This is a genomic window from Kaistia algarum (assembly GCF_026343945.1).
In the GTDB taxonomy this organism is placed as follows: Bacteria; Pseudomonadota; Alphaproteobacteria; order Rhizobiales; family Kaistiaceae; genus Kaistia; species Kaistia algarum.
Window position 1 is genome coordinate 566,991 of sequence record NZ_JAPKNJ010000002.1, and the last position, 114,829, is coordinate 681,819.

General features: G+C 64.7%; 97 protein-coding genes and 1 tRNA gene (2 of these 98 only partly in view). 46 read left to right on the forward strand and 52 right to left on the reverse strand.

Going from position 1 to position 114,829, the window contains the following annotated elements; genetic code table 11:
- From OSH05_RS15950 to melA, 3 genes are all read right to left on the reverse strand, one after another.
- A protein-coding gene (locus OSH05_RS15950) for an ABC transporter permease (protein ID WP_104219064.1) crosses the window boundary here: on the reverse strand, window positions 1-88 show its 5' end (the start). The gene continues 923 nt to the left of window position 1, outside the view; the window shows 88 of its 1,011 coding nt (coding positions 1-88); it begins with the start codon at window positions 86-88; its stop codon lies beyond the left edge, outside the window.
- A gap of 78 nt (window positions 89-166) precedes the next feature.
- Complete coding sequence (locus tag OSH05_RS15955; protein ID WP_104219065.1) at window positions 167-2,254, reverse strand: ABC transporter substrate-binding protein; 2,088 nt, start codon at window positions 2,252-2,254, stop codon at window positions 167-169.
- A gap of 149 nt (window positions 2,255-2,403) precedes the next feature.
- Window positions 2,404-3,897, reverse strand: coding sequence for an alpha-glucosidase/alpha-galactosidase (gene melA, locus OSH05_RS15960; RefSeq protein WP_104219066.1), 1,494 nt, complete (start codon window positions 3,895-3,897; stop codon window positions 2,404-2,406).
- 198 nt (window positions 3,898-4,095) lie between these two features.
- On the opposite strand from melA, the gene OSH05_RS15965 reads away from it, so the two are divergent.
- From OSH05_RS15965 to OSH05_RS15980, 4 genes are all read left to right on the forward strand, one after another.
- Window positions 4,096-4,995 (forward strand): helix-turn-helix transcriptional regulator, encoded by a 900-nt coding sequence (locus OSH05_RS15965; RefSeq protein WP_104219067.1) that lies wholly within the window; start codon window positions 4,096-4,098, stop codon window positions 4,993-4,995.
- Window positions 4,996-5,288: 293 nt separating this feature from the next.
- The gene (gene atzF, locus OSH05_RS15970) at window positions 5,289-7,112 is read left to right on the forward strand and encodes an allophanate hydrolase (RefSeq protein ID WP_104219068.1); all 1,824 of its coding nucleotides are present in this window, start codon (window positions 5,289-5,291) and stop codon (window positions 7,110-7,112) included.
- A 105-nt stretch (window positions 7,113-7,217) separates the two neighbouring features.
- Window positions 7,218-9,041 (forward strand): heavy metal translocating P-type ATPase, encoded by a 1,824-nt coding sequence (locus tag OSH05_RS15975; protein ID WP_104219069.1) that lies wholly within the window; start codon window positions 7,218-7,220, stop codon window positions 9,039-9,041.
- Window positions 9,042-9,086: 45 nt separating this feature from the next.
- A complete protein-coding gene (locus OSH05_RS15980) occupies window positions 9,087-10,328 on the forward strand; it encodes an MgtC/SapB family protein (RefSeq protein ID WP_266352583.1) in 1,242 nt (413 codons plus the stop codon).
- A 4-nt stretch (window positions 10,329-10,332) separates the two neighbouring features.
- On the opposite strand, the gene OSH05_RS15985 is transcribed toward OSH05_RS15980, so the two are convergent.
- Both OSH05_RS15985 and OSH05_RS15990 read right to left on the reverse strand, forming a co-directional pair.
- The gene (locus OSH05_RS15985; RefSeq protein WP_104219071.1) at window positions 10,333-11,928 is read right to left on the reverse strand and encodes an MBL fold metallo-hydrolase; all 1,596 of its coding nucleotides are present in this window, start codon (window positions 11,926-11,928) and stop codon (window positions 10,333-10,335) included.
- Between the two features lie 160 nt (window positions 11,929-12,088).
- Complete coding sequence (locus tag OSH05_RS15990) at window positions 12,089-13,132, reverse strand: linear amide C-N hydrolase (protein WP_104219291.1); 1,044 nt, start codon at window positions 13,130-13,132, stop codon at window positions 12,089-12,091.
- Between the two features lie 328 nt (window positions 13,133-13,460).
- Here OSH05_RS15990 and OSH05_RS15995 point away from each other — a divergent pair, with 328 nt between their 5' ends.
- Window positions 13,461-14,957, forward strand: coding sequence for a CYTH and CHAD domain-containing protein (locus tag OSH05_RS15995; protein WP_104219072.1), 1,497 nt, complete (start codon window positions 13,461-13,463; stop codon window positions 14,955-14,957).
- Between the two features lie 7 nt (window positions 14,958-14,964).
- Here the strand turns inward: OSH05_RS15995 and OSH05_RS16000 are convergent, their stop codons facing one another.
- Window positions 14,965-16,083, reverse strand: coding sequence for a mandelate racemase/muconate lactonizing enzyme family protein (locus tag OSH05_RS16000; protein WP_104219073.1), 1,119 nt, complete (start codon window positions 16,081-16,083; stop codon window positions 14,965-14,967).
- Window positions 16,084-16,244: 161 nt separating this feature from the next.
- Here OSH05_RS16000 and OSH05_RS16005 point away from each other — a divergent pair, with 161 nt between their 5' ends.
- The 5 genes from OSH05_RS16005 to OSH05_RS16025 all read left to right on the forward strand — a co-directional run bounded on the left by OSH05_RS16005 (window position 16,245) and on the right by OSH05_RS16025 (window position 22,171).
- Window positions 16,245-17,114: an SMP-30/gluconolactonase/LRE family protein gene (locus tag OSH05_RS16005; RefSeq protein ID WP_104219074.1), complete on the forward strand. Its 870-nt coding sequence runs from the start codon at window positions 16,245-16,247 to the stop codon at window positions 17,112-17,114.
- A gap of 272 nt (window positions 17,115-17,386) precedes the next feature.
- A complete protein-coding gene (locus tag OSH05_RS16010) occupies window positions 17,387-18,514 on the forward strand; it encodes a substrate-binding domain-containing protein (protein WP_266352586.1) in 1,128 nt (375 codons plus the stop codon).
- A gap of 77 nt (window positions 18,515-18,591) precedes the next feature.
- The gene (locus tag OSH05_RS16015) at window positions 18,592-20,139 is read left to right on the forward strand and encodes a sugar ABC transporter ATP-binding protein (RefSeq protein ID WP_104219293.1); all 1,548 of its coding nucleotides are present in this window, start codon (window positions 18,592-18,594) and stop codon (window positions 20,137-20,139) included.
- Window positions 20,136-21,200 (forward strand): ABC transporter permease, encoded by a 1,065-nt coding sequence (locus tag OSH05_RS16020; RefSeq protein ID WP_104219075.1) that lies wholly within the window; start codon window positions 20,136-20,138, stop codon window positions 21,198-21,200. The genes OSH05_RS16015 and OSH05_RS16020 overlap by 4 nt, the downstream gene beginning before the upstream one ends.
- A gap of 5 nt (window positions 21,201-21,205) precedes the next feature.
- A complete protein-coding gene (locus OSH05_RS16025; protein ID WP_407660400.1) occupies window positions 21,206-22,171 on the forward strand; it encodes an ABC transporter permease in 966 nt (321 codons plus the stop codon).
- A 59-nt stretch (window positions 22,172-22,230) separates the two neighbouring features.
- Here OSH05_RS16025 and OSH05_RS16030 read toward each other — a convergent pair whose 3' ends face one another.
- Window positions 22,231-22,920 carry an RraA family protein gene (locus OSH05_RS16030; protein ID WP_104219295.1) on the reverse strand — a complete coding sequence of 230 codons (690 nt, stop codon included), beginning with the start codon at window positions 22,918-22,920 and terminating at the stop codon, window positions 22,231-22,233.
- A gap of 101 nt (window positions 22,921-23,021) precedes the next feature.
- Between OSH05_RS16030 and OSH05_RS16035 the strand changes: the two genes are divergently transcribed.
- The 9 genes from OSH05_RS16035 to OSH05_RS16075 all read left to right on the forward strand — a co-directional run bounded on the left by OSH05_RS16035 (window position 23,022) and on the right by OSH05_RS16075 (window position 32,577).
- Window positions 23,022-24,185: an alpha-hydroxy acid oxidase gene (locus OSH05_RS16035; RefSeq protein ID WP_104219076.1), complete on the forward strand. Its 1,164-nt coding sequence runs from the start codon at window positions 23,022-23,024 to the stop codon at window positions 24,183-24,185.
- 13 nt (window positions 24,186-24,198) lie between these two features.
- Window positions 24,199-25,053: an amidohydrolase family protein gene (locus OSH05_RS16040; protein ID WP_165801581.1), complete on the forward strand. Its 855-nt coding sequence runs from the start codon at window positions 24,199-24,201 to the stop codon at window positions 25,051-25,053.
- 20 nt (window positions 25,054-25,073) lie between these two features.
- A complete protein-coding gene (locus OSH05_RS16045) occupies window positions 25,074-25,982 on the forward strand; it encodes an alpha/beta hydrolase (protein ID WP_104219078.1) in 909 nt (302 codons plus the stop codon).
- A 239-nt stretch (window positions 25,983-26,221) separates the two neighbouring features.
- Window positions 26,222-27,211, forward strand: coding sequence for a potassium channel beta subunit family protein (locus OSH05_RS16050; RefSeq protein WP_104219079.1), 990 nt, complete (start codon window positions 26,222-26,224; stop codon window positions 27,209-27,211).
- A gap of 186 nt (window positions 27,212-27,397) precedes the next feature.
- Entirely contained in the window at window positions 27,398-28,984 is a 1,587-nt protein-coding gene (locus tag OSH05_RS16055; protein ID WP_104219296.1) for an ABC transporter substrate-binding protein, read from the forward strand.
- Window positions 28,981-30,051, forward strand: a complete 1,071-nt coding sequence (locus tag OSH05_RS16060; protein ID WP_407660401.1) for an ABC transporter permease — start codon at window positions 28,981-28,983, stop codon at window positions 30,049-30,051. The genes OSH05_RS16055 and OSH05_RS16060 overlap by 4 nt, the downstream gene beginning before the upstream one ends.
- Entirely contained in the window at window positions 30,051-30,968 is a 918-nt protein-coding gene (locus OSH05_RS16065; protein WP_104219080.1) for an ABC transporter permease, read from the forward strand. The genes OSH05_RS16060 and OSH05_RS16065 overlap by 1 nt, the downstream gene beginning before the upstream one ends.
- Complete coding sequence (locus OSH05_RS16070) at window positions 30,965-31,801, forward strand: ABC transporter ATP-binding protein (RefSeq protein ID WP_104219081.1); 837 nt, start codon at window positions 30,965-30,967, stop codon at window positions 31,799-31,801. The genes OSH05_RS16065 and OSH05_RS16070 overlap by 4 nt, the downstream gene beginning before the upstream one ends.
- Before the next feature lie 2 nt (window positions 31,802-31,803).
- Window positions 31,804-32,577, forward strand: a complete 774-nt coding sequence (locus OSH05_RS16075; protein ID WP_104219082.1) for an ABC transporter ATP-binding protein — start codon at window positions 31,804-31,806, stop codon at window positions 32,575-32,577.
- Here OSH05_RS16075 and OSH05_RS16080 read toward each other — a convergent pair.
- The 4 genes from OSH05_RS16080 to OSH05_RS16095 are packed head-to-tail and all read right to left on the reverse strand — an operon-like array spanning window position 32,567 to window position 35,965.
- On the reverse strand, window positions 32,567-33,553 hold the full coding sequence (locus tag OSH05_RS16080; RefSeq protein ID WP_104219083.1) for a branched-chain amino acid ABC transporter permease: 987 nt from the start codon (window positions 33,551-33,553) through the stop codon (window positions 32,567-32,569). The genes OSH05_RS16075 and OSH05_RS16080 overlap by 11 nt on opposite strands.
- Window positions 33,550-34,458 carry a branched-chain amino acid ABC transporter permease gene (locus OSH05_RS16085; RefSeq protein WP_104219084.1) on the reverse strand — a complete coding sequence of 303 codons (909 nt, stop codon included), beginning with the start codon at window positions 34,456-34,458 and terminating at the stop codon, window positions 33,550-33,552. Before OSH05_RS16085 ends, OSH05_RS16080 begins: the two co-directional genes overlap by 4 nt.
- Complete coding sequence (locus tag OSH05_RS16090) at window positions 34,455-35,210, reverse strand: ABC transporter ATP-binding protein (protein ID WP_104219085.1); 756 nt, start codon at window positions 35,208-35,210, stop codon at window positions 34,455-34,457. Before OSH05_RS16090 ends, OSH05_RS16085 begins: the two co-directional genes overlap by 4 nt.
- On the reverse strand, window positions 35,207-35,965 hold the full coding sequence (locus OSH05_RS16095) for an ABC transporter ATP-binding protein (RefSeq protein ID WP_104219086.1): 759 nt from the start codon (window positions 35,963-35,965) through the stop codon (window positions 35,207-35,209). The genes OSH05_RS16090 and OSH05_RS16095 overlap by 4 nt, the downstream gene beginning before the upstream one ends.
- Window positions 35,966-36,266: 301 nt before the next feature.
- Between OSH05_RS16095 and OSH05_RS16100 the strand changes: the two genes are divergently transcribed.
- The 5 genes from OSH05_RS16100 (at window position 36,267) to OSH05_RS16120 (ending at window position 41,099) form a co-directional block, all read left to right on the forward strand.
- Window positions 36,267-36,620: a TIGR04076 family protein gene (locus OSH05_RS16100; RefSeq protein WP_104219087.1), complete on the forward strand. Its 354-nt coding sequence runs from the start codon at window positions 36,267-36,269 to the stop codon at window positions 36,618-36,620.
- 10 nt (window positions 36,621-36,630) lie between these two features.
- Entirely contained in the window at window positions 36,631-37,677 is a 1,047-nt protein-coding gene (locus OSH05_RS16105; RefSeq protein WP_104219088.1) for an aldo/keto reductase, read from the forward strand.
- Window positions 37,674-38,135 carry a hypothetical protein gene (locus OSH05_RS16110; protein WP_104219089.1) on the forward strand — a complete coding sequence of 154 codons (462 nt, stop codon included), beginning with the start codon at window positions 37,674-37,676 and terminating at the stop codon, window positions 38,133-38,135. Before OSH05_RS16105 ends, OSH05_RS16110 begins: the two co-directional genes overlap by 4 nt.
- A 32-nt stretch (window positions 38,136-38,167) precedes the next feature.
- Complete coding sequence (locus OSH05_RS16115) at window positions 38,168-39,424, forward strand: ABC transporter substrate-binding protein (RefSeq protein ID WP_104219298.1); 1,257 nt, start codon at window positions 38,168-38,170, stop codon at window positions 39,422-39,424.
- Window positions 39,425-39,623: 199 nt separating this feature from the next.
- Window positions 39,624-41,099, forward strand: coding sequence for an aldo/keto reductase (locus tag OSH05_RS16120; protein WP_266352594.1), 1,476 nt, complete (start codon window positions 39,624-39,626; stop codon window positions 41,097-41,099).
- A gap of 289 nt (window positions 41,100-41,388) precedes the next feature.
- On the opposite strand, the gene OSH05_RS16125 is transcribed toward OSH05_RS16120, so the two are convergent.
- A complete protein-coding gene (locus tag OSH05_RS16125) occupies window positions 41,389-42,438 on the reverse strand; it encodes a Gfo/Idh/MocA family protein (protein WP_104219090.1) in 1,050 nt (349 codons plus the stop codon).
- Between the two features lie 395 nt (window positions 42,439-42,833).
- On the opposite strand from OSH05_RS16125, the gene OSH05_RS16130 reads away from it, so the two are divergent.
- From OSH05_RS16130 to OSH05_RS16150, 5 genes are all read left to right on the forward strand, one after another.
- The gene (locus tag OSH05_RS16130; protein WP_104219091.1) at window positions 42,834-44,135 is read left to right on the forward strand and encodes an extracellular solute-binding protein; all 1,302 of its coding nucleotides are present in this window, start codon (window positions 42,834-42,836) and stop codon (window positions 44,133-44,135) included.
- Between the two features lie 161 nt (window positions 44,136-44,296).
- Entirely contained in the window at window positions 44,297-45,238 is a 942-nt protein-coding gene (locus OSH05_RS16135; RefSeq protein WP_104219092.1) for a carbohydrate ABC transporter permease, read from the forward strand.
- Entirely contained in the window at window positions 45,235-46,077 is an 843-nt protein-coding gene (locus tag OSH05_RS16140; RefSeq protein WP_104219093.1) for a carbohydrate ABC transporter permease, read from the forward strand. The genes OSH05_RS16135 and OSH05_RS16140 overlap by 4 nt, the downstream gene beginning before the upstream one ends.
- 110 nt (window positions 46,078-46,187) lie before the next feature.
- Window positions 46,188-49,211, forward strand: a complete 3,024-nt coding sequence (locus OSH05_RS16145) for an alpha-mannosidase (RefSeq protein WP_104219094.1) — start codon at window positions 46,188-46,190, stop codon at window positions 49,209-49,211.
- A gap of 107 nt (window positions 49,212-49,318) precedes the next feature.
- Window positions 49,319-50,542: an ROK family transcriptional regulator gene (locus tag OSH05_RS16150; protein ID WP_104219095.1), complete on the forward strand. Its 1,224-nt coding sequence runs from the start codon at window positions 49,319-49,321 to the stop codon at window positions 50,540-50,542.
- Here OSH05_RS16150 and OSH05_RS16155 read toward each other — a convergent pair.
- A complete protein-coding gene (locus OSH05_RS16155; RefSeq protein ID WP_104219096.1) occupies window positions 50,515-51,723 on the reverse strand; it encodes an ROK family transcriptional regulator in 1,209 nt (402 codons plus the stop codon). The genes OSH05_RS16150 and OSH05_RS16155 overlap by 28 nt on opposite strands.
- 293 nt (window positions 51,724-52,016) lie before the next feature.
- Between OSH05_RS16155 and OSH05_RS16160 the strand changes: the two genes are divergently transcribed.
- Window positions 52,017-53,003 (forward strand): aldo/keto reductase, encoded by a 987-nt coding sequence (locus OSH05_RS16160; protein WP_165801594.1) that lies wholly within the window; start codon window positions 52,017-52,019, stop codon window positions 53,001-53,003.
- A 15-nt stretch (window positions 53,004-53,018) separates the two neighbouring features.
- On the opposite strand, the gene OSH05_RS16165 is transcribed toward OSH05_RS16160, so the two are convergent.
- The 4 genes from OSH05_RS16165 to OSH05_RS16180 are packed head-to-tail and all read right to left on the reverse strand — an operon-like array spanning window position 53,019 to window position 57,513.
- A complete protein-coding gene (locus tag OSH05_RS16165; protein WP_104219098.1) occupies window positions 53,019-53,978 on the reverse strand; it encodes an ABC transporter permease in 960 nt (319 codons plus the stop codon).
- The gene (locus tag OSH05_RS16170; protein WP_104219099.1) at window positions 53,975-54,946 is read right to left on the reverse strand and encodes an ABC transporter permease; all 972 of its coding nucleotides are present in this window, start codon (window positions 54,944-54,946) and stop codon (window positions 53,975-53,977) included. Before OSH05_RS16170 ends, OSH05_RS16165 begins: the two co-directional genes overlap by 4 nt.
- Complete coding sequence (locus OSH05_RS16175) at window positions 54,943-56,445, reverse strand: sugar ABC transporter ATP-binding protein (protein WP_104219100.1); 1,503 nt, start codon at window positions 56,443-56,445, stop codon at window positions 54,943-54,945. Before OSH05_RS16175 ends, OSH05_RS16170 begins: the two co-directional genes overlap by 4 nt.
- 27 nt (window positions 56,446-56,472) lie before the next feature.
- Window positions 56,473-57,513, reverse strand: coding sequence for a substrate-binding domain-containing protein (locus OSH05_RS16180; protein WP_104219101.1), 1,041 nt, complete (start codon window positions 57,511-57,513; stop codon window positions 56,473-56,475).
- Between the two features lie 226 nt (window positions 57,514-57,739).
- On the opposite strand from OSH05_RS16180, the gene OSH05_RS16185 reads away from it, so the two are divergent.
- Window positions 57,740-58,540 (forward strand): IclR family transcriptional regulator, encoded by an 801-nt coding sequence (locus tag OSH05_RS16185; RefSeq protein ID WP_104219102.1) that lies wholly within the window; start codon window positions 57,740-57,742, stop codon window positions 58,538-58,540.
- Window positions 58,541-58,590: 50 nt separating this feature from the next.
- On the opposite strand, the gene OSH05_RS16190 is transcribed toward OSH05_RS16185, so the two are convergent.
- The 4 genes from OSH05_RS16190 to OSH05_RS16205 form a co-directional block, all read right to left on the reverse strand.
- Entirely contained in the window at window positions 58,591-62,103 is a 3,513-nt protein-coding gene (locus OSH05_RS16190) for an efflux RND transporter permease subunit (protein WP_104219103.1), read from the reverse strand.
- Window positions 62,100-63,305 (reverse strand): efflux RND transporter periplasmic adaptor subunit, encoded by a 1,206-nt coding sequence (locus OSH05_RS16195; RefSeq protein ID WP_104219104.1) that lies wholly within the window; start codon window positions 63,303-63,305, stop codon window positions 62,100-62,102. Before OSH05_RS16195 ends, OSH05_RS16190 begins: the two co-directional genes overlap by 4 nt.
- A 76-nt stretch (window positions 63,306-63,381) precedes the next feature.
- Window positions 63,382-64,005, reverse strand: coding sequence for a TetR/AcrR family transcriptional regulator (locus OSH05_RS16200; protein ID WP_104219105.1), 624 nt, complete (start codon window positions 64,003-64,005; stop codon window positions 63,382-63,384).
- 2 nt (window positions 64,006-64,007) lie between these two features.
- Window positions 64,008-64,505: a hypothetical protein gene (locus OSH05_RS16205; RefSeq protein WP_133163108.1), complete on the reverse strand. Its 498-nt coding sequence runs from the start codon at window positions 64,503-64,505 to the stop codon at window positions 64,008-64,010.
- Between the two features lie 163 nt (window positions 64,506-64,668).
- On the opposite strand from OSH05_RS16205, the gene OSH05_RS16210 reads away from it, so the two are divergent.
- Window positions 64,669-65,319 (forward strand): TetR/AcrR family transcriptional regulator, encoded by a 651-nt coding sequence (locus OSH05_RS16210; RefSeq protein ID WP_104219300.1) that lies wholly within the window; start codon window positions 64,669-64,671, stop codon window positions 65,317-65,319.
- Window positions 65,320-65,566: 247 nt separating this feature from the next.
- Here the strand turns inward: OSH05_RS16210 and guaA are convergent, their stop codons facing one another.
- From guaA to guaB, 5 genes are all read right to left on the reverse strand, one after another.
- Window positions 65,567-67,129 carry a glutamine-hydrolyzing GMP synthase gene (guaA, locus tag OSH05_RS16215; RefSeq protein WP_104219107.1) on the reverse strand — a complete coding sequence of 521 codons (1,563 nt, stop codon included), beginning with the start codon at window positions 67,127-67,129 and terminating at the stop codon, window positions 65,567-65,569.
- Window positions 67,130-67,235: 106 nt separating this feature from the next.
- Window positions 67,236-67,502: a hypothetical protein gene (locus OSH05_RS16220; RefSeq protein WP_104219108.1), complete on the reverse strand. Its 267-nt coding sequence runs from the start codon at window positions 67,500-67,502 to the stop codon at window positions 67,236-67,238.
- 105 nt (window positions 67,503-67,607) lie between these two features.
- Window positions 67,608-68,921, reverse strand: coding sequence for an RsmB/NOP family class I SAM-dependent RNA methyltransferase (locus OSH05_RS16225; protein WP_104219109.1), 1,314 nt, complete (start codon window positions 68,919-68,921; stop codon window positions 67,608-67,610).
- A gap of 10 nt (window positions 68,922-68,931) precedes the next feature.
- Window positions 68,932-69,336 (reverse strand): MAPEG family protein, encoded by a 405-nt coding sequence (locus tag OSH05_RS16230; RefSeq protein ID WP_104219110.1) that lies wholly within the window; start codon window positions 69,334-69,336, stop codon window positions 68,932-68,934.
- Window positions 69,337-69,351: 15 nt separating this feature from the next.
- Window positions 69,352-70,842 (reverse strand): IMP dehydrogenase, encoded by a 1,491-nt coding sequence (gene guaB, locus OSH05_RS16235; RefSeq protein ID WP_104219111.1) that lies wholly within the window; start codon window positions 70,840-70,842, stop codon window positions 69,352-69,354.
- 391 nt (window positions 70,843-71,233) lie between these two features.
- Here guaB and gltA point away from each other — a divergent pair, with 391 nt between their 5' ends.
- A complete protein-coding gene (gene gltA, locus OSH05_RS16240) occupies window positions 71,234-72,526 on the forward strand; it encodes a citrate synthase (RefSeq protein ID WP_104219112.1) in 1,293 nt (430 codons plus the stop codon).
- Between the two features lie 82 nt (window positions 72,527-72,608).
- Here gltA and OSH05_RS16245 read toward each other — a convergent pair whose 3' ends face one another.
- The 5 genes from OSH05_RS16245 to OSH05_RS16265 form a co-directional block, all read right to left on the reverse strand.
- Window positions 72,609-73,412: an isocitrate lyase/PEP mutase family protein gene (locus tag OSH05_RS16245; protein WP_104219113.1), complete on the reverse strand. Its 804-nt coding sequence runs from the start codon at window positions 73,410-73,412 to the stop codon at window positions 72,609-72,611.
- 78 nt (window positions 73,413-73,490) lie between these two features.
- Window positions 73,491-76,382 carry a valine--tRNA ligase gene (locus OSH05_RS16250; protein ID WP_104219114.1) on the reverse strand — a complete coding sequence of 964 codons (2,892 nt, stop codon included), beginning with the start codon at window positions 76,380-76,382 and terminating at the stop codon, window positions 73,491-73,493.
- Window positions 76,383-76,523: 141 nt separating this feature from the next.
- Entirely contained in the window at window positions 76,524-77,126 is a 603-nt protein-coding gene (locus OSH05_RS25145; protein ID WP_323181462.1) for a PopZ family protein, read from the reverse strand.
- Window positions 77,127-77,283: 157 nt separating this feature from the next.
- The gene (locus OSH05_RS16260; protein WP_266352600.1) at window positions 77,284-78,609 is read right to left on the reverse strand and encodes a TolC family outer membrane protein; all 1,326 of its coding nucleotides are present in this window, start codon (window positions 78,607-78,609) and stop codon (window positions 77,284-77,286) included.
- Window positions 78,610-78,853: 244 nt separating this feature from the next.
- Window positions 78,854-79,522 (reverse strand): protein-L-isoaspartate O-methyltransferase family protein, encoded by a 669-nt coding sequence (locus tag OSH05_RS16265; RefSeq protein ID WP_104219116.1) that lies wholly within the window; start codon window positions 79,520-79,522, stop codon window positions 78,854-78,856.
- Window positions 79,523-79,705: 183 nt separating this feature from the next.
- On the opposite strand from OSH05_RS16265, the gene OSH05_RS16270 reads away from it, so the two are divergent.
- Both OSH05_RS16270 and cobD read left to right on the forward strand, forming a co-directional pair.
- Window positions 79,706-79,779 (forward strand) — tRNA-Cys (locus OSH05_RS16270).
- Between the two features lie 23 nt (window positions 79,780-79,802).
- Window positions 79,803-80,831, forward strand: a complete 1,029-nt coding sequence (gene cobD / locus OSH05_RS16275) for a threonine-phosphate decarboxylase CobD (RefSeq protein ID WP_104219302.1) — start codon at window positions 79,803-79,805, stop codon at window positions 80,829-80,831.
- Here the strand turns inward: cobD and OSH05_RS16280 are convergent.
- The gene (locus OSH05_RS16280) at window positions 80,828-81,064 is read right to left on the reverse strand and encodes an Lrp/AsnC ligand binding domain-containing protein (RefSeq protein WP_104219117.1); all 237 of its coding nucleotides are present in this window, start codon (window positions 81,062-81,064) and stop codon (window positions 80,828-80,830) included. The two genes, cobD and OSH05_RS16280, sit on opposite strands and share 4 nt — an antisense overlap.
- A gap of 116 nt (window positions 81,065-81,180) precedes the next feature.
- Here OSH05_RS16280 and OSH05_RS16285 point away from each other — a divergent pair, with 116 nt between their 5' ends.
- Window positions 81,181-81,606 (forward strand): DUF4864 domain-containing protein, encoded by a 426-nt coding sequence (locus OSH05_RS16285; protein ID WP_104219118.1) that lies wholly within the window; start codon window positions 81,181-81,183, stop codon window positions 81,604-81,606.
- A 9-nt stretch (window positions 81,607-81,615) separates the two neighbouring features.
- Here the strand turns inward: OSH05_RS16285 and tgt are convergent, their stop codons facing one another.
- From tgt to coaD, 6 genes are all read right to left on the reverse strand, one after another.
- Entirely contained in the window at window positions 81,616-82,746 is a 1,131-nt protein-coding gene (tgt, locus tag OSH05_RS16290; RefSeq protein ID WP_104219119.1) for a tRNA guanosine(34) transglycosylase Tgt, read from the reverse strand.
- Window positions 82,743-83,825, reverse strand: coding sequence for a tRNA preQ1(34) S-adenosylmethionine ribosyltransferase-isomerase QueA (gene queA, locus OSH05_RS16295; RefSeq protein WP_104219120.1), 1,083 nt, complete (start codon window positions 83,823-83,825; stop codon window positions 82,743-82,745). The genes tgt and queA overlap by 4 nt, the downstream gene beginning before the upstream one ends.
- A 134-nt stretch (window positions 83,826-83,959) precedes the next feature.
- Entirely contained in the window at window positions 83,960-84,709 is a 750-nt protein-coding gene (locus tag OSH05_RS16300; RefSeq protein WP_104219121.1) for an SDR family oxidoreductase, read from the reverse strand.
- Between the two features lie 237 nt (window positions 84,710-84,946).
- A complete protein-coding gene (locus tag OSH05_RS16305; protein ID WP_407660402.1) occupies window positions 84,947-85,420 on the reverse strand; it encodes a peptidylprolyl isomerase in 474 nt (157 codons plus the stop codon).
- A gap of 66 nt (window positions 85,421-85,486) precedes the next feature.
- Window positions 85,487-86,011: a peptidylprolyl isomerase gene (locus OSH05_RS16310; protein ID WP_104219122.1), complete on the reverse strand. Its 525-nt coding sequence runs from the start codon at window positions 86,009-86,011 to the stop codon at window positions 85,487-85,489.
- A 64-nt stretch (window positions 86,012-86,075) separates the two neighbouring features.
- The gene (gene coaD, locus OSH05_RS16315) at window positions 86,076-86,570 is read right to left on the reverse strand and encodes a pantetheine-phosphate adenylyltransferase (RefSeq protein WP_104219123.1); all 495 of its coding nucleotides are present in this window, start codon (window positions 86,568-86,570) and stop codon (window positions 86,076-86,078) included.
- A 187-nt stretch (window positions 86,571-86,757) separates the two neighbouring features.
- Here coaD and OSH05_RS16320 point away from each other — a divergent pair, with 187 nt between their 5' ends.
- Window positions 86,758-86,985: a hypothetical protein gene (locus tag OSH05_RS16320; RefSeq protein WP_104219124.1), complete on the forward strand. Its 228-nt coding sequence runs from the start codon at window positions 86,758-86,760 to the stop codon at window positions 86,983-86,985.
- Between the two features lie 177 nt (window positions 86,986-87,162).
- On the opposite strand, the gene gyrA is transcribed toward OSH05_RS16320, so the two are convergent.
- Entirely contained in the window at window positions 87,163-89,826 is a 2,664-nt protein-coding gene (gene gyrA / locus OSH05_RS16325) for a DNA gyrase subunit A (RefSeq protein WP_407660411.1), read from the reverse strand.
- Between the two features lie 350 nt (window positions 89,827-90,176).
- On the opposite strand from gyrA, the gene OSH05_RS16330 reads away from it, so the two are divergent.
- From OSH05_RS16330 to OSH05_RS16345, 4 genes are all read left to right on the forward strand, one after another.
- Entirely contained in the window at window positions 90,177-91,601 is a 1,425-nt protein-coding gene (locus OSH05_RS16330; protein WP_165801583.1) for an MBOAT family O-acyltransferase, read from the forward strand.
- Window positions 91,576-93,060 (forward strand): hypothetical protein, encoded by a 1,485-nt coding sequence (locus OSH05_RS16335; RefSeq protein ID WP_104219127.1) that lies wholly within the window; start codon window positions 91,576-91,578, stop codon window positions 93,058-93,060. Before OSH05_RS16330 ends, OSH05_RS16335 begins: the two co-directional genes overlap by 26 nt.
- Window positions 93,061-93,116: 56 nt before the next feature.
- Entirely contained in the window at window positions 93,117-93,767 is a 651-nt protein-coding gene (locus OSH05_RS16340; protein ID WP_104219128.1) for a MarC family protein, read from the forward strand.
- A 61-nt stretch (window positions 93,768-93,828) separates the two neighbouring features.
- Complete coding sequence (locus OSH05_RS16345; protein ID WP_104219129.1) at window positions 93,829-94,149, forward strand: hypothetical protein; 321 nt, start codon at window positions 93,829-93,831, stop codon at window positions 94,147-94,149.
- A 25-nt stretch (window positions 94,150-94,174) separates the two neighbouring features.
- On the opposite strand, the gene OSH05_RS16350 is transcribed toward OSH05_RS16345, so the two are convergent.
- Genes OSH05_RS16350 through OSH05_RS16365 form a run of 4 tightly spaced genes read right to left on the reverse strand, consistent with a single transcriptional unit; the run spans window position 94,175 to window position 97,722 of the window.
- Window positions 94,175-94,591, reverse strand: a complete 417-nt coding sequence (locus OSH05_RS16350) for a DUF2306 domain-containing protein (RefSeq protein ID WP_104219130.1) — start codon at window positions 94,589-94,591, stop codon at window positions 94,175-94,177.
- A complete protein-coding gene (locus OSH05_RS16355) occupies window positions 94,588-96,585 on the reverse strand; it encodes a tetratricopeptide repeat protein (protein WP_104219131.1) in 1,998 nt (665 codons plus the stop codon). Before OSH05_RS16355 ends, OSH05_RS16350 begins: the two co-directional genes overlap by 4 nt.
- Window positions 96,586-96,635: 50 nt before the next feature.
- Window positions 96,636-97,193 (reverse strand): mismatch-specific DNA-glycosylase, encoded by a 558-nt coding sequence (locus OSH05_RS16360; RefSeq protein WP_104219132.1) that lies wholly within the window; start codon window positions 97,191-97,193, stop codon window positions 96,636-96,638.
- Between the two features lie 25 nt (window positions 97,194-97,218).
- Entirely contained in the window at window positions 97,219-97,722 is a 504-nt protein-coding gene (locus OSH05_RS16365) for a single-stranded DNA-binding protein (protein WP_104219133.1), read from the reverse strand.
- Window positions 97,723-98,000: 278 nt separating this feature from the next.
- Here OSH05_RS16365 and uvrA point away from each other — a divergent pair, with 278 nt between their 5' ends.
- Entirely contained in the window at window positions 98,001-100,931 is a 2,931-nt protein-coding gene (gene uvrA / locus OSH05_RS16370; RefSeq protein ID WP_104219134.1) for an excinuclease ABC subunit UvrA, read from the forward strand.
- A 58-nt stretch (window positions 100,932-100,989) separates the two neighbouring features.
- On the opposite strand, the gene OSH05_RS16375 is transcribed toward uvrA, so the two are convergent.
- A complete protein-coding gene (locus OSH05_RS16375; protein WP_104219135.1) occupies window positions 100,990-102,939 on the reverse strand; it encodes an O-fucosyltransferase family protein in 1,950 nt (649 codons plus the stop codon).
- Between the two features lie 520 nt (window positions 102,940-103,459).
- Here OSH05_RS16375 and OSH05_RS16380 point away from each other — a divergent pair.
- Entirely contained in the window at window positions 103,460-104,326 is an 867-nt protein-coding gene (locus tag OSH05_RS16380) for an LOG family protein (protein ID WP_407660403.1), read from the forward strand.
- A 12-nt stretch (window positions 104,327-104,338) separates the two neighbouring features.
- Here OSH05_RS16380 and OSH05_RS16385 read toward each other — a convergent pair whose 3' ends face one another.
- The 6 genes from OSH05_RS16385 to OSH05_RS16410 all read right to left on the reverse strand — a co-directional run bounded on the left by OSH05_RS16385 (window position 104,339) and on the right by OSH05_RS16410 (window position 109,636).
- Complete coding sequence (locus OSH05_RS16385) at window positions 104,339-104,467, reverse strand: hypothetical protein (RefSeq protein WP_266352605.1); 129 nt, start codon at window positions 104,465-104,467, stop codon at window positions 104,339-104,341.
- Between the two features lie 534 nt (window positions 104,468-105,001).
- Entirely contained in the window at window positions 105,002-105,775 is a 774-nt protein-coding gene (locus OSH05_RS16390; protein ID WP_104219136.1) for an ATP-binding cassette domain-containing protein, read from the reverse strand.
- 4 nt (window positions 105,776-105,779) lie between these two features.
- Window positions 105,780-106,766, reverse strand: a complete 987-nt coding sequence (locus OSH05_RS16395) for an ABC transporter permease (RefSeq protein WP_104219137.1) — start codon at window positions 106,764-106,766, stop codon at window positions 105,780-105,782.
- A gap of 117 nt (window positions 106,767-106,883) precedes the next feature.
- A complete protein-coding gene (locus tag OSH05_RS16400) occupies window positions 106,884-107,828 on the reverse strand; it encodes a substrate-binding domain-containing protein (protein ID WP_104219138.1) in 945 nt (314 codons plus the stop codon).
- 259 nt (window positions 107,829-108,087) lie between these two features.
- The gene (locus tag OSH05_RS16405; protein ID WP_104219139.1) at window positions 108,088-108,927 is read right to left on the reverse strand and encodes an SHOCT domain-containing protein; all 840 of its coding nucleotides are present in this window, start codon (window positions 108,925-108,927) and stop codon (window positions 108,088-108,090) included.
- 97 nt (window positions 108,928-109,024) lie between these two features.
- On the reverse strand, window positions 109,025-109,636 hold the full coding sequence (locus tag OSH05_RS16410) for a hypothetical protein (protein WP_133163109.1): 612 nt from the start codon (window positions 109,634-109,636) through the stop codon (window positions 109,025-109,027).
- Window positions 109,637-109,923: 287 nt separating this feature from the next.
- Here OSH05_RS16410 and OSH05_RS16415 point away from each other — a divergent pair, with 287 nt between their 5' ends.
- From OSH05_RS16415 to OSH05_RS16425, 3 genes are all read left to right on the forward strand, one after another.
- Window positions 109,924-110,070, forward strand: a complete 147-nt coding sequence (locus tag OSH05_RS16415) for a DUF1127 domain-containing protein (RefSeq protein ID WP_104219305.1) — start codon at window positions 109,924-109,926, stop codon at window positions 110,068-110,070.
- 190 nt (window positions 110,071-110,260) lie between these two features.
- Complete coding sequence (gene trmFO / locus OSH05_RS16420; protein ID WP_104219306.1) at window positions 110,261-111,661, forward strand: methylenetetrahydrofolate--tRNA-(uracil(54)-C(5))-methyltransferase (FADH(2)-oxidizing) TrmFO; 1,401 nt, start codon at window positions 110,261-110,263, stop codon at window positions 111,659-111,661.
- A gap of 372 nt (window positions 111,662-112,033) precedes the next feature.
- A complete protein-coding gene (locus OSH05_RS16425) occupies window positions 112,034-113,800 on the forward strand; it encodes a B12-binding domain-containing radical SAM protein (protein WP_104219141.1) in 1,767 nt (588 codons plus the stop codon).
- Here OSH05_RS16425 and OSH05_RS16430 read toward each other — a convergent pair.
- Window positions 113,797-114,639: a phytoene/squalene synthase family protein gene (locus OSH05_RS16430; RefSeq protein WP_104219142.1), complete on the reverse strand. Its 843-nt coding sequence runs from the start codon at window positions 114,637-114,639 to the stop codon at window positions 113,797-113,799. The genes OSH05_RS16425 and OSH05_RS16430 overlap by 4 nt on opposite strands.
- Before the next feature lie 12 nt (window positions 114,640-114,651).
- Window positions 114,652-114,829: the end of an Mth938-like domain-containing protein gene (locus OSH05_RS16435; RefSeq protein ID WP_104219143.1), read on the reverse strand. 227 nt of this gene lie beyond the right edge of the window; 178 of the gene's 405 nt are visible here — the last part of the coding sequence; its start codon lies beyond the right edge, outside the window; the stop codon is at window positions 114,652-114,654.

Sequence of the window (114,829 nt, forward strand, 5' to 3'; positions counted from 1 at the left end):
GCGCCTGGATGATGGCGAAGGTCACGATGCTCAGCACGATCATGACCGGGATGGCCGAGAGAATTCGCATTCCGAGATAACGCAACATGGCCCGATCGTCCTCTTCATTTCGGTCGGGGCGCGCGGGAGGAAGGACTCCCCCCGCGCGGGTTTGGTTCGCCTGGTCTTAGTTCACCGGGCCGGCAGAGCCGGGCGCGCCGGGCAATGTCTGCGCATGCAGCTCGTAATTGCCCTGCTTGTCGGTCGGGACAAACACCCGCTCGCGGATGATGCTGTCCTCCGCCCAGTTGAAGAGGTTGATCGGCGTCCCCTTCGGAATATTGGCGAAGCGCTTATTGATGATGAGCGCGCCAGGGAACTGCGTCAGACCGATGCCGTAGACATTGTCTGTGTAGATCTTCTGGTACTGCTTCATCAGATCCAGCTGCTCCTTGCTGTCGCTCGTGGCGATGAATTTGTTGACGACATCGACGAGCTGTTGCTCAAACGGCAGCAGATCAAGCTTGTCGTCTTTGCCAGAGCGATGGAACCAGCTGGTCTTCGGCCCGACGGGCGCAAGGTTGACCGTCTTCTGTACGACCGAGGAAAGCTCTTCCTGGTTGCGGTAGACCATCCAGTCGAACTTGCCGGCTTGCTGCAGCGCATCGCGCTGCTTGCCGTCGACGGTGTTCAGGATGACGCGGATGCCGAGCGGCTCCATCATCGCGACAAGCCCGTCGCCAAGGCTCTTGTCGGTCTGGTAGTCGCCATTGACCAGCAGCGTGACCTCGACATTCTTGCCGCCGGCCGTGCCGGCCGGGAAGTTGACGATGCCGTCGCCGTCGGTGTCCTTCAGCCCGGCCGCCTCAAGCTCCGCCTTGGCGCTGGCGATGTCGTACGGATAATAGGCCGTCGACGCCTTGTCGTAATAGGCCGTGCCGGAATAGATGCCGCCGGGATAGATCGTCGTGAACGGTCCCTTGACCAGGGATTCGCCCAGCCGCTGGCGGTCGATCGCCTCGGTGATCGCCTTGCGGAAGTGCTCGTTGCGATTGAGTTCGCGCACCGCCTGCCCGCGCTCGTCCGGCTCGCCCCAGCCATTGGCCGAGAAGTTGGGATAGAGCGAATAGCCGATAAGACGCGGGCCGAACTCAAGACGCGCCGGGGCATCGGGGCTGGCCGAACGCTTCAGCGCCTCGACGAAGCTTTCCGGCTGTTCGAGATTGGCGAAATCGCCCGATCCCGCCACCGCCTGCACATCGCGATCCGCCCAGGTCGAGAGCTTGTAGTGCATCTCATTCAGGTAGGGGAGCTGGTTGCCGGCCTCGTCGACCTTCCAGTAGTAGGGATTGCGGCGCAGGACGATGATGTCGTCGGCCCGATACTCGACCGGCACCCAGGCGCCCATGACCGGGATGTTCATATATTCCGGCGGGAAGGCGTTCTTGTACTGGTCGTAGGTGTTCTTCGAATATTTCGGATGCTGCGGCTTCAGAATATGCGCCGGGCCGGGGCAGAAGGTGCCATAGGCCATCTGGTAGAGGAAGTTCTTGGCGAAGGGCTGCTTGAACGTCCAGACGACGGTGTAGTCGTCCTTGGCCTCGAGCGTCGTTCCCTCGCCGAACGTGCCCGCCTTGGCACCGTTCAGCGGCGTGACGTTCGGGTCGTTGACGTTGTCGTTCCAGTAGAACATCAGATCGGCCGAGGTGAACGGAACGCCGTCCGACCATTTGGCGCCTTCGACGAGATGCATGGTCAATTGGTGGCCGTCGGCCGACCATTCCCAGCTCTTGGCAAGGTTCGGCAGCGGCTCTAGTTCTTCGGCCTTGATCTCGAACAGAGGTCCGGTGCGCGTCAGGCATTCGGACATGCCGATATCGATGCCGCCCCAGCCCTGCGACTGGCCGCCGATGTAATTCCAGCCTTCCGGCCGGCCGCCGATGACATGGCGCATCGTGTCGCCATAGACACCGACGCCGTCGACCATGTTGCCGGTCTTGTAGACCATCGGCTCCTTGGGCAGGCGATCCTTGACGGGCGGCAGCTTGCCGGTATCGACGAAGTTCTTCGTCACCCAGTCGGGCTCGTGATAGGCGGGCAGCGCCTTGAATTCGAGAATGTCGCCGCGCCCGACATAGTCAATCTGTCCTTGCGCCGCGAATTTCGGCGGATCGGGCGGCACGGTGGGCTTTTCCATCTCCGCGGCGAGCGCCGCGCTGGCGGATACGCTGAGGAGCAGGCCTGCTCCTCCGAGGGCCATCATGTAGGTTTTCATCATTCCTCCCTTGATCGCGGCGAACGCAGGACCGCTGCGCTTCGCCCGACTTCCCGCACTTCGGACTCCCGACGTTCTTGCATCCCCACGTCGAGATCCGTCTCCAAACGACGCGGCCTTCCTCATGGCCGTGCCGCATTCAAGACAGACTAGAGCGACGGCCGTGCCGCCACGTCCAATTCAAGCTCTCGCTTCTTCGCCGTCTCGGCCCGAACAACATCGACCGAGCGCACATCGCGCCGCGCCGCGCCGCGCCACTCGCGTGTCTTCACCTTGCCCTCGGCGAGGCGGCTCCTGGCGCCGTCGATGGCGTGAGCGTATTGCGGCAGCCAGCGCGCCTGGGCGACGACCATCTCGTCGACCATCTGCCAGACCTCGTCCGGCGAGCAGATGGCGCCAACCAGCGGATCATGCAGCACGGCCAGCTTCAGGAGGTCGAGATCGCCGTCGATCGCGGCGTGAACCGACATGCGCTGGACGTTGATCGACGAAATGCACGTCGCCGCGCAGGCCTCCGGCAACGTGATGCCGGCCGCCATGTTGAGGCCGAAGCGATCGACGAAGCCGGGCGACTCGATGATCGCGTCGGCCGGCAGATTGGTGATGACACCGTCATTCTTGACGTTGAAATGGCCGCGATAGACCCGGCCCGTCTCCAGTGCCTCGATAATATGGCTGGCATGCTCGCTGGAGCGCTTGGTGGCGTCGAACGGCTTGCCGGCTTCCTCCAGGAAGCGCGGGAAATCCGTCTCGAACCAGTTACGCGATTCCGTTGAGTAGCGCAGGTAGCCGCCCGTCTCGCCATGGATCCAGTCCGACATGTCGATCCAGCGCTCGATCTCGTCGGGACGCTTGCGATACCAGGGCAGATATTCCGAGAGATGGCCGTTCGACTCGGTCGAATAGACGCCGAAGCGCTTCAACACGTCGATGCGCACCTTCTCCTGTTGCGAATAGACGGGATGGGCCTCGAAGGCGGCAACCAGCTCATCCTTGCCAACCTTGCGGCCCTTCAGCCGCACATCGATGAACCATGTCTGGTGGTTGATGCCCGAGCAGATGAAATCGAGCTCGCCGGGGCCGGCACCCAGCACCGCCGCGATCTGCTCGCCGCCATGCTGCACGCCATGGCAGAGGCCGATCGTGTCGACCTTGCCATATTCGATAGCCGCCCAGGTGTTCATCGCCATCGGGTTGGCATAGTTCAGGAACTTGGCACCCGGCGCGGCGACCTCGCGGATGTCCTTGCAGAAATCGAGGATGACCGGGATGTTGCGCTGACCATAGAGGATGCCGCCGGCGCAGATCGTGTCGCCGACGCACTGGTCGACGCCGTATTTCAGCGGGATGCGGATGTCGTCGGCATAGGCCTCCAGTCCGCCCACCCGCACGCAGGAGATGACATAATTCGCGCCTTCCAGCGCGCGCCGCCGCTCCGTCGTCGCGGTGATCCGCGTCGGCAGGCCGTTGGCCTCGACGATGCGATCGAGGATCTGCCGGACCATCGAGAGGTTGTGCTCGCTGACGTCGGTGAGAGCGAACTCGGCATCGCGCAGCTCAGGCACGCAGACGATGTCGGTAAATAGCTTCTTGGTGAACCCGACGCTTCCCGCGCCGATGATGGCGATCTTCAATCCGGACATTCGCTCCTCGATCCTCGCTCGCGGAGCAGCGGCCATGACGCGTCGCGTCCTCTGCCAGTCTGCTCCGGATCTCCCCGGAAGGTCTTGGGCCGGGACATCCTCCTGGCCCGCCCGCGGCTTGCATGGCCAACCGCGACCGTTCGTGGCATTAGTTATCGGCGGGGCGAGGGACGCGGAACAGAGCGATTTTGTGCTTTCATGGGTAATTCTGTGCTGGAGAGGCTGGCTGGCTATGCCTCTGTAATGAAAACACTTTCTCTGCCGCGTGGGCGTCATCGGCTGCACGCCATGCCGACCAGCAGCGGCTATGAGATCAGCACGGACTCCTATGACTGGGACGGATTGAAGCGCGGCCAGACGGCCTTCACCGTGCTCCAGCACACCGTCGCCGGGGCCGGACACCTGCGCTACGAACGGCGGCGATACCGGGTGAAACCAGGCGAGACCATGCTCGTCATCGTTCCGCACAATCACCGCTACTGGGTCGAGGCCGGCGGACGCTGGGAGTATTTCTGGATCTCGATGTACGGCCAGGAGGCGCTGCGCATCCACCGCACTATCCTCGCCGCCACGGGACCGGTCCTGCGCCTGCGGCCCGAGACCATCGAGCGGCTCGCCCGCTGCACGCTGCGATATATAGAGGGCGAAGGCGAGACACCGGGTGCCGCCTCGGCGATTGCCTATGAGGCAGCGATGGCGCTCTTCGACGACGTCTTCGGTTCGCACCCCGCGACGGAGGGCGACGAGACGATCCATCGCCGCATCGTCCAGCACATCCTCGCCAATCTCGACAAGCCGCTGAACGTCTCCGACCTTGCCGATTTCGCCGGTTTCAGCCGCGCCCATTTCACGCGCATGTTCACCGAGAACGAGGGAGTCCCGCCGGCCGAATTCGTCGCGCAGGAGCGGATGCGCCGGGCGGCGACGCTGCTGGCCAGTGACGCCGCGATCTCCGTCAAGGACGCGGCGACTCTCGTCGGCTTCGACGATCCCAACTATTTCGCCAAAGCCTTCCGCCGGATCTACGGTACCAGCCCGACCGAGTTCCGGACCACCGGCATGTATGCCTCGACCAAGCCGGAACCGGGTCTGGGTTGAGCGACGCTATCGTCCATCGTTCTCCCGCGGCGATGACCACGCAGGCGGCAGATTGACGGTTTGATGCCCAAAGGTTCCACAGGGTGCGAGCGCGGACGGCAGCTTCGTTCGGCATAGGCAAACAGTCGCACGTCTCCCAGAAGTCGGCGGGAAACACGAAATTGGGATTGTATGCAATCCCTTCGTGTCCCAATGTCCGCCCGTCGCGATCGCCGGATGAGCCCCCTCCCGCTCGCCTGGCGGCGTGGCCTCGATTTTGCGTGAGCGCCCGCGTGACTGAAGGAGTTCCCCACATGCTTCCGACCATTCTCGACATCGCCACGCTTCAGGCGGGCTACCGCTCAGGCGCCTTTTCGCCGCTCGATGTCGCAGAGGCCGTGATCGCCCGCCTGGCCGCCTGGCCGGATACGGCCGTCTGGATCAACCGCTTTTCCGACGGCGCCATCCGCGACGCCGCACGCGCTCTCATGGAATCCGGTCGGCCGGACGAGGCGAAACCGCTCTGGGGCATCCCCTTCGCGGTCAAGGACAACGTCGATTGCGCCGGACTGCCGACCACCGCCGCCTGCCCCGCTTTCGCTTATGATGTCGACGAGGACGCCTATGTCGTGGCCCGACTGAAGGCGGCCGGCGCACTTCTGATCGGCAAGACCAATCTCGACCAGTTCGCCACAGGCCTGAATGGTACGCGCTCGCCCTACGGCGCGCCGCGTTCGGTCTTCGACGACCGCTACATCTCCGGCGGTTCGTCGTCCGGCTCGGCCGTCGCCGTGGCCTCGGGCCAGGTCGCCTTCGCGCTCGGCACCGATACGGCCGGCTCGGGCCGCATTCCGGCGGCTTTCAACAATCTGGTCGGCGTCAAGCCGACGCGCGGCCTGCTCTCCACCTTCGGTCTCGTCCCCGCCTGCCGCAGCCTGGACTGCATCACCGTACTGGCAACGACGGTCGGCGATGCCGATCTCGTGCGTCGGGTCGCCGAGGGCTTCGACCCGGCCGATCCCTATTCGCGGCCGATGCAGCCGGCCCCCCTCCCCGCCAGCTTCCGCTTCGGCGTGCTTGCCGGCACCGAGCGAGAATTCTTCGGCGATACCGACGTCGAGCGGCTCTACGACCAGGCTATCCGCCGGCTGGAAGACCTCGGCGGCACGGCGGTGGCGATCGACTACGCGCCCTTCCGCGAATGCGCCCTGCTGCTTTATGGCGGCCCCTGGGTTGCGGAACGCCTCGCGGCGATCGAGAGCTTCGTCGGCGAACATGCCGACGACATGGACCCGACCGTACGCGGCATCGTCGAAGGCGCGCGAAAATATTCCGCCGTCGACGCTTTCCGCGGCCAGTACGAACTGGAGGAACTGCGCCAGCGCACGGATCGCGAATGGGCGAAGATGGATGTGATGCTGCTGCCAACGGCGCCGACCATCTACACCGTCGACGCGATGCGTGCCGACCCTGTGACGCTCAATTCCAATCTCGGCCGCTACACCAATTTCGTGAACCTGCTCGACTGCTCGGCCATCGCCGTTCCGGCCGGCTTCCGCGAGGACGGCATGCCGGGCGGCGTTACGCTGATCGGTCCGGCCTTTGCCGATTCAGCGCTGGCCGCGCTCGGCGACCGGCTGCACCGCGCCGAACCTTTCGGCATGGGCCGCGACCGCCACGCCGCGCTGCCGGCGGCCTGTAAGGTCGAGGCAGCAGAAGCTGATCTGATACCGATTGTGGTCGTCGGCGCGCATCTTTCCGGCATGCCGCTCAATCACCAGCTCACAGATGGCGGCGGCGTGCATGTGAAGACCTGCCACACAGCGCCGGGTTACCGGCTCTATGCGCTTCCCGGCACCATGCCGCCAAAGCCCGGCCTCGTCCGCGACCCCGCCTACCATGGCGGAGGGCTGGAGGTGGAGGTCTGGGCGCTGCCGCCCGCCGCTTTCGGCGTTTTCGTCAGCGCGATTCCCGCGCCGCTCGGCGTCGGCAAGATCACGCTCGACGATGGTAGCGCCGTCTCCGGCTTTCTGTGCGAGCCCTATGCGGTGAAGGGCGCGCGGGACATCACCGACCTTGGTGGCTGGCGCGCCTATGTGACCGACAGCGCCCCGATCGACAGCTCCGCCGACGCCTGACGGCGCTCCCGGCGTCCGCTGGCCGCGATTGACGTGGATCACCTTGGCTGCGCTTCCTGTCGCTAGGTTGGAGTTATTCCAATCGACGGCGAGGAAGTGTCCGCCATGATCCGCCTGTCGCGCCAATCGCTAGCCTTGGCCGCCATACCGCTGCTGGGGCTGGTGGCCGGCGTCGCCGTCTTCTATGTCGGCCGTCCCGACATCGCCGGCTGGATCTGGATCGCCGGCATCGTTCCCGTGCTCGCCTATCTGCTCGTCTCGATCGTCCGCAGCCTCGCCAAGGGCGATATCGGCCTCGACGTGATCGCGGCGCTCGCCATGGGCGGGGCGATCGTCGGCGGCGAGCCGTTCGCCGGCATCGTCGTCGCCATGATGTATGCAGGCGGGCAGGCGCTGGAGGATTATGCGCAGGGCCGGGCGCAGGCGGAGATGACCGCCCTGCTCGGCCGCGTCGCCCGTGCCGCCATGGTCTATCGAAACGGAACGCTGGCCTCCGAGCCCATCGAGGCTTTGCTGCCCGGCGATCGCATCCTGGTGCGGGCCGGCGATGTCGTGCCCGCGGACGGCACCATTCGCTCCGGCGAGGCTTTGCTGGATGAATCGGCGCTGACCGGCGAGCCGATGCCGGTGCGCCGCCGGATGGGCGACGACGTCCTCAGCGGCGTTACCAATGCCGGCGCGCCCTTCGACCTCGACGTCGCCAAGAGCGCGGGCGACAGCACCTATGCGCAGATCGCCCGCCTCGTCGAACAGGCGCGCAACTCCAAGGCGCCGATGGCCCGCCTCGCCGATCGCTATGCGCTCGGCTTCCTGGCTGTGACGGTTCTGCTAGCGGCTGGCGCCTGGCTGATCTCGGGCGAGCCGATCCGGGCGCTGGCCGTGCTGGTCGTCGCCACCCCCTGCCCGCTCATCCTCGCGGTTCCAGTTGCGATCGTCGCCGGCATGTCGCGCTGCGCCAAGCGCGGCATCATGATCAAGACGGCGCGGACGCTGGAACTGTTGCCACGCGTGAAGACGCTGCTGATCGACAAGACCGGCACGGTCACCGAGGGCCATCCCGGGATCGAGGCGATCGAGCCGGAGCCGGGCGTGGACGCCGCCACGATGGTCCGCCTCGCCGCGTCGCTGGCGCAGGCGTCGCAGCATGTGATTTCCGAGGCGCTGGTTGATGCGGCGCATGGACGGGACATAACCCTCGTTCCACCGACGTCGGTCGAGGAACAGGCCGGCGACGGCGTCTCGGGCGCGGTCGAAGGTCACCAAATGCGTATCGGCCGCCGCGCTTTCGCCGAAGGCCGAACCGGCGCCGATGGCGGCACGCCGCTGCCGCCCGGCGTCACCTCCCTCTCCGTCGCCATCGACGGCGCCTATGCTGGTCGCATTCTCTTCGCCGACCGCCTGCGCGAGGAAGCGCCGGCCACGCTTCGCGCGCTGCGCGAAAACGGCATCGATCGGATCGTGCTCCTGACCGGCGACCGTGCCGATGTCGCCGCCGCGATCGGCAAGCGCCTCGGCGTCGAGGCCGTCATCGCCGATGCGACGCCGCAGGACAAGGTCGCGGCCGCCATGGCCGAGAAGAAGGCCGGACCGACCATGATGGTCGGCGACGGCATCAACGACGCGCCGGTGCTGGCCTATGCCGATGTCGGCGTGGCGCTCGGCGCACGCGGCGCGGTCGCGGCCTCCGAGGCGGCCGACATGATCGTCATGGTCGATCGCCTCGACCGCATCGCCGAAGCGCTCTCCATCGCCTCGCGCTCGCGCCGCATCGCGCTGCAGAGCGTGGCAGCCGGCATCGGCCTCTCCGTTCTCGGCATGATCGCCGCCGCCTTCGGCTATCTGCCGCCGGTGGCCGGTGCGCTCCTCCAGGAAGTGATCGACCTCGCGGTAATCCTCAATGCACTCCGAGCCCTCGGCGCGGGTCGCTGAGTTTTTCCCAACGCGAACCTTTTGGCGTATCAAGACCCTATGGACATGGACCTCGCCTTCCGACTGGCGCTGTCGCTCGCCATCGGCCTGATCGTCGGGCTGGAGCGCGGTTGGCGCGAACGCGAGGCCGAGGCCGGTAGCCGCACCGCCGGCATTCGCACGTATATGCTCTGCGGCCTGCTTGGCGGCGTGTTCGGTACGCTCGGCCGGTCGCTGCAATCGCCGACGCTCATCGGCACTGGCTTCGCGGCCTATGTCCTCGTCTTCGCCTGGTTCAAGCGCGCCGAGGCCAGGGCCGATGACGATTTCAGCGTGACGGGGACCGTCGCCGCCATGCTGGTCTTCGCGCTCGGGGCGTTGGCCATTATCGGCGACGCGGAGCTGGCCGCGGCCGGCGCAATCGTCACCGCGGCGATTCTCGCCAGCCGCGAGCCGATCCATCGCTTCGTCGCCGAGGTGACGTGGATCGAACTACGTTCGACGCTGCTTCTGCTCGCCATGGCCCTGATCGTGCTGCCACTCCTGCCGGACCGCGCCTATGGCCCGGGCGGCTCGCTCAATCCGCGCGAGATCTGGATGTTCAGCATCCTCGTCGCCGGCCTCTCCTATGCCGGCTACGCCGCCATGCGCCTCGCCGGCCCATCCAAGGGCATTCTGGTAACGGGACTGACGGGCGGGCTCGTATCCTCGACCGCGATCACCGTCGCCTTTGCCCGCCGTGCCGCGAATGGCGAGGACAAGGGCATCCTCGCCGCCGGCGCGGCGATCGCCGGGGCTGTCTCGCTCTCGCGCGTTCTCATCGTGTCGTCAGCGATCCAGCCAGCGCTGCTGCCCTATCTGGCACCTCCGGCACTTGCCGCCGTCGCGGCGTTCCTACTGCCGGCTGGGCTCTGGATCTTCCGTCGCGGTCCGAAGGGCGAGAGCGGCATGCAGCTCGGCAATCCGTTCGAGCTGACGCCTGTGCTCGGCTTCGCGGCGCTGCTCGGCGCAATCGGGCTTGCCAGCGGCTGGCTCAGCGAACATTTCGGCGCCAGCGGCCTCTATCCGCTCGCCGCCATTTCCGGCCTCGTCGATGTCGATGCGATCTCGCTATCGACCGCGCGCCAGGCTGGAGGCGGCATAGAACTTGCCACCGCCGCGACGGCCATACTGATCGCGCTCGGCGTCAACGCCACGGCCCGCGCCGTCTATGCGCTGATCCTGGAGCGCGGTGGCTTCGCGCTGCGGCTCGGCGCCGTATCGCTCGCTGCGATCCTCGTTGGCGGAACGGTCGTGCTGGCGATCTAGCCGGCTACCCTTCGTCCAGCGCCCGCCGCAATCGCCGGATCAGTGCTGCCCTGGCACGCTCATCAGCGGCCTGCCCGAGCTTCGCCTCGATGTCGATGAAGAGTTCGGCCCGCTCATTGTGCCAGTCGCGCCCCATCTCGGCCTTGACGGCGATGCGCGGCGTCGCGGCCGTTGAGACCCGCACCGGTGCGTCGCCCTGCAGTTCGAAGACGTCATCCAGCGATGGGACAATGGCTGCGTCGTTCGTGAGATGGGCGGCGGCGGCACGCGCCCGCAGCGCCTCCAGCGCGGGCGCCTCGCCATGAACGAAGAAGAGTCCCCGGCGGATCGGCCCGCGCGCCGCGATCCAGCGCAGCAGCTCGGCGCTGTCAGCATGCCCGGAATAATCGTCGAGGGCCTCGATCGCCGCCTGCACGCGCACTTCCTCGCCCTGGATGCGCACGGCAGAGACGCCGTCCTGCAGCAGCCGGCCGAGCGTGCCCTCCGCCTGATAGCCGACGAGCAGAACCGTCGCCGAGGAATGCCACAGCCATTGCTTCAGATGATGACGAATACGGCCCGCGTCGCACATTCCACTGGCGGCGATGATAATATGGAATCCGCGCAGCCGCCCGATCGCCTTGCTGTCGTTGACGCTCTCGGCAAAGCGCAGCCACGGTGAATGGAGGCCGGCCAGCAGATCCTCGGCATGATCCATCATCGCGGCATGACGCTCGAACACGCCGGTGACCTTCCGCGCCAAGGGTGAGTCGATGAAGGTCGGGACGTCCGGTAGTTGGCCGGTGCGCACCAGGATGGCGAGATCGGTGATGAGTTCCTGCGTCCGTTCGACGGCAAAAGACGGGATGAGCAGCGGCCCGCCGCGGCGGCGCGCGCTGAGAACCTTTTCCAGGAGCTTGGCGCGCCGTCCGTCATCGGTCACGGGTCCGCGTTCGCGGTCGCCATAGGTCGATTCACAGATGACATAGTCGAGGCCCGACGCGCCCTCCGGGCCAGGTTGCAACAGTTTCTGGTCGGGACCGATATCGCCGGAGAACAGCAGCCGCACCGGATCCGCGCCTGAGTCCTCGCCCCGATATTCGACCTCGATCGAGGTCGAGCCCAGCATGTGGCCGGCATTCCAGTAGCGCGCCCGCAATCCCTTCGCGACCGGAACCCAGATCTTCATCTCGACCGGGCGCAGCAGCCGCAGCGACGCCTCGGCGTCGGCAGCCGTATAGATCGGCTCCACCAGCGGCTGGCGTCGTTGCTGGCTGCGACGGTTCAGATGCTCGACATCGGCCTCCTGGATGTGGCCGCTGTCCGGCAGCATGCAGCCCAGCAGATCGATGGTCGGCTCGGTCGCGAGGATCGGCCCGCCATAGCCCGCCTTGAACAGCTTCGGCAGCAGCCCGGAATGATCGATATGCGCATGGGTCAGCAGGACGGCGTCGAGCGTGCGGACATCAAAGGGGAAGGCGTTGTAATTCAGCGCCTTCAGCGTCTTGGAGCCCTGGAACATGCCGCAATCGACGAGAACCCGGCTGTTGCCTGCCTCGATCAGGTAGCAGGATCCGGTGACCGTGCCGGCGGCGCCCAGAAAGGACAGGCGAAGGGACATGGAAGGGCACCTCCAATCGGCGAGAGCGCAACGCTCGCGACGGGTCGACCCTATCAGCTTCGGACGGCGAATGCCGCAGATCCGGCCATTGCGCCAAAGTCTTCGAAATCCGAAAAGAGGGTGGCCGCCCCGGTGGCGGCCACCCTCGCTTATCCGACGGTCAGTTCGAAAGGAACTTGAACGGCTCCGCCTCGACGAACTTGTCCGAGGCTTCGCCCGCGATGATCGGGCGCGAGCTGAGATCGAGCTTCATCGGCTTCGCGCCTTCGGAGAGCTTCAGCTTGTCGATATCGACCCAGAAAATCGTCGGGCTATAGGAGGATTCGAAATAATAGCGCTTGTTGCCGATGTCGGAGATCGACCGCCAGATGGTCGAAGCGATGTTCGGCGCTTCCTTGTCGGCGATGCCGAGCGGCACGGAAACGGCGCGGATCAGCGAGAACGCCGTGGCGATGGCGAGACGCTCGTCCTTCTCCTTCGGTGCCGCATTCAGTGCCCAGTTCGTCCGCACGAAACGGTCCGCCGATTTGATGGTGCCGGGCAGGAAGTTCATCCCGCCGATCTCCTGCCAATAGGCGCTGAGCGCCAACTGCTTGTCGAAAGTCGGCGAATTGGTCATCACCGTGTATTTCGGGTCGTGGTGGATGACGAGCTTGCCGCCCAGATACTCGAAGATGGCGCTGTCGCCGGTGGAATCAGCCAGCGAAAGATGCCCGCCCGCGGCCGAGCCATTCGGCAAGGTCGGGGCGACGATGGCGAAGGGCTCCTTCGACAGGGCGTCGACCGCTTCGGCGACGGTCGCGAAATTGTCCAGGACATACTGCGTCCAGGCGCCTACCGAAATCAGCGGCTTGCCGGAGGCCTTGGCGTCGCCATAGTCGGTCTCCGTCAAATAGAGCGTGTTCGCGACGAGACCGGCATCATTCATGCCCTCGACGGTGGCGACGCTATAGAACGAGGCGATGACCGAACCATGCTTGGACGTCCAACTGATCGAGCCCTCGCCGACGCCGCCGTCGCGCTTCATTCCTTGGGGAAATGCCCACAGATCGGTGCCCGGATCCTGCATCCAATCCATCGACCGGCCGACGACATAGGTGCCCGTCCCCGTCTCGTAGATGAAACGTATGCAGGCGTCGGCCTCGAAGCTGACCAGCGCGAGCGCCGTCGCGGCGATCATGCCGTAGTGCCTCAATCTCTTCATAAGGTTCTCCATCCAGGCGGACACGGCCATCGCCGCTGCGCCATCCTACCTGCCCCACGAGGGCGGAAGCTGCTCCCTCTGTCCGCCGGAAGCAAGCGACGAGGTTCGATCATGGTTGCCGAAAAACGCGCCGCTCTATGTGCATCGGATCGATGCCGAACCGCAGGCAGCCGGTACGGGGCGACGTCCCCCGCGCCGCATTGAAGACGAGACCAATCAATAACCTAAACGAGACGGCGCCGGCCGGTCGACGGAGATCGAGCTAGGCGACGGGCCGATTTCCGGCGCATAGTCGCCGCGGGAGTTTCAGGCGGGCCGGAGAAGGGCGTTGCACCAGCCGAAGTCCAAGCAGTCGCCGGCCGCGCCGATCGAGCGCGAGATCAAGTTCTCCATCGATTGGGGTACGGCAAAGAGGCTCCAGCACGATCCGGCGGTCAGCGCCGTCAAGCCTGCGATTTTCGACCAGATCTCGGAATATTGGGATACCGACCAGCGAGATCTTCGCGCCGGCGGCGTCTCGCTCCGCCTGCGCCGTTTTGCCGATCGGACCGTACAGACGATCAAGGCAGAGGGCGATGCCAATGCCGGTGTGGTCGGGCGCATCGAGGACGAGTTCGGCATCGAGGGCAATGTCCCCGAGATAGCAGCCCTCGAACGGCATGCCTCGCCAGAGCTGATGGCCGCCATCGCGGGCCAGCTGCGGCCCCAATTCCGCATCATCGTCCAGCGCACGCAATGGCGCGTCGAGCAGAATGGCGCGCGTTTCAACATCGATCTCGACGAAGGCCACATCGAAGCCGGCAGAAGGAAGCAGAATATCCGCGAGCTGGAGGTCGAGCTCGTCGAAGGACCGGTGCAGGCGCTGTTCGCCCTCGCCCGAGAACTGGCCGTCCGGTTGCCGATCCGCATGCAGTTCTGCACCAAGTCTGACCGCGGATTCAGCCTGCTGGACGGCGACGATTGCCGCAATCGAAAGACAGCCATCCGCCCGCTCGCACCGGACCTCACAAGGGCGGATGCGTTCCGAACCCTGGCCATGACCGCGATCCGCGCCTTCGTGCTCCATGCCGGGACCTTCACGCCGAAAAGCCAGGCCGAGACGATCCACGCCATGCGCGTCGCCATCCGCCGGCTGCGCTCGCTGCTGCGCTTCGATCGCGATCTCTTCACGAAGCAAGAGGCCGAAACGCTGCGCGGCGAGATCGGATGGGTGTTCGACCAGCTTGGGGCGGCGCGCAATCTCTACATCGTTATCGCCGAGATGGGCGCGTGGCCGGCGAATGCCGTACCGGAGGGCGCGCTGGATCGCCTCCATGCCGAGCGCGCGACGGCTTATGGCGCGGTGGCGGCGATGCTGGGATCCGCCCGTCACCGCCTCGGGGTCGTCGATCTCGTCGCGATGGTGGAGTGCGGAAGCTCGACCGGGCGCAGCGTCGGTTCGCCGGCCCGAGAGGGCACCCGCCCGGCGCTCCGCCGCGCGTGGAAGGCGGTGAGCGAGTCCGATCCGCCATCAGAGCTCTCGCCCGAGCGGCGCCATCGCCTGCGCATCCATGCCAAGCGGCTGCGCTATGCCTGCGATTTCTATGCGGGCCTTTATCCGGACCCGAAGGCGGCCAAGCGCTGCGCCGAGATGATCGAGGCAGCCACGGCCCTGCAGGATGCGCTTGGGCGGCTCACCGACCGCATGACGATCGATGCGCTCGTCGCCGAGCATTTTCCCGGCGCCAAACGCCCCGCGGCGGCGGGTATCGATGAGGCGGCGCTGCTTCGCGCCGCCGACAAGGCGCACCGTCGCCTCGCCGCCTGCAAGCCGTTCTGGAAATGACGCAACCTCAGCCCAGCGGACGGGAATAGCGGCGGAAAGCGTCCGCCGTCGGCGTCGAGCTGGCTCCCGGCTGTTCGGGGCGCTGATAGAACCCGCCCTCGACGCGGATCGGCTCCTCGAAGCCGTCGAGAATCCACGGGATATATTCGAGCATCGTCGTCGCCTTGTGCCAGATGGCGAGGTGGACATGCACCTGCCCCATGTCGCCGACATGCGGCACCACCGGCAGGCGGCGGGAATGGGCGGCTTCCGCGACGGTGATGTATTCCGTGATGCCGCCGAGTCGCGTCACGTCGGGCTGTACCCAGTGAACGGCGCCAGCCTCCATGAACTGGTTGAAAGCATCGGCCGAATAGAGCTGTTCGCCGAGCGCGACCGGGATCGGCGTCGAGCGGGCGAGCGCGGCATGGCCGGCGACGTCGTCGTACCAGAGCGGCTCCTCGAACCAGAAAAGGTCCAGCGGCGCGGCATTGGCGCAGAAGCGCTGGCAGGTCGGCAGGTCCCAGCGGCCATTGCCGTCGACGGCGATCGTCACCGACGGCCCGACGGCCTTGCGCACAGCCTCGATCCGGGCGAGGTCGATGGTTGGGTCGTCATGGCCGACTTTCAGTTTCAGCCGCCGGTAGCCGTCGACCTCGATCGCCTTCAGGCTCCCTTCGACCAGTTGGTCCGTCGGGATCGACAGCCAGCCTATGTCGGTATTGTACGCTTCGAGTTTTTCCGACGTGGCGCCGCCGAGGAAGCTCCAGAGCGGCTCGCCCGCCGCCTTGGCTTTCAGGTCCCACAGTGCGACATCAACGGCGGCGAGCGCGATCTGCGTGATGCCGGCGCGGCCGACCCATTGCAGCGCCGGCGAGCGCGCAAGCTTCATCCAAAGTCGCGAAACGTCGCCGGCCTCCTCACCGATCAGCAGTTCGGCATAGCAATCGCAGATGCAGGACGTGACGAGGCGATCCGAGCCGAGATGGGCATGGGTTCCCGTGAAGCCATAGCCGGCGAGACCGTCGCTCGTCGTTATCTTCACGCCGACCACGCCCCAATGGCTGATCGTATGCGTCGAATCCGAGATCGACGACCGGTTGAGCGGCATATGCAGGATGAACGGCTCGACGCTCGCAATTTTCATGAGGCTCCCCTCCCAGGGACATCGGCTTACGCCGGGACCACCACCGAGGCGCGGCCCGCTTGCCGATTTGTTAGAGTTCGGGTTATCGGTTGTCCGACGATAGCACCCGTTTCGATCCGGCCGGAAGAGCCGGACAGGGCGCTTGAGGGAGGACACGGGTCGTGACGGTCGAACTGGTCGTCGACGCGCGCAATCGGCTGGGCGAGGTTCCGGTCTGGGACGTGCTCGAGCAGGCGCTTTATTGGGTCGATATCGAGGGGCGCCTGCTGCAACGGCTGACGCCCTGCACCGGCAGGGTCGATCGCTGGGAAATGCCAGAGCGCATCGCCTGCTTCGCGCTGCGCGAGACGGGCGGCCTCATTGTTTCCTTCGCCTCCGGCATCGCCTTCTATGATCTGGAGACCGGCGCGATCGATTGGATCGCTCGCCCCGAGGCCGACAAGCCAGGCAACCGTTTCAACGAAGGCAAATGCGACCGCCGCGGCCGGTTCTGGACCGGCTCGATGGACGACAGCCTGAAGACACACAGCGCGGCGCTGTACCGCGTCGACCCGGATCTTTCCGTTGAGCGCGTGCTGACCGGCATCGGGATTTCGAACTCGATCGTCTGGAGCCCCGACGATCGATATTTCTACTTCGCCGATACGCTCGACCAGGTCATCGACCGTTTCGATTTCGATGCGGAAGCCGGGGCGATCTCGAATCGCCGCCGCATCGTCGACCTCTCCGGCACCCCGTTCGGCCCGGACGGCTCGACGGTGGACGTCGAGGGGTGCCTGTGGAACGCGCAGTGGGACGGCTGGCGCGTCGTGCGCTATTCTCCCGAAGGTGAGGTCCTGCGGATCATCGAACTGCCGGTGCAGAAGCCGACCAGTTGCATGTTCGGCGGACCGGACCTTCGAACGCTCTATGTAACGTCGGCAATCTGGGACCTGACACCGGAGGAATTGGTGCGTCAGCCACATGCCGGCGGCGTCTTCGCCATCGATGTCGGCATCGAGGGTCTGCCGGAGCCCCGCTTTGCGGGCTGAACTCGCCCTTCCCGGCACCTATGGTGCAGGGCTGAATTTTCTTTTTACATATGAATTGCAATTCCGACGGAAATTCTGGTTTAAATCGTCGGGATCGGGTGGCGAGAAGGAGACCGAGCAATCGGCTCGCCGCCGGACAAGGGAGGAGAGCCGGCACCGTCGTGCATAACGCACGCCGGAGGCTGTTAGCGCTCACCCTGGACTTACGGGAGAAGCCGCCCCGGACCGTCATCCGACGGTCCGAACGAGGGCGGCGTAAGAGGGAGAGAGACATGGGTATCAAGACGATTCTCGTCGCCGCAGGCGTCGCGCTCGGCATGATGTCGAGCGTTGCGCTCGCCAAGGGTCCGGAGGTCGTCGCCGGCCCCGGTTTTGAGCCGGCCTGCTTCAAGCCCTGGGCCGCCGACACGAAATACTTCAAGTGGCCCGCCAAGAAGGGCCCCTACCGCATCGCCGTGGTCAACGGCTTCGTGGCGAATGTCTGGCGCATTCAGATGATCCAGACCGCCAAGGCCTATGCCGCCGTGCCGGAAATCGCCAAGGACCTGAAGGAGTTCAAGGTCGTTTCCGTCGGTACCGACATGGCCGCCCAGCTCGGCGCCGTCGAGGACTACATCAACCAGGGCTTCGACGCCGTCCTGATCGATCCGAACACGCCCACCGGCTGGGATCGCGTGATCCGCCTTGCCAACCAGAAGGGCACGATCCTTATCGGCTTCGATAACGGCATCGACTCGAAGGACATCGCCGCCATTGCCCAGGACCAGGTCGCCATGGGCACGATCTCCGCCGAATGGCTGATCAAGAATGTCGGCACCAAGGGCAAGCTGCTCGAGATCCGCGGCGTGCCCGGCTTCTCGGCCGACAAGGAACGCCATGACGGCTTCCGCGCCGTCGTCGAGGCTCCCGGCAACAATTTCGAGATTGTCGAAGTCGTCGGCAACTGGGCGCCGGGCGACTCGCAGAAGGCCACGGCCGACGCGATCGCCGCGCACGGCACGTTCGACGGCATCTTCACGCAGGGCGGTTCGAATGGCACCGTCCAGGCGCTGATCGACGCCAAGCAGCCCTTCGTCCCGATGGCCGGCGAAGGCGAGAACCTCTTCCGCATCCAGATGGCCGAATATGCGGACAAGGGCCTGAAGGGCCTCTCCTACGGCCAGTCGCCGGCTCAGGTCGCGATCGCACTCAAGGCCGCTATCGCTGCTTTGCAGGGCAATGCGATCCCGCAGCTGACCTCGGTTCCGAATCCGGTCGTGACCTATGAGAACCAGAAGGCCGGCGAAGACTACTTCCCCGACCTGAAGGCCGATTTCTTCGCGGCCAATGCGTTCCCGCCCTGCGGCCTGTCCTTCACGGCTCCGCAGCTCATGACGCAGACCGGCGACGACGCCAAGTAAGCGGTTCGCCACGAACGACACGCCGCCGGTCCATGGGGCCGGCGGCGTTCCTTGCCGGGGGAAGGCCAAACATGACCATGACCGACGCTGCGCCGCGCCTGAAGCTTTCTGGAATTTCGAAGGCCTATGGCGGCGTGCGCGCCCTGACCGATATCGACTTCGCCGCCGCGCCCGCCTCGATCCACGCCGTCCTCGGCGAGAATGGCGCCGGCAAGTCGACGCTGATCAAGATCATATCCGGCGTCGTTGCTCCCGATCACGGCACGCTCTCGTTCGAGGGCAACGAAGTCCGCTTCGCGACGCCGAAGGATGCTAACGCCGTCGGCATCGTCTCCATCTTCCAGGAGCTGTCGGTCGTCCCCGATCTTTCCGTGGCCGACAACATATCGATCGTCGGACCGCCGAAGCGCTTCGGGCTGATCGACCAGCGCGCCCAGCGTCGCCGGGCCGAGGAATTGTTGGCCCGTGTCGGCTGCGAGGACATCAACCCGCTGGAGCATGTGCGCAATTTGCCGCTGTCGCGCCGCCAGATGGTCGAGATCGCCAAGGCCCTCGGCCGCGACCCGAAGCTGCTGATCCTCGACGAGGCGACTTCCGCCCTCACCGCTTCCGACGTCGAGCGCGTCTATGAGATCCTGCACAAGCTGCGGCGCGACGGACTGACGCTCCTCTACATCTCGCACCGCATGCACGAGATCCAGGAGCTCGCCGACCACATCTCCGTCTTCCGCAACGGCCGCCACGTCTCGACCTTCGCCACCGGCGACAAGACCGAGGACGAGGTCGTGCAGATGATGATCGGCCGCGAGGTCAAGAACGTCTATCCGCCCAAGCCCGTCCGCAGCGCGCCGGTCAAGCCAGTGCTTGAGGTGAAGGGGCTCGGCTGGACGGACCGCCTCTCCAACATCTCGTTCGGCGTCGGCCCCGGCGAGATCGTCGGCCTCGGCGGCCTCGACGGCCAAGGGCAGCGCGAATTGCTGCTGGCGCTTTTCGGCGTGCTCAAGGGGGTCGAGGGCTCCGTCACCGTCAATGGCCGCAACGCCAAGGTCGGCAGCCCGCGCGCCGCCACTAAGCCAGGTATCGGCATGGCGCTGATCCCGGAGGATCGCAAAACCGAGGGGCTGATGCTGCCTATGTCGATCGGCGACAACATCTCGCTGACGATCCTGCACCGCATCACCCGCGGCCTCATCATCGACCGTTCGCAGGAATCCGCTCGCATCAGCGAGATGATCGAGAAGCTCCAGATCAAGATCGGCGCCGTCGGCGACGCGGTCGGCACGCTCTCGGGCGGCAATCAGCAGAAGGTCGTCATCGCCAAATGGCTCCTGACCGGCGCCCGGATCCTTCTCCTGAACGATCCGACCCGCGGCATCGATGTCGGCACCAAACAGGAGATCTACCGCCTGCTGCGGACGCTGGCCGATGCGGGCACGGCCATCGTGCTCTATTCGACCGACTACGACGAGCTCATCGGCTGCTGCGACCGCGTGCTGATGCTCTATGACGGCTCGATCGTGCGCACGCTCGAGGGCGACGCGATCTCCGAAACCAACATTCTCGCCAGTTCCTTCAATCTGTCGGTATCGCAGCCGTCGGCCGCCCCGGAGCCCGTCTCGGCATGAAAGACCTGAAGCTTCGCCTTTCGCAGAATATCGGGCCGATCCTTGCCCTGATCCTGTTCCTCATTCTCTACATCTTCTATTCGAGCCTGCATCCGCGCGGCTTCACCTCCGACCTCTTCGTCCAGAACTCGAACGAGGCGCTGACGCTGATCCTGCTCGGCATGGCACAGACCATGCCGGTCTTGCTCGGCGGCATCGATCTCTCGGTCGGGCCGTTGATGACGCTGGTGAATTCGCTCGCCTCGCACATCGTCTCGGGCTCCGCCGTGCAGATCATCGCGGCCATGTTCGCCTGCGTCGCCGTCGGCGCGCTCGGCGGCTTCATCAATGGGCTGATCGTCGTCTATGGCCGCCTGCAGCCGATCGTAGTGACGCTGGCCACGGGCGCCGTCTTTTCCGGCATCGCGCTGTTCCTGCGGCCGACGCCCGGCGGCACGGTCGATCCCGACCTGAACTGGGTCGCGACCAACGCGCTGGCCGAGCTTCCCGGCACGTATGGCTGGTGGCCAAATGGCACGCCGGCCTGGTTCGAGTTCATCCAGGGCGTGCCGATGCCGGTCATCATCCTGCTCGTCGTCGTGCTCGTCATCTGGGTCCCGTTCCGCCGCTCCGAGACCGGACGAGCCTGCTATGCCGTCGGCTCGAACGAGGCCGCCGCCTATATGTCCGGCGTCAAGATCGAGCGGGCGAAGCTCGCCGCTTACACGCTGGGCGGCCTCTTTGCCGGTCTTGCCGGGCTTTATTTCGCCATCCAGACCGGCAGCGGCAACGCCGATCCGATCCAGGCCGGCACCTATACGCTGAACTCGATCGCCGCCGTGGTGATCGGCGGGACCTCGCTGTTCGGCGGCTCCGGCGGCGTCATCGGCACCATCTTCGGCGTCGCCGTGCTGCGCTCGATCACCTTCTGCTTCCGCGTCGTCGACTCGGATTCGGCGATCGGCTTCCTCGCCAATCCTCTGTTGCAGCCGATGTTCGAGGGCCTGATCCTGCTTCTCGCCGTCTCGATCGGCGCGGCCGGGATATTCCGCATGAAGAACCGTCTCTCGATATTCAGGTGACCACCGTGGCCAAGTCATCCCTATCCGCGGTCGTCAATTCGATCGACAGGCCGCTGCGCTACGCCGGCGCCTTCATCATCGCCATCCTCATCATCGGCTCCGTCTATACGATGATGACCGATGGGACGCTGACGCTGCTGTCGCCTAACTACCTGCTGCTGCAGCTGAAGGTCGCTTCGTTCCTCGGCATCGTCGCCTGCGGCATGATGCTGGTCGTGCTGCTCGGCCATATCGATCTGTCCGTGCCCTGGACCATGGCCGCCTCCGCGATGCTGGCCGCCGCCTGGGGCGGACCCTTCGCGATGCCGATCGGCCTCGGCGTCGGCTTGCTGATCGGCATCGTCAACGGGCTGGGCGTCGCCTATCTGCGGGTCCCGTCGATGATCTTCACGCTCGGCGTCAATGTCGTGCTGCGCGGCCTGATGGTCATGCTGACCGGCGGATTTTCGCCGTCGAGCCAGCCGACCGATTTGATGCTGGCCTTGTCGAAGAACGACGTTCTCGGCGTGCCGAACCCGGTCATCCTGTGGGCGGTGGTCTGCGTCGTCGTCGCCTTCATTTTGAAGCGCACGCCACTCGGCCGCTACATCTATGCGATCGGTAACCGCGAGTCGGCCGTCTATCTGTCAGGCGTCAATACGCGGCTGGTACTGGTCGCGAGCTTCGCGCTCTGCTCCATGCTGGCGGCGCTCGCCGGCATGCTGCTCGCCGGCTATTCGTCCAAAGCGTTCCAGGCGATGGGCGACCCCTATCTGCTGCCCGCGATCGCCGCCGTCGTCATCGGTGGCACCAACATCCTCGGCGGCTCGGGCAAGCTATCGGGCACGGTCGTCGGCACGATCCTGATCGTGCTGCTGCAGAGCGTGCTCTCGGTCATGCAGATGCCCGAGGCCGGACGGCAGATCATCTATGGCGTCGTCATCATCGCCATGTTGCTCGCCTATGGCCGCGGCGCCCGCGTCCGGCTGTGAGACGGGACGGGGCGAACCGAAATAGCGGGGCGGACCTAAAGATCCGCCCCGAACTGGTTTCAGTCCACTTCCACCGTCCGCTCCGATTCCAGCACCGCCTTGACGAAATCCGGGATCTTCAAGCCGGCCTTCACCTTGGCGTCGAGGCTCGCTTCCGCCGCTTTGACGCCTTCGAGCCGCTCGATCACTTCGGCAGCTCGCAGGCGTGGGATCACGACCACGCCGTCGGCATCGCCGATCAGGATATCGCCGGACTCGATCCGCACGCCACCGACGACCACCGGCAGGCCGACCGTACCGGGGCCGCTGCGCGCCGGGGAATTGGGCGTCAGCCCCGCCGCGAAGGTCGGCAGGCCCACGGCGTGGATACCGACGAGATCCCGGATCAGGCCATCGGTAACGAAGCCGACGACGCCGCGGTTTCTCGCCATGCCCAGCAGCAGATCGCCGGTGACCGCCGTCGATGTGAAGCCATCGGTGGCAGCGACCAGAACGTCCCCCTCGCCCGAGACGTCGAGCGCGCCGAACAGCGCCAGATTGTCCGCCGGGCCGCAATCGCACGTGACAGCAACGCCGATCATGGGCTTCCCAAGCGGCACGAACGGCTTGATGCGGTAGTCGAGCCCGCCGCGCCCGCCCATCGTGTCGACGACGAAGCCGGTCGGAATGCCGGCGAGCGCTGCCAGATGCGCCGGATCGGGCCGCTCGAATTTCCGGCGGATCGTCAGCACCGGCGGGTCCTTGATCATCATTCTCTCCCTGTTCGTCCGGCCCTTCCGTTCGGCGCGCCGGCTCGTTCTCCTCAGGCTTCCTTATTGCCGATCGGGTCGGAATTGGCGAGGGTCAGGGCATGAGCGAACGCTGGAAGAAACAGGCCTTCTCCATCGCCGATATGCGGCGGCTCGCGATGCGCGCCCTGCCCCGGCCGGTGTTCGATTTCGCCGACGGCGCCGCCGAGGACGAGCGCACGCTGGCCCGCAACGAAGCTGCCTTCGACGACTGGGATTTCATCCCTCGTCCGCTCGACGCACCAGCAAGGCGCGACCTCTCGGTGGAGCTCTTCGGCCACCGCCTCGCCCTCCCCGTGATGATCGGCCCAACCGGCCTCTCCGGCCTCTTCGCGGTTGACGGCGAGAGAGCGGCCGCCCGAGCGGCGCAGGCGGCGGGCACGGCATTCTGCCTGTCGCACGCCTCCGTCTGCACGATGGAGGATCTGGCCGCCACCGGGATGGCGCCGCGCTGGATGCAGATCTTCGTCTATCGCGAGCGAGGCTTCACGCAATGGTTCGTGCAGCGCGCGGCGGCGTCGAATTATGACGCGCTGGTGCTGACCGTCGACAACCAGCTACTGGGCAACCGCGAGCGGGACCTCAGGAACGGCTTCACCATCCCGCCGAATTTCTCAGTCCCCGATATGATGGCGATGCTCGGCAAGCTGCCTTGGCTGCTCGCCATGCGCAAAGAGCTGCCGAAGATCACCTTCGCCAATTATATCCGCGAGGGTGAGGCGGCCGATCTCGCCTCGCTATCGAAGCGCATGGCCTCGCTGCTCGACCCCGGCCTTTCCTGGCGGGATGTCGAATGGCTGCGCGGCCTGTGGAAGAAGCCTTTCCTGCTCAAGGGGATCCTGAGCCCCGTCGAGGCACGCAAGGCCGTCGAACTGGGCGTCGACGGCATCATCGTCTCCAATCATGGCGGCCGCCAGCTCGACGGCTCGATCGCCGGGCTCGATGCCCTGCCCGCGATTGTCGAAGCGGTCGACGGCCGCATTCCGGTACTGGTGGATGGCGGCCTCCGCCGTGGCGCCGATGTCGTCAAGGCTATGATCCTTGGCGCAAGGGCGACGCTGATCGGCCGGCCGCAGCTCTATGGGCTCGCGGTCGGCGGCGAGGCCGGCGTTGCGCACGTTCTCGATATCTACCGCCGGGAAATCGACCGCGTCATGGGTCTTCTCGGCGTCTCAAAGCTCTCCGACCTCGATGCCAGTCATCTCGCCCGACGCCAAAAACCATAGCAAGGACAGGAACATGCCCGAGTTTCCGATCATCGACAGCCACGTCCATCTCTACGACGTGCAGCGCCTATCCTATGGCTGGCTCGCCAATGTTCCGAAGATCGACCGCAGCTTCGATCTCGACGATTTCGATGCAGCGCGCGGTCCGGTCCAGATCGAGAAGCTTGTCTTCGCCGAAGTTGCCGTCGATCCAGGCCTTCATATCGATGAGGTCGAATTCATCCAGCAGATGGCGGATGGAGACCCGCGCCTCGCGGGCTCGGTCGCGCATGCCCCGCTGGAGAAAGGTGCGCGCGTCGAGCAGGATCTTGAAAAGCTTGCCACCCTACCCTCCGTTCGCGGCATCCGCCGCCTGATCGAGACCGAGCGCAATCCCGCGTTCGTGCTGGAGCCAGCCTTCCTGGACGGGCTCCGCCTGCTGCCGAAGTTCGGCTTCACCTTCGATATCTGCGTCAAGCATTGGGCGTTGACCTATGGCATCGAACTGGCCCGGCGCTGCCCGCAAGTGAGCTTCGTGCTTGATCATATCGGCAAGCCAGACATCAAGAACGGCCTTCGCCAGCCCTGGTGGGACCAAATCGCAGAACTGGCCGCGCTGCCCAACGTCGTCTGCAAGATCTCGGGTGTCGTTACCGAAGCGGATCACCAGAGCTGGAAGGCCGACGACGTGAAGCCCTATGTGGAGCGTGCCATCGAGGTCTTCGGCTTCGACCGCGTGATGTATGGCAGCGACTGGACCGTTTCGGAACTGACGCACCGCTATCCCGACTGGGTCGCCATCCTCGACGACATCGTCTCGGGCGCCAGCGTCGACGAGCGACGCAAGCTCTATCGCGATACGGTGAGCCGGGTCTATCGTCTCGGCTGATCGAGCAGGAGAAGCGGGAAATGTCGGACCAGACCGAGATCGAGGCCGTCCGCGCGCTGCTTGTTGCCAAGGCTCGGCCGGTCGGATGGACCGAGCGGCGGCAGCGGATCAACGAGGTCGGCGCGGTCTGGCCGATCGCCGACGATATCCGGACCGAGCCAGCCGACATTGACGGTCTTGCCGCCGAATGGTCGATCGCGCCCGGCAGCGATCCGTCGCGCGTGCTTCTGTACTTCCACGGCGGCGGCTATTGCTCCGGCTCGATTGTCAGCCATCGCCGGCTCGTGACCGAGTCCGGCCGCGCCGCCGGCATCCGCACGCTGGCGATCGCGTACCGGCTGGCACCGGAGCATCCCTTCCCGGCTGCGTCGGAGGATGCGCGCACGGCATGGCAATTCCTGCTCGACCAGGGCATCGCCCCGGACCGGATCGCCATTGGCGGCGACAGCGCCGGCGGCGGCCTGACACTTGGGCTGCTGACGAGCCTGCGCGATGCGAAGGAACCGCTGCCGGCCTGCGGCTGGCTGCTCTCGCCCTGGACCGACCTGACGCTGTCGGGCGCAACGCTGGTGACGCGGGACGCGGTCGATCCGCTGATCCACACGGCCTATCTGCAAGAACTCGTCGACAGCTATCTGCCGCACGGCTTCGACCGGCGCGATCCGCGCGTCTCGCCGCTCTTCGCCGATCTCGCGGGACTATCGCCCCTTCTGGTTCAGGTCGGCGCCGACGAGACGCTGCTCGCCGATTCGACGCGTCTGGTCGAGGCGGCCGGCGCCGCCGAAGTTGCGGTGACGCTGGAGATCTGGCCGCATATGATCCACGCCTTCCCGATGTGGAATGCCCATCTTGATGCAGGTCGGCGAGCCTTGGTCTCATCGGGCTCGTTCATGCGCCGCCATCTGGGCAACCGGGCTCGCTCTCCTTGAATTGATTCAATCGGGCGCCGAAATCAGCAGCGGATCCATCGCGACCGATGTACAAGCCGTAACGTGATGGGTGGCCGACGACCTACGGCCGCGACAACCAGTCAGGCGTCTTTCTCCATGGCGCCGCAGCATCGCCAGGAATCCATGCCATTGGATTTTCCCGGATTCATCCGCGGCAAAGCGTGGGCGCGGCATCGTCGCCAAGCCTTGCCTGCCGTCGCAAACAAGGAAACCAAGCCATGCAATATCGTCGTTTGGGCCGTTCGGGCCTTCAGGTCAGTGAGCTTTCGCTCGGTTCCTGGGTGACCTTCGGCAAGCAGGTCGACCAGAACGATGCGATGACGATGATGAAGCGCGCCTATGACGCGGGCATCAATTTCTTCGACAATGCCGAGGGCTATGAGGCCGGCGTCTCCGAGGCCCTGATGGGCGAGGCGCTGGCAAAGCTCGGCTGGAGCCGCGACAGCTTCATCGTGTCGAGCAAGGTGTTCTGGGGCGGCTCGAAGCCGACACAGCGCGGCCTCAGCCGCAAGCACGTCACCGATGCCTGCCATGCCGCACTGAAGCGGCTGAAGGTCGATTACCTCGACCTGTTCTTCTGCCACCGCCCCGACATCGATACCCCGATCGAGGAAACCGTGCGGGCGATGCATGATCTCGTCGCGCAGGGCAAGGTGCTCTACTGGGGCACGTCGGAATGGTCGGCGCAGCAGATCACCGAGGCCTGGGGCGTCGCCCGCGCGCTCGGCCTGACGCTGCCGACCATGGAGCAGCCGCAATATAATCTCTTCGAGCGGCATAAGGTCGAAGGCGATTACCTGCCGCTCTATCCGCTGATGGGCCTTGGCACCACGATCTGGTCGCCGCTCGCTTCCGGCATCCTGACCGGCAAATATGCCAAGGGCATTCCGGAAGGCAGCCGCCTCGATCTGCCGGGCTATGAATGGCTGAAGGAGATCTGGCAGAGCGAAGACGGCCGCAAGAAGCTGGAAACCGTCGGCAAGATCGGCGCGCTCGCCGCCGAGATCGGCTTGCCGGTCCATCACCTCGCCCTGCTCTGGTGCCTCGCCAACCCGAATGTCTCGACGGTCATCCTCGGCGCCTCGCGCCTGTCGCAGCTGGAAGACAATCTCTCGGCCCTCGACGGCCGCGACAAGCTGACGGCTGATGTCATGGCGAAGATCGACGAGATTCTCGGCAACAAGCCGGCCGGCCCCAGCCGTTACTGAAACGGTTACACCGATGTCCGGGGCAGGCGATCCCTGCCCCGGACATCGGGTGAATACAGGACGCGCCGGTTTTTCGGGTCATGCAGCCGTCCCATCTTGCCGGTAGACGGTAGGCGACCGCAGAGGCACACTTCGCGCAGGCTGTTTGCTAGGCGGGGATGAACCATGGGATTCGGCTTGATCAGAATGAGCGCAACGGCGGCGTGGGTCGCGATGGGCCTCGCCGGTGGGATCGCCGTTCCGGCCCTCGCGGCAACGCCAAAGGACACGCTGGTCCAGGCCTGGCAGATCGACGACATCATCTCACTCGACCCGGCCGAACTGTTCGAGTTTTCGACCACCGAGATCGCCGGCAATACCTATGAACGGCTGATCGGCTACGACCTCGACGACGTCTCCAAGATGTTCGGCGTCGTCGCCGAGAGCTGGACCGTGTCGGATGACGGCAAGACCATAAGCTTCAAGATCCGCGAGGGGCGTAAATTCGCCTCCGGCAATCCGATCACAGCTGCCGATGTCGAGTTCTCGCTGCAGCGCGCCGTGCTGCTCGACAAATCGCCGGCCTTCATCATCAACCAGTTCGGCATCACCAAGGACAATGTGAAGGACGCCGTCAAGGCGACGGGCGACTATACGCTCGACTTCAAGATGGACCGTCCCTATGCGCCGAGCTTCGCGCTCTACGCCCTCACCTCCTCCGTCGCCTCCGTGGTCGACAAGAAGCTGGTGCTGGAACATGAAGCCGATGGCGATCTCGGCTATGGCTGGCTCAAGACCCACTATGCGGGATCGGGGCCGTTCTCGATCCGCGACTGGCGCGCCAACGAGGTGGTCGTCCTGGAGCGCAACCCGAATTATTCCGGCACCCCGGCCCCTCTCGCCCGCGTCATCTACCGCCATATCCCCGAAACCGCGACGCAGCGACTTCTGCTGGAAAAGGGCGATGTCGATATCGCTCGCAATCTCGGGCCGGAGCAAATCACGGCGATCTCATCCAATCCGGATATCAAGATCCAGACCGCCCCGAAGGGCACGCTCTACTATCTCGGGCTGAACCAGAAGAATCCGAACCTCGCCAAGCCCGAAGTCCGCGAGGCGCTGAAATATCTCGTCGACTACGGCGCCATCACCGACACGATCATGAAAGATCAGGCGAGCGTACATCAGGCCTTCCTGCCCAAGGGCTTCCTCGGCGCCGTGAACGACACGCCCTATTCCCTCGACGTCGACAAGGCCAAGGCGCTGCTCGCCAAGGCAGGACTGCCGGACGGCTTCAAGGTGACGATGGATGTCCGCTCGACGCAGCCGATCACAGGCGTCGCCGAGGCGATCCAGGCGACCTTCGCCAAGGCCGGCGTCAAGGTCGAAATCATCCCCGGCGACGGCAAGCAGACGCTGACGAAATATCGCTCCCGCGCGCATGACATCTATATCGGCGACTGGGGGTCGGACTATCAGGACCCGCACTCGAACGCCCAGACCTTCGCCTCCAATCCGGACAACAAGGACGACGCCTCGTCCAAGACGCTGGCCTGGCGCAATGCCTGGGCAACGCCAGTGCTGGGACCGGAGGTGGAGGCCGCCATCCTGGAGCGCGACCCGGCCAAGCGCGCCGCCATCTATGACAAGCTGCAGCGCGACGTGATGGCCGACGGACCGTTCCTCGTGATGTTCCAGAAGACGGAGGCCGCGGCGCTGCGATCCAACGTCAAGGGTTTCATCATGGGCCCCTCCTTCGACAATAATCTCGCGACCAGCACGAGCAAGGATTGAGCCTCGACCCCGGCCTGAGAGCCGCGCCGAGGCGGGAGCGGCGTGGCCGTGGCGCGCTTGGCCTGGCGGGCGGCATCGCCGGCTTCCTCTTGACGCTGGCGATCACGCTGTTCGGCCTCGTCGTCGTCACCTTCGTCATCGGCCGTGTCGTGCCAATCGATCCGGTTCTGGCCGTCGCGGGCGACCGCGCCTCGGGCGCCGTCTATGAGCGCGTGCGGGCCGAGATGGGCCTCGACAAGCCCCTGCCCGAACAGTTCCGCGTCTATGTCGTGAAGGCCGTGACCGGCGATTTCGGCCGTTCCGTCCTCACTACCAATCCGGTGATCGAGGACATAAAGCGCTATTTCCCCGCCACCATCGAACTCGCGACGCTCGGCACGCTGATCGGAACCCTGATCGGCGTCCCGCTCGGGGTCTTCGCGGCCGTGCGATCGGGCAGTCTTCTGGACCAGATCGTACGCATCGTCGGGCTCGTCGGCTATTCCGTGCCGATCTTCTGGCTCGGCCTGATGGCGCTGCTGCTGTTCTATGCCCGCCTCGACTGGGTAGCCGGGCCAGGGCGGCTCGACATCGCCTATGACTATCTGGTGACGCCCGTGACCGGCATGCTGCTGGTCGACAGCCTGATGCAGGGCCAGGTCGAGGTGTTCTGGAACGCCCTCTCCCACATCATCCTGCCGGCGATCCTGCTCGGCTATTTTTCGCTCGCCTATATCAGCCGGATGACGCGCGCCCTGGTGCTGAACGAACTGGCGCAGGAATATGTCGTCACCGCCCGGATCAAGGGCCTGTCGGAGGCGCGGGTCATCTGGCGGCATGCGCTCCGGAATGCCAGCGTCCCGCTCGTCACCGTCGTCGTGCTCTCCTATGCGACGCTGCTCGAAGGCTCGGTTCTGACCGAGACGGTCTTCGCCTGGCCGGGGATCGGCTCCTACATCACTAATTCGCTGCAGAACGCCGATCTGAACGCTGTGCTGGGCGGAACACTGGTCGTCGGCGCCGCCTTCGTGACGCTGAACCTTTTCTCCGACCTTCTCTATCACCTGCTCGATCCGAGGACGCGCTGATGAGCGGCGCTCCCGGATCGCTGCGTGCCTGGCTGACGACGGCGGAGCCGCAATCGCGGCGTCAGGCGCGGCTCGGCCACGCCTACCAGACCTACCGCCGCCTTTCCCGCAATCCGACCGCCATGGCCGGTCTCGTCATTGTCGGCCTGCTCGTCCTCGTCGCCGCCTTCGCGCCCCTGCTCGCCACGCATTCGCCGATCGAAAGCGGCGATCTCAGGACCCAGCGCCTCCTGCCACCGGGACCGGTCTTCTGGCTCGGTACCGACGATCAGGCGCGCGACATCTATTCGCGGATTCTGTACGGCTCGCGGCTGACACTGGCCGTCGTCGTGCTGGTCTCCGTGACCGCCACGCCGGTCGGCCTCCTCATCGGCACCGTGTCGGGCTATTTCGGCGGCTGGGTCGATCGCATCCTGATGCGGATCACCGACATCTTCCTCGCCTTCCCCCGCCTCGTCCTGGCGCTTGCCTTCGTCGCGGCACTGGGTCCGGGCATCGAGAACGCGATCATCGCCATAGCCATCACGGCATGGCCGCCCTATGCGCGCCTGGCCCGCGCCGAGACGCTGACGATCCGCAACAGCGACTTCATCCATGCCGTGCGCCTGCAGGGCGGCTCCTCGGCGCGCATCCTCCTGAAGCACATCGTGCCGCTCTGCCTCTCCTCGGTCACCGTCCGCGTCACGCTCGACATGGCCGGCATCATCCTGACCGCCGCCGGGCTTGGATTCCTCGGCCTCGGCGCCCAGCCGCCAGCGCCCGAATGGGGCACGATGATCGCGGCCGGCCGGCGTTTTCTCGTCGACCAATGGTGGGTCGCCGCCATGCCGGGCATCGCCATCTTCGTCGTCAGCCTCGGCTTCAACCTGCTCGGCGACGGGCTGCGCGATGCGCTCGACCCGAGGTCCGCCCGATGAGCCCGCCGCTGCTGGAAGTCGAGGATCTTCGGATCCGCTTTCCGCTCGCGGAGGGTACCGTCGAGGCGGTGCGCGGCATCTCGTTCACGCTCGGCCGCGAGCGGCTTGGCATCGTCGGCGAGAGCGGATCCGGCAAGTCGCAGACCGGCCGCGCCATTCTCGGCCTGACGGCAAAGCCGGGCGAAGTGACGGCGAAGCGCCTCGCCTTCGGCGGCATCGACCTGATGGCCGCGCCCCCGAAGCTGCGCCGCAGCCTGCGCGGTAGCCGCATGACCATGGTGATGCAGGACCCGCGCTATTCCCTCAACCCGGTCATGACGGTCGGCCGGCAGATCGTCGAAGCCTACCGGGCGCACAAGCGTATCTCCACGGCTGAGGCCCGAAGGGCCGCGCGCGACATGCTCGATGCGGTGAAGGTCAGCCAGCCGGACCGCGTCATGGCGCTCTATCCGCACGAGCTTTCCGGCGGCATGGGCCAGCGCGTCATGATCGCGATGATGCTGATCACCGGGCCGGAACTGCTGATCGCCGACGAGCCGACCTCGGCGCTCGACGTCACGGTGCGCGGCGAGGTGCTGCGCATTCTCGATCAGCTCGTCACCGAGCGCGGCATGGGCCTTATCCTGATCAGTCACGATCTCCAGCTCGTCGCCTCCTTCTGCGACCGCGTGCTCGTGATGTATGCCGGCCGGATCGTCGAGGAGCTTCAGGCCGGCGCGCTGGACAAGGCGCAGCATCCCTATACGCGAGGATTGATGGGCTGCCTGCCGAAGCTCTCCGGTGACCGGCATCCCCTGCCGGTGCTGGACCGCGACCCGAACTGGGCGCTCTGACCATGGCCGCGCCGATCCTCGAGGCCCGCGATCTCTCCGTCCGTTTCGGCGCCGGCCGGCTCGCTATCACGGCAGTGGAAGGCTTCTCCTTCGCGCTTCAGGCCGGCGAATCCCTCGGCCTCGTCGGCGAATCCGGCTCGGGCAAATCGACCGTGCTGCGCGCCATCACCGGCCTCGCCCCAATGACCGGCTCGCTGTCGCTGGACGGCCGGCCGGTCGCCGCGCCGCGCGATCTCGCCTTCTACAGCGCCGTGCAGATGGTGTTCCAGGATCCCTTCGCGTCGCTGCATCCCCGTCATACGGTCGACCAGATCCTCTCCGAGCCGCTGGCGATCCATCGGATATCCGATCCCGAACCGCGCATCCTCGCGGCCCTCGCCGAGGTGGGCCTCGGCCCATCCTATCGCTTCCGCTATCCACACCAGCTCTCGGGCGGCCAGCGCCAGCGCATCGCCATCGCCCGCGCACTGATCCTGCGGCCCCGCATCGTACTGCTCGACGAGCCGACCTCGGCGTTGGATGCCTCCGTGCAGGCCGAGATCCTCAATTTGCTGGAGCAGCTCCGTCGCGACCTTGGACTGTCCTACATTCTGGTCAGCCACGACCTCGCCGTCGTCGCGCATCTCTGCGAGCGGCTAATCGTCATGCGCGGCGGCCGTCTGGTCGAGACGACGACCGCAGCTGCCCTTCGCGACGGTTCGGTCGCGGCGGACTATACGCGGGCCATGCTGGCGGCGAGCAAGGGATTCACGCGGGCGCCGGCCGTCAGTCCCTGACCGCCTCGTCCGCCCCGGCCTCTCCCGCGATGGCCTCGACGTCGCGCGAGACGATCGCCCGCTCGCCGATCAGGCCGCGCGGGCGGATAATCAGGATCGCCGCCAGCGCGACACCGATCGCCACGATCTGCAGCGCCGCCGCACGGGCCTGGAAGGCCGGTGCGACGAAGGAGCCGACGGCGAGGCTCGAAAGGCTCCACAGCCCCCAGACGACGACGGCGCCGATGAGCGCGCCACGATTATTGCCGGAGCCGCCGACGATCAGCATCGCCCAGGCCTGAAAGGTCAGGATCGAGAGATAGTTGTCGGGCGCGATGAAGCCGATGAAATGCGCCTGCATCGCCCCGGCGAGACCCATGATCGCGCCGCCGAGCGCGAAGGCCTGAAGGCGGTAGAAATTGACGCTCTTGCCCAGCGAGGCAGCGGCGGCCTCATCCTCGCGGATCGCCCGCAGCACGCGCCCGAACGGGCTGCGCGTCAGCATTTCGAGCAGGAGAAACAGACCGAGCGTCACCGCGCCGGTGAGCGCGAGATTGGCGGCGTTGAAGGCAATGGGCGTTTCGGCCAGGCCGGAAAACGGTCGCGGGATGAAGGCGATGCCGAACGGTCCGCCGGTCAGGCCCGTCGCATTCAGCGCGATGACCTGGATCGTCACGGCGATGCCGAAAGTGGTCATGGCGAGATAATCGGCGCGGAGCCGCAGCGTCGCGAGGCCGATCAGCGCCGCCGCGCCGCCGGCGAGCAACATGGCGGCGAGCCAGCCGGCGAGGATCGGCCAATCGAAGCCGCCGATCCGATCCGCCGTCTCCGGGGTCGTCAGGATCGCCGACGTATAGGCGCCGATGGCGACGAAGCCGGCGACGCCGACATTGAAGAGACCCGTCTGGCCCCATTGCAGATTGAGGCCGAGGCAGATCACGCCGAAGATCAGCGCGTTGACGAGGAAGAAGGCGCCATAGCCGACGAGATCGATCATCCCTCGCGCACTCCGAACAGGCCGCGCGGGCGGATGAGCAGCACGGCGATCAGCAGCACGAAGGCGACGGCCGAACGGAATTCGGCGCCGACCCATTGCACGGCCGCCGCTTCGGCGATGCCGACGATCAGCCCGCCGAGGATCGCGCCCCAGACGCTGCCGATGCCGCCGAGAATGGCGGCGGCGAAGAGCGGCAGCAGCAGATCGAAGCCCATTTGCGGCCGGATCTGCACGGTGAGGCCGAGCATGATGCCGGAGACGCAGGCCAGCGCGCCGCCGATCAGCCAGGTGGCGCGGATGACGGCGGCAACGTCGATGCCGACGACGCGCGCCAGCGCCGGGTTCTCGCTCACCGCCCGCATCGAGCGGCCGATATGGGTCCGCGTCAAAAGGAGATGCATCGCGATCACCACGACGAGCGCGAGGCCCATCATCGCCATCTGGTCGGGCGTTACGCGGATGCCGAGGCCGAGCGGCACGGCGATCTGGATCGCGCGGCTGAAATAGGCCGGCTCCGAGGTGAACAGGAATTCGAGCAGCGCGCGCAGCGCCAGCGAGGCGCCGAAGCTCGCGATCACCATGACGATGCCATGGCCGGTGCGGCGCAGCGGCTTGAACAGGGCGGTATCGAGCAGGAGCGCCAGCAGACCGGTCAGCACCATGGCAGCGAGGCCGGCGACGATCAGCGGCCAGCCGAAGGAGAGCGGCATGAACCGGCCGGCCGGTGCGATCACCCCGGCGATCCCGCCGAAGATGGCGAGCGTCAGATAGGCGCCCCATGAGATGAAGTCGCCATGGGTGAAATTCGAAAAGCGCAGGATCGAATAGGTCAGCGTCAGCCCGACCGCGCCGAGCCCGATCAGTGCACCGGCGAAGAGCCCGTCGGCGAGGAATTGCAGGCTCATGGCGCCATCCCCCGCATCGGAGCATCCGCGCCGCCAAGGCCGAGATAATGCGCGGCGATATCCCGATCAGCGGCAAGCGCCGCCGCCGAGCCTTCGTGCCGGTTGCGGCCATCGGCGAGGATATAGGCGCGGTCGGCGATGGCGAGCGCGGCGCGGGCGTTCTGCTCGACCAGCAGGATGGTGACGCCGGTCTTGCGGATCTCGGAAAGCTTGGCGAACACCTCGCCGACCAGCTTCGGCGAGAGGCCCGCCGAGGGCTCGTCCAGCATCAGCACGGAGGGCTCGATCATCAGCGCGCGTGCCACGGCCAGCATCTGGCGCTGGCCGCCCGAAAGGCGCCCGGCCGCGAGGCGGCGCCGGTTGGCGAGATCGGGGAACAGTGCGAACATTGCCTCGATCCGGCTGGCTCTTTCCGCCGCCGGCGCGACATGACCTGCCAGTTGAAGATTCTCTTCGATCGTCATGGTCGCAAAGATGTTTTCCGTCTGCGGCACGAAGGCGAGCCCCAGCCGGACCATGAGATGGGCCGGCCGATGCGTGATCGCCTCGCCGTTCAGCGCGATGCGCCCGCGCGACACCGGGACGAGGCCGGCGATCGCCTTGATCAGCGTCGACTTGCCGGCGCCGTTCGGTCCGAGCACCACGACGATCTCGCCGCGGCCGACATGGATCGAGGCGCCCTTGACGATCGGCAGGCCCGGCTCGTATCCGGCCTCAATATCCTCGGCGACGAGAACGGGCGGCGCACTCATGCCGGCGCTCCGCCGAGATAGGCTTCGACCACGCGCGGGTCGCGCGCCATTTCGGACGGCGCGCCGCGCCCGAGCACCCGCCCCTCGGCCATGACGATGACCTCGCCGCAGAGGCGCCCGACGAGGTCCATATTGTGCTCGATGATCAGGAAGGTGACGCCATCCGCATTGATCGTCTCGATCCGCGCCATGATCGTCTCCAGCAGCGCCGGATTGACCCCGGCGGCCGGCTCGTCGAGCAGGATCAGCTTCGGCCTCGCCATCAGGACGCGCGCGAGTTCGAGCAGCTTGCGCTGACCGCCGGAAAGCGATTTCGCCGGCAGCCGTTCGACCTTGCCGAGATCGACGAAGGCGACGATGTCGCGGGCGCGCTCGATATTGGCCTTTTCGCGCCGCCGGACCGATCCGCGGGCGAAGAGGTTCGGCGCAATGCGCTCGCCCGCCTGGTCCTGCGCCGCGACGAGGACATTCTCGAGCACCGACATCTCGCCGAAGGGCTTCGGGATCTGGAAGGTGCGCGCGAGGCCCGCCGCGATCCGCCGGTGCGCCGGCTCATGCTCGACGGCGCGGCCGTCGATGCGCACGCTGCCCGAGGATGGCGTCAGCGTCCCGGCGATCAGGTTGAACGTCGTCGTCTTGCCGGCGCCGTTCGGCCCGATCAGCCCGACGATCGACCCGCGCGCGACGCTGAACGACACGTCGTCGACGGCGCGGAAACCGTCGAAGGACTTGGAAACCGATTGCACTTCGAGCATGCGTGGGCCAGACCAGAGGCGGGCGCGCCGGCTTCTGCCGCCGCCCGGGACGGTTTGTTCTACATGGCTTGACCCAAGTCTCAAGAGGGCGAGCGCCGCAGACACAGGGCGATCACATTTGAAATTCGTGGGGCATGCTCTTCTTCACCTCCCCCTGAGGGGGAGGTCGACGGCCGCAGGCCGGCGGGAGAGGGTTTAGGGAATTCTCCGGAGAGGCCGTAAACCCTCTCCCGGCCCTGCGGGCCGACCTCTCCCTCAGGGAGAGGTGAAGACATCAGGCTAACGGCTAGACGAGACGGCGATGACCGAGGCAGTCGACGATCATTTCGAGCTCTACGACCTACGGGTCGAGGTGGTGGCGCCGCCGGGCGCCAAGCTCTATTGCGGCGCCGTGGTCGGCGATCATTTCGAGCTTCGTGGCGAGATGCTGCATCTGCCGCCCGGACAGGGCATCTCGATCTATTCGCTCGCCTCGGTGCTGCCCCTTCTCGCGGCCAAGCAGCGCCCGACGCATCGCAACGACTGGATGACCAGCGACGCCGAGATCGCCTGCCCGGACCCGAACTGCCCCTCGCGCCTCAGAATCACCCGCCTCGGCAAGCGCCGCTTCTCCCACGCCGCGACGACAGCCGTTCCCCTGCCTGCATCCGAATAGAGCCCGCCCGATGGAAACCTTCGACTTAGCGCCCGAATACACGATCTCGCGCGTGATCCGCGGCGGCTGGCAGCTTGCCGGCGGCCATGGCGCGATCGACCGCGACAGCGCGATCGCCGACATGACGGCCTTCGCCGAGGCCGGCATCGTCACCTTCGATTGCGCCGATATCTATACCGGCGTCGAGGCGATGATCGGCGATTTCCGCGCCGGGTTCGGCCGCACGCACGGCAAGGCGGCGCTGGAGCGGATCCACGTCCACACCAAATGCGTGCCCGACCTCGCCATATTGAACCGCGTCACCAAGGCCGACATCGCCGCGATCATCGACCAGTCGCTGCAGCGCCTGCGTATGGAGCGGCTGGATCTGGTGCAGTTCCATTGGTGGGATTACGACGCGCCGGCCTATGTCGCCGTCGCCGTCTGGCTCGACGAGCTCCGCCGCGAAGGCAAGATCAGCTACGTCTCCGGCACCAATTTCGACGTGCCGCGCGTCAGGGAATTCCTCGCAGCCGGCGTCCCGCTGCGCACCCTGCAGGTGCAATATTCCGTGCTCGACCATCGGCCGGAGAACGGCCTCGTCGAACTCTGCGCCGCGAACGGCATCGATCTCCTCTGCTATGGCTCGGTCGCGGGCGGCTTCCTCGGCGAGCGCTGGCTGGGCGTGGCCGAGCCGAAGGGCGAGCTCGAGAACCGCTCGCTGACCAAATACAAGCTGATCATCGACGATTTCGGCGGCTGGGCGTTGTTCCAGGAACTGCTCGCGGCGCTCGCTTCCGTCGCCGCGCGGCACGGCGTCGATATCGCGACCGTCGCCAGCCGGCATGTGCTCGACCGGGCAGGCGTTGCTGCCGTCATCGTCGGGGCGCGCAACCGCAGCCACCTCGCCCGCAACCTCGCAATCGGTGCACTTCACCTGACCGATGAAGATCGCGCCGCAATCGACGCGGTGATCGCCAAGCGACAAGGCCCGGAGGGCGACGTCTATACGCTCGAACGCGACCGCACCGGCCGGCATGGCTCGATCATGAAATACAATTTGAACGCCGCGTCATGAGCGGAACCGACGGCACCCATCCCCTCGTCGCGGCCGCGATCCGCGAGATCGAGGCGTCGCACGATTTCTTCGTCCGCTGGTTCCTCGGCACGGCCGATCAGGCCGAGTTCGATCTCTGGCTGCGCACCACCCATCCGCAGTTCCGCCTGACGACGCCGGGCGGCGCGATGCTCGGCTGCGCGGCGATCGTTGAATGGATCGGCGCGGCGCGCGGCTCGATGACGTCCCGTTTCGAGATCGCCGTCGAGGATATCGAGCCGATCCATGTCGGCGACGACGCCGTCTTGCTCATCTATGTCGAGCGACAGTATCGTGACGGCCGCACGACACGGCGCCAGTCGATGGCCTTCTTCCTTCGGGATGATGAGGCCCCGCGCGGCGTGGTGTGGCGGCATCTGCAGGAAACCTGGCTGCAGGCGGCCGAGACGGAACAACCGGGGCCAAAGCCCACGACATGAGGGGCAGGGAGTTTCCAATGACATCGATCCGTATGCTGCGCGCCGCACTTCTCGGCAGCGCCCTCGCCCTCACTGCGGCGGGCGCCGCCCGCGCCGCCGATTGCGACATCACCGTCGGCCTCGTCATGGAGCTGACCGGCCCGGCCGGCGAATATGGCCAGGCCGGTGCGAAGTCGGTCGAGATGGCGTTTCGCGACCTGAACGATGCCGGCGGCGTCGCCGGCTGCAAGATCGTCACCGACACGCGCGATTCGCAGAGCCAGGGCACGGTGGCGGTCGACGTCGCGACGCAGCTGGTTCAGGTAAAGAAGGTGCCGGTGATCATCGGCGGCATCATCTCGTCCGTCTCTATCCCGATCCTGACCTCGGTGACTGCGCCGGCCAAGATCCCGCAGGTCTCGCCCGCCTCGTCCTCGCCGACGCTGACCAAGCTCGGCCGCGACGGCAAGACCAATGGCGTGTTCTTCCGCACCATCACATCCGATGCGCTGCAGGGCATCGCCGCGGCGAAATTCGCGATCGACCAGGGCATCAAGAAGGTCGCGATCATCAATGTGAACAACGACTTCGGCGTCAACATGGTCAACGAGTTCTCGTCGGCCTACAAGGCGCTCGGCGGCGAGATCACATCGGTCACGCCCTATAACGAGAAGCAGTCGTCCTACCAGTCGGAGGTCACGGCCGCCCTCGCCTCCTCGCCCGAGGCGCTCTACCTCGTCTCGACGCCGGTGGACGGCGCCACGATCGCCCGCACCTGGATCTCGCAGGGCGGCCCGCAGAAGTTCCTCCTGAACGACGGCATGAACAGCGCCGAATTCATCAAGAATGTCGGCCCGGAATATCTGAACGACGCTTTCGGCACCTCGTCGGGCACCGACGCGACGGCCTCGACCGAGTATTTCAACAAGGAATACAAGGCGTTCTCCGGCCTCGATCCGGCCAGCCCCGCCGCCGACCGTTCCTATGACGCGGGCGCCATCGTCGGCCTCGCCATCGCCGAAGCCGGCAAGGGCGACAGCGCCGCCATCCTCGCCTCGATCCGCAAGGTGCTCGACCCGAACGGCACGGTGATCCATGCCGGCAAGGACGAGTTCGCCAAGGCGCTCCAGCTGATCAAGGACGGCAAGCCGATCAAGTATGAAGGCGTGATCGGCCCGGTCACCTTCGACGAAGTCGGCGACATTACGGGCCCGTTCCGCCTCTGGCGCATCCAGAACGGCGAGGTGACGACGGTCGGCCAGATGTCGACGGCCGATATCGACAAGGTCAAGGCGTCGATCGCGAAGTAAGGCGTCATCGCTTAAGCGGCACGGCCGGCCCTCTCTCCCGCGTGAGCGGGGGAGAGTTGGAGAGGGGGGCTTCGTCTCTCCTTTTGACCGCCGTTGCACGCGAGCCCCCTCCCCAGCCCTCCCCCGCAAGCGGGAGAGGGAGCAGAACTCGGCGCTGCTGCGACAGCATCGGCGCACCGATGAATTGAAAGAACCCGCCTTGACCGTCGTCCCCACCCCGCCCCGCATCGTCGTTCCCGCCGGCTTCGAGCTGCCTCGCATTGCGACCGGGCTCTGGCAGATCGCCGATATGGAGCGCGACGGGAAGACGGTGGATCAGGATGCGGGCGCCGCGGCGATGCTCGCCTATGCGAAGGCCGGCTTCGATGCCTTCGACATGGCCGACCATTATGGCAGCGCCGAGCTGATCACCGGTCGCTTCCTGAAGCTAGCGGCAGCCGAGGGGCTGAAGCCGTTCGTCTCGACCAAATGGTGCCCGAAGCCGGGGCCGATGACGCGCGACGTGGTGCGCGCCGGCGTGCAGACGAGCCTCGACCGGCTCAGCGTCGACAGCGTCGACCTGATGCAGTTCCATTGGTGGAGCTTCGAGCATCCGGCCTATCTGGACGCGCTCGCAGAGCTTGAGGAACTGCGCCGCGAGGGCGTCATCCGCCATTTGGGCCTGACCAATTTCAACACCGATCATTTGCGCCTCGTCGCGAAGAACGGCGTCACCATCGCGACCAACCAGGTCTCGTTCTCGCTTCTCGACCGCCGCGCGGCTGGCGCGCTCAGCGCCTTCTGCCTGGAGAGCGGCATCCGCCTGCTCGCCTATGGCACGATGGGCGGCGGCTGGCTGTCCGAGCGCTGGCTCGGCGCCGCGGAGCCGCCGGCGGTCGGCGACTGGAGCAAGATGAAATATCGCCGCTTCATCGACACCATCGGCGGCTGGGACGCGTTGCAGGCCATCCTCGGCGCCGCCGCGGGAATCGCACGCAAGCACGGCGTTTCCGTCTCCAATGTCGCGACGCGCTGGGTGCTCGATCATCCCGCGGTGGCCGCCGTCATCATCGGCGCCCGGCTCGGCGAGCGCGAGCATCGCGCCGACAATCTGAAGGCCTTCGGCTTCGCCTTCGACGAGGCCGACCGCGCGGCCCTCGATGCCGCCTTCGCGCAGTCGCAGCCGGTTCCCGGCGATTGCGGCGACGAATACCGCAAGCCGCCCTTCCTGACGGCGTCGGGCGATCTCAGCCATCACCTCGCGACGCTGCCGCAGATCTATTCCGCCGAGCCGGTTCCGGGCCGCCCGGGGCGCCTTCGCGTCGACTCGGGGAGCATCTGGGAGCCGATCGCCGGCTATTCCCGCGCCGTGCGGATCGGGGACCGCATCCTCGTCAGCGGCACGACGGCGACCCACACCGACGGTTCTGTCGTCTGCGAGGGCGACGTTGCAGGCCAGACGACCTACATCCTCGACAAGATCGCCGCGAGCACCGCGGCGCTCGGCGGCAGCCTCGAAGACGTCATCCGCACGCGCGTCTATCTGAAGGACGCGAACCAGTGGGAGCCGGCCTCGCGCGTCCATGGCCGGTATTTCGGCGCGATCCGGCCGGCCAACACGCTGCTGGAGGTTGGTACGCTGGTCGGGCCATACGAGGTGGAGATCGAGGCCGAAGCGGTGGTCGATCCGGCCTGAGGCGGAGGCGGGAGGATTCGCACAAGGCGACGCAGCCCTATCGTTCCACTCCGAGCGCCTTCTTTCACCTCTCCCTGAGGGAGAGGTCGGACCGCAGGTCCGGGTGAGGGTTTACGGCCTCTCCGGACGAGACCCGAAAAAGACCGTTCCGTACGGTCCGTAAACCCTCTCCCTTCCGGCCTAAGCCTCTCGGTCGCTGCGCGCCCTGCGACGCCAAGGCCGAAAGCCCTCTCCCTCAGGGAGAGGGGAAGAAACGGCTTCCTTCCCGCTCGGACCGGCACAAGCCCCCTCACCCCACAACTTCGTCCCGATGCTCGCGGTCCGAGACCTGCGCCAGGTCCAGGACCTTCTGGATGTTCGCGGCGCGGCGGAAGGATGGCTCCTGCGTCTTCCCGGCACGCACCGCCGCGGCGAAGCGCTGGTAGTTCGTCTCCACCGGCTCGAACGGCACGTCGCGATAGGTGGCCGTGTCGAGGTCCGGTCCGAGACAGGCGCGCAGCGTCGAAACGCCGGTGTCATAGACCACTTCGATCGTGCCCTTCTCGCCATAGATGCGGAGCCGGAGCTGGTCGAGCTGTCCGGCGGCGCTCCGGGTCGCCTGGATCGTGCCGATGGCGCCGTTGGAGAAGTCGACATTCATGGTGAAGCTGTCATTGGCGTCGAGGTCATATTCGCCGATGCGGTTGTCCGGCGGCGATTTGTCGAAGGTCTTCAGCCGCGCAAAGACATGGGCGATGTCGAGACCGGCGCCATAGGACGTGAAGTCGACGATATGGATGCCGATGTCGCCCAGCGCGCCGTTGGAGCCGTGCTTCTTCGATAGCCGCCAGAGCCATTTGCTCTCGCTCTTCCAGTCGCCCCAGGCCTTGCCGACGAGCCAGCTCTGCAGATGCGTCGCCTCGACATGGCGCACCGCGCCGATATCGCCGGCAAGCACCATCTGACGGCCCTTCTGGATGGCGCCGGAATTGCGGTAGGTGAGATTGACCATCCCGATCTTGCCGGATGTCTCGATCGCCTCGGTCATCTCCATTGCGAGTGCCGCATCGGTGGCGAGCGGCTTCTCGCAGAAGACATGCTTGCCGGCCGCGATCGCCTGCATGGTCGTGGGATGGTGCATCCGGTCCGGGGTGACATTCGCCACGGCGTCGAAATCGCCCCAGGCCAGCGCCTCGTCCATCGAGCCGAATTGCCGGACGATGCCATGCTCGGCACAGAACGCCGCCAGCCGCTCGGGTACGACATCGACGCCGCCCACGACCTCCACACCCTCAATGGCAGAGAAATTCCGGGCATGCTGGTTGGCCATGCCGCCCGTTCCCAGAATCAGAAGTCGCATTTCGTTTCCTCCTTCGTCGCTGTTCCGATTCCGGAACGTTTGTGAATTCGCGTCTCCCGGGCATTGCCCAAAGAATATTCCTGCGCCGCCGGGAGCCCCGAAAAGCTGACATGCGGCCATCGCGCAGAGCATCGGACTTGCCCACGCTCCCCAGGCTTTTCGCCCTTCGCGCTGCCATTTCCGGCGCGCCGACAACGGGCTCAGCCCCTCCTTTGGCGACCTTTCCCCCGGCCTGCGGCACGCTCCTCTCCCGTTTGGGATAGCGCATCATTGCCCGTTGCCGAAACAAAAACAAAGTGATTTACTCGGAAACAAGCGCCGCAAAAGACAGGCGTGCAGGGTCCGGCGCAACGTCGGATCCGAGGGTGGAAAATCGATCCAGGGAGTTCCAAGACATGAAGAGATCCTTCCGTGTCGCCTTGTTGGCGACCGCAGCGACCGCGTTCCTCGCGGGCGCGGCGTTTGCCGACGACCTCGTCACCAAGGACCGCGTCGGACCGGCGGATGCGCCCAAAACGCTGACATTGCGCATTACGGGCGATGGCCCCTACAGCAACGAGCAGGCGTGGGCCGACGGTTACACGAAACTCTATTCCGACTTCATCCAGCGGCACCCCGGCTGGCAGATCAAGATGGAGTCGATGTCGCAGAACATCGGCCAGGAACAGGCGCGCATGCTCGAGCAGGCGAAGTCCGGCAACGGCCCGGATTGCGGCTCGGTCGATTCGTTCCAGCTCGCCCTGTTCATGAACGCCAAGGTGCTGCAGCCGCTGAACGACTATTTCACCAAGGAAGAAATCGCCGATCTGTTCCCCTTCGTGCGCGACGGGATCACGGGACCTGACGGCAATATCTACGCCTGGTGGTGGGATACCGATCTGCGCGTGCTTTACCGCAACAAGGAGATCGTGGCGGACGCGCCGAACACCTGGGACGAGTTGAAGGCCGCCGCGCTCGCCTCGAAGGAAAAGGGCATGGAAGGCCTGCTCGTCAATGGCGGACGCTGGGAAGGCACGACCTTCGACTGGCTTGCGAATTTCTGGGCGCAGGGTGGCGAACTGGTCGATGCGAGCGGCAAGCCGATCTTTGCCGAAGGCGAGAACCGGACCAAATTCCTGAAGGCCGTCAATTACTTCAAGGATCTGGTCGATTCGGGCGCGGCGCCGAAGCGCATCGCCACGATCGTCAATTATGACGATTTCAACGCCGCCGCCGCAGCCGGCACGACCGCCCTCTTCATCGGCGGCAACTGGCAGCTCGGCCAGCTGAAGAGCGCGCTGGAGCCGGAAGAATTCGCCAAGTGGACCTTCTCGCCGATCCCCGGTCCGACGGCGGATCAGAAGTCGACGGGCACGGGCGGCTGGACCTTCGCGGCCTTCAGCAAGGATCCGGAGAAGATCGCGATGTGCGCCGCGGTCATCAAGGAAATCTACTCCGGCGAGGGAAATGCACTGCAGCAGCAGCTCCCGACCTCCAAGGCCCAGTTCGCCAAGTTCGACGTGTTCAAGTCGGAAGCGAACCAGGCTTTCGCTGCCGCGCTGGTGAACGGCCGTGCCCGCCCCGGCGTGCCGATCTATCCGGAGATCTCGAACCAGATCCAGGTGATGATGGGCGACGTGCTCGCCGGCACCAAGACGCCGGAAGCGGCGCTGGATGCCGCCAACGCCGCCGTCCAGGCCGCTTACGCCCGGCTCTGAGGCAGACCCGACGACAAGTCTCGGCGGGTTCGCGCCCGCCGGGACTTCCATCCCGGACCTTGGCACGCCTATGACGGGCCGAAGTTCCGCAGGTCTCGCCCGTGGGATAGCGCGGTTTGCGCCCCGCCCCGGCTGCATTGTTGCGTCACGAAAGGACAGGCATGTCCGTAGTTCAGCCGGCTATCGGGATCGAGCGATCCGGCGCCGCCCGTTCGAGCCTTCGCCTCCGGATCGAGAACAATCCGTTCTCATGGCTCGTGCCGGTCGCCCTCATGCTCGGCGTCTTCTACCTCTATCCGATCATCGACGTCTTCCGGCTCGCCTTCACCAACGCGACCCTGCTGGGGCGCGACGAGATCTACACGACCGCCACCTTCAAGGCGCTGCTCGGCAGCCCCGAGCTTCCCGACATCCTGATGACTACTCTGGTCTTCGTCGCGGCCAGCGTGATCGGCCAGCAGCTGTTCGGCCTCGGCATCGCCGTCCTGGTCATGCGCGGCGAGCGGCGCAAGTTGAAGGGCATGACGGCGCTGCGCACCATCGTGCTGATCGCCTGGGTCATTCCGGGCATCGCCAACGGCCTGATCTGGCAGATGCTGTTCAGCGAAGCGCCTTTCGGCGCGATCAACAGCGTCTTGCGCATGATGAGCATCGCGCCGGTCGCCTGGCTGTCGGATCCAACCAACGCGATGATTTCGGCCGTCATTTCCAATGTCTGGCGCGGCACGGCCTTCTCGATGATCGTCTTCTATGCGGCTCTGAAGGCGATCGACGCGACGCTCTACGAAGCGGCGAGCGTCGACGGCGCTTCAAGCTGGCAGCGCTTTCGCCACATCACCCTGCCGCAGATGCGCCCCGCCATCCTGGTGAATTCGATCCTCATCACCATCCAGACGCTGAACACCTTCGACGCGATCATTTCGCTGACCGGCGGCGGCCCCGGACGGGCTACGGAAGTGCTGTCGCTCTTCACCTTCAACGCCGTGTTCCGCAATTACGACCTGGCCGGCGGCAGCGTGCTCTCCGTCCTGATGCTCGTGATCAGCCTGGTGCTGGCGCTTGGCTATGCGTCGATGCTGCCACGCCGGGAGGCATCCGAATGACCGAGGAAACCCGCGAAAAGCTCTGGGACTACGCCACCTATCTTATGGCAATCCTGATCGCCCTGTTCTTCCTGACGCCCCTGTTCTGGCTGCTGTCGCTGTCGCTGCGCGCCAAGCAGGAAATGTTCCTGGGGGCGAGCCGCTTCATTCCCAAGCACGCCACGATCGCCAACTATTTGAAGATTCTGAGCGATCCGACCTTCGTGCGCTATCTCTGGAATGGACTTGAACTCTCCGCGATTGGCGCCCTGGGCTGCCTCCTTGTCTCCGCGCCTGCCGCCTATGCCTTCTCGCGATTCTGGTTCACCGGCAAATCGGCCCTAATGATGACGATCCTCGCCTTCCAGATGGTGTCGCCGCTGGTCATCCTGGTGCCGCTCTACCGCTATATGAGCTGGCTCGGACTGCTCGACAGCCATTTCGGCGTGTCGATGGTCTATATCGCCATCAGCCTGCCGATGTGCGTCTGGCTGGTGAAGAGCGCCATCGACAACATCCCGAAATCGCTCGAAGAGGCGGCATCGATCGACGGCTGCAGCCGCTTCGGCATCTTCTGGCGGATCACCCTCCCCCTCGCCGCCCCCGGCCTCGCCTCGGCCTTCATCCTGATCCTGATCCTGAACTGGTCGCAGTTCCTGGTGCCCTTCCTCCTGATCACCACGGATTCGAAACTGCCGATCTCGGTCGCCATCTTCAATTTCGCCGGATCCTCGAATGCCTCCTCGACGCAGGTGCTCGCCGCCGCCTGCCTAGTAGCCGTCGTTCCGGCCATCATCGCCTTCCTGCTGCTGCAACGCATGATTGTCGGCGCCCTGACCGCCGGCGCCGTGAAGGGGTGACCGCACTCGGATAGTTCCCAAGACGAGCCTCATCGAAAGAAGCCCTCATCAGCCTCCGGACCTCCCTTCGGACGGCGACCAACGAAACTGATCTACGGAGCATGATTCCAATGTCCCTGACCCTCCGGCAAAGGCTGGACCGCATCCATGTGCGCGTCGAGGAACTGAGCTTCTGGCGCGAGCGGGAGGCCTTGACCCTCGAAGGCTGGCGCTTCGACGGCGCGCCGATCGCCATTGGCGGCTTCTGGGCGAAAATTGACGGTGTCCGGAAACTGGATGCGGACGTGACCGTGCCCGACCACTGGCCGCTCGCCGAGACGCGCCTTCAGCTCGATGTCGGCGGCGAAAGCCTACTCGCCCTCGTCCCGAGCGATGGCGGCAAGACGGAGCGTTTCGGGCTCGATCCGTTCCATCAGGAATTCCCGGTTCCCAGCCACGCCTTCACAATCGACATCGACGCCGTCGCCCGCCTGCCCTTCGGCGAGCCGGTCCGCGAGCCACGTCTCACCAAAGCCAAGCTCGTGCGCATCGATGGGCCGGTCGATGACCTTGGTCTCCTGCTGCGCCAAGTGGCGGAAACCATTCAGTTTCTCGGCGATCATGAAGTCGTCCCGCATCTGATCGAGGCGGCCGAGCAGACCTTTGCCGCGCTCGACTGGCCCTCGGCGACGGCCGACTATGTAGCGCGCACCGCCCCGCAGCGCGGCCAGCAGAAGATCTGGCAATTGCCAGAATTGAAGGCGAACCCGGACGGCCTGCGGCAGGACCAGCGCGCCAGCGTCGAGGCGGCGCTGGCCGGATTGAAGAGCCGTCTGATCGCGCTGCAGAAGCGCTATCCGCAACAGGGCAAGCTCGCCATCACCGGGCATGCCCATATCGATCTCGCCTGGCTCTGGCCCTATGCCGAAACAAGGCGCAAGGCGCGGCGGACCTTCCATACGGCGCTGCAACTGATGAAGTCGTTCCCTGACTTCATCTTCAACCAGTCGACCGCGGCCTATTACGACCAGATCGAGCGCGATGATCCGGAGCTGTTCGCCGCCATTTGCGAGAAGGTCAAGGACGGGCAGTGGGAAACGGTCGGCGCCATGTGGGTCGAGCCCGACACCAACATGCCGACGGGCGAGAGCTTTGTCCGCCAACTTCTTTACGGGCAACGCTATTTCGAAAACAAGTTCGGCGTTCGACACCGTGTCTGCTGGCTGCCGGATTGCTTCGGTTTCTCCGGAGCGCTGCCGCAATTGCTGCGCCAGGCTGGCGTCGACTCGTTCTTCACGATCAAGGTCAATTGGTCGGAAACCAACCGATTTCCGCATGATCTGTTCTGGTGGGAAGGGCTCGACGGCAGCCGTGTCCTCGCCCACACCTTCGACAATCCGGTACGCGGCTATAATGGTTCGACCGAACCGGAAGCGATCATCGGCACCTGGAAGAACTTCCGCGGCAAGGTCCGCCATGACGAAAGCCTGCTGGCGGTCGGATATGGCGATGGCGGCGGCGGCGTGACTCCGGAGATGCTGCGCCGTCAGGCCCAGCTCAAGGACTTCCCGGCGGTCCCGTCCCTTCGGCCGGCGCGCATCGAGGATTTCTTCGGTCGCATCCATGACGAGGTCCCGGCCGAGAGCCTGCCGACATGGTCTGGCGAGATCTATCTGGAGCTCCACCGCGCCACCCTGACGACGCAGAGCGGCACCAAGAAGAAGCACCGCGAAGCCGAACGCGCCCTGATCACGGCTGAAACGCTTTCATCGCTCGCCATGTTTCTCGGCGCGTCGAAGCCGGCTAGCCTCGAAGACGAATGGCACGCCGTCCTCAAGAACGAGTTCCACGACATTCTCCCCGGATCAGGTGTCCGAGAAGTCTATGAGGATGCCGAATCCGAACTCGCCGCAGCCCGCGACGCGGGCCAAGCCCGGCAGCAAGAAGCACTGGCCGACATCGTAGCTCGCCTGCCCAAGGGCGAGGCCAAGGACGTGCTGGTCGTCGTCAACCCATCGCTATCGGAACGTCTGCTTCGGGTCGATGGGCCCAACGGTCCCATTTCGGCCGACGCAACCGTTCCGCCGCTCGGCATCGCCGTGCTCGGCGGATCGGCGCTGGCCGCGAAGCCCGGCCTCACGGTTTCTCCGAACCGGCTGGAAAACAGCCAGATCCGCGTCGAGATCGGCCAGGATGGAACCATTACGAGCCTTTTCGACAAGGAGCTCGGCCGCGAGGCGCTGGCCGGGCGCGGCAACCAGCTCTGGGCCTTCCCGATGGACAAGCCCCGCAACTGGGACGCCTGGGACATGGAGGACGATTACGCGGCGCATGGCATTGAACTGGTCGATGCCGAATCGATCGAGATCACCGAGAGCGGCCCGCACCGCGCGTCGATTCGCGTGGTCAAGCGCTTCCGCGATTCGACCATCACCCAGACCTATTCGCTCTGGGCCAATGCCGGCCGGATCGACATCCATACCCATCTCGACTGGCATGATCGCCGCGTGCTGCTGCGGACGCTGACGCCGGTCGATGTGAGGGCGCGGGAAGCGACCTTCGAATGCGCCTTCGGCATTGTCCGTCGCCCGACCCATGAGAACACCTCCTGGGATCAGGCGAAGTTCGAGGTTCCCGGCCATCGCTTTGCCGATCTCTCCGAACCCGGCTTCGGCGTCGCGCTGCTCAACGACGGCAAATATGGCCACAGCGTTCGCGGCAATGTGCTCGGCCTCAGCCTGCTGCGCTCGCCGATCTATCCGGACCCGCTCGCCGACGAAGGCGAACAGAGCTTCACCTATGCGCTGCTGCCGCATGGCGGCGACTGGCATTCGGCGGGCGTGCTGGCCGAGGCGGAGGATCTGAACCAGCCGCTCTTGTCGAAGGCCGCTTCCGGGCTCGCACCGGGAAATCTTTCCCCGTTGCATCTTGCGGGCCATCTGGTCGCCCTTGCTGGTCTGAAGCCTGCCGAGGACGACGGCGATATCGTCCTGCGCGTCTATGAAGCGTTCGGTGGACGCGGCCGTCTGGAGGTCTCGCCGCCCGCCGGCTGGACGCTCTTGGGCGACGTCAACCTGTTGGAGGAGCCCGTCACCCGAGCCGAGGGGCCGGGCATTCGGCCGTTCGAAGTCCGCAGCTTCAAGATCTCGAAGTAGCGGACGTTCCGCCGCCGCCGTTCCCCTCCCGGACGGCGGCGGTGCGACATCTTCGGGATTGTCGGAACCCCTCCGACGCGTCAGGATCGCGCAAAACAAGGCGCGCCATGAACGATCTTGCCGGTTCCAACTCCGAACTCGCCGCCAGCCACAATCGCGGCGTGATCCTGCGCGCCATCCAGCGCCACCAGCCCATCTCGCGCACCGAACTCGCCCGACGTTCCGGCCTGACGAAACAAGCGGTGGCTCGGATCGCGGAACGGCTCATCGGCGAAAACCTCGTACTCGAAGCCCGCCGCCGCCATGGCCAGCCCGGCCAGCCATCGATCGAGATCGAGATCAATCCGGACGGCTGCTTCGCCATCGGCGTCGGCATCGCGCGCGACCATGTCACCATCGTCGCCGTCGACGCGAGCGGCTCGGTGCGAGGACGGATCCATCACGAGATCCAATACCCAATGCCGGAAACCGTGTTCGAGCTGATCGAGGATGCGCTGGCAACCTTCCGCCATCGCCGCGCCATCATCCGCGACCGCCTCGCCGGCATCGGCATCGCCATTCCCGACTGGCTGGGCGAGATCCCCTTTCCCGGTATGCCTAAAGGCTATTCGGCGTGGACCGGATATGATCTGCGCGGACGCTTCGCACGCATCACCGATTTGCCAATCTATATCGAGAACGACGCGACCGCTGCCGCGATTGGCGAACTGAACTACGGGCTCGGCGTCGAGAGTCGCAGCTTCTTCTACATCTTCATCGGCTCGGGCCTCGGCGGCGGCGTCGTATTGGATGGCGTCTGCCATCGCGGCGCGACAGGTCTATCGGGCGAAATCGGCTGGCTGCCCACGCTGGATGAGAGCGAGCCGCTCGGCAGCCGCGTCAAGCCGCTGGGAGAAGTCGTCTCGCTCTATATCCTCTATGACTATCTGGCGAAGCACGGCATTGAAGTGGCGCGCCCTTCGGACCTTCTGGATCTGGATCCCGATGGCCAGGCCCATGTTTCGGAGTGGCTGCGCCAGGCAGCGCGCCATGTCGCCGAGGCGACGATCCATATCGGACTGCTCATCGATCCCGACGCTGTGCTGATCGGCGGGCGCCTCCCCGTCCGCCTGATCGACGAGATGCTGCTCTACGTGCATGATCATCTGGCACGCGATCCCCGCCCTGCCCCGCCGATCCACCGCGCCGCTGGCTCGGAGGACGCGGCAGCGCTGGGAGCCGCGACAATGCCGCTGTCCGAGGCGCTGCGGCTCGACTCTTTCGATGCCCGCCAGCGAACCCGCTCGCCGCTGTCCGGCCTGCCCTACGCGCCCGGAAGGCCGGCGGCGTAGCCGGCTTCACCACTGCGCCCACGAAGCTCCGGCGGACGTCTTGGATCCGGCAGGAGAAATTCGAGAAATGGCAGGATCGCCGCGCCGAGGACGACACAATCGGATCGGAGCGTCGCCGGCAGGATCTGCGGCAGCCATTGTGGCTGCTTCGGGTTCGACATCCGCTGTGCCTCGGCCACCGACAGCCTGCCTGCCAGACGATCGACAAGGTCTCCGGGCAACCGTCCGCCCACAAAGATGGCGCTGGGCGCGATGAAGCCGGAAATGGCGATGACGGCATCCAGAAAGTGCGAGGTCGAGCGATCGAGCCAGTTCTCCACGGCCAATGCCGCATGGGTCTCGAGCTGCGACAGAAAATCGTCCGGATTGTCAGCGCGGTCGAAATGCTCCGCCAGAAGCGGGGCGAGTCCGCCAAGCTGGGCCGCGTCGTCAAGCAGCCGGCCATCTTCCCCGGTTCGCATCTGGCCGATTCTGCCCGCGCGGTGCATCGCTCCGTCAAACAGCCCGCCGCGGATCATCAGCCCGGCGCGAACGGACTTTCCGAACAGCACCTGGACGAAACTGCCATCGGCGGGCGCCGAGCCGAGCAACCGCTCGCCGAGCGCGGCGCAGGCCGTGTCGCGTTCCTGGATCACGAGGAATGGCGCCAGTGCCTGCGCAACGCGGTCCGGGTCGACGGTGCTGGTGACGCCGATGCCGAGCAGACGATCCGAAACGGCGGCGGGCAAGCGGCTCGCCGTCGCAAAGGCGCTGGCTCGAAGCGCAGCCGCAATATCCGCCGGTTGATCGGACGCTGCATGGCGCCGTTCCCGCAGCCGGATATCCCCCTTCAGATCGACGATCACCGTCGAAACCGCGGCGCCCTCGACATCGATGCCCATGCCATAGGCGCCACCGGCCTCGATGGCGAAGCGGGTCGCTCTCGTTCCTGAAACCTGCCGCACCAGGCCGGCATCGAGAAGCCGGCGCATGATGTTGGAGATGCCGGGGGCGGTCAGTCCAGTGACGACGGTGAGGTCCTGACGCGTCAAAGCGCCGGCGCGGCGGAGCGCTTCCAGCGTGACGCGGTCATTGTGGTCCGCCGCATGGACGAGGTTGCGCCCGCTGCCCCGCAGCCCCTGGCCCATGTCGCGAGGCGGCCGCTCAGCGATCCGCGGACGATAGTCTTTTCCGAACGTCATGCCCGCTTCTGTTCCAGATCGGCGCCTCCCGTCGCCGGCGCGCTTCGATGCTAAGCCAACATCACAAAATCCCCGGTCCGTCGAGCGATTGTCGCGCATCGGAGACGCCAGACGGCCTGGATCTGGCAGATCGAGACCGGCGGAGACAGCGATGGCGCGCGCTCCGGAGATCCCGAGGCTCGCGTCACAGGCTCTCTGCCGCTATATCACCCGGCAGGAACCGTCGGCGCCGCGATCCTGGATCGCAGCAGGCCCGGCAGGATCAAGAAACCCGGAGGAGGAATATCATGTCGATCCAGAAGCGTCGGTTTGGTCGCACGAACTGGCAAGTATCCGAGATCGGGTTCGGCGCCTGGGCGATCGGCGGGTCGTGGGGTAGCGTCGATGAGACGGATGCCAAGGCCGCGCTCAATGCCGCGCTCGATGCCGGTATGAATTTCATCGACACCGCCGACGTCTATGGCGATGGCCGCTCGGAGCGGATCATCCGCGACACCTTGAAGGAGCGCGGCGGCGAACGTCCGATCGTCGCGACCAAGGCCGGGCGCCGCCTGTCGCCTCATGTTTCGGAAGGCTATAACCGGGCCAATCTTGAGGCCTTTGTCGATCGCAGTCTGGTCAATCTCGGCGTCGAAACGCTCGATCTCGTCCAGCTGCACACGCCGCCGATCGACGCGTTCTATCGCCCCGAAATCTTCGGCGCGATGGACGATCTCGTCGCTGCCGGCAAGATCCGCTTCTACGGCGTCTCCGTGGAGAAGGTGGAGGAAGGGCTGAAGGCGATCGAATATCCGAACGTCGCCTCGGTTCAGATCATCTACAATATGTTCCGGCAAAGGCCCGCCGACCTGTTCTTCAAGGAAGCGGCGAAGAAGAATGTCGCCGTCATCGTGCGCGTCCCACTCGCCAGTGGTTTGCTCACAGGGAAGTTCACGGCCGGCTCGCAATTCGCGGCGGACGATCATCGCCAGTTCAATCGTCATGGCGAAGCCTTCGATGTCGGCGAGACGTTCTCCGGCGTGCCTTACGATGTCGCGCTCGATGCCGTCGAGGCGCTGCGCGCGATTGTGCCCGGCGGCGCCTCCATGGCGCAGATCGCGCTGCGCTGGATCCTCATGGAAGATGCCGTCTCGGTCGTGATCCCCGGCGCCAAGAATCCGGTTCAGGCCAGGGACAATGCCGCCGCCGGCGCCCTTCCGCCGCTGTCGCCGGAAACGATGCAGCGTGTGCGAGAGATCTACGCCGAGCGCATCGCGCCGCATGTTCACCAGCGCTGGTAGGCCCCTGGTTGCCCCTCAGCGGCGAGCGGCCTCGCGGCCGGATAGCAGCAACAGGATGAGGATCAGCGAGCCAAACAGAATGCTTCGCCAGCCCGGCGAGGCATTCACTACGGTGATCAACGCCGTGATCGTCACGAGCAGGACGGCGCCGGGAATCGTTCCGGCATAGGTGCCCGACCCGCCGAGGATCGAAGTGCCGCCAAGAACGACGGCGGCGATCGAGGCGAGCAGATAGGGATCGCCGATCCCGACATAGCCCTGTCCGTTCATGCCAAGCGCCAGCACGCCCGCCAGCCCCGACAGGAGGCCGCTGATCGCATAGACAGCCATGGTCGTCGCCGGCACGTCAACGCCGGAAAGCTGCGTCGCCACCGGGTTGGCGCCAAGCGCGAAGAGGCGCGCGCCGAATGGGGTGGCGTGCAGGATGTAGAGTGCGCCGACCGAGACGACGAGCCACATCCAGATGCCGGCCGGGATGCCAAGCGGCCGTGCATTGCCGAGCCAGGCGACCAGTGGATTGTGAGCCGAAACGGCACTGCCTCCGGCGATGATGATGAGCAGCCCTTGCAGGAACGTCGCCATGGCGAGCGTCATGATCATCGGATGCACGCGCAGCCAGGCGACGCCGACGCCGTTCACGAAGCCGATCGCGGTCGTGCAGGCGAGAATGATGACGATCGCCGAAACGCCGGTCGGATCGGCGTCCATGGAGAGCAGCGGCAGCCCGACCGCGCTGACGGTGACGATCGCGCCGACCGAAAGGTCGATGCCGCCGGCGATCACCACGAAGGTCTGCCCCGCCGCCACGAGGCCGATCACAGCGGCCAGTTCGACGATATAGCGCAAATGACCATAGGCGCCGAAGCCGCGGCTGGCGAAGCTGGCCCCGATCCAGACGATCGCGACGACAAGGACCGTCAGGAACGGGCGACTGGTGACGATCGACTTCACACGAAGAGCAGCGGTAGCGCTCATGCCAGCCTCTCGCGAATCTGGGGAATTGCGACGGCCCCGATGATGATCAGACCCTGCGCGATATATTGCGCGACGGGCGTGAAGCCGAGGAAGAACATGACGTTGATCATGACGCTGAGGAGAAGGCTCCCCGCCAGAGCCCCGCGCATCGTGCCGCGCCCGCCGAGAAAGCCGATACCGCCGAGAACCGCGGCTGCGATCGAATTGAGCGTGAAGGCCTGGCCGATCAATGGATCGCCGGAGCCGGTCTGCGCCGCGACGAAGAGGCCGGCGAGAGCGGCGAGGACGCCGCTGATCGCGAAGGCCGCGATGCGGGCAGCATCGACGGACACGCCCGACCGAAAGGCCCCGACCGGATTCTCGCCGGCCGCATAGAGGCTGAGCCCGAGCGGCGTTGCGAGATAGAGCTTCCAGAGCAGCGCGATGACGACCAGAAGTCCGAACGCGACGGGTAGATTGCCGGCGAGCAGGTCAGACAGCCAGGCCGGTATCGCCCCGCCCGGCCGGGGCAAGACGAGCAGCGCCGCGCCGCCGATGATGAATGATCCCGCCAGCGTCACGACGATGGCCGGGAGGCGCAGCTTCACCACGATTCCCCCGGTTGCGGCGCCGATGACGAGGCCGGAAAGGACGACGACGGCCGTACCGCCCACAACGCCGAAGGGACCAGCCATGGTCGTCGCCGCGATCACGGCGCCAAGGCTGACGCTGGCACCTATCGCCAGGCTGATGCCGCCGGCCAGCATCAGGACGGCCTGCGACATGGCGACGAGGGCCAGGGGAAACCAGCTTTGCGTGAACTTGGCGAAGCCGCTCAAGGTGAGAAGGCCGGGAAAAAGAAAGGCGTAAGCAATAAGAAGCAGCGCATCGACACCGAAGAGTACGCGGACACCCCGGTTGCGCCGAAGCTGGACCGCCCAGTATAGAGCGGCACCGGAGGGGCGCGCGGACGATATCGCCTCGCTCATGCCGCCACTCTCCCTTCCGTAGCGCTCATCGCCGCGGCCACGATCGCTTCCTCGCTCAGGTCCTGCTGCTCCAGCAGCGCCGCGATGCGACCCTCGCGCACGACGGCGACGCGGTCACACAGATGCACCAGTTCGGGCGTGTCCGAGCTCAGCAGAACCACGGCCTTGCCCTCGGCGGCGAACTGGCGAAGCATCGCGTAGATCTCGCGCTTCGTCTCGACATCGACACCGCGCGTCGGATCGTTGAGCAGGAGAATTTTCGGATCGAGCGGCATCCATTTGGCGAGCGCCACCTTCTGCTGATTGCCGCCGGAGAGCGCCTGGACCGGACGGGAAAGGTCCCCCTTGATGCCGAGCAAGGCGGCCAGTTCAGCGGAAACCTTGCGCTCGCGCGGGCGATCGCGCCGCGAGAGGCCCGCGACGCGGGCAAAACCCGGCAGCATGAGATTGGTGACGATCGAGTGTGTCAGATGCAGGCTCTCGCGCTTCCGATCGGCGGCGACATAGGCGATGCCGAGCCCGTTGGCCTTGGTGACGCTTCCGGCGAGACCCGCGCTGCCATTGATCGTCGCCGCCACGGCCTTGGCGGGAATGGCTCCGCAGAGGCCCAGAAGCAGATCCTCCTGCCCCTGCCCGACCAGCCCGCCGATGCCGAAGACTTCGCCCGCGCGAAGCTCGATATCCACGCCGTGCATCATGCCGGCCGTCAGACCGGTGACGGATACGACCGGCGGACGATCGGCGGTGGGCTGCCAATGCGGAAAGAGATCGCCGGGATCGCGTCCAACCATCAGCCGCACAAGTCCCGGACCATCGATCCCTTCCAGGGTACGATCGGCAGTGCGAACGCCGTCCTTGAGAACGGTGACGTATTCGCACAAATCCATCACCTCGTTGAGACGATGAGAAATATAGAGGATGGCAATGCCCTCGGACTGAAGCCGACCCAGCACGTTCATCAGCGCCTTCGTCTCATGCGCCGAAAGCGAGGAAGTCGGCTCGTCGAGAATAAGAACACGCGGCTTCCGGTAGAGGGCCTTGGCGATCTCCACCATCTGCCGTCGCCCGAGCGAGAGCTGGCTGACCGGGAGCGAAAGCGGTTCGTCCAGTCCGACAAGGTCGCAGGCGACCTGGGCTCTTCGAGCGAGTTCGCCATAGTCAATACAACCCCAACGCCTCGGGTAATCGCCAAGGCCGATGTTCTCGGCAATAGAAAGGTCGCTGGTAAGGCTCAGTTCCTGCTGTACCACCGCGATCCCCGCCCGCCTTGCGTCGGCGGGCGAAAGACGCGGGATCGGCCGGCCATCGATTTCAATCACGCCGCCATCGGGACGGTGAGCGCCCGAAAGCAGGCTGATCAAAGTCGATTTGCCGGCCCCGTTCTCACCGAGCAGCGCGTGAACGCGGCCCGGCTCAAGCGAGATGGAGACGTCGCGGAGCACGAGATTGCCGAAGAAGGCCTTCGATACCCCGCGCGCCGCCAGGATCGGTGACGACATCCCGTCGATCCCTGCTATTCGCGGACGCTACTGGGCCAGGAGCTTGTCGAACAGCGCCTGATCGTAGGGCGAGTAGATATAGCCATCGGCCGGGAAGTCGGCGGCCCGGGCCAGATACTCGTCGATGTTGGAATTGTCGATGATCGGCAGCGGCACCTTAACGAAGGCCGGCACGTCCTTGCCCTGGAGCGCCTGCACGGCCGCATAGGCCGCGAAAGCCCCCAGCCAGTTCGGCTGCATCGTCGCCCAGGCCTTGAGGTCCTTCTCCTTCCACAGTTCCAGGAACTGGCGGGCATTCTCGCCCGACATCGGAACCATCGGGCGGCCCTGCTTGTCGAAGGCGAGGATCGCACCGGCGGAAAGGGCGCCGCCCAGCGACAGCACGCCGTCGATCTCCGGGTTGGCGAACAGAAGGCTCGTCACCGCTTCCTGCGCGGGCGCGGTGTTGTAGGCGGTATTGGTCTCGGCCAGAATTTTGACGTCCGGATGCGCAGCCAGCACCGGCGTTGCGCCCTTGCGGCGATCATCACTGACGGAGATGCCGGCAGGACCGTTGAGGACGATGATGTTGCCCTTGCCGCCGATCGAGTCGACGACGAATTTCGCGGCGCTCGCGCCCCACTCGGCCGAGTCGGTATTGACCTTGGCCGTCACCTGATCGGTGTCGACGAGGCTGTCGAAATTGATGATGGCGATGCCTTTCGCGCAGGCATCGGCGAGAACGCGGGCCGGCGCGGTCGACGAGCCAGCGATCAGGATGATCGCATCGATGTCGCTGTCGATCATCGACTGGATCTGCTGGATCTGGATATTGGCGTCGCCCTGCGCGTCGGTCACGACGAGCTTGTCGACGAGGCCCTGCTTCTTCAGCTCCTCGACTTCCTTCTCGATCGTGCCCTGGGTCTGCTTCATCCAGGTTGGGACCGAGTAGATATTCGCCCAGCCGATCGTATAGGGCGGCTTGCGTTCGCCGTTGATGCACTTGGCGGCGGCGTTGGCTTGCGTAACGCCGAGGAGAAGGCCTACGCAAAGCGCGCTGGCCGCCGCGAACCGGGTATTGTTCAACATGGCAGGTCCCTCTGGTGGTTGTCTTGACGTTGTCCAGCGGGAGCGAGCGAGGGATCTGCGTCCATCCGTGGACGGTTCAATCGCGCAATCCATGCCTGTCCAGCCGTCGCCTTTGTTAGTCCGAAATACTGGACACGAGACCCGTATTTCGGACAAAAGGAATGCTAGAACTGACCTGATTTTTCCGCAAGAGGCCGGATGATTGGTTCTGGGTCCGGATTAAATCATGGGAGAAGAGGTTCAAATGGCGGATGGCGGGGCGACTGTGGCCGACGGCAAAGGTGGAGATCGCCGCCGCGGGATTGACCGGGTGATCATCCTGCTGGAGGCGCTGCTGCGGCACAGGGCCCCGATGAAGGCCGGCGATATCGCGCGCATGATCGGCGCACCGCGCTCGACGACCTATGAGATCGTCAACCGGCTGATCGAAGCGGAGATGCTCGAGGTGGTCGGAACCGAGGGCCATGTCTATTTCGGCCGCGCCATGCACCTCTTCGGCTGGGCCTACAGCCATCACAATGCCCACTACCGGCGCATTGTCGAAGCCATGGATCGCCTGTCGGGCGAAGTCCTGGCGACGACGCAGGTCTGCGGCCTGCGCGGCAACAAATACATCGTCCTCGATTCGCGCGACGGACCGGGTCCATTCCGCATCACGAGCGATGTCGGCGCCGAGGTGCCTATACCGTGGACGGCGTCGGGACGGCTGCTGCTTGCTCATCTGAGCGAGCGCGAGATCCTCGATTTCATCCCGCCGGAGGATTTTGTGCTTCCGGATGGACGCGAATTGTCCATAGCCGGCTTTCTGGAGGACGTCGCGAAGGCTCGCCGCGACGGATACTGCGAGACGACCGGGCTCGCCGATCGCTTCACCTGGTGCATGGCCGCCCCCATCCGCGACGGGCATGGCATCGCCGGGAAGACGCTCTGCCTGGTTCTTCCCATGGAAACGCCACCCTCGCGCCGCGAGGAGCTTCTGAAGAAGCTCCTCAGGACAAGCGCGGGGCTATCACTCGACCAAGGCTGAGCGCCGCCCATAGATCCGAAGCGACGTCTGAGAGTGCGAAGCCGCTGCGACTACTCCGCCGCGATCCGCATCGACTCGCCCACCTCCCGCCGATCCTTCTCTTGGGCCACGTTGCTCTTCACGTCATGCGGACCGGCGCTGGCCGCCTCATCGCTGGCGTTGGGGTGCACGAGCCAGCGGAACAGCCCCGAAATGCCGCGAGAGACGTCGTCCATGACCGAATAGACCGACGGGATGAAGACAAGCGACAGCACCGTCGAAACGAGCAGGCCACCGATCACGGCGATCGCCATCGGCGAACGGAACTCGCCGCCCTGCCCTACCCCGTAAGCGGCCGGCAGCATGCCGGCAGCCATGGCGATGGTGGTCATCACGATCGGACGGGCGCGCTTGCGTCCGGCGTCGATCACCGCCTCGGTCTGCTCCATGCCGTGCTTCTCGCGCTCGACGGCGAAGTCGACCAGCATGATCGCGTTCTTGGTAACGATGCCCATCAGCATCAGGATGCCGATGATAACCGGCATGGACAGCGCGTTGTTGGTGAGAAGCAGCGCGGCCACCACGCCGCCGACCGAAAGCGGCAAGGAGGCGAGGATCGTGATCGGCTGGATCACGCTGTTGAACAGCAGGATCAGAACCACGAACACCATCATGATGCCGGAGCCCATCGCGACGGCAAAGCCCGAGAAAACCTCGCCCTGGATCTCGGCGTCTCCGGTTTCCTGAATGCGGACGCCCGGCGGGAACGCCTTGACCGCGGGCAGAGCCTGGATGCGCTCGATCCCCTGCCCCGATGTGTAGCCCGGAGCCATGTCGGTACCGACCTTGATCAGCCGCTCGCGATCATAGCGTTCGATGGTCGAGGGACCCTGGCCGAACCCGATATCGGCAACCGTCGAAAGCGGCACCGAGCCGCCTGAACCGGTCGGGACCCGGAGTGCCGAGAGCAGGTTGAGATCGCCGCGCGACCCCTCTTTCAATTCGACGCGGATCGGTATCCGGCGATCGCCGACCGTGAACTTCGCCAGTTGGCTGTCGGCATCGCCCATGGTCGCGACCCGAACCGTCTCGGAGATCGAGGCGGTGGAAATGCCGAGATCCGCCGCCTGATCGGCCTTCGGGTTGATGCGGATCTCCGGCCGCGCGAAGGAGGCCTGAGCCGCCGGATTGGAGAAGATCGGATCCTTGCGCATGGCCGCTTCCAGATCGCCGGCGGCCGCCGCGACGGCGTCGCCATCGCGGCCGAGAATGCCGACGGTCGCTTCTCGGTCGCCGCGCTCGTTCATGAAGAACGCGCGGATGTCGGGAATGCCGGCAAGCGCGTCCTGCACGATGAACTGCAGGTCCTTCTGGGCGGGACGACCGCTCTCCTTCGGCGTCAGGTTGAGGATGACGGTGGCGCGGCGCTTTTCGAGCGTGCCCGTCGGCGAAGTTCCGCCCATGACGAAGACGCTTTCGACGCCCTCGATCTTGCCGAGCTTCGCCGAAATCGCGTCGCTGACCCGCTCGGTCTCATCGAGACGGGCACCGGGGGGCAGCTCGACCGAGGTCACGATCCGGCCCTCGTCAACGGGCGGAATGAAGCCAGTCGGCAGATATTTCGTAGCGCTCATGGAGACGAGGAAGAAGCCAACGCCGGCCGCGATCGTCACCAGCGGCATGACCGGAAAGCGCACATGCACCGGCTGCCTCTCGCCATCCACGACATGTCGGACCAACGGCACGCGAAGGCGCGGCCGCCACAGCGTGATGCGGAGCAACCCCGTATAGAGCCGCATGATGAAGCCGTCTTCGTGCTCTTCCGGATGCGGCCGGCCGAGCCAGGTGGTAAACAACGCCACGACCAGAACGACGGCCAGCGTGCCGCCAATCACCAGCGGCCAGCCATAGCCGGCCATCCGTTCCGCCAAAGCGTCAATCGAAACAAGCGGCGCCCACCACGACGCGGCGGGACCGGCGCTTTCCACCAGCATCAAGCCGGCAACAAACAGGATGCCGAGCATGGCAAAGCCGCTCAGCCGGCGACGCAGCGTCGACCAGACGCCGCGATAGATCTTTCTGCCGTCGCTGCCATCGCCCGCATAGGGCACCCGCATGAAGAACGCCGCCATCATTGGCGTGATCAGGCGCGCCACCAATAGCGAGAAGAACACCGCGATCGCGACGGTGAGGCCGAACTGCTTGAAATACTGGCCGGCGACGCCGCCCATGAACGAGACGGGCGCGAAGATGGCGATGATCGTCGCCGAGATGGCGATAACCGCGAGGCCGATCTCGTCAGCCGCTTCCAGCGCCGCCTTGTAAGGCTTCTTGCCCATGCGGATATGGCGAACGATGTTCTCGATCTCGACGATTGCATCATCGACGAGAATGCCGGTGACGAGCGTGATGCCGAGCAGGCTGATCAGGTTGAGCGAGAAGCCCAGCATCGACAGCGCCCAGAAGGTCGGGATCGCCGAGAGCGGCAGAGCGACGGCGGCGATCAGTGTCGCACGGATGTCGCGCAGGAAGATGAGCACGACGAGAATCGCCAGCAGGGCGCCCTCGACAAGCGTATCCATCGCGCTCTGATAATTGCCATAGGTGTAGTAGACGCTGTCGTCGATGCGCGTGAAGCCGACATCGGGATGCGCGAGCTGCAGCTTGTCCACCTCAGCCTTGACGACGTCGGAGACCGAGGCATCGCTGGCCCCCTTGGCGCGGTAGATCGCGAAGGCGACGACCGGCTTGCCATCGAGGCGCGCATAGGATTTCGGCTCCTGATATCCATCGATGACGACGCCAAGATCGGAAAGCCGCACCTCGCGACCACCGCTCAGGACGATCCGGGTCGAAGCCAGATCGTCGAGATTGCCGGCATTGGCGAGCGTTCGGATCGTCTGCTCCTGGCCGCCCACTTCGGCTTTGCCGCCCGAGAGATCAACATTGGTGGCCTTGAGCTGGCGGCTGACCTCCGCGGCGGTGACGCCGAGCGCCATCAGCCGGTCCGGATCGAGCCGCACCTGGATCTCGCGGGTGACGCCGCCCATGCGCTCGACCCGGCCGACGCCCTTCAGTCCCTGGAGATCGCGAATGATCGTGTCGTCGACGAACCAGGAGAGTTGTTCGGGCGTCATCGTCGGCGCCGTCACGGCATAGGTCTGGATCGATTGACCCTCGACGTCGATACGCTGGACGATCGGCTCGTCGATCGAACCTGGCAGATCGCCGCGGATCTTGGCCATCGCGTCCTTGACGTCGTTGAGCGCGCGATCGGTATTGATCTCAAGACGGAACTCGACCGCCGTGGTCGAGGAGCCATCCGTGATCGTCGAGGTGACATGCTTGACGCCGGAAATTCCGGCGATCGCATCCTCGACCTTCTTGGAGATCTGCGTTTCCAGCTCCGCCGGAGCCGAGCCGACATCGGTCACCGTCACGGCGATGACCGGGACGTCGATGTTGGGGAACTTGGTGATCGGGAGATGGGCGAAGGAATAGAGCCCCAGCGCCATCAGCACGACGAAGAGCAGGATCGGCGGAACCGGATTGCGGATCGCCCAGGCAGAGAAGTTCCAGTTCATCCCTTCGCTCCCTGAACCGCCGCAACCGGCGTTACCTCGTCGCCGTCGCGCACGAAGGTGCCGGCGCGCAGGATGACGCTATCGCCCTCGGCGACACCGGAAAGGATCTCGACGACTCCGCCGCCGGATATGCCGATCTCGAGCGGCCGCGTCTGGACCTTGCTGTCCACCACCACCTGCGCCGTCGGCTTGCCGGCGACGGTGACGATCGCCGATTGCGGCAGCGTCACGCCCTCGTGCCGCGCGACTTCGATCGTGCCGCGGGCAAAGGCGCCGGCATTGACCTTGACCCCTGCCGGCAGGGCGATCCGGACGCGCCCCAGCCGGGTCGCCGCATCGATGCGCGGGGCGACCAGACGGACCTTGCCTTCGATCACGGCGTCGGAGCCGGCCGAGTGGATGGTCACAAGCTGGCCAATCGCAATGCGCGACAGCGCCGTCTCTGGCACCTGGGCCTCGAGTTCGATGGCGCCGTCCTCGGCAATGCGGAACAGCGGCTCGCCGGCCCCCGAGACGATGGCGCCGATGCGGGCATTGCGCGACAGCACGATGCCGTCCGTCGGCGCCTTGATCTCGGTCTTCGACAGGCGGAGCTCCAGTTCGCGGCGGAGCGCCTCGGTCAGGGTCTTGTCGGCCTGGGCGACGGCAAGGCCCTGCTCCGCGGCGGCGCGGCGAGCAGAAGCGGCACCGGCCAGCGAGCGGCGCTGGTCGAGCACGCTAGCCGAAGCGAAGCCCTTCTCCTGCAGCGAAGCACCGCGCTCCAGCGAGGCCTTGGCCTCGACCTCGGTTGCTACAGCTTCGGCGATCTGGCTCTTCGCCTGCGCGATCGCCGCATCATTACGGGCCAGCGAGGATGCGTTCTGGGCGAGCAGCACTTCCAGCGTGTCGGTCGAGAGGCGGGCGAGCACCTGTCCGGCCTTGACCGTATCGCCCTCCTCCGCATCGAGCTCGGTCAGTCGGTAGCCGTCGAGATCGACGCCGACCAGCACTTCCTCGCGCGGCACCAGCGAGCCGACCACCGTCTCCGATTCAACGACGACGCCGCGCGCGGCCGGCGCAACGGTGATCGAGGGCGGCAGGGCTGGCGGAGCCGCGGCAGGCTCGGCCCCGAACGCGGCCGGCGTCGCAAGAACGGCAACGCCGGATCCAGCGAGGAAGATGGCAAGGGCGGTCGAAGCCGCAAAGCGAAGGAAGGACGTCATGGGCTATCACCGCGGCAGGCGGCGCCTTCTCAGGAATTGGCTGGATCGGCGCTTCAGGGCGCCGCGTAGAGCCCGTTCAGGTTTCAATTTGCAGCACGCCTGCGAGCATCCGGCGCAACACCGGTTCAATACGGGCGGGGGTAAGGTCCGGATCGGAAATCTGGCGGAGCGCGATACCGTCGACCGAGGCCATCATCATGCCGATCGTCGCATTCATGTCGTCGACCGGCGGAATGTCGCCCCGAGCCACCGCCTCGGCGAAGATCTCCCGGATCGTTTCGCGGACCTGATTGTCGATGCGCGCGAAGCGTTGCCCGATTGCCGTGTTGCGAAGGCTCTCGGCCCCGATCTCGGCCATCAGGCTGGAGGCGCCAGCCTCGCGCATGAAAGCAAAATAACCGAGTGCGCAGCCGACCACGCGGTCGATCAGCGGCGCGGTTCCGCGCATCAACTGAACGATCGCCGCGGCATCGCAGCGCTCGTCTTCGGCGATCGCCTCGATGATCGCTTCCTTGGAGGGAAAATAACGATAGAGCGCGCCGGGGCTCATCTTGGCCTCGGCGCAGATCTCCTGCATCGACGCACCGCGAAAACCGGACTGCGCGAAGCACACCCGCGCGGCATCCAGAACCTGCGCGCGGCGCGCGTCATGGACACTCTGCAGCCTCGCCCCCGCCTCGACACCCGCAACTATCGCCATGCTCAAAAACCCGCGATCCGACCATGCGAATGAATATTCGCTCGCGACAAATGGGGAGACGGGAGGAAAGAGTCAAGCAGCCCGTTGAACAGTGACATGCGGATGGCTTGGCCCGCGAGGATGCAGCGCCAATCCGGCGCGGTCGCGACAGCGATGTCCAAACCGCAGATTTCCCTCCACCCGGCAACGCTCCATGATGTCGAAAGATGATCAAAGGAAGTCCGGCAATTCACTCCAGTGACTACGCCGCAATCGCAACGCATAACCCAAAGCGGCACCGGGCAACTCGGAAAACCCGGAAGCGAGCAATGTCGCCAGCAACTCCATCGAGGGTTCCATTTCGGCGGCGAGGCCAACGTCAAACGGCTGACCGCGGCCGATTGCGCAGCTTCTTCAAGCTCATCGCGAGGGATCTGGAACAAGACCGCATAGAGGGCCAGCAGGAAGAGCGGGGTAAGAGCGGTGCCGACCACGATCCCATCCATCATGACGAAGGCCATCAGCCCCCCAGAACACCTCCCGCGACGGCGGCCTTGATCGTGATGGCAGAGATCCTGTGACAACGAGCGATCGGGTTGCCTCTTGAGCGAGAAAAGGTCGTACTGGTATCAACTGTCCAGTTAGTCAATGATGGTTCAAGCCTTGAGCAAGCAGGCGATTTCTATGTCGAATGCAAATAAGCTGACCCGCGCCGAGCAGAAGGCCCTTAGGCCGATTCAGATTCTTGATGCGGCCTTCGAGGAGTTTGTCGCGAATGGATTTACCGCGACACGCGTCGAAGACATTGCGGAACGCATTGGCGTCACCAAAGGCACGATCTACGTCTATTTTCCGACGAAAGAAGAACTATTTTCGGCCATGGCCGACTATATCTCGAAGCCTCTGGAAGACCTTTTGCGCGATTCGTTAACGCTTGAAGGAACATGCGCCGCTCGCCTTAAGTCGCTCTTGTTCCTGTTTTATGAACGCGTGTCCGACGATCGCCATACCAGGGAATTGATACGCTTGGTGATATCAGAAGGATCGCGGTTTCCCCAGGTCGTCGAGGCCCATCATGACAAGCTGGTGGGCCCGCTCTTTGCTTTGACCCAATCTTTGCTTGATGAGGGTATCGAGAGGGGCGAGTTTCGGAACGCGCCTGCAGCCTTGGCCCCCGTGGTGGTCGCTCCCGTGATTGCCATGATGGTGGAGACGCTCATCTTTGGTGGTCGCCGTGATGTCGATCTTCCGTCCTACATTCGGGCCCATCTGGACCTTGTCATGAACGGCGTTGCCATCGTTCGCGACCCGCGCACACAGTCACCCACTCGATGATCAACTGGAGCGGTAAGTATTTGAATTTTCAGATAGTATAACACTAAGAAATCGACAGTTACCGTCAGATTCATACGCAATTTATTTTCCACAATAAATGTGGAGCGGTGCGCGACGTCAATCTTTCCGTTCGTATTATATACGAAGTGCGGGATAAATGGCTAGAGCTGATCGAATAAGCTCGCGATTGACTGCGAAACACCGCGCAACCGCACCTCCCGCAGACCGGCGTTCGGATGGGCCTGAATCATTCCCACTCGATCGTCCCCGGCGGCTTGCTGGTCACGTCGTAGACGACGCGGTTGATGCCTTTTACCTCGTTGATGATGCGGGTGGCTGCGTCGGCCAGGAAGCTCATGTCGAAGTGGAAGAAGTCGGCGGTCATGCCGTCGACCGAGGTTACGGCCCGGAGCGCGCAGACGTTGTCGTAGGTTCGGCCGTCGCCCATGACGCCGACCGTCTGCACGGGTAGCAGCACGGCGAAGGCCTGCCAGATCGTGTCGTAGAGGCCGGCCTTGCGGATCTCGTCCAGATAGATCGCGTCGGCCTTCCTGAGGATATCCAGTTTGTCGCGCGTAATGCCGCCCGGGCAGCGTATGGCGAGGCCGGGTCCTGGGAAGGGATGGCGGCCGACGAAGAAGTCTGGCAGGCCGAGTTCGCGACCGAGCGCCCTCACCTCGTCCTTGAAGAGTTCGCGCAGCGGCTCGACCAGTTTCATGTTCATGCGCGCCGGAAGGCCGCCGACATTGTGGTGCGACTTGATCGTCACCGAGGGGCCGCCGGAGAAGGAGACGCTCTCGATCACGTCGGGATAGAGCGTGCCCTGTGCCAGGAATTCGGGCGCGCCGCGGCCATCCTCGGCGATCTTCTTCGCTTCACGCTCGAAGACCTCGATGAACAGGCGGCCGATGATCTTGCGCTTGGTCTCGGGGTCACTGACGCCCTCCAATTCACCGATGAAAAGATCGGCGGCGTCGACATGGACGAGCGGGATGTTGAAGTTCTCGCGGAACAGGGAGACGACCTGCTCGCTCTCACCGAGACGCATCAGCCCATGATCGACATAGACGCAGGTGAGCTGGTCGCCGATCGCCTCATGGATCAGCACGGCGGCAACGGCCGAATCGACGCCGCCGGACAGCGCGCAGAGCACGCGGCCCTTGCCGACCTGGCTGCGGATCTTGGCGATCATCTCGTCGCGATAAGCGGTCATCGTCCAGTCGGACTTCAGCCCGACGATGCGATGGACGAAATTGGCGAGCAGCTTGCCGCCGTCCGGCGTGTGCAGCACTTCGGGGTGAAACTGCACGCCATAGAGACGGCGTTTCTCATTGGCGATCGCCGCGAAGGGAGCGCCTTCGGAGAGGGCGATCACCTCGAACCCATCCGGAATTGCCGTGATCTTGTCACCATGGCTCATCCAGACCTGATGGCGCGAGCCCGGCTCCCAGACGCCTTCGAACAGGGGCGAGGCCTTTTTCACCTCGACGAAGGCACGGCCAAATTCGCGATGATGGCCGATCTCGACCGCGCCGCCGAGCTGGGCGCTCATCGTCTGCTCACCGTAGCAGATGCCGAGAACGGGAACGGAAGCCTCGAACACGCTCTCAGGCGCGGACGGCGCCTCGATGTCGCCGGTGCTGGCCGGACTGCCGGAGAGGATCACGCCCTTTGGCTTCAACCGCGCGAAAGCCTCTTCCGCCTTCTGGAAGGGGTGGATCTCGCAGTAAACACCCGTCTCGCGCAGACGACGCGCAATGAGCTGCGTCACCTGGGAGCCGAAATCGACGATGAGGATGGTGTCGTGCATCGGGAGGGGTCCAGCGAAACGAGGAAAGGCCACCCGTTAAGGGAAAGCCGGGAGAATCGCAATCTTTCTCCGGGCTGAACCGCCTCCCCTGCCCGGCTTCGAACGATCAGTTCGCCGCAGGCACGGATGCCGGGGCCGGCGCCACCGGCTTCGGAGCCCATTCGGCGAACTCGCCGCAGCCGTTCGGTGCGTTGATGTCGCCGAAACGTTCCTTGAGCTTCGTGCAGGCATATTCGCGCGCCGAAAGCGGCAGCTTCTCGTTGATCATCACGCCGAACTTGTCATTCGGATCGGCCGAGGCAAACACATAATAAGCCCAGTATCCGCCGACAACGACGATGAGAAGGATGATCAGCCGGACGAGCCCGCGCATGGTAGCAACTCCTAGGATTGGCTTTGTGAAGCGCGCCCGTTCTATCGGCGCGATCGGTGGGTGTCGAGGCGAGCGGATGACGCGGGTGACAAAGGTCACAAGCCGTCAGCCGCGCCGCTCCAGCACCGAGAGGAAGAAGCCGTCGGTTCCGCTCATCCGCGGCGTCATCAACAGGCCGGTTTCGAGCGGGCGCATCGCGCCGCCGACGGTGATCATGGCCTGACTCTCGAAGGCATCGACGAGAGCAGCCGGAGGACGCACGACATAGGCGGAATGGGCAGCGAGGAAAGCGGCAATTCGATCGCTGTTCTCCTCCTCCAGCATGGAGCAGGTGATATAGGCGAGCCGACCGCCCGGCTTGACGTAGCGCGCCGCCGTCGCGAGGACGAGGTCCTGGTCCTTGTTGCGGTCGCCGAGGCTGCCCGGACGGATGCGCCACTTGGCGTCGGGATTGCGCCGCCAGGTCCCCGTGCCCGTGCAGGGGGCATCGACGAGGACGAGATCCATCCGCCCTTCCAAATCATCGAGCACGTCGCTGCCCGGCTTCGGCGTACGGACCTGAACGTTGCGGACACCTGCTCTCGCGAGGCGATCATGGATCGGGGCGAGACGGCGGCGATCGGAATCATGGGCGAATATCTGGCCGTGGTTCCCCATCGCCGCGGCGAGTGCGAGCGTCTTGCCGCCGCCGCCGGCGCAAAGGTCCAGCACCTGCGTACCCGATTGCGCGCCCGCGAGTTCCGCCGCCAGCTGGCTGCCGAGATCCTGGATCTCGATATGGCCTTTCAGAAACGACTCCGTCGAAGCGATGTGCGGCTCGCCGCGCTCGGGCTCCAGCGGCAGGCGCAGGCAGAGCGGCGACAAGGCTGGCCGCTCCGGCACACGGCCGAGTTCGGATGCCAGCTCTGCCGCGACTCGGTCGGGTTCCGCCTTCAATGTGTTGACGCGGAGGTCCAGCGGCGCGGGCATGGCCAGAGCCTGCATCTCGGCGATGACATCCTCGCCAAAGATTCGATGGAGTTGCGGCGCCAGCCATTCCGGATAGTCGCCGCGCACCCATTCGGGAGCCGAAGCCATCCGATCTTCGGAAAGCGCCGCGCGCTCGGCCTCGTCAAGCGGTGCCGGCGCGAAGCGCTCGCCTCGGATGGCCGCCTCGACATCCTCGATTGAGCGGCCGCGATGGAGACGGAAGAGCCCGAGCACGACGGCGCGTCCATCCTCGCCGCCAGCGGCGAAGGCGGACGAACTCCTGTGCCGGAGCGCGTCGAAGACGAGGTCGCCGATCGCGCGGCGATCCTTCGATCCGGCGAAGCGGTGGGCGAGGCCCCAGTCCTTGAGCGCATCGGCCGCCGGCCGGCGGCGGTCGATGATGTCGTCGAGAATTTCGATGGCGGCGGAGATGCGGGCGACTGGGATCATGCCCTGCGGTCTAAAGGATGCGGATCGCGAGGTCCACCCAAAGCGCGACGACAAGCAGGAAAGCAGCAAAGAAGCTCGAATGGCGCAATGTCAGAGGGCCCTTCAGGCTGCCGATCGTGTGCAGCAGTCGAGCTGCGACAAAGAGCCAGGCCAGCGCGAGCTCCAGGATCGAGATGCCGTCGATCAGGAACAGGAAGCCGATGACGACAAAAAAGAGCATCGGCAGCTCGAACTGATTGGCCAGGTGCCGCCGGCCCGCCGCCGATTCGGCCGGCTCCTCGCCGGGGGCAAAATCGGTAGAGGTGACGGCCCCGCTGCCGACGGCAGCGAGGCGGGCGCAGAACAGGTACACGTACCCGACAAGGATCAGCGCGACCTGCGCGATGGCTGGCCAGAAAATGACGGTCTTGAGCATGGAACCTCGTTGATGTCAGCCAATGCCCGGGTAGTTCGGGCTTTCGCGCGTGATCGTGACGTCATGGGTATGGCTTTCGCGCAGACCCGCAGACGATATACGAACGAAACGCGCCCGCTCGCGAAAGGCTGCGAGATTTTCGGCGCCGACATAGCCCATCGCGGCGCGAAGCCCGCCGGCGAGCTGGTGCAACACCCCCGAAACCGGCCCCTTATAGGGTACCTGCCCCTCGATGCCCTCGGGCACGAGTTTCAGCGTGTCGCGGACTTCCGCCTGGAAATAGCGATCGGCCGAGCCGCGCGCCATTGCGCCGACCGAGCCCATGCCGCGATAGGCTTTGAAGGAGCGGCCCTGGTGAAGATAGACCTCGCCCGGGCTTTCCTCGGTGCCCGCCAGCAGCGAGCCGATCATGGCGCAACTGGCGCCGGCGGCGAGCGCCTTGGCGAGATCGCCGGAATATTTGATGCCGCCATCGGCGATGATCGGCACATCGGCCTTGTCGGCCACGGCGACGGCTTCCATGATGGCGGTCAGCTGCGGAACGCCCACGCCGGCGACGATGCGTGTCGTACAGATGGAGCCCGGCCCGATGCCGATCTTGACGGCATCGGCGCCCGCGTCGATCAGAGCCCGCGTGCCTTCGGCGGTAGCGACATTACCGGCGATGATCTGCACGCGATTGGACAGCTTCTTGACCCGCTCGACGGCTTCGAGAACCCGCTGCGAATGGCCGTGGGCGGTGTCGACGACGATCAGGTCGACGCCGGCATCGATAAGGCGCTCCGACCGCTCGATCCCGTTCTCGCCCACCGTCGTGGCCGCCGCGACGCGCAGGCGCCCCTGCTCGTCCTTGGCGGCGTTCGGATGGAGCTGCGTCTTTTCCATATCCTTGACGGTAATCAGCCCGACGCAACGATAGGAATCGTCGACTACGACGAGCTTCTCGATGCGGTGCTGATGCAGCAGCCGTTTCGCTTCCGGCTGGCTGACGCCTTCCCGAACCGTGATCAGGTTCTCACGAGTCATCAGCTCATAGACGCGCTGATCCGGATTGGAGGCGAAGCGGACGTCGCGATTGGTCAGGATGCCGACAAGCCGGCCGGGCGTGCCCTGGCCTTCAACGACGGGAATGCCGGAAATGCGATACGCCTTCATCAGCGCGAGCGCCTCGGCGAGCGTCGCGTCGGGGCCGATGGTCACGGGATTGACCACCATGCCGGATTCGAACTTCTTGACCTGACGAACTTCCTCGGCCTGCTGCTCCGGCGAAAGGTTGCGATGGATGACGCCGAGACCGCCGGCCTGCGCCATGGCGATCGCGAGACGGCCTTCGGTGACCGTGTCCATCGCCGAGGAAATGATCGGAATGTTGAGTTCTATGGTGCGGGTCAGGCGCGTCCTGACATCGACCTCGCCGGGCATGACGAGCGAATGGCCCGGCTGGAGCAACACGTCGTCGAACGTCAGCGCGTCCCGCCCGGTCGAAAGTTCGATGATCTGCGCCATGCCAATTCCTCGAAATGCAAAGGACCGGCCGGAGGTCAATGCGGCCTTCGGCGAGTCGTGGGGCTAAGAATGAGGTTGGCGCGGGTCATTATCATGACGAACGGCGGCAGGGAAGCCGCATCGTGAACGATCCGGTTCGGATGAGCCCGCCTCAAGCGACGGCCACCTTTTTCAAGGGGGAGTCGAGGCGGTGAATCGCGCTGTCGCAGCGGCCCAGCCTTCGTTCGGACCCCTTACGAAATGAGCCCTTGAGCCTAGCTTGCCGCGCTGCAATAAATCGTATACGCAAGTGCTCATCCATACCTCAGCAGCGCCGACTGGTCGTTGTGATGGCCGACGCGCGGGTTCTCTCGACAGCTGTTTTTGCTATTGTCCAAAGGGGGTTGGCCGAATGACCGACAAGAAGGCGACGCTCACCATCGGTGATCAGTCCTGGGATTTCGGGATCAAGGAAGGGACCATCGGTCCCGAAGTCGTCGATATCGGTTCGCTTTACGCCAAGACCGGCCGCTTCACCTATGATCCAGGCTACACGTCGACCGGCGCCTGCGATTCAAAGATCACCTTCATCGATGGTGACGAAGGCGTCCTGCTCTATCGTGGCTATCCGATCGAACAGCTCGCCGAGCATGGCGACTTCCTTGAAACCTGTTATCTCCTGCTCTACGGCGAGCTGCCGACCGCAGCGCAGAAGGCCGATTTCGATCAGCGCGTGACCTACCACACGATGGTGCACGAGCAGATGTCGCGCTTCTATACCGGCTTCCGCCGCGACGCCCATCCGATGGCGATCATGGTCGGCGTCGTCGGCGCGCTTTCTGCCTTCTATCACGACTCGACCGATATCTCGGACCCGCACCAGCGCATGGTGGCGAGTCTTCGCTTGATCGCGAAGATGCCGACCATCGCCGCTATGGCCTACAAGTACCATGTGGGCCAGCCCTTCGTTTATCCGCTGAACTCGCTCGACTACGCCTCGAACTTCCTGCGCATGTGCTTCGCCGTACCGGCAGAGGAATACAAGGTGAACCCGATCCTCGCCCGCGCGATGGACCGGATCTTCATCCTGCACGCCGATCACGAGCAGAACGCCTCGACCTCGACTGTCCGTCTCGCCGGCTCGTCGGGCGCCAATCCGTTCGCGTGCATCGCGGCCGGCATTGCCTGCCTGTGGGGGCCCGCCCATGGCGGCGCCAACGAGGCGGCGCTCAACATGCTGCAGGAGATCGGCACGGTCGAGAAGATCCCGGAATATATCGCCCGGGCCAAGGACAAGAACGATCCGTTCCGCCTGATGGGCTTCGGGCACCGGGTCTACAAGAACTACGATCCGCGCGCCAAGATCATGCAGCGGACCTGCCACGAGGTGCTCGGCGAACTCGGCATTACCGACGATCCGGTGCTCGAAGTCGCGCTGGAGCTCGAGCGGATCGCGCTCAGCGACGATTATTTCGTCGAGAAGAAGCTCTACCCGAACATCGACTTCTATTCCGGCATCACGCTGAAGGCGCTCGGTTTCCCGACGACCATGTTCACCGTGCTGTTCGCCCTCGCCCGCACCGTGGGCTGGATCGCGCAGTGGAAGGAAATGGTCGAGGATCCGGGCCAGCGCATCGGCCGCCCCCGCCAGCTCTACACCGGCGCCGACCGCCGCGACTATGTGCCGGTGTCAAAGCGGCGCTGAAGCGCCATCGCGGGACGCGAAAGGAGCGCGCCGGGAGATCCGGCGCCTCAATTTTTCTGCTGCGACAGGTCCAATGTGACAATCAGAACGGAAAGGGCTCCAGGCCCTTTCCATAGGTGAATGTGCCGGACGTCCTGATCTCCCGGGCCGCCTGACTGACGGCGCTCAGCGCGGCGCGGGCCAAGGCGCCGCCGATACTGATTCTGGCGACACCCAAGGCCGCCAGCGCGTCATAGGTCCAATCGGCGTTTCCCGAACTCACAAGAACATTGACCGGCTTGGTGAGGGACGCCACGACAAGGCCGATCGCATCCGACGGCACCAGCGGCGCATAGAGAACGTCCGCCCCGGCCTTCTCGAAGGCCTGCAGGCGCCGCAACGTATCGTCCAGGTCAGGTCGTCCGTGCAGGAAATTCTCGGCTCTCGCCGTTAAGGTGAAGGCGAAGGGCAGCGATCTGGCAGCCTCCACCGCGGCATGAACGCGTTCCACGGCGAGTGCGAAATCGTAGATGGGCGAGAGGGCATCGCCGGTCGCGTCCTCTATCGATCCGCCGACCAGTCCGGCCTCCGCGGCGAGCTGGATCGTCCCGGCGATGCCCTCCGGGTCGTCGGCGAAGCAACTCTCCAGATCGGCGGTGACAGGCAGATGTGTCGCTGCACAGATGCTTCGGGCGTTGTCGATGGTCTCCGAGCGGCTGACGGCTTTGACGCCATCCGTGCGCCCGAGGGAAAATGCCAGTCCCGAACTCGTGGTCGCCAGCGCTTCGAAGCCCAGCCCCGTCAACAGCCTCGCGGTACCTGCGTCATACGCATTGGGAACCACGAGCGGCCGAAACTTCTGGTGAAGCGCCCGAAAGGACGCCCCACGCTCCGTCTGATCTGGCATCGCCGCCTCCCGGAAAATCCGGCCTCAGGGGAAAGGACAACCCCGATCGCCCGGCCTGCGGACAGCGGGCGGTCCATATTATCCCTTCAGTCGCTCCAGCGCTGCCGTGAACTTCGCCTTCAGTTCCTGCGTTTCCGCCAGGCGCTCGCGCTGCTCATCGATCACTTCTTCCGGGGCGCGGCTGACGAATTGCTCGTTGCCGAGCTTCGCCTCGATCTTACCGATCTCCTTCGCCGCCTTGTCGATCTCCTTGGCCAGCCGGGCGCGCTCGGCGTCGAGGTCGATCACGCCCTCGAGTGGCAGGGCGATCGTTGCCTCGCCAACGACCGTCTGGACGGCCCCCTTGGGCGGCGCAGCCGCCAGCGTGATGTCGGAGGCGCGGGCCAGTCGGCGGATCAGCACATCATGGGTAGCAAGGCGTCCGATCGTGGCGTCGGAGCCGCCGATGACGATCAGCGGCACCTGGGCGCCCGGCGGAACGTTGATCTCGGAACGAACCGAGCGAACCGCCGAGATCAGGTCGACAAGCCAGTTGATCTCGGCCGCCGCATCCGCGTCCTCGAAGGTCAGCTCCGGCCATGCTTCGAGAATCAGCGGCTTCGGCCGTGCCGGGCCGGTCTCGCCGATCCGGGTCCACAGCTCTTCGGTGATGAAGGGCATGATCGGATGCAGCAGCGTGATGATCCGGTCGAAGGTCCAGCCGATGGTGGCGCGCGTCTCCGCCTTCGCCGCCTCATCCTCGCCGTTCAGGACCGGCTTCACCAGTTCCAGATACCAGTCGCAGAAAGTGTTCCAGACGAAGCGGTAGAGCGTGTTCGCCGCGTCATTGAAGCGGTAGCCGACGATCGCCTCGGTCACGGCCCTGGCCGTGCGGGTGGTCTCGGTCGCGATCCAGCGATTGAGGCGCTCGGTCGCCGCCGACGGCTCGAAGCCTTCGACGCGAACCGCGCCGTTCATCTCGGCGAAGCGGGCCGCATTCCAGAGCTTGGTCGCGAAATTGCGATAGCCCTCGACGCGAGAGGTCGCGAGCTTCAGATCGCGCCCCTGCGCCGCCATGGCGGTGAGCGTGAAGCGAAGCGCGTCGGCGCCATATTCGTCGATCAGGCTGAGCGGGTCGATGACGTTGCCCTTCGACTTCGACATCTTGGCGCCCTTCTCGTCGCGGACGAGGGCGTGGATATAGACGTCCTTGAAGGGCTCGATCGGCTTGCCGTCGGCATCCTTCATGAAATGCAGGCCCATCATCATCATCCGGGCAACCCAGAAGAAGATGATGTCGAAACCGGTAATCAGAACCTGGGTCGGGTAATAGCGCGCGAGTTCCGGCGTTTCATCGGGCCAGCCGAGCGTCGAAAACGGCCATAGGGCGGAGGAGAACCAGGTGTCGAGCACGTCCTCGTCCCGACGGAGCGAGATTTCGAGGACATCCTTCGCCGCGCCGCTCGTCGCCGCAAGCGCCTCCGCCTCGACGCTCACGCGCTCCAGATTGGGGTAGAGCCCCTTATAGTGTTCCCGCGCCTCGGCGAGCGCCTCCGCCTCGTCCGAGGCGACGAAGATTTTGCCGTCTGGCCCGTACCACGCCGGAATCTGGTGACCCCACCAGAGCTGGCGCGAGATGCACCAGGGCTGGATGTTCTCCATCCACTCGAAATAGGTCTTTTCCCAGTTCTTCGGGACAAAGTCGGTGCGCCCCTCGCGGACCGAGGCGATAGCAGGCTGCGCCAGCGTGTGGGCGTTGACATACCATTGCTCGGTGAGGAACGGCTCGATCGGCACGCCGCCGCGATCCCCGTGCGGGACGGCGTGGCCGTGCTCCTCGATCTTGTCGAGATAGCCCTGCTCTTCCATCATCGCGACGATGGAATTGCGGGCTGTGGTCCGGTCGAGCCCATCGACGTTCGAAATGAAATCGTCGAGCGCCGCGGTCCTCTCCAAGCCTGCCAGAAATTCTGCATTGCCGGCGATCGCGACATTCGCCTGCCGGTCCAGGACCGAGATCATCGGCAGTTCGTGACGCCGGCCGACCTCGAAATCGTTGAAATCATGCGCCGGCGTGATCTTGACCGCGCCGGAGCCCTTCTCGGGGTCGGAATATTCGTCCGCGACGATCGGAATGCGCCGGCCGACCAGCGGCAGGACAGCCTCCTTGCCGACAAGAAACGCGTAGCGCGGATCGTCCGGGTGAACCGCGATCGCGGTATCGCCCAGCATGGTCTCCGGCCGGGTGGTGGCGACCACGATATAGTTCCGCGCCTCATGACCATCCGGCTCGCCATCGGACGGCTTCCAGTCCTGCATGACGCCATCGACGTCGAGCTTGAACGGATGGGCGTAGACGTCGCCGTCGGCCAGCGGATAGCGCAGGTGGTAGAGCTTGCCCTTGGTCTCGACCTGGATGACCTCAAGATCCGAAATCGCCGTCTCCAGCGCCGGATCCCAGTTGACGAGGCGCTTGTCCTTGTAGATCAGGCCTTCGCGGTAGAGCTGGACGAAGACCTTGACGACGGCTTTCGACAGCCCCTCGTCCATCGTGAAGCGCTCGCGCGACCAATCGGCCGAGGCGCCGAGGCGCTTCAGCTGACCGATGATGGTGCCGCCCGACTCGCCCTTCCACTTCCAGATCTTCTCAACGAAGGCGTCGCGGCCGATCACGCGGCGGTTCGGCTCCTGCCGTTCCGCCATCTGGCGCTCGACAACCATCTGCGTCGCGATGCCGGCATGGTCGAGTCCGACCTGCCACAACACGTCCTTGCCGCGCATGCGCTCAAACCGCACGAGGATATCCTGGAGCGTGTTGTTGAGCGCGTGGCCCATATGCAGCGAGCCGGTGACGTTCGGCGGCGGAATGACGATGGCGAAGGTTTCGGCACCGGGCTTGGCGCCGGCACCGGCCTTGAACACCCCGGAGGTTTCCCAGGCATCGTAAATGCGCGGCTCGACGCTGGTGGCGTCGTAGTTCTTCTCAAGCATGGCCGTTTCCGGATGAAAATCGTTGGCTGCTGTAAATCGGATGCCCCGGCCTGAGTCAACCGATAGCCAATCAGCGGCCATTGCCGCAGGATCTCCGACTTCACTACGTTCGATATGGGGTGCGTCGATCCGCTGCGCCGCTTACCGTCCGCGAGAGACGCGCTCGATCTCGTCGCGCACCAGTCGCTCGACCAGCGGCGGCAAATTGGTATCGAGCCACGCCTTCAGCATCGGGCGCAACATCTCCTTGACCAGATCCTCGAGCGTCCGCGACCCACCAGAGGCCAACACCGTCCCGGCGAGATTCCCGAAGGCTGAGTTCACCGCGGCATCGGCGCCCACGGAAAGCAGCGGACGGCCAGGGGCCAATTCGTCGACATGGCTCCCGGCCGGAGCCGGCTGGGGACGGACATCACGGCGGGGCGCCGCAGCGATTCCGACGCGCGGGTGAGCCACCTCGATACGCGGCGGCTGCATGGCGACCTGACGGATCGGTTGAGCCGGCAGCGGGGGATTCTCGGCCGCCTGCGATGATGCCGGACGCAGGGGAGCGCGGACGGGCTCTGGCGCTGCGGGCCTCGGCTCTGGAGAGCGCGTCGCGAAAAGAGCGTCGATTGCGTCCGTCGAAAGGGTTGGCGACGGAGCCGCTCTGACGGGGGCGACGGTCGGATGCGGCGGCGGGGCGAGCGGCTCAGCATCGTCCTCGGAGATAATCCGCCGGATCGACGCCAGGATTTCTTCCATCGACGGCTCTTGCGCCTGACTGAGCTTGGCCATTGCCACCCCGAAACTCACACCACTCCGAATCGCGAATCTTCCGCGTCATTCCGAGTGTCAGAGTAGACATATCCCAGCCGTACGAAAGCTATGCCGGCGATTTTCCCCGGCATAGCAGCGGCGATCAGCGGCCGTCGGGCGTGCGCAGGCCGATCCACTTGTCGCGGACAGCGTTGTAATGCTGCTGCGGCTTGTAGGTGGCGACCTTGAGACCGAGCCGGTCAGAGGAAAGTCCGCCCATTGCCGAGAGCAGCGTATAGGCCGCGTCAACCTCCGACCGCTGCGCGAGGACCAGGGTTTCACGTGCATCGATGAGGGTCTGCTGCTGGTTCAGCACGTCGAGCGTCGTGCGCTGGCCGACCTTCTGTTCCTCGATCACCCCGGAGAGAGCTAGCTCGGCGGCCTTGATCTGCGCCTGCGCCGATACGATCGCGGCACGGGAAGCCTCAAGCTGGCCCCAAGCGGAATCGACCGCCGAGCGAACCTGATCGCGGGCGCTGTCGAGCTGGATGCGTCGCTGGCCGAGGATTTCCTTGGCTTGACGAGCCTGAGAGTAGACGACGCCGCCCTCATAGATCGGGATGGTCATCTGCGCGGTAAGCGAGGCCGAGTCCGACCAGGAAACGCCCTGAGACGCATCATCCGAATGCGACGCCGAACCCTGAAGCGAAACCGTCGGCAGCAACTGCCCCTCGATCGACTTCACGTTGAACGCCGCTGTGTCGACATTGTAACCAGCGGCGAGGATCGCCGGATGGTTCTTCTGGCCGACCTGGATGGCGGCATCGACCGTCTTCGGCAACAGACGATTGTTAAAGACTGGATTCACGAGGTTCTTCGGCTTGGCGCCGATGATCTGCAGATAGGTGGCGTTCGCCGAATTCAGGTTGGCGACGGCGACGTCATAGGCCGTCTGACCCTGGCTCAGACTCGCCTCGGTCTGCGCAAGATCGGTGCGCGTGCCCTCGCCAACCTTCAACCGGTCGGCGGCAGCCCGCTGCTGCTCCTGCAGGAAGACGATATTCTGTTCGCGAAGCGCCAGGATCGCCTGTGTCTGGATGACGTTCGTGTAGGCGGAGACGGCGTCCAGAAATACGTCCTGCTCGGTCGAGCGCAGCGTCTCGCGGCCAGCGAGCACGGACGATTCGGCCTGTTTGACGTTGTTCTGAGTCTGGAAACCTCGAAACAGCGGCTGCTCGATCGTGATGCCGACCGAGCGCGGAGTGAGGTTATAGCTACCGGCTGACGTCCGCCCCGACAATATGCCGGCCGACGCGCTGCCGGTGACGACCGGACGATAGCCGGACAGCGCCTGCGGCACGCCTTCATCCGTCGCACGGAGAGCCGCGCGCTGGGCGTTCAGCGTGGGGTTGGTACTATAAGTGAGCGTCAGCGCGGCATTCAGCGTATCCGCGCGAACGGCAGGGGCGGCCACGAGAACCGCAGCCACGGCTGCGGTCGTCAAGAAGACCCGGGAAAAATACAATGTCAAACCTCGGCGTTGCGAGGCGACGCCCCCCTACCGGACGTCCACCAACGAACCTAACGCGGTTAAGATACGCTGGGCTCCATGACCGTCAAATGGCGCAGCCCACGAAACCGTTGATAAAGTGTGCAATGCGGCCCGAAAGCAACAGGGTCCGATATGGAACCCATCAGCGAGACGCAACTAACGCTTTGAATTACAAGGATAATTAGAACACGAAGCCGGGGGATGCCGAAAAGCCGGGCAGTGACCGGATATGGGTATTGAATACGGGACGGCCGCTGACGGACTCGCCGGAGCGCGTATAGACCGTCGCCTTGGCGGCAAGACCGCGTGAACCGACCACGGCAATGATTCGGCCACCTTCGGCAAGTTGCGCGATCAGAGCGTCCGGCAGGACTTCGACCGCGCCCTCGATCAGAATCACGTCATACGGCGCCTTGGCCAGCCACCCGGCGGCGAGCGGGCCGACGACGACTTCGACATTGGAGGCGCCAAGACCCGCGAGGTTCGAGCGGGCCTGGCCCGCCAGCACCGCGTTCTCGTCAACCGCCGTTACCGATGCGGCGAGACGGGAGAGTATCGCAGCGGCATAGCCGGTCCCGCATCCGACATCGAGCACCGATTCGTTCGGCAGGATGTCGGCGAGCTGGACGAGGCGCGCCAGCGGCCCCGCCTCCATGAGGTAGCGAGCAGGCTCGCCGGGAGCCGTTAGCAACATGTCCTCGTCGATATAGGCAAGCGGCTTCAGAGCTTCCGGAACGAACGTCTCGCGCGGCACGGCCGCGAATGCGTCGAGAACATCGTAGTCGGTCACGTCGACCGGCCGGATCTGGCAGTCCACCATCGTAGCTCGCGCCGTGGCGAAATCGACCATGATCGGAAACCTCGCGTCGAATATTGGGCTTTCCTGATCCATAACGAGCGAGGGGCGGGGTGACAAGTCGCTAGCAGCGCGCCTCGGCGACGCAGGCGCGGCGGCCGACGCAATTCGGCGTTGGACAAGCCATAGAAAAGACTTGCCTACCCATGGCCCTTCCCTCTACATCCGCACCCCGAGGGCCTCGTGGCGGAATGGTTACGCAGAGGACTGCAAATCCTTGCATCCCGGTTCGATTCCGGGCGAGGCCTCCAATCTCCCTCTTGCGAGACGCTCCATGGCGCATCGTCTCCCTTCCCTGCCCGGCGAAACGCCGCGGCATGGCGGAGCGTTGATAGCGGCGTCTCGGGCCTATGGCATCGCGGCCGCGGACTGGCTCGATCTTTCCACGGGAATCAACCCCCTCGCCTATCCGCTGAAACCGTTCGATCGTGACGATGTCGCTCGCCTGCCCGATCCGGAGCGGCTCGCCAGCCTGATCGATGCCGCCCGCCAGGCCTATGGCGCGCGCCCTGACACCGAGATCCTGCCGGTCGGCGGAACGGATCTCGCGATCCGCCTGTTGCCGATGCTGGTTCCGCCAAGTGCTGTCGCGATTCTCTCGCCGACCTATTCCGGGCACGGAGAAGCGTGGCGCGACGCCGGGCACCGGGTACTGGCCGTCCGAGACCTCCGATCGGCCCTCGCGGCCGCGCCGATCGTCGTGCTCGCCAATCCGAACAACCCGGATGGACGAACCCATGAGGCCGCGGAACTCGTCGCCGCGGCGACCGACGGCGCCGTCGGCCGGCTGCTCATCGTCGATGAGGCATTCTGCGACCTTACGCCCGAGATCAGCCTCATCCCTCAGCTGCCCAACGGCACCTTGGTGCTGCGGTCATTCGGGAAATTCTACGGACTTGCCGGCCTCCGGCTTGGCTTCGTCGTCGGATCGGGCGCAACAGTCGAACGGCTGCGGCGCGTCCTCGGCGACTGGCCGGTCTCCGGCCCCGCCATCGCGGCTGGGACGGCAGCGCTCGCCGACGAGCCATGGCAGGCAGCGACTCGCGAGCGGCTGGCGCTAGATCGTCTACGGCTCGACGCGGCGCTTTTCGCGCACGACCTCGACCGGATCGAAGGCACGGATCTCTTCCGCACGGTCCATACGCCGCTGGCCGCCGATCTTCACGTCGAGCTGGCACGGCGGGGGGTGTGGACCCGAATCTTCGACGCCGAAACCGATCGGATCCGCATTGGCCTGCCGGCCCGCGACGCGTTCGGAAGATGGGAAAGCGCTCTAGCAGAAGCGGTGGCGCGGATCAGCTAGAAGGCGCGGAACGTCATGATCGTCAGCGTGTCGCGAATGCCGCTGAATCGCTGCACCGATTCGGTGACAAAATGTCCTGGATCCACATGGTCTTCCAGATAAAACTTCACGAGAAGGTCGAAGTCACCGGCCGTTGAATAGATCTCGGAAGCGATCTCGGCATCGGCGATCGCCGAGGCAACCTCATAGGCTCGGCCCAGCTCGCATTTGATCTGCACGAACAGCGCCTTCATCGCGATCTTCCCTCATCGTCCAGCCGGCCTCGCGGAATCAATTCGCAGCGCGAAACCTTTCCAAGCCGGCATACGTAGCTAATTGACCCTTATATGGACAAGTGCGGGAGATCGCCATGCTGCGTACCGTCTTCCTCGTCTTTGCGCTGATTTGCGCTGCGGCCGGTCCGCTCTTGGCGCAGACGTCCGCGGCCCCCGCCTCCGCGGAGTGGCAATCCGTCGTCAAAGGGCAGATTGAAGCGTTCAGGCGGGACGACGGCCCAGCGGCCTATGGCTTCGCTGCACCTGGCATCCAGGCCATGTTTCCGAGCCCGGAAATCTTTCTCGGCATGGTGCGGAAGGCCTATCCGCCGGTCTACCGGCCCTCGTCGATCGCTTTCGGCGAGATGACGCAGACAGATCACGGACCCACCGCCAGGGTATTTCTGACGGCAGAGGACGGAAGCAACTGGATCGCGCTCTATCGCTTCGAGCGACAGGCCGACGGGAGCTGGAAGATATCAGGCTGCCAGATCCTGAAGGATACCGCGCCGACGATCTGACAGGCGCAGTCAAAGCGCGGAAATATCGCCCCGCGCCCAGCCTTCCTTGGTCGCCAGACGGAAGGTTTCGAAGCGGCGCTCATCGATTGCGGCGCGAATGCCGGCCATCAGCGCCTGATAATAGGCGAGGTTGTTCCACGTCAGCAGCATGGCCGCCAGCGTCTCGTTGGCCTTGAAGAGATGGTGCAGATAGGCGCGCGAATAGTCGCGGCTCGCCGGACAGTCCGAGGCTTCGTCCAGCGGCCGGTGGTCCTCGGCGTGGCGGGCGTTCTTCAGGTTCACCTTGCCGAAGCGCGTGAAGGCGAGCCCGTGGCGGCCGGCCCTCGTCGGCATCACGCAGTCGAACATGTCGACGCCGCGAGCGACGGATTCGAGGATGTCGTCCGGCGTGCCGACGCCCATCAGGTAGCGCGGCTTGTTGGCCGGCAGGCGCGGCGTGGTGATGGAGAGGATTTCGAGCATGACATGCTGTGGCTCGCCGACGGCGAGACCGCCAATCGAATAGCCCTTGAAGTCCATTGCCGCGAGTGCGTCGGCTGATTCCAGACGCAGGCGCGGATTGTCGCCGCCCTGCACGATGCCGAAGATCGCCTTGCCGGGCTGGTCGCCGAAGGCAGCCTTGGAACGCTCCGCCCAGCGCAGCGACAATTGCATGGCGCGCTCAATCTCGGCCTCGGACGCCGGCAGCGCCACGCATTCGTCGAGCTGCATCTGGATGTCGCTGTCGAGCAGGCCCTGGATCTCGACCGAGCGCTCCGGCGTCAACTCATAGCGACGACCATCGATGTGACTCTGGAAGGTGACGCCGTGCTCGTTCATCTTCCGGAGCTGCGACAGCGACATGACCTGAAACCCGCCGGAATCGGTCAGGATCGGATGCGGCCAATTGGCAAAGACATGCAATCCGCCCAACTTGGCCACCCGCTCGGCGCCGGGACGCAGCATCAAATGGTAGGTGTTGCCGAGAATGATGTCCGAGCCAAGCTCGCGGACCTGGCCCGGATACATCGCCTTGACCGTGCCGGCGGTGCCGACGGGCATGAAGGCCGGCGTGCGGATCTTGCCACGCGGCATCGACACTTCGCCCCGCCGGGCCATGCCGTCGGTGCCGAGAAGCGTGAAGGTGAAGCGGTCGGTCATTCGTCGGCCTTCGGATGGAGCAGCGACGCATCGCCGTAGGAATAGAAGCGATAGCCGTTCGCGATCGCATGCGCATAGGCGGCGCGCATCGTCTCGAGGCCGGAGAAAGCGGAGACCAGCATGAACAAAGTCGAGCGAGGCAGGTGGAAATTGGTCATGAGGAGATCAACCGCGCGGAAGCGATAGCCGGGCGTGATGAAGATGCTCGTCGGGCCGTGGAACGGGCGAATGATCCGGTCCTCGCCGGTCGCGCTCTCGAGCAGTCGGAGCGAGGTCGTGCCGACGGCGACGACGCGCCCTCCCCGCGCCCGCACGGCGTTCAGCGCATCGGCCACCGCGGCCGACACCTCGCCGCGCTCGGCGTGCATCTTATGCTCGGCCGTATCGTCCGCCTTGACCGGCAGGAACGTGCCGGCGCCGACATGCAGCGTCACGAAATGACGGGCGACGCCCATCGCATCAAGGCGGTCAAAGAGTTCCGGCGTGAAGTGCAAGCCCGCTGTCGGCGCGGCGACGGCCCCGTCCTCGCGGGCGTAGATGGTCTGGTAGTCGCGCTTGTCCTCGCCGTCCTCGGGACGCTTGGAGGCGATATAGGGCGGCAGCGGAATATGGCCGACGCTGGCGATCGCCTCGTCGAGCGCCGGTCCCGACAGGTCGAAATCGAGCACGACCTCCCCGGCTTCGCCCTTCTCAGTAACGGTCGCGGCAAGACCGGCCAGCAGGCAGGCGCGGTCCGCGCACTCGCCAAAGAGGATCCGCTCGCCTTCCGCAATCTTCTTGGCCGGCCGCACAAAGGCCCGCCAGCGGCTTCCGCTCTCGCGCATATGCAGCGTCACACCGATCCGTGCGGCGACACCGTCGCGGACGCGCTCGCCGAAAAGCTGGGCCGGAATGACGCGGGTATCGTTGAAGACAAGGGCATCGCCCGGCCGCAGAAGGTCGGGCAGGTCGCGCACGATCCTGTCCTCAGGTGCCTCTCCCGGCCGGACGACCATGAGCCGAGCCGCATCGCGCGGCCGCGCCGGGCGAAGGGCGATGTTCTCTTCGGGAAGCTCAAAATCGAAAAGGTCGACGCGCACGAAGTTCCTTGAGAATGATGACGCCTGCGAAGCGTCCGTTCCTAGCGGCCCTTGTCGCAGGGCTCAACAGGATCTTGAAGGAGGCGGACGCTGTCGGGCCGCCTGCCGGGTCTAAGCATTTCCCAGGTGCTGCCTCAGACGATTCCCATTCCACCGTCGATGATGAGTTCGCTGCCCACGATGAAGCGCGCCTCGTCGGAAGCAAGGAACACAACGGCGTTGGCGACTTCCACCGCCTGACCGAAACGCCCGGACGGAACCAGGGCAACCACCGCCTTCGCCCTCGCCTCGCTGGCTTCCTTATCGAGGCCGAGCTTGCCGTTGAGTGGTGTATCGATCGGCCCCGGACTGACGACATTCGCCCGGATGCCACGCCCGATCAGTTCGCCGGAGAGCGTGCGCGCCAGCGACACCATGCCCGCCTTCGCGGCCGAATAGATGGAAGTCGTCGGCATGCCGAGATGCGCGTTGATCGAGCCGGATAGCACCAGCGACGCCGGATTGTTGAGGAACGGCAGCAGCGCCTGAATCAGGAAATACGGCCCCTTGAGATCGACGGCGATCGAACGGTCGAAGCCGGCCTCGTCCCAATTCTCGATCGGCCGCAGATCGGCCACGCCGGCGTTCAGGAAGGCGATGTCGAGCCGGCCAAACGCCGCGCTGACCTTCGCCGCGATTTCGCGCTGCGCCCCGACATCACCAGCATCGGCCTGAATGATCGTGACACCCGGCCCCAATGTCGCGCGCGCCGCGTCGATGCCTTTCTGACTGACGCCTGTCACGGCCACGCGCGCGCCCTCCTCGACGAAGCGCTGCGCCGTAACGAGGCCGATGCCGCTCGTGCCGCCGGTGATGAGGGCGGTCTTGTCCTGAAGTCGTCCCATACACAATGCTCCTGCTATGCTCGACGCTGCTTCGGGGCGGTTTCGCCCGACCGACGGCTCATGCGCATAGGCTGTGGCCAGAACGGCGGTCGTTGCAATCGGAACGTTTATTCGAGGTTCGGGCATCTCGATTGAGGCGGCAGATCATCGTGATCTGCCGGTATCCTTTAAGCAAGATGGCCGGGACGAGCCCGGCCATCTCGGAATCACGAACGGCAAGCGCCGCTCTTGCCGACCTTACGCTACGTCGGCGGCGACCTTTGCCGAGATGATCTTGTCGGGATCCTTCACCGGCTCGCCGCGCTTGATCTTGTCAATGTTCTCCATTCCCTCGATGACCTGACCCCAGACGGTGTACTGGCCGTTGAGGAAGCTGGCATCGCCGAAGCAGATGAAGAACTGGCTGTCGCCGGAGTTCGGGTCCTGGGCGCGGGCCATCGAAGCCGTGCCGCGGCGATGCGGCTCGCGGTTGAACTCGGCCTTCAGCTTCTTGCCGGAGCCGCCCATGCCCGTACCGGTCGGATCGCCGGTCTGCGCCATGAAGCCGTCGATGACGCGGTGGAAGACGACGCCGTCGTAAAAGCCCTCGCGAGCCAGTTCCTTGATCCGCGCGACGTGACCCGGCGCGAGATCGGGCCGAAGCTCGATCACCGCCGTGCCCTTGGTCGTCTCTAGGATGAGCGTGTTCTCCGGGTCCTTGATATCGGCCACGGTATTCTCCTTTTCGATTGTATCGTTTGTGCCGGCAGATGCCGGCAGCGGCTGGTTGGGGTCGGCCTATTTGGCGTCGGCGGCGAGCTGCATCTTGATGATCTTGTCGGGGTCCGACGGCGGCTCGCCGCGCTTGATCTTGTCGACATATTCCATGCCGCTCACGACCTCGCCCCAGACCGTGTACTGGCCGTCCAGGAAGCCGCCATCGGCGAACATGATGAAGAACTGCGAATTGGCGGAATCGGGGTCGGAAGCGCGCGCCATGCCGAGCGTGCCGCGATCAAAATGCGCCTTGGAAAACTCCGCGGCGATATCCGGCTCGTTGGAGCCGCCAGCGCCAGTACCGGTTGGGTCGCCCGTCTGCGCCATGAAGCCATCGATGACGCGGTGGAAAACGAGGCCGTTATAGAAGCCCTCGCGCGTCAGCTTCTTGATCTGCGCCACGTGCTTGGGTGCGAGATCGGGACGCAGCTTGATGACGACGCGGCCGTCCTTCAGGTCGAGATAGATCGTATTCTCGGGATCGAGCTTCTCGTTCGCCGCTTGAACCGGCGCGGCGACGAAGAGGAAGGCGGCGAGCGCCGCCATCAGACCAAGGATTCGAGTCAAGGAAATCTCCGGATGGATGGCTGGCCGCCCAGTCGCGGCGGCATCAGGAAGCGAATTTTTGTGTCAGCTTTCGGGCGACCGTCGGCGGAACGAAAAGCGAGACGTCGCCGCCTAGCTTCGCGATCTGCCGAACCAGCGTCGCCGTGATCGGCCGCGTCTCGGGCGAGGCCGGCAGAAAGACGGTGCGGATCGAGGGCTCAAGCCGGCCATTCATGCCGGCGAGCTGCATCTCATAGTCGAAATCCGTCCCATCGCGCAGGCCTCGCACGATCGTTCCCGCGCCATGCTTGCGCGCCGCATCGACCGTCAGCCCCTCGAAGGCGACGATCTCTATCCGCTCCGCATCGCCGGCCACCTCTCCTACAACCTCACGGATCATCGCCACACGTTCCTCAAAGGTGAACAGCGGCGTCTTGCCAGGATGGACGCCGATCGCCACGATGACATGGTCGGCAAGCGCCAAGGCAAAACGGATCATTTCGATGTGGCCGTTGGTGAGCGGGTCGAAGGATCCGGGGAAGAAGGCCGTGCGAGTCATGCGGGATGGATGCGCCGTATCGCGAAAGTGTTACCGGAGTTGATGCGGGGCGAAGGTGGAACCATCTGGCAAGAGAGGCATTGATTAACCACCTGTACAATGAACGAACGACGCGTTGTGAAGTCGTTCATAGTCGCTAACGCAGTTTGTGTCCAAGTTCAATCCGAACAAGACACGGAGTTCGGCCATGACCACGTGGTTCCACACAGCCATCCTCGCGACATCGATCGCAGCAACGGTTGCCGTCGGATTGGCGAGCGCCGCAGCCTATAATGACGGCCGTTATCCGATCGCCAAGAAGAGCGACCGGTTGATCGCGGTAGCCGATCGCAGCGGCTCGCCGGAAGTCACGATCGAGAAGCGTTCCGACGGCAAGTCCATTCTCATTCGCGTACCAGCTCCAGTCATCGAATAGGCCGAGGCCCCCACCCCAAAGCCTTAGTGCACGAACGATCAGTACCTAGACCTTCGACTTCAGTCCTGAAATTCCCTGACCACAAGACAAGACCTCCCACCCCAAAACCTTTGAAGCGCCGGCCATTCGCCGGCGCTTTTTCTTTGGCTTTGGAGCCGCACACGCCTCACGCGCGGATCAGGCCTCGCCTTCCGTTTCCGCCTCGGTCTCGGCCTCGCTAAGGCGGTCGACAGAGACGACCTTCTCGTCGTCATTGGTGTTGAAGACGATGACGCCCTGCGAGCCGCGGCCGACGATGCGTATCGGCTTGTCGCCCCCGACGGGCATGCGGATCGTCTGGCCGCTATCGGTTACCAGCATGATCTGGTCGCTGTCTTCGACCGGGAACGAAGCCACGAGCCGCCCATTGCGCTCGTTGACGGCCATGGCGACGATGCCCTTGCCACCACGATTGGTGATCCGATACTCGAAGGACGAGGTCCGCTTGCCATAGCCGTTCTCGGAGATGGTCAACACGAACTGCTCGGCAGCGCTCATCTCGGCATAGCGGGCCGACGCAAGTTCCCCGCTCGTCGCTTCCTCGACGTCGGCTTCGGGCGCCGTCTCCTCGCCATCGGCCTCGCCACGCACGGCGCGGCTCATCTTCAGATAGGCGGAGCGCTCATCGCCCAGCGCATCGAAGTGATGCAGGATGGCCATCGAGATGATCTGGTCGCCCTCGGAGAGCTGTATGCCCCGCACGCCCGTTGAATCCCGGCCCTTGAACACGCGGACATCCGTCACGGCGAAGCGTATGCACTGTCCTGCCGCGGTGGTGAGCAGCACGTCGTCATGTTCCGAGCAGAGCTGGACGTCGACGATCGCGTCGCCCTCCTCGTCGAACTTCATCGCAATCTTGCCGTTGCGGTTGACCTGGACGAAATCCGACAGCTTGTTGCGACGAACCGTGCCGCGCGTCGTCGCGAACATGACGTCGAGCGTATCCCAGCTGTCCTCGTCTTCCGGCAAGGGCAGGATCGAGGTGATCCGCTCGCCTTCCTGGAGCGGCAGCAGATTGTTCAGGAACTTGCCGCGGGCCTGCGGTGCGGCCAGAGGCAGCCGCCAGACCTTCATCTTGTAGGCGATGCCGCGCGAGGAGAAGAAGACGACCGGCGTGTGGGTATTCGTGACGAAGAGGCGTGTGACGAAATCCTCGTCCTTCGTCGCCATGCCCGCCCTGCCCTTGCCGCCGCGGTGCTGCGCCCGGTAAGTCGCGAGGGGGACGCGCTTGATGTAGCCCTCATGACTGACGGTGACGACCATGTCCTCGCGCTGGATCAGGTCCTCATCCTCGAAATCGGCTCCGCCGTCGAGAATCTCCGTCTTGCGGGGCGTGGCGAATTCGTCGCGCACCGCGACGAGCTCATCATGGATGATTCCGACGATACGGGCGCGCGAGCGCAGGATCTCCAGATAGTCGGCGATCTCGAGACCCAGCTTGCTCAGTTCGTCAGCGATTTCCTCTCGCCCGAGGGCGGTCAGGCGCTGCAGCCGCAGATCGAGAATGGCGCGCGCCTGCGTGTCGGAGAGCTGATAAGTGCCGTCCGCCGCCAGTTTGTGGCGCGGATCGTCGATCAGGGCGACGAGCGGCGCGATGTCGACCGCCGGCCAATGGCGTTCCATCAACTGCTCGCGGGCGGTTCCCGGATCCGGCGCATGACGGATCAGGTAGATGACCTCGTCAATATTGGCGACGGCAATGCCGAGGCCGACCAGGACGTGGGCGCGATCGCGAGCCTTGTTGAGCAGGAAGCGCGTGCGCCGCGCTACCACTTCCTCACGGAAATTGACGAAGGCCTGGATCAGATCCTTCAGGTTCATGAGCTGCGGGCGGCCGCCCGTCAGCGCCACCATGTTGACGCCGAATGACGTCTGCAGCGGCGAGAACCGGTAGACCTGATTGAGCACCACGTCGGCAACGGCGTCGCGCTTCAGTTCGATCACGACGCGCATGCCCTGGCGGTCGCTCTCGTCGCGGATGTCGGAGATGCCTTCGATGCGCTTGTCGCGCACGAGCTCGGCGATCTTCTCGATCATCGTCGCCTTGTTCACCTGATACGGAATCTCGGTGATGACGAGTGCTTCACGTTCCTTGCGGATCGTCTCGACGGCCACGCGGCCGCGCATCAGGACCGAGCCGCGACCTTCCGAATAGGCCGAGCGAATGCCGCTCCGACCGAGAATCAGGCCGCCGGTCGGGAAATCCGGCCCCGGCACAATTTCCATCAGATCTTCGATCGAAATCGCGGGATCGTTCAGATAGGCAATGCAGGCGTCGATCACCTCGCCGAGATTGTGCGAGGGAATATTGGTCGCCATGCCGACAGCGATGCCGCCCGCACCGTTGACCAGAAGGTTGGGGAACCGGGCCGGCAGGACGACGGGCTCGCGCTCGGAACCGTCGTAATTGTCCTGGAAGTCGACCGTGTCCTTGTCGATATCGTCCAGCAGCGAACGCGAGGACTTGGCAAGGCGCACCTCGGTGTACCGCATCGCGGCAGGGCTATCGCCGTCGACCGACCCGAAATTGCCCTGGCCATCGACCAGCATGACGCGCATGGAGAATTCCTGCGCCATGCGGACGAGGGCAAAATAGACCGACTGGTCACCATGCGGATGGTACTTACCGATCACGTCGCCGACGATGCGGGCGGACTTGCGATAAGGTTTGTTCCAGTCGTAGCCCTGCTCGTTCATCGAATGCAGGATACGGCGATGCACAGGCTTCAAGCCGTCGCGCGCATCGGGTAGTGCGCGGCTCACGATCACGCTCATCGCATAATCGAGATAGCTGCGCTTCATCTCGTCGGTGATCGAGATGCCTTCAAACTCGGATGGCCGGCCGTCACCCTTGTCATCGGGGCGAGGCGGCTCGTTGGTATCGGACAAGGGATGTTCCGGAATCAGTTTCTCTTCACGCCATCATAGGCACCGCATTGCGGCGGTTCAAGGAAACCAGACGACGCAGGGCCGATAAGCCCGCGAACCTTTCCCGCGCCATGCCGCCGCAGCGGTGAAAACTTCGATCCCCCGTGCTTGCCTGCCACTAGCTGACATGCAAAATGGCGCCCCAACGTCGATCTCGTTCGCGTCCGAGGTTCCCGCGCGTTCTGGACGGGCAGCAGATTCGATATCATTCCGGCGCGGCGTCGATGCTCTTTTCATCTCCCGAATTCATATTTCTGTTTCTGCCGGTCGTTGTCGCCGTTACCTATCTGATCGGAGTCTATTCCGATTTCGGCGCCAAGCTCTTCCTCATCGTCGCTTCGGCCTACTTCTATACGGTCTCGGGTCTCACGGACGTCATCGTCCTGGCGCTGTCGCTGCTCGCCAATTTTGCCTTGGCGCGCGCGATCGAGCGCGGCCGTTATGCCCGACTGTTTCTGGCCGCAGGCATCCTCTTCGATGTCGCCGTGCTGGGTTATTTCAAATATTTCAATTTCATAACCGACACGATCAACACGACCTTCGGGCGCGAGATCGCGCATGGCGAGTTCCGCCACCTGCCGCTCGCCATCAGCTTCTTCACCTTTCAGCAGATCGCGTTCCTAATCGACGTCAAACGCCGCAACATCGAACGTCCGAACCTCCTCAACTACATATTCTTCCTGTTCTTCTTCCCCCATCTGATCGCCGGACCGATCACGAGCTACCTGCCGATCAGCCGGCAGATCGAACTGAAGCGCGTTTTCACGCCGCGCGTGCGCAACATCTGCTTCGGCTGCGCCCTGTTCGCGATCGGCCTGGCGAAGAAGGTGCTCATCGCCGATCCGCTCGGCAACTATGTCCGACCATTCTTCGCGATGCAGTCGGAACTCGGCATCGGCACATCCTGGCTCGCCGCCTTCGCCTATTCGTTCCAGATCTACTTCGACTTTTCCGGCTACAGCGACATGGCGATCGGCCTTGGTATGCTTTTCAACATCCGCCTGCCACTGAACTTCGCCTCGCCCTACAAGTCGCATTCGATCCAGGAGTTCTGGCGGCGCTGGCATATCACGCTGTCCAACTGGCTGCGCGACTACGTGTACATCTCTCTCGGCGGGAACCGGCGCGGTGGCGCACGGACCTATCTGAATCTCGTGGCCACCATGTTGATCGGCGGCATCTGGCACGGCGCCGGATGGGGGTTCGTCCTGTGGGGGCTGATGCACGGCCTCGCGCTGGCGGCCAATCGCTGGTATTCGCGCTCCAGCCTGCCACGCCTGCCGGCATCCTTCGCCTGGCCCCTCACCTTCCTGTTCGTGACCGTCACCTGGGTGCTCTTTCGCTCGGCGAACCTCAGCGACGCCGGCGTGCACCTTTCGGCGATGGTCGATTTGCCGAGCCTCGCCACCGACAGCTTCCGGCCGTTTCTGGATCGGGCAGCCTTCAACCGCATGATGGCACTAGTCGTCTTTGCCGGCGTCCTCGCCTTCCTCGCCCCGACGGCAACGATGATCGCCGGCGCAACGATCTCGCCGGACCGCAAGATCGCGCTGCGCGCCGCGATCCTCGCCGGTATCCTCTTCGGCATGGCGCTCGTAACCTTCACCGGCGGAACGTCGACGAATGACTTCATCTATTTCCGCTTCTGACAAAAGCCGGTTCAGCCGCGCGGCGCTGAAGGCAGGCGCGCGCCGCAATCTTTCCGTGATGGCGTTGTTCGCGGTGCTGACACTCGCCGCTTATATCGGCCTCGTGTTCTTCCAGCTTGGCAGCTGGTCGAAGGCAGAGTGGTGGCTGCGCGACATCATCAATCTGCGGCGGATCTTCTACACGGAGGAACTGGCGAATTTCCCTCCCGATCAGCAGAAGACCCTGATCATTGGTGGGTCCGCGTCGCTCTTCGGCGTCAACAGCCGGCAAATCCAGACGGAGATCGGCGAGCCCGTGCTCAATCTCGGCCTCCATGCCGGTCTCGACATTGATCTGCTCATGTCCGCCGCCAACGAATATGTCGACACCAATGACCGCGTCGTCGTTCCGCTTGAGTTCGAACTCTACAACCGCGAAAGCCCTACCGACCTGACGCCGGCGAATTTCCTCGCCTTTTTCTACGCCTACATGAAGCCCGTCCCGCTCTCGCACTATCCCGAGATCCTCATCGCCGTGTCGCCGGTGCAGATCCTGGAAGCCGCATGGGAGAAGATCGAGGCCGGGCTTCGAGGCAAGCGACGCCATCCGCTGCTGGATGATCCGGCACTTCTCGCCGACTGGCAGAAAGTCCGGGCCGAGCCCGGGCTGAAGGGCTATGGGCCCTACGACTATTCGACGATGACGGATCACGGCGACAAGGAACTGATCCTCAATACGCCGCCTCGATTGTTGAAGACACTGGCGCCACTCAATACACCGATCGTCGCCAACCTATCGCCCTATGGTATCCGCCAGCTCACGACCTGGCGCGACATCATCGCCGGCGAAGGTGCCAGCATGTTCCTGACCTGGCCCGTCATTCTGGAGGACGATTCCGGTTCGATCTTTAACGAGAGCTACTGGAACCGTCTGATCAAGCTTGCAAAAGCGTCGTCCGAGCAGGGGCTTCCCATCTATTGCGATCCGGTCGCAGCGGTGGTGCCCAGGCAGTACCGCTACGACACCGTCTACCATCTGAATGCCAAGGGTTCGGCGATCTATTCGGACGGCCTCGCCGCCTGCATCCGGGACATCGAGAAGCATCCATTCGATTTCGCGTCGGCGGATCCGAAAGACCTCGCCCGGCGGGCGCGGGAGAAGGTCGAGGGGCTGCGGATACCGGCGGAACCGCTGGTCTTCCCTTATGAGCGAAATCTCGTCCGCCTCCATCGCCTGCAAGCCGCCATCGACCAGATTCATGCGGAGGGCGGGGCCTATCCTTCTACCCTGCCGCCGGGCCCCAACGCTGCCTCGCTCTGGTATAAGAGCGACGGCAAGGACTACAAGCTGCTCGCCGAGGATGCGGACGAGTGCTACGTCGTCGAGATGGTGGCTCCCGACCGCGTCGACCCGGTTCGCCGCAAGGACGAGAGTTGCGGCGCCTATGGCTATTGGAGCGCGGGCGCGGCGGACTGGTAGGCTAATCGACAGCGTGCCAAGCTCGCCTTGCTAAGCAGGCGGTCTCGGAGGTCGCGGTGGCGGACTATTGGCTGAATGCGCTGGTGACGCTGTTCGTGACACTGGATCCGATCGGCCTCGCGCCAATCTTCGTTGGCCTGACGCGCGGCATGACGAAGGAACAGCGTCGCCAGACGGGGTTCCGTGCGACGTTGACGGCCGCGGCAATCCTGTTCGTCTTCGCGCTTGGCGGCCAGGGGTTGCTGAATTTCCTCGGCATCTCGCTTTCCGCCTTCCGCATCGCTGGCGGACTGCTGCTTTTCTGGATCGCCTTCGAGATGGTTTTCGAGCGGCGCGACAAGCGCAAGCAGACTTCCGCCGACCGGGCGCTGGGCGAAGAGGCCATGACCGGCGAAGACGTCCGCCACATCGCGGTCTTCCCGCTCGCGATTCCGCTGATATCGGGACCCGGCGCGATTTCTGCGACGATCCTGACCGCGTCGTCGGCGCCGAACCTCCTCGCGCTGATCGGCCTCCTCGTCATCATCGCAGCGCTGATCGGAAGCTGCCTCGTCGTGTTCCTGCTCGCCGGTCCGCTCGACCGCGCACTCGGCGAGACCGGACGGATCGTCCTGACGCGCCTGCTCGGTGTGCTGCTCGCCGCCCTATCCGTGCAGTTCGTCGCCGACGGCGTGGTCGCGATCGCCAAGGCGGCGACGCAGCCTTAAGCAACGGGGCATTCGGTGCTAGACTTCGCTGCCGCCGAAACCGGCGGCGGGAGGAACAATCATGTTCATCGCACGCTGGCAGATCGACGCCCGCTTCGGCCACAAGCAACAGGCGATCGAATTGATGAAGGAATGGGAGCGCGATATCGGTTCGAAAGCCGGCATCGACATGAAGCGCTCGGTAATCAGCACAGGCTCCATCGGCGCTCTGGAGGCCACCATCGAAAACAACATCGCGGTGGAGAGCCTGGCCGAACTCGAAACCTTCTTCGAGGCGATCGCCAAGATTCCGGCCCATGCCGAATGGGGCAAAAAACTCGAGCCCTATGTTGTGTCGGGAACGTCGCGCTGGAGCATCTTCCGCGTGGTTGCCCAGAACTGAAGGCGTACGGATCTCGGATGACAGACTATGGCGCGGCCGGCACGGCCACGCCGAAGGCGACTTCGTGCATGATCCGGCCTGGCATGAAGGTGAAGAAGCCGGCGATCACCAGCGCGCCGGCAAAGATCATCGTCATGGCACGCTTATGCGCGGCAACGCGGTGGCCGCGGGCATGGGCAACGGCGCCCGGAAGGGCCACCAGGGTCACAACCGACAGGATGTGAATCGGGCTCCAGTCGCCCCAGGACCGCATCGTGTGAATGAAGAAGGATGATCCGGCCACCACGACCATCAGCGCCACCCAGATAAAGCCGAGCGAGCGGTGCGGCAGCGTTCCCTTCGGCGCCAGGAGTTGAACGAGCCCCAGCGCGAAGGCGGCAATAGCCGAGAAAGCGTGCAACTGGATTACCGGTCCCGCGGCCAGAAGCGGCGCCAGTGTCACGCGAGAGTTCCTTGGCCTCCGGCAAAGCGCTCCGCGGCCGCGGCGGCGATCCGCTCCAGCACCTCGTCCCACTCGCCATCCCGCTTTTGCAGGAAAAGCCGCGCCGTCGGATACCAGGGCGAATCCTCGCGCCCCTCCATCCACCGCCATTCCGGCGAATGCTTGAGCGCGACGAAGACCGGACGACCAAGCGCGCCGGCCAGATGCGTCACGGCCGAGTCGATCGAGACGATCAGATCGAGGTTCATCATCACGGCCGCCGTATCCATGAAGGAATCCGGCCCGGTCGCGAAATCATCCGGCAGCGTCTCGACCCGCATTACCGCAGGCAGATCGGCGAGTTGTTCGAGTCCATGGCCCTTCTGCAGGCTGATCAGCGTCACATCCGGCAACGCGGCTAGCGGAGCGAAGGCGCGCAGCGGCACGGATCGGACGCGGTCGACCTTGGCATTCGGATTGCCCTGCCAGGCGATGCCGATGCGCAGCCGCCCGGGAGGCAGGCGATCCCGCCATGCCTCGACCCGCTTCGGATCGGCAGTCAGGTACGGAACGCCACCTGGAGCGACATCCGAGCCGGCATGCAGCATGTAAGGCAGGCTCATCACCGGCACATGCATGTCATGCAGCGGCACCTTTTCGGCGCGTCCGACGACGGTGACATTGCCGAGGCTAGACAGAATGGCCCGCAGCGGCGGCTGTACTTCGAGAATGACCTTGCCGCCCCTGCCCTGCAGCAGCTTGACGAAGCGGCTGAACTGGATGGTGTCGCCGAGGCCTTGCTCGGCATGGACCAGCAGCGTCCGGCCGAAGACTTCCGACCCGTCCCATTCCGGCGTCGAGAACTCGCGCTTCTCCCAGCCGCCCATGGCGCGGCGGCGCTCGAAATCGGGCCAGCCCTCCTGAAAGCGCCCCAGCGAGAGCAGCAGCGTGCCGCGGCCATAGATCGCCTCGTCCGAAGCCGGATCGATCCGCAACGCGGCTGAATAGTCCCGCAGCGCCTCCGCCTGCCGACCGACGAGCCGCAGTGCATTGGCGCGGTCGGTGCGCGCGCCGGCATGGTTCGGCGCCAGCGCGAGGGCCCGGTCATAAGCGTCGACCGCCTCGTCATAGCGATCGAGCTCATAAAGCGCGTTGCCGCGCAGGGCGTGATATTCGGCCGAAAGCGCCGGCTTGCCGCTGGCTCGATCCAACGTCGCTAGGGCGTCCGCCGGTCGGCCGGCGACAATCTCCGTGCTCGCACGGCTTGCGAGAATGCCGACATCGTCCGGACGCAGCGCGATGGCGCGATCGAAACTCGCCAGCGCCTCCTCCGTGCGGCCGAGATCCTGCAACGCCACGGCGCGGCTGATCCATAGCTCGGGAAAGGCAGCGCCGGAGGCGACGGCGCGATCGTAGAAGGCGATCGCCTCAACCTGGCGCCCAAGAACGCGCAGCAGTCGGCCCTTGTTGTGGAGGAAAGCGACATGCCGTGGCGCAAAGGCGAGCGCCTTGTCGAAGCTCGCCATCGCGTCGTCGAAGCGGCCGAGCTCCTGCAGGCGGATGCCGCGATTATTATAGGCCTCGGCGAAGTTCGGCCGGACGGCAATGGCCCGCTCATAGCTCGCCAGCGCCTCCTCATGCCGCCCGAGCGACTCCAGCGCCGTGCCGCGATTGAAATAGCCTTCGGCGAATTTCGGGTTGGCCGCCAGCGCCTTGTCATAGGCCGCTACGGCATCGGCATGGCGGCCGAGCTGCTGCAGGCTCGTCGCCTTGGCACTGAGGAGTTCCGGCACGCCCGGCTTCATAGACAACGCCTTGTCGAAGCTCTCGACGGCCTGCTTGTGCTGGCCGAGCCCAGCCTGGATCAGAGCAAGAAGATAGCGCGCATCGAAGACGTTTGGCCGGGCGGAGAGAACCAGCCGGCAATTGCGCTCCGCCTCCGCAAGCTGGCCGGCATTATAGGCGCCGACCGCCTTGGCGAAGGTCGCCTGGAGCGACGATGCTGGGTTGCTCATGGTTCGCGCGTCCCCTCCCCGGCCCGAATACGCCGGAACACCGCAGGCTCTTAGACATTTACCCGTTCAAGATCAACGCTCTGCAACCGCCGGGCAGCCTCAATCGTCCGGCCGGCACGCACCGCAGCAGCCAGGCCGAGCCAGGGGTCCAGCGACCAGTAGGAGCCCGCCGCGCCGGAGGGCGAAGTGAGGACATGCAGGCGGCTAGCCCCGATTCGCTCAACCTGCTCGCCATAGGGGATGGTGCCTGTCGGCCGGCCGAGCGCAAGGCTCGCCGCGCGTTTCGAGGTAAAGGCAAGAAGAAGCGGCCGATAAATGCCGATCTTCTCATGCAGCGCGGCGGCGTCGACGCGCGACAGATCGATCGCATCGTCCTGCCCGACATGCTCCTTAGCAACATCGGTCAAACCGATGCCGAAGCCGAGTACCTCGCGAAACTCGGCCGGCTGCAACCGTCGCGGCGTCAGGCCGACTTCATGAAGCGTCGGCCAGAACTTGTTGCCGGGCTTTCCATAATAGGCCCCCACCCGGGCCGACCAAGCCCCCGCCCCCGTTCCACAGAACACGACATCAAGGTCGGGGGCGAGAATATCGGGAAGGATCGGCATGGAACGCAACGCCGGTCTGGAACGCCTAGAACGGGATGTCGTCGTCGAGATCGGCGCCGAAGGAGCTGGAGGCCGGGGCGGGCTGACGGGCGCCGCCGCGTGGGCTTTCCATCGGGCTGGAACGGCCGAATTCGCCGCCGCTACCGGCGCCGTAGTCACCCGCCTCGCCCCCGCCCGAGCGGCCATCGAGCAAGGTCAACTCGCCACGGAAACGCTGCAGGACGATCTCGGTGGTGAACTTCTCCTGGCCGGACTGGTCCTGCCATTTGCGCGTCTGCAACTGGCCCTCGATATAAACCTTCGAGCCCTTCTTCAGATATTGCTCGGCAATCTTGGCGAGATTCTCGTTGAAGATCACCACACGGTGCCACTCGGTCTTTTCCTTGCGCTCGCCGCTGGCCTTGTCGCGCCAGCTCTCCGACGTCGCGATGTTCAAATTGACGATCGGATCGCCGGACTGCGACCGGCGCACCTCCGGGTCGCGGCCGAGATTGCCGACCAGAATTACCTTGTTGACGCTGCCGGCCATGTTGGCTTCCTTCTCTCACTTTCCCGGTAGGATAAACCGAAACGACCGTCACGGCCCGGCGCAATCGGGCTTGTCCACATCGAAACGGCCTCATGTTCTCTTTTTGTTCTAGACAAGTCCAAACGATCTGGCAACATGGCTTTCTAGATTCGATGACGTTGTCGTTCGATGCGCTCCAAGGGCGGCGCTCTTGCGGTGCCGCTTCTTGTTTCAGCGGCTCGATTGCCTAAATTGGCGTGTCGGCCATCGTGCCGGCAGCTCTCCGACGGATTGGTCACATGGTTCACGACACCGACGCACCGCGCCCGGGCGCCGCCACGGGCAAGTACATATCGATCCGCGGTGCGCGCGAGCATAATCTCAAGAACATCGATATCGATATCCCGCGCGACAAGCTCGTCGTACTGACCGGGCTCTCGGGATCCGGAAAATCGTCGCTTGCCTTCGATACGATCTATGCGGAAGGCCAGAGGCGCTATGTCGAGAGCCTGTCGGCCTATGCGCGCCAGTTTCTGGAGATGATGCAGAAGCCGGATGTCGACCAGATCGACGGCCTCTCGCCCGCGATCTCGATCGAGCAGAAGACGACGTCGAAGAACCCGCGTTCGACGGTCGGCACGGTCACCGAGATCTACGACTATATGCGCCTCCTGTTTGCGCGCGTCGGCATTCCCTATTCGCCGGCAACAGGCCTGCCGATCGAGAGCCAGACGGTCAGCCAGATGGTCGACCGCGTGCTGGCCCTGCCGGAGGGGACGCGTCTATTTCTGCTCGCGCCGATGATCCGCGGCCGCAAGGGCGAGTACAAAAAGGAACTGGCGGAGTTGCAGAAGAAGGGCTTCCAGCGCATCAAGCTGGACGGCGTGTTCTTCGAGATCGACGAGGCGCCTGCGCTCGACAAGAAGCTCAAGCACGACATTGACGTCGTCGTCGACCGCATCGTGGTGCGCGGCGATATCGCCGCGCGGCTGGCGGATTCGTTCCAGACGGCGCTGGAACTGGCCGAGGGCATAGCGGTTGCCGAGTTCGCCGATGAAAAGGACGAAAAGGGCAATGAGCGCCGCGTCCTGTTCTCGGAGAAGTTCGCCTGTCCCGTTTCCGGCTTCACCATCGCCGAGATCGAGCCGCGCCTCTTTTCGTTCAACAATCCCTTCGGCGCCTGCCCGGAATGCGACGGGCTCGGCTCGGAGAAGAAGATCGATCCCGACCTCGTCGTGCCGGATGGCTCGCTGACGCTAAAGCAAGGCGCCGTCGCGCCTTGGGCGAAGTCTTCCTCGCCCTATTATGTGCAAACGCTGGAGGCGATCGCCCGCCATTTCGACTTTGCGATGACCGACCCCTGGGACGAGATTCCGGAGGCAGGACGCAACGCGATCCTCTATGGCACCGGCAAGCAGGAGGTCGAGTTCGTCTATAATGATGGCACGCGCGCCTACAAGACGAAGAAGTCCTTCGAGGGCGTCGTCACCAATCTGGAGCGGCGCTGGCGCGAGACCGAGTCGAACTGGGCCCGCGAGGAGATCGAGCGCTATCAGGGCGCGACGCCATGCAAGGCCTGTGGCGGCGCGCGGCTGAAGCCGGAGGCGCTGGCGGTCAAGATCGCCGGCAAGCACATCGCCCAGATCTCCGAGATGTCGATCCGACATGCTGCCGCCTGGTTCGGCACATTGCCGGGCGAACTGAACGACAAGCAGAACGAAATCGCGGTGCGGATCCTCAAGGAGATCCGTGAGCGCCTCTCCTTTCTGGTCGATGTCGGTCTCGACTATCTGATGATGTCGCGCAATTCCGGCACGCTATCCGGCGGCGAGAGCCAGCGCATCCGCCTCGCCTCGCAGATCGGCTCCGGGCTGACGGGCGTGCTTTATGTGCTCGACGAGCCGTCGATCGGCCTGCATCAGCGCGACAATGAACGGCTGCTGGAAACGCTTAGGCATCTGCGCGACATCGGCAATACGGTGCTGGTCGTCGAGCATGACGAGGACGCGATCCTGACCGCCGACTATGTGGTCGACGTCGGCCCGGCGGCGGGCATTCACGGCGGCGAGATCGTCGCCAAGGGCACGCCGGCCGAGATCATGGCCAATCCGGCGTCGCTGACGGGGCGCTATCTTTCAGGCGAACTGGCCGTCGAGATACCTGAGAAGCGCCGGCCGATTTCCAAGACGAAGAAGATCCGCGTCGTCGGCGCGCGCGGCAACAATCTGAAGAATGTCTCGGCGGATATCCCGCTCGGTACTTTCACCTGCATCACCGGCGTTTCCGGTGGCGGCAAGTCGACCTTCCTGATCGATACGCTCTATGCGGCCGTCGCGCGGCGGCTCAATGGCGCCCATATCCATCCGGCCGATCATGACCGGATCGAGGGGCTCGAGTTCATCGACAAGATCATCGATATCGACCAGTCGCCGATCGGACGCACACCGCGCTCCAACCCGGCAACCTATACCGGCGCGTTCACGCCGATCCGCGAATGGTTCTCGGGCCTGCCGGAAGCGAAGGCGCGCGGTTATGGGCCGGGGCGATTCTCGTTCAACGTCAAGGGCGGGCGCTGCGAGGCCTGCCAGGGCGACGGCGTCATCAAGATCGAGATGCACTTCCTGCCGGACGTTTATGTCACCTGCGAGGTTTGCAAGGGCAAGCGCTACAGCCGCGAGACGCTGGATGTGAAGTTCAAGGGCAAGTCGATCGCCGACGTGCTCGACATGACCGTCGAGGAGGCGCGCGAGTTCTTCCAGGCGGTGCCGGCGATCCGCGACAAGATGGAGACGCTCGACGAGGTGGGTCTCGGCTATGTCAAGGTCGGCCAACAGGCGACGACGCTTTCCGGCGGCGAGGCGCAGCGCGTCAAGCTCGGGAAGGAGCTCTCCCGCCGCGCCACCGGCAAGACGCTCTATATCCTGGACGAGCCGACGACCGGGCTACACTTCCACGACGTCGCCAAGCTCCTGGAGGTGCTGCACAGCCTCGTCGACCAAGGCAACACCGTCGTGGTGATCGAGCACAATCTCGAAGTGATCAAGACGGCCGACTGGATCATCGACTTAGGTCCGGAGGGCGGCGATGGCGGCGGCGAGATCGTGGCGGAGGGCCGGCCGGAGGACATCGCCAAGGTGGCGGCCAGCTATACGGGCCGCTTCCTGAAGCCGGTGCTCGCGCGTGGCATACATCCGCGTAGCCACGCACAGGGCAGCCAGGCAGCGGAATAGTCAACTCGACACTGCGAAGGACCCTGGGGCAACGGGAATTCCGGTTGCGCCAGGTCCACTACCGCGCCGACTTCGCCTTGCGCCGCAGGGAAATTCCCGATTGCAGCTCTCCGAACTCGTCCGGGGCATCAACCGGCACCGGGAAGGCGAATTCACTGAGCAGAGCAGAAGGATCTTTCAGCGCCGTGACCACGTCCTGCCGCTTAATATAGGCAACGCCGCCCGAGACGATTTTCCCCTCCAACGCATAGGCGAAGGCCGTTCGGCCGTGCTCGTCGGGATCATGGGCCCAGCCATGGATCCATCGGAGGCCCGAGGGCGAGACATAGGCGCGCTCGGCATAGCAATAGGCGAGATGGTCGAGCGTCTTGCCGCGCGCGGAAACAGCGTCGCCGATCGCCTTTGACAGACGGATCGAAACCGTCTCGATATTGCGTAGGACGTGGGGATACCCCCCCGGCGCCGAGAGGGCCAGAAGGCCCGGCAGGCGCCAACTGACATCGAACAGAAGCTCATCGTCGCGTGTGCGCAACGATGCCTGCGCCGCATCGCGCGATCGCCCGGCGAGCCGCCCGAGCCATGCAAGCGCCGAGATCTGAAAGTCCAGATTGAACAGCACATCCTGATGGTGGATCTGGAACGGATGAAGCCTCTCACAGTGCTGCAGTCGTTGCCGGAGATCGCGAAGGACCGGCTCAATATCCAGAGTGTCCTGACGCTTTTTGGACAGGAACGGTAGCCGCTCGGTCCAGCTCGGCTTCTCGCCCATAGCCTCCCCGAGCACGTCGTCGCTGATCGCGGTGACGAGGCTCTCCACGGTCGGGTCGTCGTGACGCTGCGCACCGCCCGCGGCGGCAAGCGCCCTCAGCGAGGTCGTCCGCGCTCCAATCCGGTCGCCGCGAAAAGCCTGGACGGCGGCGAGACTGTTGAGCGCGCCGCAGAAATCCGGCTCCAGCGCGACGGCTCTCTCGACCAGCTGCGTCCTGTCGCCAAACTGAACCTTGTCGCCGAAAATCCCCAGATACCAGAGAATGTCACGAACGAGCATCCGTCTCATGAAAACCGGTAGGTCGCTGCGCTCCAGGTCGCACTCAATGGCGCTGCGCAATACGCTACCGGTCTCCTCGCGGCCGAACATCTCGTGCGTACCTCGCAGCGGCACTCCCGATACATTCGCCGCCAGGCGACTGAACGCGCTGGTCGTCGGGCCGAGAACATAGGTTCCATGCGACAGCATCCACATGTCGACCAGCGCACGCTGAACTGGCGCGAGGCCGTCATAATCTGCGATCAACTCCTGAGGGCGACGCACACGGTCATATTGCTGCCGGAGGAACGCCGCGTAGTCGAGATTATCCGAAAGGACGAGAACATGGTCCGCGCCGCCGGCTAGGAGCCGCTCAATGGCCCGCTCGACGAGGGCGCGCGGCGTGTACTTCTCCATCGGCAGGAACTGGCGCCAGTCGCCTTCGACAATATCGCCGGCCCGAACATGGATCGCCGCATATCGCCCAATCGGAAAGCCGGCAGCCATTGTCGTGAGCAGGTCGATAATGACGGGGTTCCAGCCGATCTGGCGGACCGCCTGCCCGAATCTCGCCGTGGCCGCCGCGTGATGCTCATCGCGGAAGCCGAGCGTCGCTGCATATTCCGAAACCTCGATGGCGGCTCGGCCACCCATCTTGGCGGCACGATCGCCCGCCTTGCGCAACTCGTCCTTCGCCCGGCCGATCGACCAATCGGTCGGATCCGTCAGCATCTCGCAGCCATTGAGCGCGGCCTCGTCAAGGCGGTGCGTGGCGAGGAACTCTGGCGAGAAAATGGCTTCGGCCGTGCCCGTACCGCTGTCGCCCGCAGGCCAGGCGAAACGAAAATCGGCGTCCAGCACCTGCGCCAGCGCATAGCCATTGATGACGGCGTTCAACCGTCCACCAAGGCCGTCCCAGCGCCGTGCGACGACGATCGGCCGCTGGGCCAGCGGACTAACGGACAGAGACAAGGCGGGCATGGTCGGTTGACATCCGGAACTCGGCGGCCCGGGGAAAACTGACGAACTCCGGTCTTGGATATCCCGAGGCAACTTTGCCCATGACGGGGACCGACGATCCAGAATTCGAAATTGAATGCACTTCGCCAGCCAGCCTGTCGGCCCAGCCGGCGGCTTCGTTGAAAAGAAACATGACTGTTCCCTTCGGCGCGTAGCATCCGCTCATTCGAATCGCCAAGTGACTTGCAATCTTCGCCGGTGACGAAGACACGAGATCCCACGGTCCCGAGACCGTTCAGGATCCATTCGAAAAAGCAGGATTAGATTCCGCGCCTTTAGACCCAATATCAACGACCGACCCTAGATCGACCGCCGGCTGCTACCTTGTGGCGAGGTTCGTGCCCCAACGAACCCCACACAAAAGCCCGGCTTTCAAGATAAAACCCGACTCTGCTAGTTAGAATAGCCGCTGACCCGGCAAACGACAATCCCGGCGGCGCCAGCACCGCATCATCGATCCGCTCAACGCTGTGAGATTGACTTGGTACACGAACGCCGCATCGTCGCCATTCGCGGTATCGACACGGTCGAGGAAAGGCCAACGTTGCAGAAAACATATCCCCTCAATTCGGCCCAACTCACCTCACCTTCCTATCGTGTGCCAGCCCTCGACCCGGACTTCCTACTGGGCGATTCCATGCGCGGTGTCCGGTTCCTGTTGGAATACGCCAAGGCCGAGGAAGTCCTGCGCCTTCACGCCATCCGCTCGACAGTCGTCGTCTTCGGCTCGGCCCGCAGCGACGAGGGCGCGCCCGGCCGGCGCGGCGCCTGGTATGACGAAGCGCGGAAAGTGGGCCGCATCGTCTCGGAACGTGGCGGGGCGACGGCGGATCATGGGGGCTTTCGGGACAATGTGATCGCCACGGGCGGCGGACCGGGCATCATGGCGGCGGCCAATCGAGGCGCGTTTGAGGCCGGCGCGCCATCCATCGGCTTCAACATAACGCTGCCGCATGAGCAGGCGCCCAATCCCTGGACGACGCCCGAACTGACCTTCCGCTTCCACTACTTCGCGATGCGCAAGATGCACCTCGCCATGCGGGCCAATGCGCTGATCGTGTTCCCAGGTGGCTTCGGCACATTCGACGAATTATTCGAGCTGCTGACGCTACGCCAGACCGGCAAATCGCCGCCGATCCCGGTCGTCCTGGTCGACAGGGACTATTGGACCCGAGCGATCGGCTTCGATGCCCTGGTCGAAGAAGGCATGATCGACCACCAGGATCTGTCGCTCTTTTCCTTCGCCGACGACGCGGAGGCGGTATGGAAAGAACTAGAAGCCGGCGGCGTTGGCCGCCATCGGGGGGAGCATGACGATCCGACCTCAGCCGTTCCGGCGATCGACTGAAGGCGGGGTAGCTCAGTAACCCGCCTGCCGACGATATTGTTCAGCCGTCGCCGCTGCCTGCGAAGCCGGCACCAGGACATAACCACGCTGCGACATGCAGGATTCCGACACCCGTAGCGCCGCATTTGTTGCCGTCGTCATTGGCGGAACTCCGCAAGCAGCGCTGTCCGCCGCGAACTGATCAGCGAGAGCCGGATTGGTGCGGCCACTCTGGCCATCGGTCCGTACCCAACGCAGCGGCTCCTCCTGCAAGTTGGGGCTACCGACTGGAGCCGAGACCTGCATGGGAGGAGCAGACTGGCAACCGGCAAGGGTCGCAAAGGCGAGTATGGCGAGGGCGCAGACGCGAGGATGGTTCATGAACGTACAATCTCAAAGAACAACCTTGGTTCCCGCCGACGTCAGATCCGACGAGTCGATGGAGCTAATCTAGCAACATTGACTCCATACAGCGACCGGCGAGGGTGCGATTGCCTGACCGACGTTGCCGCGAAGCCTCAGTCGGAGCGACCGGTCCGCTTGACCAGTAAGACTGCCGGGTCAGCCGCGGCCTCGTCAACGATATACCGAGGCTCCATACGGATAGCATCGCATCGACGTGCGCGCGGCGGTCAAGGGTCGTCGGGCTAAGCGCTCTCGCAGACGCGGTCCCCCGAACGTCCCTTACCGTCTCCTTCAATGATGTCCCGCAGCGCCCGACAGCTCCGACATGCCGGTGATCACATCCTCGACTGCCGAAACTGACGTCTTCTTCGGATCAATGTCGTCAGCGACGACCTTGCCGCGTCGCATGACGACGATGCGGTCCACCACCTGGAAAACATGGTGGATGTTGTGGGCGATGAAGATGCAGGAATGACCGGAATCGCGCGCATTGCGTACGAAACGGAGCACGCCCTGCGTCTCGGCGACGCCGAGGTTGTTGGTCGGCTCGTCGAGGATGATGAGATCGCTGTCGAAGTGCATGGCTCTCGCTATGGCCACGGCTTGGCGCTCGCCGCCCGATAGCGAGCCGATCGGCGTCGTCGGCGGAATGTTCTTTGAGATGCCGACCTGCTTCAACAGCGCGTCCGCCACCTTGTTCATCTCATCCTGATCCATGCGGTTCAGGAAGCGCGGGCCTTTGATCGGCTCACGGCCGAGGAAGAGGTTACGGGCGATCGACAGCTGCGTGACGAGCGCCGAGTCCTGGTAGATGGTCTCGATGCCGGCAGCAATGGCGTCGCTCGTCGAGCGGAAGGCGACCTTCTTGCCGCGGACATGGATATCGCCGCTGGTCAGCGGCACAGCGCCCGAAAGCACCTTGATGAGCGTCGACTTGCCGGCGCCGTTATCGCCGAGCAGGCCGACGATCTCGCTCTCGTTGACATGGAAATTCACACCTTCGAGCGCCTGGACCCGCCCGTAGGATTTGCGGATGTTCGTCATCCGGATCAAAGGTTCGGCCATTCTATCACGTCCCCGCCTGATGCCGGCGTTCCAGCCATGAATGCAGAGCCATCATCCCGAGGATGATCGCGCCGATGAAGATGTTGTAGGCGAGCCCCGGCACGCCGATGAGCACGATGCCATTGCGCATGATGCGCAGGATCAGGATGCCGATCACGGTTCCGATGATCGTGCCGCGTCCGCCGGTCAGCGCGGTGCCGCCGATGACGACCATGGCGATGACTTCGAGTTCATAGCCGGTGCCGCTGTTCGGATTGGCCGCCGATGTGCGGATCGACGAGATGATCCCGGCGAGCGCCGCCATGACCGAGGACAGCATGAACAGGCCGATCTTGACCCGGTCGACCGGAACGCCGCGGGCGCGCGCCGCACCCGGATTGCCGCCGGCCGCCTGGATCCAGTTGCCGGTGCGAGACTTGGTGAGCACGTAGCCGAGGATGAATGCCGCCGCGATAAACCAGAACAGCGAGGCGTAGATGCGGAAGGGGCCGACATAGAAGTCGCCGACGAGGATCTCCGCCAGCCAGCTGCCGCCGGCGCTCCAGGTGCGCTGCGGGAAGCCGTCAGTCACGAACAGGGCCGTGCCGCGCACGACGAGCAGCATGCCGAGCGTGACGAGGAAGGATGGAATCTTGAGCTGGGTCACGAACCAGCCATTGACCAGCCCGATGATCGCCGCGATCACCAGCGCCGTCACGAAGCCGGCCTCCAGCGGCATTATACCGGCGTTGAACAGCGTCCACATCAGCACCGGCGAGAAGCCGAACAGCGAGCCGACCGATAGGTCGAATTCACCCGACGTCATCAGCAGCGTCATGGCGAGCGCAATGAGCCCAAGTTCGACCGTGAAGGCGAGCGTGTTCGAGATGTTGAGCGGCGAGAGGAAGTCGTGATTGATCGACCAGAAAACGGCGACTTCGACGACCAGCAAAACGAGCGGTCCGAATTCGGGCTTGGCGATCAGGCGTTGAAGAAGGGATCGGTTTTCCACGATGAATCCGCACGATGTTGAAAGGACCGGCGCTCCTCGCATCCGCGCTTTCAGCGGATCGAGCGATCGGACGAAAAGGCGCGACGGCCAGAGCCGCCGCGCCGATCGATCTGCGGATTACTTCTGCTTGCCGGACAGGATGTCGTCATAGACCTGCGCGGTGTCCTTCTCGTACAGCGCGCCGGTGATGACGTTGAAGCCCGGAGGAATGCCGCTGGCGGCCATGTTGGCGAGCGACAGCGCTACATAGCTGGTCGCCTGCGGGTCCTGCCACTGACCGGCATTGACGTAGCCGGTCAGCACTTCCTGGGTGGTATCGAGCGAATTGCCCCAGCCGACGACCGGAATTTCGCCCGGCTTGACGCCGACCTGGTCGAAGACGCGCTTGATCGAGCCGGTCACCAGATCGCCAAGGCCGATGATCGCGGTGATCTTGCCCTTGTTGGTGGTGAGGTAGTCGACCATGCGGTTGATGGCCTCGGCCTGGTCAAGGGTCGCCTCGGTCACTTCATAGGTGATGCCGAGCGGCTCGAGCACGCTCTTGATGCCTTCTTCTTCCTGCACGCCATAGGTGGCGCCCGGGATCTCGACCGGCATCCAGACGTGATCGCCCTTCTTGATCAGGCCCTTATCGACGAGATACTGGGCCCAATGCTTGCCGAAGGTGACGTTGTCGCCACCGACATAGGCGTCGAAGCTGGCCTTCGGATCGGGGGTGTTGAAATTGATGATCGGGATCTTGGCGGCGTTGGCCTCCTTGGCGATCTCGATCAGGCTGCCCGGATCTGGGCTGGTCGTCACGATGCCGTCGGCCTTGGCAGCGATCGCGGCACGCACCGCCTCCTGCTGCGACGCGACGTCGCCATTATGGAACGACGTGTTCACCGTGTTGCCCGTGTCGGTCGCCCACTGCTTGGCACCGGCGAGGAAATAGGTCCACACCGGATCGGCGGGTCCGCCATGCGAAACCCAATAGAATGTCTTGGCTTCGGCGGCGAGCGGCATGGCGATCGCCAGCACGGCCGCGGACAAAGCGAGAGTCAGCTTCTTGAACACTTCCATTGCCTCCCAATGTATTCTTTTCGTTGCGCCGGCAAAGCTTCGCCGCGCACAGTACGGCCTCCTGCCATACTGCGAAGGGCGATGACCGGTCTCCTCCCGGACCCACCGCAATGCGGAGGGCACTGCGGCAGACTGACACAAGCGAAGGTCGCACTCAACGAGTGGATTCGTTGAGGGTCGTATAATTTCAATCGATTGAGATGGCGCGCCGCACTGGTCTTGTCGACGAGGCACGGGGGGCTGGGCGCCGGCTCGGCGATCAGAGCCTTGCGAGCAGCTCAGCCTTCTTTTGCGAGAATTCCGTCTCGCTCAGTATGCCCTTCTGGCGCAGCTCAGCGAGACGCTCGATCTTGGCGAAGATGTCATCGCTGCCAGGCGCTGGAGACGGCTGCAGCGTCTCTTCCACAGCAGGCTGCCAGGTCATGGACGGCGCGGCATCTGCGTTGCCTGCAGGCACGGCCTCAGCCGCGACCGCCGCCGACGGCTCGAGAGTCTGCGCCTCGGACGGCACGACCGGTAGGTCGGCGACGCGGACGACGCCATATTGGCTGGAGAAGGTCAGCGACTGGTCGCCGCTCTGCGCCTGCGAGAAACCGCCGATCGCATGCTCACCGGTATCATAGAGCGTGATGTGGCCACCCTTGCGGATGGCGAGGCGGCGACTGTCGGGGAAATAGGCATAGTGCAGGTCGTTCTGAGACCCGGCAGATCCCGGCTGGCCGAGCTCCGCCGGCCAGTTGCCGGCTGAGAAGCCGCCACCGGGCACGAACAGGCTGACGCCCTCGCGCCCGCTTAGTGAGCCATATTGCGGCGTCGACACGGGCTTCAGCAGAGTTTGCGCGCGCAGCAGCCCGGACAACTCGTTCGCGAGGCTGTCCACACGGTATTTGAGGGCGTTGTTGAACATGTCGCCGATCATGATCATGCCGCCCTGCGACCATTGCCCCATGCCGCCGAGCTCATAATGGTTGAACTGGGCCTGCATGCCGTTCCCGGCCGCCAACGCGCGAAGGAGCGTGACGACGGCGTCGGTGCTCAATTGATGGCGGGCCGACAATTCGTCGACGATGCGGCGGCCGTCCTCGGTGAGTTCCAGCATGGTCGTTCCTTCTCATGACGGCGTTGCGTATCACCATAGGGTGACGCGAAGACGGATGGAATCGCGATCGGCGACCCCAGCCCGGCCAGCGGTGGGATCAGCCGCGAAGCCCGCCCTCGTCCTTCCAGACCGAGAGGGGCTTGATATCCGGTGGCTCACCATTGGCGCGCACCCAACTGTCGACCACCCAGACGACGCCGCTCGACTTGTCGCGGATCGTCGCCGTGTGATGCGGGTATCGGCCGTCGACGAGAAAGCCGCGACGGTCGATCGATCCGACCTTGTGATGACGGAGCCAGCCCCGGCTCTGGATGAGATTCAGCAGCGTCGTCGTATTGGTCGCCTCGTCGACGCAGTCGATTTCGGATGGCGGCGTGAACAGCTGGTAGACGTCCTTGGCGCCGTCCTTCGATGTCCCGGTCTGCCGGCCAGCCAGGCGCTCGAACCATTGGTCGGCCCGGCCAATCGCGGCGCGCTCGGCGCTTGGACTGCCACTGCCGCTCGCCAGCATGCGGCGCAGAGTGGCCAGATCGCCGCCCGAAAGGCGCACCGGCGAGCGCATCGCGCAGCCATAGCCGTGACAATAGCGGATCACGGTCCCCGTCTCGGCGGCGACTGCAGAATACGGCAGCACCGAAAGGATCAGCGAGCCCGCGAGCATCATCACTGGCGCCAGTCGCCCACGTCGCGCTAGCTTCGTTTTCGGCATTGTCGCTCCTCCTGCAGGAAGCGTAGACGCCGGCACCGGCGCTGGCTAGCGGCGTCTGGAAACGTCGCCATCGCCTCACCACATCAGCGCCGCAGACCTTAATGGTGCGTTGCAACACGACTGCCTGCATTAATGCTGCTGTGCATCACACGCATCGCTGCCATGCGATTTTTCGGACTGCTCATTAAATGAGGTCGGGCCTATCTTCACATCATCAAGAGCAGTGAAGCACAGAAGAGCAACCGCTCTTCCCGCAAAATCGAAGTCGAAGGAAGATCATCATGGCCCTGAACCTCATGGCTAACTACAAGAACTGGCGCAAGTATCGCGAGACGTACAATGAGCTGAGCCGCCTGTCGGTTCGCGAACTGAACGATCTCGGCATCAACCGCGCCGACATCAACCAGATCGCCAAGCAGTCGGTCGGTTACTAAGACAATTCAAATTCGCCCAGGACGAACCTCCTCCCTCGTCCCGGCGATACGGCGGAAAGCGAACCTCCTCCCTCGCTGACCGCCACTCAAGAGAACGCCCGTCGACCTCCTCCCCGACGGGCGTTTTCTTTTTTGGGCTTTCGGTACACCGTTGCCGATGCGCCGCGCGCGCCATAATGTCCGCGCCATGATGAAACCGATCCATATCGTCGGCGGCGGTCTCGCCGGTTCCGAAGCCGCCTGGCAGATCGCCCGCCGTGGCGTTCCCGTTGTCCTGCACGAGATGCGGCCCGTTCGCGGCACCGACGCGCACAAGACGGACGGCCTCGCCGAACTCGTCTGCTCAAACTCATTCCGCTCCGACGATGCCGAGGCCAATGCTGTCGGCCTGCTGCATGCCGAGATGCGCATGGCGGATTCGCTCATCATGAAGATGGGCGATACGCATCAGGTGCCGGCGGGCGGCGCTCTCGCCGTCGACCGCGAAGGCTTCTCTCAGGCCGTCACCGCCGCGCTGGAAAGCCATCCTCTGGTAACGATCGACCGCGACGAAGTCGCCGGCCTTCCGCCCGAGGATTGGGACAATGTCATCGTCGCCACGGGGCCGCTGACGTCCGCTGCGCTCGCCGAGGCCATCCGCGGCGTCACGGGCGAGGATTCGCTCGCCTTCTTCGATGCGATCGCTCCGATCGTGCATTTCGATTCGATCGATCGATCCATCGCCTGGTTCCAGTCGCGCTATGACAAGCCGGGTCCGGGCGGCACGGGCGCCGACTATCTGAACTGCCCGATGACGGAAGACGAGTACAACGCCTTCGTCGACGCGCTGATCGCAGGCGACAAGACCGAGTTCAAGGAATGGGAAGCGAACACGCCCTATTTCGACGGCTGCCTGCCGATCGAGATCATGGCGGCGCGCGGCCGCGAGACACTGCGCTATGGCCCGATGAAGCCGGTCGGCCTCACCAATCCGAACAACCCGACAGTCAAGGCCTATGCAATCGTCCAGTTGCGCCAGGATAATGCGCTGGGCACGCTCTATAATATCGTCGGCTTCCAGACCAAGCTGAAATATGCCGCCCAGACGGCGGTCCTGCGCATGATTCCGGGGCTGCAGAACGCAGAATTCGCCCGGCTCGGCGGATTGCACCGCAATACCTTCCTGAACTCGCCCAAGCTGCTCGACCCGACGCTTCGCCTCAAGGCGATGCCGAGGCTGCGCTTTGCCGGGCAGATCACGGGTTGCGAGGGCTATGTCGAATCGGCGTCGATCGGTCTTCTCGCCGGCCGCTTCGCCGTCGCCGAGCGCCTCGGCGAAGCGCTGTCCCCGCCGCCGGCCACGACCGCCTTCGGCGCCCTGCTGGGACATATCACCGGCGGCCATCTTGTCGCCGAGGATGGGCCGACGCGGTCTTTCCAGCCGATGAACGTCAATTTTGGGCTGTTCCCGCCGGTGGATGTGCCGAAGGTACCGGGCCAGCGACTGCGCGGCGCCGAGAAGACGCTGGCGAAGAAGCGGGCGTTGACAGGGCGTGCCCGCGCCGACGCCGCGCAATGGCTCGCCGAGGCCGTTGCACAAGCTGCGGAATAAAGCCCGCGGCCCGACCCTCGTCCTGATGCTTTGTGAGCGCGAAGACGAAACGAGACGTTATTCGTCGCTCACACCAAAGAAGCCGTCATCGAACTGCAGAGACGATTCCCGAACTTGATTCGCTCCAGGCTTGTTTCACCGGCGACGGATACGTCTTGCGGATCAGCCTGTCATACGGTCGACTAATTCGTTCGGCACCCTTCATAGGTCTAACGATTCTCCGAAGCCTTCTCTCGATTCGTCGCCGTGCTGCGCCGTTTCTGCCGCGCGCGGTTGCCGAATGCTGCTGCATTGCCTAGATTGTGGATAACGGGTAGCCGCTGCGGCGCCCCCGTTGGAGGGTCGCATGAGCCCCACGAAACCGGTGATCCGATGAGCCGCATCTTCAAGCTGGTGCTCATCAAGCCTTCCCACTACGACGACGACGGCTACGTCATCCGCTGGTTTCGATCGATGATCCCATCGAACTCGCTCGCCAGCCTGTTCGGATTGGCCCTCGACTCGAACGCGCGCCGCGTGCTGGGCGAGAACGTCGAGATCGAGATCGTTGCGATCGACGAGACCAATACGCGCGTCGACGTTCCAGCGATCGTCGCGAGCTTTCGCAAGAACGGCAATTTCGGCCTGATCGGCCTTGTCGGCGTTCAATCGAACCAGTATCCACACTCGCTCGATCTAGCGAAGCCCTTCCGCGACGCCGGCATTCCGGTGGCGATGGGCGGTTTCCATGTTTCCGGCTGTCTCGCCATGCTGCCGGACCTGCATGTCGACCTGCAGCAGGCGCTCGATCTCGGCATCAGCCTGTTCGCCGGCGAAGCGGAAGATCGGCTCGACCAGGTGCTGATCGACGCCGCCAATGGCACGCTGAAGCCGCTCTACAATTACATGAACGACCTGCCGAGCATCGAGGGCACCCCGCCGCCGTTCCTGCCGGCGAGCTACGTGACCAAGACGCTCGGCGGCAACACCAGCTTCGATGCCGGCCGCGGCTGTCCGTTCCAATGCTCGTTCTGCACCATCATCAACGTGCAGGGGCGCAAGTCGCGCCGCCGATCGCCGGACGATGTGGAGAAGCTGATCCGCGAGAACCTTGCGCAGGGCATCCACAACTACTTCATCACAGACGATAATTTCGCCCGCAATCGCGACTGGGAGATCATCCTGGACCGCATCATCGAGATGCGCGAACGCGAGGGGCTGTGGATCGGCCTCATGGTGCAGGTCGACACGCTCTGCCACAAGATTCCGAACTTCATCGAGAAGTGCAAGCGCGCCGGGGTCAGCCGTGTCTTCATCGGGCTGGAGAACATCAATCCCGACAATCTGATGGGTGCCAAGAAGCGCCAGAACAAGATCACGGAATATCGCTCCATGCTGCTCGCCTGGAAGGGCCAGGGCATCATCACCTATGCCGGCTATATTCTCGGCTTCCCGGCCGATACGGCCGAGAGCATTCGCCGCGACATCCAGATCGTGCAGCGCGAATTGCCGCTCGATATCCTGGAGTTTTTCTTCCTCACTCCCCTGCCCGGTTCCGAGGACCACCAGGGCCTGTTCCGCAAGGGCGTGGCGATGGATGGCGATCTGAACAAATACGACCTTGAACACGCCGTCACAGCCCATCCGAAGATGAGCCAGACGGAGTGGGAGGACATCTACCGCGAGGCGTGGTCGCTGTTCTATACGCCAGAACACATGCTCACCGTGCTGAAGCGCGCGGCGGCGACGGGTGTGCGCACCAAGAGCATCGCCAAGCTGCTGATCTGGTTCTCAACGTCGGTTTCGATCGAAAACGTCCATCCGCTGCAGGGCGGCGTGATCCGGTTCCGCAACCGCTTCGACCGCCGACCGGGCATGGCGATCGAGCCGGCCTGGAAGTTTTATCCGCGCGAGGCGTGGAACCTCGTCGCCAAGACGTCGAAGCTGGTCTTCCTTCTCTGGAAGCTCGAGCGCCAGCGTCGCGCCATTGAGGCCGACCCGAAGCGCAAGGAATATATGGACGAGGCGCTGACGCCGGTCGCTGATGATGACACGGACAAGCTGGAAATGTTCAACCAGAACGAAGCGGCCAAGCACGCCGTCCAGCATGCGCACCGGATCGACGAGTTGACGCATCACGGCGCGGCGGCCAGCGCCTAAACCCTTCCGCGCCGCGCGGCACGCCAGAGCATCCATTGGCTGCGCCAGGGTGCCAGATCCACCGTTGTGGCAAGCGGCGCATAGTCAGGGCGTTCCATCCTTGCCAGCACCGGCTCGACCAGCGCTAGCGGCAGGAAGGCGGGCAACACGGCTGTTTCGGCGGATGCGAGCGCGGCGCGGGCACGGCCCAGATGGTCCTGGGCGATATCGCGCATCGTTTTCAGCAGCCGCAACAATTCCGGTGTGGTGCGGCCAGCGAAGATGTCTTCGCTCACGACTCCCTCGGCCTGCAGGAGATCGGCCGGGAGATAGAGCTGGCGGCGGCGGGCGTGGATCGGCAGTGCGCGCAGCAATCCGGTGATGGCGAGCGCCACGCCGGAATGACCGGCCGCGTCGGCCGTGCCGGGATCGCGACCTCCGGCGAGGATCATCGCGCCATACTGGACGAGTACCGAACTCGTCTCGCCGGCATAGCCCTCCAGATCGGCGAGGCTCGGCATCGGATCATTGTAGAGATCGAAGATTCGCGCCTCGATCAGCCGGTCCAGTGCGTCGGCCGGCAATCCGTTCAACGACAATGTCTCCAGGACCGCCGCGGCGACAGGATGGCCGGCAGCATCGCCCGTCGCCTGGCCGGTCAGGAGATCGCGCCACCATTGCAGGCGGATCTCCCCAGGCATCGGCTCGGAAACCAGTTCGCGCACGCGCGCGATTTCCAGATTGAAGGCATGAAGCGCGAACAGATGCCGCCGTGGCGCCTCTGGCGCGAACAGATCGGCGAGGAAACGCTCGCGGTCATGCTGGCGGACTTCGGCGGCACAATGGGCGAATACGTCCATGCCGGCCTCCGGTCAGGTGATCGCGATCAGGGCCGCGGCGACGGGCCGCCCTTCGGCGAGGAGGATGTTGTAGGTGCGGATTGCCGGCACGGTTCCCATCACCTCGAGCCCGATACCGGCCTCGCGCAACGCCGCTCGGAGCGCCGGGGGAAACGGCGCGATATCACGGCCCGTCCCGATGATCAGGACA

Excerpts from the sequence above, each read along its gene's own strand:
- OSH05_RS15955 (WP_104219065.1), bottom strand. The coding sequence starts at position 2,254 with ATGAAAACCTACATGATGGCCCTCGGAGGAGCAGGCCTGCTCCTCAGC.
- melA (WP_104219066.1), bottom strand. The coding sequence starts at position 3,897 with ATGTCCGGATTGAAGATCGCCATCATCGGCGCGGGAAGCGTCGGGTTC.
- OSH05_RS15965 (WP_104219067.1), top strand. The coding sequence starts at position 4,096 with ATGGGTAATTCTGTGCTGGAGAGGCTGGCTGGCTATGCCTCTGTAATG.
- atzF (WP_104219068.1), top strand. The coding sequence starts at position 5,289 with ATGCTTCCGACCATTCTCGACATCGCCACGCTTCAGGCGGGCTACCGC.
- OSH05_RS15975 (WP_104219069.1), top strand. The coding sequence starts at position 7,218 with ATGATCCGCCTGTCGCGCCAATCGCTAGCCTTGGCCGCCATACCGCTG.
- OSH05_RS15980 (WP_266352583.1), top strand. The coding sequence starts at position 9,087 with ATGGACCTCGCCTTCCGACTGGCGCTGTCGCTCGCCATCGGCCTGATC.
- OSH05_RS15985 (WP_104219071.1), bottom strand. The coding sequence starts at position 11,928 with ATGTCCCTTCGCCTGTCCTTTCTGGGCGCCGCCGGCACGGTCACCGGA.
- OSH05_RS15990 (WP_104219291.1), bottom strand. The coding sequence starts at position 13,132 with ATGAAGAGATTGAGGCACTACGGCATGATCGCCGCGACGGCGCTCGCG.
- OSH05_RS16000 (WP_104219073.1), bottom strand. The coding sequence starts at position 16,083 with ATGAAAATTGCGAGCGTCGAGCCGTTCATCCTGCATATGCCGCTCAAC.
- OSH05_RS16010 (WP_266352586.1), top strand. The coding sequence starts at position 17,387 with ATGGGTATCAAGACGATTCTCGTCGCCGCAGGCGTCGCGCTCGGCATG.
- OSH05_RS16015 (WP_104219293.1), top strand. The coding sequence starts at position 18,592 with ATGACCGACGCTGCGCCGCGCCTGAAGCTTTCTGGAATTTCGAAGGCC.
- OSH05_RS16020 (WP_104219075.1), top strand. The coding sequence starts at position 20,136 with ATGAAAGACCTGAAGCTTCGCCTTTCGCAGAATATCGGGCCGATCCTT.
- OSH05_RS16030 (WP_104219295.1), bottom strand. The coding sequence starts at position 22,920 with ATGATCAAGGACCCGCCGGTGCTGACGATCCGCCGGAAATTCGAGCGG.
- OSH05_RS16035 (WP_104219076.1), top strand. The coding sequence starts at position 23,022 with ATGAGCGAACGCTGGAAGAAACAGGCCTTCTCCATCGCCGATATGCGG.
- OSH05_RS16040 (WP_165801581.1), top strand. The coding sequence starts at position 24,199 with ATGCCCGAGTTTCCGATCATCGACAGCCACGTCCATCTCTACGACGTG.
- OSH05_RS16045 (WP_104219078.1), top strand. The coding sequence starts at position 25,074 with ATGTCGGACCAGACCGAGATCGAGGCCGTCCGCGCGCTGCTTGTTGCC.
- OSH05_RS16050 (WP_104219079.1), top strand. The coding sequence starts at position 26,222 with ATGCAATATCGTCGTTTGGGCCGTTCGGGCCTTCAGGTCAGTGAGCTT.
- OSH05_RS16055 (WP_104219296.1), top strand. The coding sequence starts at position 27,398 with ATGAGCGCAACGGCGGCGTGGGTCGCGATGGGCCTCGCCGGTGGGATC.
- OSH05_RS16065 (WP_104219080.1), top strand. The coding sequence starts at position 30,051 with ATGAGCGGCGCTCCCGGATCGCTGCGTGCCTGGCTGACGACGGCGGAG.
- OSH05_RS16070 (WP_104219081.1), top strand. The coding sequence starts at position 30,965 with ATGAGCCCGCCGCTGCTGGAAGTCGAGGATCTTCGGATCCGCTTTCCG.
- OSH05_RS16075 (WP_104219082.1), top strand. The coding sequence starts at position 31,804 with ATGGCCGCGCCGATCCTCGAGGCCCGCGATCTCTCCGTCCGTTTCGGC.
- OSH05_RS16080 (WP_104219083.1), bottom strand. The coding sequence starts at position 33,553 with ATGATCGATCTCGTCGGCTATGGCGCCTTCTTCCTCGTCAACGCGCTG.
- OSH05_RS16085 (WP_104219084.1), bottom strand. The coding sequence starts at position 34,458 with ATGAGCCTGCAATTCCTCGCCGACGGGCTCTTCGCCGGTGCACTGATC.
- OSH05_RS16090 (WP_104219085.1), bottom strand. The coding sequence starts at position 35,210 with ATGAGTGCGCCGCCCGTTCTCGTCGCCGAGGATATTGAGGCCGGATAC.
- OSH05_RS16095 (WP_104219086.1), bottom strand. The coding sequence starts at position 35,965 with ATGCTCGAAGTGCAATCGGTTTCCAAGTCCTTCGACGGTTTCCGCGCC.
- OSH05_RS16100 (WP_104219087.1), top strand. The coding sequence starts at position 36,267 with ATGACCGAGGCAGTCGACGATCATTTCGAGCTCTACGACCTACGGGTC.
- OSH05_RS16105 (WP_104219088.1), top strand. The coding sequence starts at position 36,631 with ATGGAAACCTTCGACTTAGCGCCCGAATACACGATCTCGCGCGTGATC.
- OSH05_RS16110 (WP_104219089.1), top strand. The coding sequence starts at position 37,674 with ATGAGCGGAACCGACGGCACCCATCCCCTCGTCGCGGCCGCGATCCGC.
- OSH05_RS16115 (WP_104219298.1), top strand. The coding sequence starts at position 38,168 with ATGCTGCGCGCCGCACTTCTCGGCAGCGCCCTCGCCCTCACTGCGGCG.
- OSH05_RS16125 (WP_104219090.1), bottom strand. The coding sequence starts at position 42,438 with ATGCGACTTCTGATTCTGGGAACGGGCGGCATGGCCAACCAGCATGCC.
- OSH05_RS16130 (WP_104219091.1), top strand. The coding sequence starts at position 42,834 with ATGAAGAGATCCTTCCGTGTCGCCTTGTTGGCGACCGCAGCGACCGCG.
- OSH05_RS16135 (WP_104219092.1), top strand. The coding sequence starts at position 44,297 with ATGTCCGTAGTTCAGCCGGCTATCGGGATCGAGCGATCCGGCGCCGCC.
- OSH05_RS16140 (WP_104219093.1), top strand. The coding sequence starts at position 45,235 with ATGACCGAGGAAACCCGCGAAAAGCTCTGGGACTACGCCACCTATCTT.
- OSH05_RS16145 (WP_104219094.1), top strand. The coding sequence starts at position 46,188 with ATGTCCCTGACCCTCCGGCAAAGGCTGGACCGCATCCATGTGCGCGTC.
- OSH05_RS16150 (WP_104219095.1), top strand. The coding sequence starts at position 49,319 with ATGAACGATCTTGCCGGTTCCAACTCCGAACTCGCCGCCAGCCACAAT.
- OSH05_RS16155 (WP_104219096.1), bottom strand. The coding sequence starts at position 51,723 with ATGACGTTCGGAAAAGACTATCGTCCGCGGATCGCTGAGCGGCCGCCT.
- OSH05_RS16165 (WP_104219098.1), bottom strand. The coding sequence starts at position 53,978 with ATGAGCGCTACCGCTGCTCTTCGTGTGAAGTCGATCGTCACCAGTCGC.
- OSH05_RS16170 (WP_104219099.1), bottom strand. The coding sequence starts at position 54,946 with ATGAGCGAGGCGATATCGTCCGCGCGCCCCTCCGGTGCCGCTCTATAC.
- OSH05_RS16175 (WP_104219100.1), bottom strand. The coding sequence starts at position 56,445 with ATGTCGTCACCGATCCTGGCGGCGCGCGGGGTATCGAAGGCCTTCTTC.
- OSH05_RS16180 (WP_104219101.1), bottom strand. The coding sequence starts at position 57,513 with ATGTTGAACAATACCCGGTTCGCGGCGGCCAGCGCGCTTTGCGTAGGC.
- OSH05_RS16185 (WP_104219102.1), top strand. The coding sequence starts at position 57,740 with ATGGGAGAAGAGGTTCAAATGGCGGATGGCGGGGCGACTGTGGCCGAC.
- OSH05_RS16190 (WP_104219103.1), bottom strand. The coding sequence starts at position 62,103 with ATGAACTGGAACTTCTCTGCCTGGGCGATCCGCAATCCGGTTCCGCCG.
- OSH05_RS16195 (WP_104219104.1), bottom strand. The coding sequence starts at position 63,305 with ATGACGTCCTTCCTTCGCTTTGCGGCTTCGACCGCCCTTGCCATCTTC.
- OSH05_RS16200 (WP_104219105.1), bottom strand. The coding sequence starts at position 64,005 with ATGGCGATAGTTGCGGGTGTCGAGGCGGGGGCGAGGCTGCAGAGTGTC.
- OSH05_RS16205 (WP_133163108.1), bottom strand. The coding sequence starts at position 64,505 with ATGGCCTTCGTCATGATGGATGGGATCGTGGTCGGCACCGCTCTTACC.
- OSH05_RS16210 (WP_104219300.1), top strand. The coding sequence starts at position 64,669 with ATGTCGAATGCAAATAAGCTGACCCGCGCCGAGCAGAAGGCCCTTAGG.
- guaA (WP_104219107.1), bottom strand. The coding sequence starts at position 67,129 with ATGCACGACACCATCCTCATCGTCGATTTCGGCTCCCAGGTGACGCAG.
- OSH05_RS16220 (WP_104219108.1), bottom strand. The coding sequence starts at position 67,502 with ATGCGCGGGCTCGTCCGGCTGATCATCCTTCTCATCGTCGTTGTCGGC.
- OSH05_RS16225 (WP_104219109.1), bottom strand. The coding sequence starts at position 68,921 with ATGATCCCAGTCGCCCGCATCTCCGCCGCCATCGAAATTCTCGACGAC.
- OSH05_RS16230 (WP_104219110.1), bottom strand. The coding sequence starts at position 69,336 with ATGCTCAAGACCGTCATTTTCTGGCCAGCCATCGCGCAGGTCGCGCTG.
- guaB (WP_104219111.1), bottom strand. The coding sequence starts at position 70,842 with ATGGCGCAGATCATCGAACTTTCGACCGGGCGGGACGCGCTGACGTTC.
- gltA (WP_104219112.1), top strand. The coding sequence starts at position 71,234 with ATGACCGACAAGAAGGCGACGCTCACCATCGGTGATCAGTCCTGGGAT.
- OSH05_RS16245 (WP_104219113.1), bottom strand. The coding sequence starts at position 73,412 with ATGCCAGATCAGACGGAGCGTGGGGCGTCCTTTCGGGCGCTTCACCAG.
- OSH05_RS16250 (WP_104219114.1), bottom strand. The coding sequence starts at position 76,382 with ATGCTTGAGAAGAACTACGACGCCACCAGCGTCGAGCCGCGCATTTAC.
- OSH05_RS25145 (WP_323181462.1), bottom strand. The coding sequence starts at position 77,126 with ATGGAAGAAATCCTGGCGTCGATCCGGCGGATTATCTCCGAGGACGAT.
- OSH05_RS16265 (WP_104219116.1), bottom strand. The coding sequence starts at position 79,522 with ATGGTCGATTTCGCCACGGCGCGAGCTACGATGGTGGACTGCCAGATC.
- cobD (WP_104219302.1), top strand. The coding sequence starts at position 79,803 with ATGGCGCATCGTCTCCCTTCCCTGCCCGGCGAAACGCCGCGGCATGGC.
- OSH05_RS16280 (WP_104219117.1), bottom strand. The coding sequence starts at position 81,064 with ATGAAGGCGCTGTTCGTGCAGATCAAATGCGAGCTGGGCCGAGCCTAT.
- OSH05_RS16285 (WP_104219118.1), top strand. The coding sequence starts at position 81,181 with ATGCTGCGTACCGTCTTCCTCGTCTTTGCGCTGATTTGCGCTGCGGCC.
- tgt (WP_104219119.1), bottom strand. The coding sequence starts at position 82,746 with ATGACCGACCGCTTCACCTTCACGCTTCTCGGCACCGACGGCATGGCC.
- OSH05_RS16300 (WP_104219121.1), bottom strand. The coding sequence starts at position 84,709 with ATGGGACGACTTCAGGACAAGACCGCCCTCATCACCGGCGGCACGAGC.
- OSH05_RS16310 (WP_104219122.1), bottom strand. The coding sequence starts at position 86,011 with ATGGCGGCGCTCGCCGCCTTCCTCTTCGTCGCCGCGCCGGTTCAAGCG.
- coaD (WP_104219123.1), bottom strand. The coding sequence starts at position 86,570 with ATGACTCGCACGGCCTTCTTCCCCGGATCCTTCGACCCGCTCACCAAC.
- OSH05_RS16320 (WP_104219124.1), top strand. The coding sequence starts at position 86,758 with ATGACCACGTGGTTCCACACAGCCATCCTCGCGACATCGATCGCAGCA.
- gyrA (WP_407660411.1), bottom strand. The coding sequence starts at position 89,826 with ATGAAGCGCAGCTATCTCGATTATGCGATGAGCGTGATCGTGAGCCGC.
- OSH05_RS16330 (WP_165801583.1), top strand. The coding sequence starts at position 90,177 with ATGCTCTTTTCATCTCCCGAATTCATATTTCTGTTTCTGCCGGTCGTT.
- OSH05_RS16335 (WP_104219127.1), top strand. The coding sequence starts at position 91,576 with ATGACTTCATCTATTTCCGCTTCTGACAAAAGCCGGTTCAGCCGCGCG.
- OSH05_RS16345 (WP_104219129.1), top strand. The coding sequence starts at position 93,829 with ATGTTCATCGCACGCTGGCAGATCGACGCCCGCTTCGGCCACAAGCAA.
- OSH05_RS16355 (WP_104219131.1), bottom strand. The coding sequence starts at position 96,585 with ATGAGCAACCCAGCATCGTCGCTCCAGGCGACCTTCGCCAAGGCGGTC.
- OSH05_RS16360 (WP_104219132.1), bottom strand. The coding sequence starts at position 97,193 with ATGCCGATCCTTCCCGATATTCTCGCCCCCGACCTTGATGTCGTGTTC.
- OSH05_RS16365 (WP_104219133.1), bottom strand. The coding sequence starts at position 97,722 with ATGGCCGGCAGCGTCAACAAGGTAATTCTGGTCGGCAATCTCGGCCGC.
- uvrA (WP_104219134.1), top strand. The coding sequence starts at position 98,001 with ATGGTTCACGACACCGACGCACCGCGCCCGGGCGCCGCCACGGGCAAG.
- OSH05_RS16375 (WP_104219135.1), bottom strand. The coding sequence starts at position 102,939 with ATGCCCGCCTTGTCTCTGTCCGTTAGTCCGCTGGCCCAGCGGCCGATC.
- OSH05_RS16385 (WP_266352605.1), bottom strand. The coding sequence starts at position 104,467 with ATGACGACGGCAACAAATGCGGCGCTACGGGTGTCGGAATCCTGCATG.
- OSH05_RS16390 (WP_104219136.1), bottom strand. The coding sequence starts at position 105,775 with ATGGCCGAACCTTTGATCCGGATGACGAACATCCGCAAATCCTACGGG.
- OSH05_RS16400 (WP_104219138.1), bottom strand. The coding sequence starts at position 107,828 with ATGGAAGTGTTCAAGAAGCTGACTCTCGCTTTGTCCGCGGCCGTGCTG.
- OSH05_RS16405 (WP_104219139.1), bottom strand. The coding sequence starts at position 108,927 with ATGCTGGAACTCACCGAGGACGGCCGCCGCATCGTCGACGAATTGTCG.
- OSH05_RS16410 (WP_133163109.1), bottom strand. The coding sequence starts at position 109,636 with ATGCCGAAAACGAAGCTAGCGCGACGTGGGCGACTGGCGCCAGTGATG.
- trmFO (WP_104219306.1), top strand. The coding sequence starts at position 110,261 with ATGAAACCGATCCATATCGTCGGCGGCGGTCTCGCCGGTTCCGAAGCC.
- OSH05_RS16425 (WP_104219141.1), top strand. The coding sequence starts at position 112,034 with ATGAGCCGCATCTTCAAGCTGGTGCTCATCAAGCCTTCCCACTACGAC.
- OSH05_RS16430 (WP_104219142.1), bottom strand. The coding sequence starts at position 114,639 with ATGGACGTATTCGCCCATTGTGCCGCCGAAGTCCGCCAGCATGACCGC.